The sequence below is a fragment of the Dolichospermum compactum NIES-806 genome, from assembly GCF_002368115.1.
In the GTDB taxonomy this organism is placed as follows: domain Bacteria; phylum Cyanobacteriota; class Cyanobacteriia; order Cyanobacteriales; family Nostocaceae; genus Dolichospermum; species Dolichospermum compactum.
This window is the reverse complement of sequence record NZ_AP018316.1, coordinates 1,652,007-1,742,220: the sequence shown is the minus strand read 5'-3', so window position 1 is coordinate 1,742,220 and position 90,214 is coordinate 1,652,007. Positions and strand designations below refer to the sequence as shown.

Sequence of the window (90,214 nt, the reverse complement as noted above, 5' to 3'; positions counted from 1 at the left end):
AGTTGCGTAAGTCCTGATCATGTTTATGAAGCCTTATCAAATATCTATCAAATCTACTAGCAAGTTGTTCAAATGCAACTTCAACAGGGTCTTTTGGAGATACTAAAGTCTTTTTAATAACACTTGCAAATAATCTGTTACTTGGGTGTGACTGTAAAAAAACCTGCAAAATATCTTCAATAGCTTTCTCTCTATCACTTTTAGAATAGCTTCTCCACTTTCCTCTACCACTTAGCATTGGACTACCGTGTAATTCAACTGATAAAGGATCTGCGGGGTCAAATCTAGCAGCAATTTTATCAAGCTGATCAGAAATCCAATAGCCTTGACGTTCAAATATACAGAATCCAGCCAGTACAAAATATTGCTGGTTTTGGTCATGGGTAGTACCTGACTCATCTGCATACAGCAAGTACATGGCTGTTATGTATCCTTAGACAATAAAAATCAGTCAAGGGTAGACCTTGCTACCGCGATCCGAAAAAGTCAGACCTCTTGACTGCTATCTATATTATAGCATCTCAATCTAGTTTTGGTGTCGTGAGAAGAAGATTAGGGAAATTGCTCAAAAACTTAATTATGTAAGGTTTTGTTACTCAACCCAATCTTGTATATTAGAGGTCTTTTTGCATATTTTTAAGATTTTCTAAGTCTTGTTGATGAATATTATGTTGTCTCTCAGTTAGCCATACATAAAAATCTTGAATTATTTGATAATATTCATTAGCTAAATCTACAAGTGAAAAACTGTCTCCGAGATTTTCTAAATATGGTTTTGAGTCCCCCCATTTCTTCCACTTTAGTAGCTCCTTAGTATCGATCTGCATAGTGAATTTCATATCCTCTCCAAAAGCAATCTGTAAATCAGGTATTGGTAAAGTGTAATGTTGAGTGTAGTTACGTAAATTTTGTATGAACTTTTGGATAGGATGATTTGCTAAATCTGCTTGAAGCTTATTTTGATACTCTTGATTAAATTCATGATCTGCCGGATATAATCTATTAACAATTACTCTTGTATGATCTACTAATGATTTTGCAGATGAAAGGAAGTTATGAAATAACCTCGAACTTTCATCTATTAAAGCTTCTATATTTTCTCTTTTATTGTAAGAATACTTAACTAAAGCCTCATTTGGTGTTTTGAGATGCTCTAGATATTCTTGGAGTTCATTAAAGTTTCCGTTGAAAACACGAAAGCTCGCTTTCAAAGCTAGTAAGTTCTTATAAATTTCCATTTCTGGTGAATTTTGAAAAGTTTCAAAATGTTTAGCAGATTCAGCTTTAGTCATATAGTTAGTCTGTCATATTTTTATCTTTGATTGAGATTTTACTGTAAAATAAATAAAATAACACATTCTCACTTGTCTGCGTGAAACTCAATCAAAATCAACACTACACAAGACATTACAGTTAAAAGGTACTTGACTATTCCCATCTTTGTAATTACAATGTAATCACCACCCTATCCGCAATTACAAAAAATGGGTACAGCAATTAAAACCCGAATAGTCAAAATCGGCAACTCCCAAGGGTTACGCATCCCCAAAACCCTATTAGAACAAAGTGGAATTAACTCAGAAGTAGAAATAGAAGTTCAAGGAAATCATCTCATTATTCGCCCAGTTGAACAAGTCAGAAAAGGTTGGGAAAAAGCATTTATAGAAATGGCAGAAAAAGGCGATGATATCTTATTAGATGATATCAACACAACAGAATGGGATAAAGATGAATGGCAATGGTAGTTAACAGATTTGATATCTTCCTAGTTAATCTTGACCCTACCATTGGCAGTGAAATTAAAAAAACACGCCCTTGCTTAATAATCTCACCCAACGAAATCAACCATCATATTTCTACCGTAATAGTTGCACCAATGACAACAAAAGGGCAACCATACCCCACAAGAGTGACCTGTCAATTTCAAGGAAAAGAAGGGCAAATCGTACTTGACCAAATTCGCACAATAGATAAAACTCGACTAATCAAACTTCTAGGTCAAATTACCACAGAAGAACAAAAAGCCGTTTTGGATATCTTAGCGGAAATTTTCGCTGAATAAAATCAAGACGCAGAAAACGCCTTTTGCGTCTCTGCGTGAAAAAACCCCTTTACACCATCTCAGAAGTCTGCACCGTAGCTTGTTTTCAAAACCCAAAAATTAAAAATCCAAAATTATTTTTTTTGAATTTTTAATTGTTTAAGTTCCTACCACACCAGAGTAAATTAAACCCCGCTGTATATCCAAAGTCAAAATTGCACCATCCTTAATTACTTGTGTCGCATCCTTCACGCCTACAATTACTGGTACACCGAGACGTAAACCAATAACTGCGGCGTGACTGGTGAGACTTTCCTCTTCAGTAATAATCCCCCCGGCTTTACGAATTGCTTCTACAAAATCAACACCAGTGCGGGATGCTACCAAAATATCTCCGGGGTTGAAGTTACTCGCATCCATAGCATTATGAACTACTCTAGCGCGACCACTTACAGAACCTTGTCCCAGTCCAATTCCTTGACCTAGTACGGCTGTGACTATTTCTACCTTAATCAAGTCCGTTGACCCAGAAACACCCTGAAGCGTACCAGCGGTCATGACCACTAAATCACCTTCAGTGAGGAGGTTTTTTTCCTGGGCGACATTAATAGCGGCTTGGAATGTCTGACCTGTAGAAGGTAGTTCTAACACCAACAGCGGTCTAACTCCCCAGACCATCTGTAACTGTCGGGCTACATTAACATGAGGTGTAATGGCTAAAATTGGCGTTTTCGGGCGAAACTTAGAAACGTTGCGGGCTGTAGCCCCGGTTTGTGTCAAAGTCATAATTGCCGCTGCGCCCAAATTCTCAGCAATTTGACCAACAGCTTGGCTAATCGCATTGGGAATAGAACGCCTTTTATCTCGTGATAGACGGGAATTGGTGTTCAGGGTTTCCTCTTGTTCAATCCGTTCGGCTATTCTGGCCATAGTGGCTACAGCTTCTATGGGAAAACTACCAACGGCGGTTTCATTGGACAGCATTACCGCATCTGTGCCGTCTAAAATGGCGTTGGCAACATCGGATACTTCTGCACGGGTAGGACGGGGGTTACTGACCATGCTATCTAGCATTTGGGTAGCGGTAATAATGGGAATTCCCAGGCGGTTTGCTGTGGCAATGAGCCGTTTTTGTAGCACGGGTACGTCTTCCGCTGGTAGTTCTACACCTAAATCACCTCTGGCAACCATCACCCCATCACACAAAGATAAAACTGCTTCCATTTGTTCAATGGCTTCATGTTTTTCGATTTTGGCAACTACAGGGACATTTTTGCCAGTGCTGGAAATTAGTTCTTTAATTTCGATAATATCCTGGGGATTGCGGACAAAGGAAAGGGCTACCCAATCAACTCCTTGGTCTAGACCAAACATCAGATCCTCGCGGTCTTTGTCGGTCATGGCTTTGATGGATAAGTAAACTCCCGGAAAGTTAACACCTTTGTTGTTGGAAAGTTTACCTGGAACTGTTACCCGACAATGTAAATCACCTTTTTCGCGGTTAATTTCCTCCACTACCATTTCGACTTTGCCATCATCGAGGAGGATATTTGAACCGACGGGGACTTCTTCGGCTAAGTAATCGTAGGTAACACAGCTTATTTCCTGTGTTCCTTCTATGGGGCGATTTGTCAATATGAAGCGATCGCCTTTTGCTAAAATTATCGAACCCGTTTCAAACCGCCCCAAGCGAATTTTTGGACCCTGTAAATCTTGCAGAATTGCTACCGGTCTATTCAGTTCAAAAGCGGTTTGCCGAATTAATCGAATACTCCGCTGATGGTCAGCATGAGTTCCGTGGGAAAAGTTGAGCCGTAGCGTTGTTGCACCCGCTTCAATAATCGCTTTTAGCATTTCTGGACTGCTGGTAGCAGGTCCGATAGTAGCAACAATTTTAGTTCGGCGCTGAGAATCTCTTAATTGCGTCATGGGCTGGGTTCAAGATTTTTGGGATCTACCTGGGAATTTATCGTCATCTTTTCTCATACCATTTAAGATTTGAGATTTTGGATCATGAAAAACTGACTGTATCAGCAAATCATTTTTCCATTGATCGCCATCTTTTTGCAAATGGTTATGAATTAAACAGACTCTCTCTTTTCGGTCACTACTATATCAATGTTATAAGCAGTTAGAGAGCTAATCATGGTATAGTTTTGATATCGTACACTAATCTGATCGGCAACTTTCTCCTCAGAAAGTTTTTTGTCTCAAAGCACTGCTTTAGCCAAGGATCATAGCCTTATTTACACATTCTTAACCACGACTCTGGATAAATCTTGCTTTACATAACTTTACTCTTCACTAAGATTAATAGTATGATCCGTAAAGATTGATTATTAAAGGAGTTAAGAATGATCACGTCGGAGGCACAAAAGCCACTGACAATTCCCCCCAAAGAACTTTTATCACCTCCTGGTGATTTTAATCCCACGCTATTAATGTTTTTAGTTGTGGTGATGATGTTAGTTTTATCTAACTTTGGGTATTGGCTTTGGGAATGGCCGCATTGGTTGTGTTTTAGTGTCAATACTCTAGCACTTCATTGTTCAGGAACGGTGATTCATGATGCTTGTCACCAATCTGCCCATCGCAATCGAATTGTTAACGCTATGTTAGGGCATTGTAGTGCCTTGATTTTAGCTTTTGCTTTTCCAGTATTTACACGAGTACATTTACAGCATCATGGTAATGTTAATCATCCCAAGGATGACCCAGATCATTACGTTTCTACAGGTGGTCCCCTGTTCTTAATTGCGGTGAGATTTTTGTACCATGAAGTATTTTTCTTTCAAAGACGGTTATGGCGTAATTATGAACTACTAGAATGGTTTATTAGTCGCCTAATTATCATTACTATTGTTTATATTTCTGTCCAATATCATTTTTTGGGCTATATTCTTAACTTTTGGTTTATTCCCGCTTTCTTGGTAGGAATAACTTTGGGGTTATTTTTTGATTATTTACCTCACCGTCCTTTTGTTGAGAGAAATCGCTGGAAAAACGCCCGCGTCTATCCTGGCAAGGTTCTCAATATCCTAATTTTGGGGCAGAATTACCACTTAATTCATCATCTCTGGCCTTCGATTCCTTGGTATAATTACCAGCCAGCTTATTATTTGATGAAGCCATTATTAGACGAAAAAGGCAGTCCGCAAACTTCCGGGTTATTGCAGAAGCAGGACTTTCGGGAATTTGTCTATGATATCTTCATAGGTATTCATTTTCATCACTGAATTTAGCAATATAATGTAGGGTTTCCCCGCCCCTACATTACGATTTGCTGACTGGGCTCATGAAAGTGCATACCGCTATAGTCGTTAATTGTTGGTAATCTATGTTTAACAACTCAGAATAGACAAACTATGATTTGGACGGAAATTGATACCCATATTAGCCGAGTTACTGGCGAAAAATTTGTCAGTCAGCAGCATTTATCCATTAGTGGTGGGTGTATTAATCAGGGTTTTGCTATCAGCGATCGCCAATTAACTTATTTTGTTAAACTGAATCAAGCTTCTCACGTCTCAATGTTTGCAGCGGAAATGCTTGGTTTACAGCAAATGTCTACCACAGGAACTATCCGCGTTCCCGATCCAATCTGTTGGGGAACTACAGGTAATTCTAGCTATCTTGTCCTGGAATGGCTCGAAATGACCACCGGTAATCATAAATCTTGGCAAGAAATGGGACGCAAATTAGCAGCAATGCACAAAACTACCACTAGTCAAGGGTTTGGCTGGGATATTAATAATACTATCGGTTCTACATCACAAATTAACAATTTTTCTAACTCTTGGATTGAATTTTATATTCAACATCGTTTAGGTTATCAATTTAAGTTAGCAAAAAATCGCGGCGGCAGTTTTCCATTAGCAGAAAGACTATTAGCAGCTATTCCCGAATTATTAGCAAATTATCAAGTTCAACCGGCTTTAGTACATGGGGATTTATGGGGAGGAAATGCAGGTTTTACGGTTGAGGATGAACCAGTAATATTTGATCCAGCAACTTATTTTGGCGATAGAGAAGTTGATATCGCTATGACAGAATTATTTGGAGGTTTTCCGCCAACTTTTTATCAAGGCTATGAAGAGATATATCCTTTACAGCCAGGGTATGAAAACAGAAAAACGTTATATAATCTGTATCATGTTTTGAATCATTTTAATTTGTTTGGTGGTAGTTATAGTTCCCAAGCTAATCGGATGATTGAGAAAATTTTAAAATCATAAAGGTCATTTTTGGATTACTTTTTGTGGCTCTGAGAAAAACTTTCGTAATTCATTTTTTCCACGATTCATATCAATCAAAATTTTCATGCACTTATCAGCGGGACTTCAATTTATTCAGACCGCCATGCAGTATAGGCAAGAGCTTCATATATATCTGCTTCTTCAAGGTATGGGTAAGCCTTGAGAATATCATTTGCACTGTGTCCAGATGCCATTAGTCCAACGATAGTACCAACTGTAACACGCATTCCCCGAATACAGGGTTTACCGCCCATTACTTCTAGATTGCGGGTAATTCTGGTGAGATTTTGCATAGCTGATGAGATTGGGAAATCAGAAATAGATTTTGATAGAGAAAATAGTGATTTTTTATCTAACTTCTTGCACTTCTCCTAACCGTGTAAATCGGATTTCAATTCGTCGTCGGGTAACATCATCTTGACGCGCTGTTCCTGCAAATTGTCCATTTGGTAATATTAACTGTGCCGCAGAATAAGCGCGAAACGATAATCCAGATAGTTTGCCTTCTTTTTTTTGAATATCACGCAGCACCTTAACAACTGACAAAGCACGCAGCAATCCTAAATCAGCATTAGAACCAGCTTGTAATTTTCCTACAAGTCCGTTACCACTAACTACACCTTCTAAATTAACATCTAAATTACTTATTATATTACCATTAGCTTGTCCATCCGTGTGTCCAATTATTTCTACCACGTTAATACCATATTGTTTAGTTCTAGCTTCTATTTCTGGTACTATTTGCTGCAAGATATAATTTGACATTTGTTGAGGAATTTCCGCACTACCAGAAGCAAATCTATAAACACCTTGATCTTTTATAACTATAATTGGTGGTGTATCTGTTAACTTTTTTTGAGATTCTAATTGTATTTGTAAGTATTTTATCTGCTCATTTAATTGTTTAATTTTTAAAGCTAACTGTTCCGAACTTTGAACACTTTGATTGATATTTTTACTAATCTGTGATTTATTAATTTGTGATATGATAATAGTTAAAAACAAAAATAAAACCAATATCATAAACGCATTAGACATTAAATCAGTAAATGCTGGCCAAACGTTTAGGTCTTCATTATATTCTGTGTAGCGTGAACGACGAGCCATAGTTGCAATGTTTTATTTTTGTAAATTTGTTAGTCAACTTAAACAGTAGGGTGTGTTAGCACCAGCGTAACGCACCTGATGTATCGGTATTTGTCTAATCAAGTTTTTGTTGATATTCCTCAAGATTCTTGATTAATAACTCCAAACCTTTAATATTAGCCTCAAAACCCTTCTTGTTGACATTAGTTTGTCTGTCAATTCCTTGAATCATGGTATTACTGACATTTTGATATTCAGAAATTAGTTGAGAATTATTATTCTCTAATGATTTCATCAGTTTTTGATTATTGGCATCTATTTGATTAGATGCTATATTCATAGTAGTATTCACATCATTTGTATATGTTTTTACAGTTGTTAATAGCTGATCAATGGTTGTGATTAATTTATCAAAACTATTGACTTTATCGCTCACTCTTTGATCTAAATCATCTAATTTACTAGTTGCTTTTTCGTAACTATTAGCTCCTTGCTGAAGTCCGGGAATAATTTCAGTTAAAAGATTTTGGTTATTTTGATGTAAATCTAATACCTGAATTGAAGTTTGGTTCATAGCTTTTATCTCTTCAGCTAAACTAATTAAACTCTGACTAGAATTTTCAGTTTCCGTTGAAACCGTGCTAATTAATTCCGTTGTATATGTTTTCACATTTTCTAATAACTGACTGATAGCTGTGATTAATTGATCAAAATTATTGAATTTATCTCCCACTCTTTGATCTAAATCATCTAATTTACTAATTGCTTTTTCGTAAATATTAGCTCCTGCATGAAGTTGGGGGATAATTTCACTAAGAAGATTTTGGTTATTTTGATGTAATTCTAATACCTGAATTGAAGTTTGGTTCATAGATTTTATTTCTTCTCCTAAATTAATTAAACTCTGACTAGAATTTTCTATTTCAATTAAGGCATTTATAATCAATTCCGTTGTTGCTGCTAAACTTGTAGCTGACTCAGAAAATTTCTGCTGTGTATTACCCAAATCTACAGTAGCTAATGATAATTTGAGAGGAAACTCACTTTTATTAAAAGTTTCAGCAGACTGTTTAAATATCTGAGATGTTATATTTAATTCTGACATTGAACTTCTGAACTCATTAGCAGCACTAGATATAGTTCCAGCAGAAACTGTAAATTTTTCATAAACCTGTCTAGCTAAATCTGTAGTTTCTTTATTCCCGTCAGCAATTTGTTTTGCGACTTTTCCCATAGATTGTTCTACAGCTTCTCGCACTATTTTCCCAAAATTTGTTAAAAATTCATCCTGTTGAGATACCATTCTATTAACTATTTTATCAAGACGGTTATCACCCTGCACTTTAGGAAAATATACATTATCTAGATAATCTTCTAAAGAACTAATTAAGCGATATTTAGCAAGTCCACTATTAAAGATGAAATTGACTATTGTTACCAAAGCACTGAAAAATAGTCCTGTTAAACTGGTAGTAAATGCAATACTCATTCCTTCCAATGGTTTCTTTAACTCAGTAACTAAATTACTGACATCACTAGCATTAGCTTGATTAATCGTTTGACTGAGAGTAGATAGATTAATAGTGATACCTAAAAAAGTACCAAGTAACCCAAAAGCTAACAGTAAATTTGGCAAAATGCGACATAAATAATCTATTTGTTCACAGGTAAAGGTAAATCCCTTAATTGTTTCCTGACTATAAATTTGATCTATTAATGCTCCTGTATTTACCTGTTCTAATTGTTTACTAGCTTTTTCAAATCTATCTTCTAATGTTTGGATAATTTTCCGTTGTCCTCCTACTGATCCTGTTTTGATTAATTTTTGGACTTCATTAGTCAAATCTATTAAATAGCGGTAAAGAGATATGCGAATAACAATAGTAATCACAGATGGAATAACGACCAGTAAGAGAGTGATGAGAATTAAGTAAAGTGGTATTGCTGGCATAAAAGTGACCTGTGGTAGTGAAATAAGTAGTGCAAAAAAATGTGAGAATTGGGTAGATATGAACTACCCATAAAAAACTACAGTGGATATTGGAGAAAAATTCTTTGTTTTTCTCGTTCGTATTCTTCTGAAGTCATAAAACCTTTATCTAAATCTTGTTGAAGCTGCTCTAATTCTTGTCGTCGTCTTGAGCGATTATCAGCAGAATTAGCAACTATTTCCCCCACAATAGCTTTTTGAGTTCCTGTATTGTTTCTTGGTAAAGTTGGATTTGTGTTTCCGAATTTCGCCTCCATTTTCTTCAAAAAAAGATTTATAACCCCCTCCCTTGTATTATCGTTAGTATTCCTTGTATCTGTATATACTCTTGTCTTATAGAGAGAATTAGGATTATCTTCGGAAATTCTGGTCAGCTTATCAGGAAATTGGCGCAACTTGGGTAAATATTCATTTACCCATAATGTGGGATTATTTTCCATTTCCAAAATTGTATTATATAAAATTTGCTTTAATGCTTCAGTCATATTGGGATTACTAGCTAGATATTCCAAAGATTCTATCCAAATTCCACTCAAAGAAACAGTATCATAGCTATTCTGAAAATGGTCATAATATTGAAACTCTAATTCTTGAGTATCATGATTTTCTGTTAACAGTTCTAATGCCAAACAAGGATAAAAAATATTTTCTACTTCTTCCATTTTTCCTGCATTAGGTGGTACAATATCAGGAAAGGATATACGATAATCATTGTGCAAAAAAGATTTACCAGAATTTTTTTCTTTTAAATATGGGTTTCTCATTTTCCCCAACCCAATAATTAATCTCAAAGGAAACCCACCGTATTCATTCACAAATAAAATTTCATCATCTGCTTGCACTTCTTGTAAGTCACTTTGTTGTACAGATAAATCCTGTGTCAATAGACTTTTAAACTGTGCCACTTCTAATTCTTCTGTATCCTTGTAACCTATTAATTTACTACTTTTGCCCTTATCAGGTACAAAATACCTATCCTCCAAATCTAAACGTAAAAGTGGTTGAGATTCCTGGATAATTTGCTTTAAACGAATTGAACGTGCAGATAAAGAATATTTCTGGATCAAGCGTTTAATCACAGAAGTAACAATATTTCTACCACGAAAAGCAAATAAAGTATTAACTTTCAAATCAATTTTTTCTTTTAGCTGAGAATAAGTAGTGCGTTCCATATTCAGGAAAAATCCTAAAGATGCTCCTCTATCGGTTTGTTCAGTAAGTTCTGAACTTGCCAATATTAATTGAGGACGACTATCATTTTCTGGGATCATTGTTTGATAGCAAAGTTCTATATCCTCAGTATCAAAAATTGCCTCTCCACTCATTTCATCGAAATTCAATTGTTTTAATTCTCTTTCCTCTTTTTCATAAGCACTTTCCAAGTCGTCTACTAAACTACTAAAAGCTGCAATTTGCTTTTCTTTTTCTTGAACTTGCTTTTGTAATTGATTGACCATTTTCAAAGTTTCTTGCAATACAGTTAATTCAAAATTATGCTTGATAATTTTGTAAACTTCTTGCATTACTTTTTTGCACTCGTCTTGAAATGGAATATTTTTGAAATCAACAAAGGGAATAGCTAGTTTATTTTCCATATCTTCAATTGTTTGTTCTGCATTATCCCATTTTCTTTCTACATCTTCTAATCGCTTCATTCCTCCAAAATCAGTAATTGATTCTTGTAAATCTCGTTGATATTTATGTAATTCGTGTCGAAGAGAATCTAACCAATTGTGTGTATTTTTAATGGAGAAATTAGGATCTACTGGTGTGAGTAATTGCATCACATAATCATCAATATTCCCATTCAGTTCTTTGGTAATCTTAGGAGTAGCTTGCATTAATTTCGTCAACCAATAACCGCGACTGCTTTCTGTTTCTCCTGGTTGCACTGTGCGAAATTGTTTATAAAACTCTGTTGCTAGTTGCTGACGGATATTAGTGCGGTCATCCTTGTTTTTACATTCAGCAATTAGCCGGGATAATTTATTTTGCCAATTTTTGAGACTATTACTAAAGGTCTTATTAGATTCTTCTACAGACTCTGCTAATTTATTAGTTAAACCATCTCGTTTTCCTAAGTCATTATGCCAACTATATTGAATTAAAAATTGCTCAAGTAAGTTAATAGGATCTGGACTTTGACCTTTACCATTTAACCAAAATCTGACTAACTCTAAACCTACCTTTGTTAAAGCAATTTCGATAATAGTATCACGAGGAAAATAAATTGCTGACAGTCCAAATGTTAAGTAGTTTTGGCTATTACGACGTGGATGATCATCGTACTTGGTTATATGTTCTTGTAAATTATCTCTATTTCTTTTCACAGAAGCTGCTAATTCACCAGAAAATTCCAAAGCAATCTTATGGGCAATTACATTACATAGTTTACCTTGGGTAAGTATTGAATATTCTGCTGTTGCTTCATTACTTATTAAATAAGTGTAGTTAAATGGTGGACGCTTTTCTACTACAGAAACTACATTTTGAGTATCATAAAGTGCTTCAAATTTTGTCCCAGGAGAACTATAATAATTCAGTTCTTGTAATGCAGCATAAGTATTAGCAATCATGCTAGTCGTATTACCATATAATTCTGGACTAATTACTAAATAACCTAAGATTTGAGCGCCGTCTTCACCATAAAGATTTTTTAGGGTATAGCCAACATCTAAAAACATTCCGCTTCCTGTACCACCACAAAGAGAACCGACAACAAAAATATTTAGCCCCGGTTCTATGATTAAACCTGATTGTAGTAATAAAGATTCATGTCCTTTCGTGCGTTTTTCTGCGGATTCAATGGCTGCTTGAATTTTTCGGTAGTTGTGGAAAAAAGCCAATCTTCCCACAGGTCTAATCCCTTTTGCACCTTCTTCTACTGCTGGGATATTTTGCAATAATTGCGGAGGAAACCATCTCCGAATATGCTCATAAGGTCCATAATTACTATATTCTGAACTCCGTTCTAATTCTTCTACAAACCTGGTGACATCTCTTGATGACATGGTAGCACCGACTTTTTCAGCTTCTTTAAAACTTAAGTCAACACCATGATAGGTACTCCCTGTTCTAATCCCTGTAACTTGGGTGGCTGCTTTATCTGTGTCAATGTGAACAAAACTGACAATTGGTAACTTATTTAGGTCTCCATAACGGTCAACAATTAACCGTCTAATTCGCATTAATACATCTCTCCCAGTGCCACCTAAACCGATACAAATTGTGCGATTAATGCCTCTAGATTGGGTTTCTTTTGCAGATGCTTGAGTCATAGTTTTTCCCCTGAATACTATTTTTCAATTTTAACATTTATTTGATAATCACGCTGGCGTAAATCTGGACAATTTAGCGTAAATCTAGAATTGGTTATAAGAGTCTTTGATGTAATTTTTTTGTTGTTTAGTTGAATGTTTCCTTCTGGTGTTGGGACTAAATAAAGTTTTTCTCCTTGACGTTGTAAATAGCCTCTAATTTCTCCTCCTGGACTGTTAATACAATCCTCATAGCTAGGATCATCTTCACCTATGGCGATTTTTTTCTTATTTGGTAGCATACATAATTTTTCTTCATCTTCTGCATCATCTTCAAATCTAATTCGCAATTTCCATTTTTTTTGTAATCTGGCAAATTTGTATAGACTCCAAACACCGGCAGCTATTAATAATAATAAAATTAAACTGGGAAACCATAGCTGTTTAAGTAAATAAGGATTAACTAAACAAGTTTCTTGACCTCCGGGGGCTGGTGTACAAAATTCTTGAATTGTCGGGTTAATGTCTACTACAGATAGTTGATAATCTTTACTGGATTGTGTTACAATGGTGAGCGATCGCTCTTGTAAAGGTAAACTCTTAATCCAATTCTGTCTCTCTTCACTCTCCGGTGATTTCGCAATTCTGAAAGGACTATCAGCAGGAGTTTCTATCCAAATTTCGGAAGTAATTCCGGGCTTAGTACCTAAGGTTGCATCAGTTATCCAAACAACAGACTGTGGTTTAATTGATTGATTTTTTGCAAGGCGATTTTGATTAATCTGCGCCACACCTTGATATACTGTTAACTCTGCTCTTTGAATATCTGTACCATAGCGGTTAGGATCATAATTAAAAGGAATTTTTTCTAATACTTTATTAATATTTTCTGAATTTTTCTTGCTAAAATATATAGGTTTTCCTAATGGATTTTCTACAGAAATAACCTCATCAAAAACCACATTTTGAGCAAAGGGAACAACATAAACAGAATCTCCAGGTTTGAGACTGTCTTCAACTATCTGACGTAGACGAATACGTCCTTGGTCATTTAAACCCACACTTTCCGTTACATCAATGGCTAACACAACATCACGTTTACCCCCACCCAAGAGGGATACTAACTGTAAGCCTTTTTTTTGTGTATCAGTCAGTGGTTGTCCAGGGGTAATTTTTGTCAAAGTCACAAACCCTATAGCCCATTAAATAGTGTGTATTAGAATTATTACACAAATAGTCTTAAAGTTTCCGTCTTTACGCCCTGACGCGAAACATAATTTATACGGCTATTATGTAAAGCTGTTATATTATCAATACCTTTTCCAAATTGGAAAAAGCATTGATTATCACATCCTAATAGTAATGCGATAGCGAAGCGCGACCTAGGAATCGCTGTCCTCAATTTCATTCACTTAGCCTAGAAGAGCGATCGCTAAACAACTAGTACAAAACGGCGTAAATAAACCAACTATTCTAAATCCTCCAAAAGCCTATACTGTCTTCATTTTGACTTTTGACTTTTGACTTCCGCCTTGCGGTACTAGCTGTACAAAGTGTATTGATAGCACTTAATTGAGGCTGTTAATCCCAATCTACCAGTAAAATCACAACTCACATTTACTGTTCATATACTTCGCTCCGATGAGCGATAGCCACAACAAATACCTGCACCACTTCATCTTCTATCGAATAGATGACCCTGTAGTCGCCGATTCGGTAGCGATAGTACCCTGCATAATCTCCCTTGAGGGCTTTGATGTTGGGATGCGACTGAGGGGTTTGCTCTAGCTGCTGCAAACATCGGGCAATTTTCTTTGCTAGGGCTTTATCAGCATTAATATAAACCTTTTGGGCATCGGGATGGAGAACAACTTCATACATCAGATCGAAGAGTTCTCCAGTTTGTGTAATGGGTTTTAGGTGTTGTTTGATTTTGCTTAACTCGTTCTAGCAATCCAGGAATTGCTAAAAGTTCTTGGGTTGCAGCTTCGCTTTCAACATTTGCTAAGTAAGCAGCAAAATCCGCCAACACCTGCAATCTTTCTGGTGATAGTTGCTTGAGTAATTCATTAAGCTGATTCTGTAACTCTGTCACAGATACTAAAACCTCCGATGATCTATCTGAACCTGGGGAATTATCCATAGTACTTATTTGCTTGCTTCCACTTTCTGAAATCAAAGGTTTACCCCCATATCATACCCTTATTTAATCGCTTCATTGACGTACCCAAAAATATAGTGCGATAGCGAAACGCTCCGTAGGAATCGCTGTCCTAAATTTCATTAAATTGGTGTGGGAGAGCGATCTCGATGTAAACTCCAACCGCGAATAGGATCAACTTCATTGGACAGAATTTCTTCATCTCGCTCGGAAACATCCTTTTCTACTGAATTTCCCAAAGCTGCAATTGAAAGCAAAAAGTTGTTACTGGTTTTTTGGGATTGTTTTTCAGTTGCTTTATAGCGCAGGTAATCAACAAAATTAATGAGTTCAGTGAGTGAATCTTCAGGCAATGTCTTAATTGACTCAATAATTTGCTCTCGGTTTTTGGTTAAAGTATCCATATTTTTATTTAAAGGAATGCTGCTTACTTCAAACACACTATTCTATTTTGACTGAAATTGCTGTCTAAAAGTTAAACTCATTCGTCGTTAATAACCTTGGATTTATACTCTATAGCTGACTGTATCAATCGAGTAGAAAAGTTTTTGAGTCGCGTTAGATCAGCAGGTGTATACTTTCTATAAGTATCACTTCTTTCAACAGTATCAATAATAGAGATGGCTTGAGCAAATAATATTGAAACTTTACTTGGATCTTTCAAAACTTTGTGAATATCAACGTAGTAACTATTTGATTTTTTACTGTTAGCAAGAGGTGATTTATCTGCACCTTTAAGTAAAATTCTAATGACCATTAAAATATGGTAACGAAACTTTTTATATCTCTGATTAATCGTATCACTTCTTATAGCATTTTCCCAAAGATGGCACGTTAAGCAACTAATATAATATGGATAAAAACTATGCGTTTCAACGAAAATTTTATCTTCATTTGCTTTTAAAAGTTCTCCATAATATCTATGTGTACTATGAGGCATATCTAAAAACATTGAAACAAAGCATTTGATTTGGTAGGTGATAGAAACTACTTTACTCTTGTTAAGAATTTGATTTTCGTACTGCTTAGAGCGTCTCTCGTAGTAAAGTCGATATTCTTTATCTTCCTCACTAGTAAAACTATTGTAGAAATCTTCTAAAGCTTTTTGAAAAGGTTGAAGTGACAAGAAGGCTTCTGTCTTAACTTCTGTTTGCCTATTAGTAGCCTTAATAATTCGGTTGGTAACTTCCTCATCATTAGTAACAATTAATTTAATTGGCAAATAAATACTATTATCAAGAGACGCTTTGTTATCATGTAAAATGTGGCTAGTCTGGCATCCATTTACTATTTGAAAGTCTCTTATTGTAAATACAGATCCAGTTTTTTGAATTGATTTTGCAACAATAGTTACACCATTATTTAGCAAAACAAAACTGTTTCTTATTGCATTATTTCGTAGAGTTTCACTAACTTCTCTATTAACAGGATTATCCCCTTGAAAATCACGAACATTATCGTAAAATAGGCTTTTCAGCAAACTACCATCGCTACTACAAATAAGTTTTAGATATTCATCACAGGGTAAAATGCCGATATATGCTTCACTCACACCATCAATTTGAGGTATAATAGTGTGCTTTTCAAAATTAATTTGTTTATCTACTTTGTTTTTCAACTCTTTGTAGATTATTTTCAAATTATCGGCATCTATTGGAATAAATTCGATTTTAGAGGATTCAAATAACTCTGTTTTTTTTAATGTTTCTATTCCAGCATCAATTCTGTGTACAAGATTTGAATCATTCTCCCATCTTCCATTAGTAACATAGTACATTAAGCAGGACGGATTACTTACAAAATCAATTGATTGCTCATATATATAATCTGTTAAATCTCTTAATGCTTTTATGCTTTCATTTATATGCTTAGGCAATCCATGCTTAAAAAAACTTTCTACTCCAAATATAAAACTCCCAATTTCGGCTGAATCAAATTTGCTTGAGGTTTTAGATTGTATAAAAACAAACTTTACATCTAGTCCATGTAATCTATTCTTTAAATCATCAATTTCTTCCTTTGAGAACACCAAATTATTATTAACTATAATTGCTGCACCATCAAAAGCCATATCTCCACTACCACCTACACTTACATCTTCAACTTCAAATCTCTCAGAGTGAAGACGGGACACAATGCAGTGATTTACAAAATATTCAAATAATTTCGGTTTTTCAATGTTTTCAGGGTAACTATATTCTTTTTGAAAATCATTTAAATAAGCTTCTGTAATTCTGTCCATACTACTCCTAAGTAATTTAGTATTTACTACATAATAACCAAAGACTTGTGGTTATTTTAGGCACGCGTCTTACACATAGTTAGACAAAAAGGTTATGTCTAAATTCTTTAATATACACACTATATCACACTACTATAGTAATTTTTCTGATGCTCTAGGTAATTTTTCCATAGAGTTAGTCATCGTATCCTCAAACATCAAAGCAAATCAGGTATCGTAGTTGTACCCGGAAAACCAAGTAATGACATTCCCATAGGTACACTCTCATCAATTTAGAAGCAAGCAAAATTATGAAGGAAAAAATGATTGAGTACACAGTCATCTATGAACGTGGCCAGACAAACTGGGGCGCTTATGTTCCTGATTTACCTGGTTGTGTCAGTATTGGCGATACTTTAGGAGAAGTACAGGAAAATATTAAAGAAGCGATCGCATTATACCTAGAAGTATTGAAAGAAGATGGACAACCCATACCCGAACCATCAACAGAAGTTGGTAAAGTTGCAGTGACAATATAATCACAGCTACCGGGAAACAATCCACCATACAAGGACTAGCAGTTAAGCTTATTGATTATGAGTCAATACCAGTCAACAATTGTGAGTCCCGAAACCCTGGAAAACTCTTTGATATTGTGAGTAACCAAAGTTGATTGAAGTGCTATGGCTGTACCGGCAATCAAAACATCCATTTGACCGATTGGAGTTCCTTGCTGCTCCAACTCAGCCCGAATTTTAGCAGCAGCAAGAGCAGCTTCTCGATCAAACAGAACCAGGTTAACTCGGCTCAGAAGTTCTTGAAGTTGTTGAGTGCGTTTTGCGGGTGAATTGGACTTAGCAATACCAACTTGTAATTCAAAAAGAACAATCGTAGGAATACTAATTTCTTGAGCAGAGACATTAACAAGATTTTGAGCAACTCTTCCTTGACCTTTGAAATAATAAATCAGGGTATTGGTATCCAAAACGTACATCTAGAGGCTCTCCCGCAAGATGTCTTGTCCTGATTCGGTGCGAATTTCTTCTAAAGTGGGAAAGTCATCTTTCCAAGTTCCAGCAAGTGAATAAACTAATTCTGACCAAGATAACTCGTCAATATTTTTAACAGTTTGACTGTTATTTAGATGTTTAGCACGGATAAATTCAGCAAAAGTCAGAATCTCATCAGCTTGATCTGGAGGAAGAGTTTTGACAAGTGCATAAATCTGTTCAGCAATAGTCATAATAGAGTTTTAGATAAAATCAGGTCGGTGAAATTATTTTATCGTAGATGCAACTACTGAGACAAAAATCCACCATGCAAACACTAGCCGTTACTGAAACTATCACCACCATTGCTGAAGCAGAAAAACGATTTGGCTTGAGTCGCAGTAGCTTGGATTTTTTCACAGAATGGCATGATCAATTACCTGAGATTAACTCTAATGACCACACCAACCTAGAAATTCTCTGGAAACGTTATCTTTATCATCGTTCAGGTGGACATTTATTAGAAAGTACGGTGATGCTATTACTTGTCTCTGTACAGGACAAAAAATAGAGAAAAAGCTTGCAAAGGAAACAGAGAAAGGGTTTCATAGAAAGTTACCACACAATCAAAGAAACCCCTATGAACCAGATTAACCTATTACGAGACACACTAAAACCACATTTGGAATGGCATGGAGCGCGTCTAAGCTTTTTAGCGTTATTTTTAATATCTTTATTAAGAGTAAAGACAGTGAACTTGGTAGAATTAGCAACTGGTTTTCGCAACTGTGCTAAAAACGAATCCAATTACAAACGGTTGCAAAGATTTTTCCGAGATTTTGATATAGATTATGCAGTCATAGCGAAAATGATTGTAAAAATCATGAACATTCCCCAGCCTTGGGTGTTAAGTATTGACCGGACTGAATGGCGTTTTGGTCAAATATGGTTAAATATCCTCATGTTGGGAGTAGTACATAATGGTGTCGCTTACCCCCTAGTTTGGCAGATATTGGAGAAGAAAGGTAACTCCAACACGGATGAACGAATGGATTTACTTGACCGATTTGGACAACTGTTCCCAGATGCACAAGTTGACTATATCAGTGCTGACAGAGAATTCGTGGGGGCAGAATGGTTAAGTTATTTACTGCTTGAACCAAATATTCCATTCCGAATCAGGATTCGTCACACTGATTTAATTAGTGATACAGAAAAGACTCTTCCAGGTAGCGTCATTTTTGCTCATCTGGCTGCGGGTGAATCTCAGGTTTTATCTACTCGTCGTTGGGTCTGGGGTCGTTCAGTTTATGTAGCTGGTTTACGTCTTGATGATGGCAAGTTATTAATCGTGATTTCTGATACTTCTCCCCAAACCATAATTGCTGACTATGGCCGTCGTTGGGGGATTGAAACTTTGTTCGGTATGTTTAAAACTCGTGGTTTTTGCTTGGAATCTACACATTTTATTGATTCTAACCGATTGAGTAAGCTCTTAGCTTTACTGTCATTAGCTATGTGTTGGGCTGTCAAGACTGGAGAATGGTTGCATCAACACCAACCTATCAAAATCAAGAAACATGGACCTTTTGCTAAAAGTGTTTTTCGTTACGGTTTAGATTATCTGCGTTCTCTTGTTACTGATTTAGATTTGAAATATGACGACTTTCTTCTCTCTCTCAATTTTTTGTCCTGTACTTAGATTACTTGTTTCTCCATTGCTGACCGTTGCAGGTTTATATGATCCACCTTTTCGCATCAAAGCAGAAGAATCTGTACAAATAACAATAGCTGATAGCGAAGAAACTCTCCAGGGTCGAATAGATTTACTGGTATTACAAGACCGTCTATGGGTAATTGTTTTAGAATCCAAAAAAACCATGTTATCAGTTTGGTCAGCATTGCCACAAACCCTGACTTACTTAATGGCTAGCCCCAACACTGATTTACCTAACTTTGGAATGTTAACCAATGGCGACGATATTGTGTTTGTCAAACTAGAAAATCAACACTATGCCATATCACGAGTATTTGCCCCATTGTCTACCCAAAGCGAATTAGAATCTGCCTGTCGAGTTCTGTGCAAAATTGCCGAAATAGTAAAATGATAAAAAAGTGTAAAATTAGGGAAAGAGGAAAAATACTATGCTAACCCAAACAGATTACGCCCTCTGGATTGAAGAGACAATTAATCTATTGAAAGAGCAAAATTATCATAGTGTTGACTGGGAAGACTTAATTGAGGAGATTGAAAGTTTGGGAAGGAGTCAAAAGCGAGAATTGCGAAATCGGCTCATCACAATGCTAGAACATTGTCTTAAACTTTGTTATTCAGACTACGTTCAAGACTATCGTGGTTGGACAGAAACAATTAAGCGTAGTCAGCGAGAATTGAAAGGCTTATTGGAAGACTCTCCCAGCTTAAGACCGTATTGGGATGAAATATTTATAGAATGTTATATCAGCGCATTAACGACTCTGCGAGAGAACTCTGATTATCAATCTTTTTCTTTTCCTGATGATTGTCCTTTTCCTCAAGAAATAGATCAAATTTTGCAACAAACTTCTTGGCGGAAGTAGTCAGTGTAATTGCTTGGCGAGGTCTCCGCAAAATTGCTGAAATAGTAAAGTAATTAAAAAAGGCTCAGTCATACCCTCACAACTTGGGCTTTTCATATCAACGTAGCAAACCACGAATCACGTTATGATAGTGGATAGTCTGCTTGCAAATTATGATTGAGTGAATTATTCCGACTCCGCTAATGACATTGACCTTGGGTCAATCTTCCCCTTTGAATTAGATCAATTCCAGAGAGAAGCGATCGCCTCCCTCAATGCTGACCGTTCAGTAGTTGTCTGTGCGCCCACAGGTTCAGGAAAGACCCTCATTGGGGAATATGCCATCTATCGCGCCTTATCTCGCGGGAAACGGGTATTTTACACCACTCCCCTCAAGGCGTTATCTAATCAAAAACTCCGAGACTTCCGCGAAAAATTTGGCTTTGATCAAGTTGGACTCCTCACCGGAGACGCTTCCATTCATAGGGATGCACCAATTTTGGTCATGACCACAGAAATTTTCCGCAATATGCTCTATGGCACGCCCATAGGTCAAATTGGCATCTCCTTAGCTGACGTTGAGGCTGTAGTGCTAGATGAGTGCCACTACATGAACGATCGCCAACGGGGTACAGTTTGGGAAGAATCCATCATCTACTGTCCCCGCAGCGTCCAACTTGTAGCCCTTTCTGCCACCGTTGCCAACAGTGATCAACTTACCAGTTGGTTAAATCATGTTCATGGTCACACAGACCTGATTTACTCCGATTTTCGCCCCGTTCCCTTAGAATTTAACTTTTGTAATCCCAAGGGCTTATTTCCCTTATTAAATGAAACTAATACCAAAATTAATCCCCGCCTAGTCAAAAAGGCTAAAAAAGGATATTGGGAAAAAGGCAAAGCTGGTAGACCAGAACCGCCCGGTATTATTTATACCCTGAGCCAACTGCAAGAACGGGATATGCTGCCCGCGATTTACTTTATCTTCAGTCGTCGGGGTTGTGATAAAGCTGTTGAAGAAGTTGGTGATTTATGGTTAGTTAATAATGATGAGTCCCAAATCCTCCGCCAACAAATTGACGAATTTTTACGCAAGAATCCCGATGCTGGCAGGGCTGGACAAGTCGCTCCCCTGTATCGAGGCATAGCTGCTCATCATGCCGGTATTTTACCAGCTTGGAAAGGATTCGTCGAAGAACTATTTCAACAGGGATTAATTAAAGTCGTATTCGCCACAGAAACCTTAGCGGCGGGAATTAATATGCCTGCCCGGACAACAGTTATTTCTACTTTGTCTAAACGGACGGATAGTGGACATCGCTTGCTCAATGCTTCGGAATTTTTGCAAATGGCAGGGCGGGCTGGTCGTCGAGGGATGGATATGCAAGGTTATGTAGTAACATTACAAACCCCCTTTGAAGGCGCAAAAGAAGCATCCTATTTAGCCACATCCAAAGCTGATCCTTTAGTTAGTCAGTTTACACCCAGTTACGGCATGGTCTTGAACCTGCTGCAAACTCACACCATCGAAAAAGCCAGAGAACTGATAGAACGCAGTTTTGGACAATATATGTCCAACTTGCATTTGCAACCAGATTTTGAAGAACTGGAGCAAGTTCAAGGCGAATTATCGCAAATTAAATCACAACTGGCGGCAATTGATGAAAATGAATTGATGCAATATGAAAAACTGCGTCAACGCTTGAAAGTAGAACGCCAAATTTTCAAAACCTTGCAAGAACAGGCACAGGAAGATAGACAGGCACAACTGGCAATGATGCTAGATTTTGCCATATCTGGAACTATGTTGAGTCTCAACGACAGAAACGCCATGTCACCCCTACCCATAACAGTAGTGTTGGTTGACAAAGCCGTGAGTGTGGGTGAGACATCTTACTTTGTTTGCTTGGGGCAAAATAACCGTTGGTATGTGGCAACTTCAGCAGATATATTAGATATGTATGCAGAAATGCCACGAGTAGAAGTTCCATCTGAGCTAATACCACCTTCAGAATTGATTTTAAAACGCGGACAATCAATTCGTGGTGATGAAAGCACCATTGCGATCGCTCAAAGCATACCCAATCCTGAAGAATTTAACCATCTACCCACAGAAGTAAGAGAACAACTCAGTCGCCTAACTGCTGTCCAAGAACAGTTAGAAAACCATCCCATTTATAAATCGGGTAACATTGCCAAAATATTCAAAAATAGAGCGCGTTGTGTCGAATTAGAAGCAGAAATTGAACACTTACAAGAACAGGTATCACTACAGTCTCAAAGATATTGGGAAGAGTTTCTCTGTTTAATTGAAATTTTGCAATTCTTTAAATGTTTAGATAACTTAGTTCCCACAAAATTAGGAGAAATTGCCGCAGCCATTCGTGGTGAAAACGAATTGTGGTTAGGTTTAGTTCTAGCCAGTGGAGAATTAGATCATATTGGTCCCCATAACCTAGCCGCAGTCATAGCCGCATTAGTCACAGAAAGCCCTCGTCCAGATACTAAAGTTGATTTTCAGCTATCAACGGAAGCGGATACAGCTTGGTTAACATTGCAACCAATTCGCCGTGCTGTGTTAAAGGTGCAGTATCGTCATGGGGTAGCCTTACCTGTTGGTTTGGAAACTCGTTTTATCAGCTTGATTTCCTTGGTGGAACAATGGGCGCTAGGGGTTGAGTGGAAAGCATTATGCGAAAAAACCACTTTAGATGAAGGGGACGTAGTGCGAATTTTACGCCGCACTCTAGATTTATTATCCCAGATTCCTCATGTTCCTAATTTACCAGATGTATTGCGACGCAATGCTCAACGAGCGATGCAGTTAATTGATAGATTCCCTGTGAATGAAGCAATGGAATAATTAGGGTTTGCGGAAAAATTATCTGTGAGGGCGAGGAGTCAGGAGTCAGGAGTCAGAATTAGAAGAAGATAGGACTTACGCACGCTCACTAATTTACCATGATATGAATGAACGAAATTGCGTCGTTTTCGGCTTTGGGAATAACTTATTGAGTAGGGTGCGTCAGATAGAGGGAATCTGTTTTTTGTCAAAATATCGTGTCTGACGCACCCTACAAGGGATAAAATTTACGTCACATATTTGGGGAATCTTGTCAATGCGTAAATCCTAGAAGAGAAGAATAGTCTTGAATCCAAGTGATAAGTCCTTGCCAATTTTAACGCTTATTCCTTACACCTGATTCACCTTTTTCACTGTCAAACTCTTGATATATCTAAGTTTTAGCTTTATTCAGCAAACCCTAATTAGGGTTTATAGAACTTATATTTGATTTTTGAACACTACAGAAGTCAGATCCCCGACTTCTCTAAGAAGTTGGGGATCTGAAACCCTTACGGTTTACAAATCAAAGATGAAACTTTTACCTGTTCTAATTGCTTGTAAGGCTTTGATTTGATGGGAGTAAAGTTGGGTGATTCCTAATGATTGTAGGGCTTTGATTAGTTGTTTTGGTAGGTCTTTCGGGATGGTTTTGAGGTTGGGTTCGGTGGCAGGGGAAAGGCATCTAATTTTTTTTGACAAAATGTAACTTATGTGAATAGAGAAAAAGGGAGGTATTAATAGCTTAATATCAAGTTAATATTTAAATACGGAGAAAATTTCATGGTAAATTTGTTTCTATAAGAATTAATAAAATAGGTTGAAGTGGTATCCTCAAGGAAAATAAAGAGACAAAAACTGGAATAGGACTTACGCAACTGGCACAAGCGATGGTGCGGCTACGCTGCACCGAGCGCCTAAAGACTAAACCATTGACATAGCAATATCTGGACGTTTTAGTTGTCCTATTAAATACAGGACTTACGCAACTGGCACATTGGTAGGGTGCGTCAAATATCAACAATCTGTTTATTTGCAGGATTTATGCAGTCTGACGCACCCTACAACAGATTTTTGGTGTGACACTTGCGTAAGTCCTAAAATAATTAGAAAGCAAATTATGCTTAATTTGATAAATAGTTTGACCTGTGTTGTAAGCTAAGTTTTTTAGTCTTAGCCAAACCAACATAGCACAAGCTATATGATTTCTTTGAAGACGACCTTTGCGATACTGACATGATTCAATGCCAGTTAATTGTTTTATCTCCCTGTGAAACTCTTCTATTTTCCAACGGATTTTACACACCTGTTGTGTAACATCCATAGAACTTTGAGATATATCATTAGTTGCGATATAGTCCGTTCTATCGGTAGAGATAGTAACCCGGAATAGCTTCACTTTTTTCTCGGAGGGGAATGCTTTTATCTTGATAATTTTACCACATTCTAACTCATCTTCACTCCATGACAATGATTCAATATTTTTATATTTTTCTTTGCCAAAACTATCATCAACCAAACGATTAATCTTTAAAGGACAATAATAAACTTTATCTAGACTATCAATATAAAGCATTAAATTGTTAACTGCATACCAAGTATCCATTAAAACTGTATCAAATGGCAGAACCTTTTGATATACAAGCCCTTGCAACATATTTTTCACATGGTCAACTTTACTTAAACCATCATTGTCAGGGTTAAAAATACGATAATCTATTACCCAAAATTTGAGAGTTTTAGGATTAACATATATACAATTGACTATTCCAATTCCTTTGACGATGCCATGCTCATTTCCACTATATTGCCTTCGCACTATTTCAATCTTTTCTGAAAATCTTTTGTTTAAAACTGTGTCATCAAATATAATATAAGCATTCTCGTCCCGGACAATTATATCTTTCACATTATCCCAAAGTAACCGAGGAGTCAATTTCTCATTTTTTAAATAATAATTAATTTTATCGTGACTAATATTGTCTAAATGTTCTGCTAGATTAGTCATTGTGTAGTTGATTTGACTGCTAAGTAAATACTGGCAGTAATTAAGTTTAGTAAATTTCATCGTTAATTAATTTCTTAATGCACCCTATCATCATTCTCTCATAAAATTAATACCCGTCATTTATTTAATCTATTACTATTAACAATTCTCAATCAGTCTGATTCAATAACATCTTCATTATTGCAGTACACATATACTAATAATTAGCGATCGCTGTGCCAGTTGCGTAAGTCCTGTTAATAAAGAAATTAATCAGTTTTTAAATGAAGTTAGATATTTTTCTATATTGATTCACTAAAATGATATTTTGTCAAGATAATTTAGATGCGTTTCCCCTGCATGATCTGCGGTGTTCGTGTGGAGTCTTGCAGCAAGGGAAGCGATCGCCTGTTCGATCAAATCATGCCGCCAAGGTGGTATCAACGAAAACTCCAACAACTTCCCATACTTGACCAGATGTTTGTAGACATTTAGCCGCTTATCTACATTATTAGCCACAAACACCAAAGGACAAGGTATTGTTGATGAAAGCGATTTTAATTTGTGTTGAGCGCAGATGAGGTAATAAAAAATGATTGTTGTAAAAGATAAGTTTCCTAAATTAACACCCGAAGAATATTTTGTCTGGGAAGAACAACAACTGCTTCGCCATGAGTATCTTAATGGTGAAATTTACGCTATGAGTGGGGGGACTCAAAATCATGGACGGATTGCTAGTAATATTATTTTCATTGTTAAAGGTCATTTACGGGGTAGTGGTTGTCAGGTTGGTAATTCCGATTGTCGTGTAAATATTGTGGAAACGAAAGATTATGTTTATCCTGATGTGAGCGTTACTTGCGACGAGAGAGATAGGACTGCAATCCAAGCCATTCAATATCCCTGTCTAATTGTTGAGGTTTTATCTCCCAGTACAGCCAGTTATGATCGAGGGGATAAATTTAGATTGTATCGTCGCAATCCTAGTTTGCAAGATTATGTTCTGGTTGATGCTGAGAAAATAGCGATTGATTTATACCGCAAAAATGATCGCGGTAATTGGGAAATTTTTAATTATCAGTCGGGGGATAATATTGAGCTACGAAGTATTGATTTAAGTTTTACCATTGAGTCGGTTTATGAGGATATTGTTTTTGAAGAATTAGGATAAATTGTTTTGAGACTCGTTCCTGACTGGGCGCAGGACCTGCGCCCCTACATCCTGAATCTGTGACTTTTATCTGACAGAAAATGCCTCGCTAAAACGTCGAGTAATCGGTTCAATAATGAATGTTAAAACTGACTTTTTGCGAGTGACTATTTCGGCATTAGCCGCCATTCCTGGATTAAATTCTACGTCTTGTCCGCGGACATTTAAAGAATGTTTACTTAATTTAATTCTGGTGGGAAAAACCAAACCTAAGTCTTTATCAATTATGGCATTGGGACTGATTTGTAATACTTCACCGTCAACTACACCAAATTCTTGAAACGGGAAAGTGGCGATTTTGACCTTTGCTTTCATTCCCTGATTAATAAAACCAATATCACGGTTAAGAACCTTTACTTCTAAGAGCATTTCTTCCCCTTCTGGTAAAATTGATAGTAGTTCTTCTCCAGATTGGACTGGACCTTTGGTAGCTTTAATTTTGTAAATTGTGCCAGCAACGGGGGCTTTAATAGTTTCTCCGTCTTTTTGTTGTTTGGCTTGTTCTAATTGACCGGCAACGGTAGCTAATTCTTCTTTGCGTTTATTGATTTGGGTGAGAATTTCACTTTGACGTTCTGAGGTTAACCGGATGTTTTGATTTCGGACTGTTTGATAAGCCTGTTCTGCTTGATTTATTTCTTGAAATTGAGCAGCAACGTCTTTTTCTAAAGAGGCAATTTTATCTTTTGCTTCTGTTAAATTATTTTGATTTTTGGTAACTTCATCGGTATTTCTAACAATATCTGCATTGGCACGATTTAATCTTTCTTTAGCATCTAAATAATCAACTCTGGTTAAAGCACCTGGTTCAACTAAGGTACGAAGATTTTCTTCCCGTTGTTTAGCAATAGATAAATTATTATCTAACATAGAACGTAGACTTTTGACATTCTCTAAGTTTTTTTGCACATTGGTAAAACTGATTTTTGCATTGGCTAAATTTTCCTGTAAGCGACTCAAACGGACTTTGGCTTGATTGAGAATGGATTGTTGACGTTTGGCTTCTGCTGCTACTGCTGCTTGTTTGGCTTTATAGTCTGATAACCGCGAGTTTAAAAGTTCATCTTGAAGGATTGTTCCCGCGGTTTTGCCTCCAGAACGTTCAGCTTGTAATCGTTGTAAATCATCTTCAATTAATTTACTAGATTTGGCTAGACGGTTGACATCTGTTTGTTGAAAATTGGGATCACGTTGAATGAGAATTTGATCTTTGGTGACGCGATCGCCTTCTTTCACCTTCACTGCTAAAATAGAACCATTACCCAAGGCTGTCACCGGTCTAACTTGGGTAGAAGCAATTAATTCTCCTGTTGCTGTAGCGACTTCATCAATTTCTGAAAAATGCGCCCAGGAAATTGTCCCAAAGATGATAAAACTAATTGTTCCTGCTAATAATCTTGTATAAAGTGGTGGTAGTTCCTGGACAGCTTTGCCCAATTCATAGGATAATTGTTCTTCTGGTTTCGCAAATCTTTCTTTTGTTTGACGCGCTTGCACAGCATTTGCAGCTAGGGAAAATTTCATAATTTGTCAGTTTTGTTAGTTGTTTTTTTATTGATTGATGCCAATTTAATCTCAGCCTTATCAAACTAACTTCTTCAGAGGAAAAGGCTTAATGTGGTAATTTTGTGAAGCTGCATTAAGAATTGGTGTGGGCAATAACTAAATGTTTAATAGTAATCTATGCCAATATAAAATATTGTTATGTAAGTCACTGAACATATCCAGATTCCCGATTTCTTAAAGAAGTCGGGGATCTATATTAATTATTCTGGTTATTTTGATAACATGATTTTTTTTAGGAAAATTATCTGTATTTATTCCTACAGTTAGAAGCAAATTTCTCTACAATGTACGTTAATAAGCTAGTAGCTTACTAGATAGGAACGTAAAAAATTAACTCTATGATTTACCATAGCAATGCGATCGCATCTCGTAAAGAGGGAAAATTTTCAGGTGTGGGTGGGCTTGATTTGTATTACCAAAGTTGGCATCCTGGAGGTGAAATTAAGGGAATCTTAGTCATAGTTCATGGACTCGGAGGACACAGCGGACTTTACAAGACGATAGTTGACCATTTAATACCAAAAGAATATGCTATCTATGGTTGTGATTTACGTGGTCACGGGCGTTCATCTGGTCAAAGAGGTTACATTAATACCTGGGCTGAATTTCGTGATGACTTACAAACTTTCCTCAATTTAATTCAACAACAACAACCAGGATGCCCAATTTTTCTATTAGGACATAGCATGGGGGGAGTAATTGCCTTAGATTACACTCTTCGTTATGTGCAAGATAAATCTGCGTTGTCAGGTGTGATTGCTTTTGCACCCAGCATTGGTAAAGTGGGAGTACCTCTGAGTCGCGTCGTTTTAGGTAAATTATTGTCCCAGGTGTGGCCCCGTTTTTCCTTGAATATTGGCTTGGATGTCCGCGCAGGTTCACGAGATCAGAAAATCTTAGATTCCTATACTCAAGATAAATTACGCCATACTCTCGCTACTGCTAGGTTATCTACGGAGTTTTTTGCTACAGTAGATTGGATTCATAATCATGCGAAAAAATGGCAAGTACCATTGTTAATTTTACATGGTGGTGCGGATAGAATTGCCTTGCCAGCAGGAAGTGAAATATTTTATCAAAATGTTATCTATCCAGATAAATTAAGAATTGAATATCCTGGAGGTTATCATGATTTACACTACGATATTAATTATCTTCAAGTAATCACTGATTTAGTTAATTGGATGGATCAACATTTACCTGCTGCAGTAGTTCCATTAGAATCAACGATCAGTAATGAATAATCAATAATAATACAGGGCGTTGCTGAATTGAGGTATGAAATTCCCAAATTGAATCTTTAAAACTCAAACCTCAGTGCGTCTTTGCGCCTTTGCGTGAGACTAAAATTCATACCCTTAATCAGCAACGCCATAATACAGTAGAATTCAGAACTCAGGAGTCAGGAGTAAAACTGGTTTGCAAGCATATTATAGCCCCCTCCTCGCTTGCGGGGAGGGGTTCTTGTATGTCACTGAATTAAAAAATGCCATATACATATACATTTGCATTTAGTGTATATTGACAGTTAATTAATCCGAAATAGATAAAAGCCAATAAGTACCAAAATAAAAATCATAGTTGTAGAATAGACAATGACATCTTTCACTAAAAAAGAAATCCAATCTTTTCTCAACTCCTGTTTAAACTTCAGTTCTCGTAATTTACGCTCAAGTTCTATATCTTCTTGATCAGGTAATCTAGTGTAAGGGATAATCTGGATATCATCAATAACTTCCTCTGTAGTCCCTGGATTTTGCCAATTATTTAATCCAGGATGAGATTCAGGAGAAATAATTGGTAGATTCTCCTGATTGCCATTTTTAAGCTCTTTTTTAATGACCTTTTTCGCAATTTTGACAATTATATCCTCTAAGTTTTTATCCGCCATATCTGGTAGATTTACCTCTTTTCAACAGGGGGACTAAAAATATTGACTAAAACTTGGACAAGGTTGTTTCTTTGAAGACGAGTAAGTTTACTAATTGCCATGCGATCGCCAACTAAAGGATTTTGCTTTAAAATATCATTACCTGGATAACTATCAACATATATAGTCTCATTAGCATCTAAATAATCAGCCAAAGTCAGTTTCCAATCCAGGCGATAAATCGGGGATCTACCCTTATTATAAATATGATAGCGAATTAGGCGACTAGCCAAAGTATTTGTAGCCACAGTTTTTCCATTTCTTTTACTAACATATTGATTTTCTTGGGGAAAATCAGGAATCTGTTGATATACCTTTTGCCAAACATCGCTAGAAGTAAATATTTGCGCGGCTGCTGGTGCAATATGCAATAAATTAGTATTTCCTATTCCCAAAACCACTATTATCACCGTCATTAATGTAATGATAAATAGTGAAAAAAATTCCCCTCTCAAAAGTTTTTGCTGTTTCATTTGCATTATCCAAAATACCGCCAAATTTAGAAGTAGGGCGACTAGAAGTCGCCGAATACTTTTAAAGTATAAAGTAAGAATACAGAATACAAAATTCAGTCATAATCAGGGTTTTCGAGTAAAGCTTGATAATTTATTGAAAAACTTGCCTCTCTATATTCCTGAAGCGAACAAATATTCTGACTCCTGACTCCTTAAATTACAATTCACCGATAATTTCTGGCTGATTTAATTCATCAGACATTTCAATAATTGCTCTGAGTACAGGCTTCATGATTGAATCTTCGTTATTTTCAAAATCCTCATAACGTCGCCGTTTAGCACGATTTGCCACCTGTACAGTAATGCGGTAGCGGTTTGACGCAGCACTAATTAATTCCTCTGCACGGTGCATGATTTGAGACTGAGTTGTCTCGAACTTGGAACGCTTAAGCATAATTGATGACTCTGGAGATTTTATCCTAGTTTACTCGGATTTTTCAAATTTAGATATGGAACCGAGAACGATCCTTGAGAAATTTGCCTAACCAGGACAATGAGACTGATAATTTGCCGAAATTGTTGGATTTTTTGTTTAAAAAGTTGGTTCTCTAAATGGAAATTTCCAATCTTTTCTCTAGCTAAATAAATATTATCTGGTAACCTATGTAAAGCTGCATAACTAGCATATTCATATTGATTAAATATATCTGTTATCAATGCTAGAGTATTTTTTGCTTTTCGTAATTTTTCAGCTAAATAAAAGAGCAAAATAGAAATAAAGATGTTAATCAGAACAACGATAGTTACCATGTTTTATTTTTAGGCACAATGCTAATTAAAAAATCACATAGAATTACTATAGAATTTTATATATCCTCCTTTTCTAGTTTCTGTCATGACCGCAAACACAAGAGCAATAGTTGTATTTGATATAGATGGGGTTATCCGTGATGTTAGCGGCTCCTATCGTCGCGCCATATCCGATACAGTCGAACATTTTACCTCCCAAGCCTATCGTCCCACACCCACAGACATTGATAACCTCAAATCAGAAGGAATTTGGAATAACGATTGGGAAGCCTCCCAAGAATTAATTTACCGCCATTTTGTCAATCAAGGACAGCAGCGAGAACAACTCCAATTAGATTATGAAAATATTGTCACTTATTTTCAAAGCCGCTATCGCGGTACAGACTCCGAAAATTGGAACGGCTACATTTGTAATGAACCTTTATTAGCACAACCTAGTTATTTTCAAGAACTCAGGCAATCTGGTATTGCTTGGGGTTTTTTTAGTGGTGCTACTCGCTTGAGTGCTAACTACGTTTTAGAAAAACGCTTAGGTTTACAATCTCCTATCCTAATTGCTATGGAAGACGCACCCGGTAAACCAGACCCTACCGGACTTTTTGCAACTATTAACATCTTAGAAAATGGTAATCATCAAAAACAACCCGTTGTCTATGTAGGTGATACTGTAGCAGATATGCACACTGTAGAAAAAGCCAAAGCCATAGATAATTCTCGAACTTGGTTGGGGGTTGGAGTATTACCTCCCCACGTTCAAGAAACAACAGCAGTTAGTGAAGCTTATACACAAAAACTGATACAAGCTGGAGCAAAAATAGTGTTTAATAATGTCCAGGAATTAACAATCAAGACGATTTATAAATTAGAATCGTAATCTCATCCCCGTCAATTTTTGTGAATTATCTATAACCATAGGAAAATTATCAAAATGTCTAATTTTAAACTACCTAATAGACCAAACACTCACCCTTGGATACAAACATTCCAATGGTTGAAAAATCCTTTGGGATATTTGGAAGAATGCGCCAAAAACTATGGTGATACTTTCACCTTAAGAATCAGTCCACTTTTTAAACCACAAGTATTCATTAGCAACCCTCAAGGGATTCAACACCAGTTCTGTAAAAAGCGCATTAGTTAAAGAACCTGCCTGAGAACGAATTTAGGACTTACGCATTGACAAAATTTCTTAACTATGTGACGTGGATTTTATTTCTTGTAGGGTGCGTCAGACCCAATAATTTGATAAAAAACAGAGTTTCTCTATCTGACGCACCTTACTCAATAGGTGATTCCCAAAACCGAAAACGACGCAATTTCGTTCATTCATATCATGGCAGGTTAGTGAGCGTGCATAAGTCCGAGAATTTTTGCGGAACATATAATTTATAGGCACAATACCTTCGGAGGCAGTCGAGATTATGCCACAATAGCGAAATTAGGTAAAAGCATTAGGAGTTTTAGTTGTGGAGTCCCCTCAAAAAACATCATACCAACCAGCCGCAATTGAGGAAAAATGGCAAAAAACATGGTTAGAACTTGGCTTAGATAAAACACCGCAAGATCAAAATCAGCCAAAATTCTACGCGCTTTCCATGTTCCCATACCCATCTGGAAGCCTGCACATGGGTCACGTTCGTAACTATACAATTACAGATGTGATTGCTCGCCTCAAACGGATGCAAGGGTATCGGGTATTACATCCAATGGGTTGGGATGCTTTCGGACTACCCGCGGAAAACGCCGCCATTGATAGAGGTGTACCCCCTGCCAAATGGACATATCAAAATATTGCCCAAATGCGGCAACAATTACAATGTCTGGGTTTATCCTTAGATTGGGAAACTGAACTTGCTACCTGTTCCCCAGATTATTACAAATGGACGCAATGGATTTTTCTGCAATTTTTACAAGCAGGTTTAGCTTACCAAAGAGAAGCCGCAGTTAACTGGGATCCCATTGACCAAACTGTATTGGCAAACGAACAAGTTGATAATGAAGGACGTTCTTGGCGCAGTGGGGCAATAGTAGAACGTAAATTACTGCGTCAATGGTTTTTCAAGATTACCGACTATGCCGAAGAATTATTAAATGACTTAGATAAACTCACAGGTTGGCCAGAACGAGTTAAATTAATGCAAGCCAACTGGATAGGAAAATCCACAGGTGCATATTTAGAATTTCCTATTGTTGGTGCAGAAGAAAAAATCGGCGTTTATACTACCCGTCCCGATACCATTTATGGTGTGAGTTACGTCGTATTAGCCCCAGAACACCCTTTAACTCAAGTGGTGACAACTTCAGAACAAAAAGCAGCGGTAGAAGCCTTTATTAAGGAAGTCAGCAACCAAAGCGAGTTGGAAAGAACCGCAGAAGACAAACCAAAACGGGGTATTCCTACCGGGGGGAAAGTAATTAATCCTTTCACTGGGGAAGAAGTACCCGTATGGATTGCAGATTATGTTCTCTATGAATATGGTACAGGTGCGGTAATGGGTGTACCAGCACATGATATCCGAGATTTCAAATTTGCCAAAGAACAGAATTTAGCTATTAAAGTGGTAATTGTCCCGGAAATTGGTGCAGAAGAAACTTTAAAATCAGCATACACAGAGGCAGGAATTTTAGTTAATTCTGGTGACTTCAATGGCATGAATTCTGTAGATGCGAAAAAAGCAATTATCGAATTTGCAGAAAAACACGATTTTGGTAAATTAAGAGTACAATATCGCCTCAGAGATTGGTTGATTTCTCGACAACGTTATTGGGGCGCACCTATCCCTGTTATTCATTGTCCTGAATGTGGAATTGTGCCTGTCCCCGACAAAGATTTACCTGTACAATTACCGGAGGATATTGAATTAAGTGGACGTGGTGGTTCACCTTTAGCACAATTGGAAAGTTGGGTAAATGTGACCTGTCCAACTTGCGGTACTCCTGCAAAACGGGAAACCGATACGATGGATACTTTTATTGATTCTTCGTGGTATTTCTTACGTTACCCAGATGCAAAGAATGAAGAAAAGATTTTTGATTCTGGTAAAGTAAATGATTGGATGCCTGTAGATCAATATGTAGGGGGAATTGAACACGCAATTTTACATTTATTGTATTCGCGTTTCTTCACTAAGGTATTAAGAGACAGAGGTTTATTTAACTTTGATGAACCATTTCAAAAGTTATTAACTCAGGGAATGGTACAGGGTTTAACTTACATGAACCCGAATAAAGGTGGTAAGGATAAATGGATTCCTTCTCATTTAGTTGATGCTAATAATCCTGTAGATCCGCAAACTGGAGAACCTTTACAACGTCTTTATGCTACCATGTCCAAATCAAAAGGCAATGGTGTCGCCCCGGAAGATGTGATTAATAAATATGGCATTGATACGGCGCGAATGTTCATTTTATTTAAAGCCCCACCGGAAAAAGATTTGGAATGGGATGAGGCTGATGTTGAGGGACAATTCCGCTTTTTAAATCGCGTTTGGCGGTTGGTAACAGATTATGCTGCTGCAGGAGTTTGTAAGGAAAAAGCTGATTTGGAGAAGTTAAATAAAGCGGAAAAAGATTTGCGTCGCTTCATTCATATTGCGATTCAAGCAATTACGGAAGATGTGGTAGATGAATATCAATTCAATACCGCAATTTCGGAATTGATGAAGTTAAGTAATGCCTTGACTGATGCTGGTTGTCATAATTCCCCAATTTACGCAGAAGGGATTCAAATTTTGGTGATTATGTTAGCGCCTTTTGCACCGCATATTGGTGATGAATTATGGCAATTGTTGGGGAATAAAAATTCTGTACATACCCAAACTTGGCCAAGTTTTGATCCTGCGGCTTTGATAGCTGATGAAATTACTTTGGTGATTCAAATTATGGGTAAAACTCGCGGCGCTATTCAAGTTCCTTCGCAATCTGATAAAGCTGAGTTGGAAAAATATGCGCGGGAGTCGGAGGTTGGACAACGTTATCTTGAAGGGAAGAAAGTTAAAAAGGTAATTGTTGTTCCTGGTAAGTTGGTGAATTTCGTTTTGGGTTAATATTTTTGTAGGTTGGGTTGACGCAAGGAAACCCAACATTCATTACCTGGACGGAATTAATTACATATTGGTTATTTACCAATTCTTTGCCAATCAAGCCCACATTCAGCAGGTAATTTAGAGCATTTGATATTTTAATTCCAAAACATTTTGCCATCACACAGGCTATTTTTAAGAATAAGAGGCTAACACCATATTCGTATAATTGATCTAACACTCATTCTAATCTACTATCGTTGAGATGTTCAGCTTCTACTCCCACACCTATTAGAGTTCATTTACCAGAATTTCCTACTCAAAAATATCATACTTATGGTGATACTTATGAAGAAGCTGTTAAAAATGCTCAGGAAGTTATAGAAATGCTAATTGCTGAATATCAAGAAGATGGTAAAACTTTACCTTTAGCTAAATCTTTAGAACAATTAATTGATGTGGCTGAAAATCGTAAATTACGATTTTATATAAGGGTAAAGCATAATGCTTTACCCCTACAAAATTTAATTACAACTTTGTTCCGCAATCAGAACAGAAATTATGATTAGCTTGGTTTTGAGTCCCACAATTGCTGCAAGAAATTGATTCAACTGCGGTTCTTGGTGTTGGCTTAGGTAAACCAACCATTTGCGAGTTGTTCTTACCAGGGGCTACCATTGGATAGCAGTTTTCATCTCTGGTAACGTGGACATTGACAATTACAGGTCCATTGTGTGCCAGCATTTCCGCAATTTTATCTGCCAATTCTTCCCGCTTGGTAATTACCATCCCCTTGATGCCATAAGCCTGTGCTAAAAGCTCAATGTCAGGCATTCCCACTTCCATGTTAGAAGATGAATAACGCTGTCCATAGAAGGCTTCCTGCCACTGCCGCACCATTCCCTGCCAACCGTTATTTAAGATCAAAGTCTTGACATTAATCCCATATTGTGCTAGTGTTCCTAACTCCTGCAAACACATTTGGAAACTGGCATCACCGCTAATACAGACTACTTCTTCGTCCGGGAATGCTACTTTTGCACCCATAGCCGCAGGAACACCAAAACCCATTGTTCCTAAACCGGCGCTCGAAATCCAACGTCTTGGTCCATTTTTAAGGAATTGAGCAGCCCACATTTGATGTTGACCGACATCGGTGGTGTAAAATGCGTGGGGCGCTTGAGTGCCAACTTCAACAATTACCTCTTGGGGGGAAATGCTGTCGGCGTGATGGGGGACAATTAGAGGATAATCTTGTTTCCAACTATTAATTAAGTTTAACCATTCTTGGTTTTGGTTAGGTGTGGCTTTAGTATTTGCGTCTTGACATCGCCGTAATAAGTCTTTTAAGACGTTTTTAACATCACCCACAATGGGAACTTCAGGAACGCGGTTTTTACCGACTTCTGCGGGGTCAATATCAATGTGAATGACTTTGGCTAAAGAGGCAAATTCATCTAATTTACCTGTCACGCGGTCATCAAATCTAGCACCGACGCAAATTAATAAATCGCAATCTGTCACGGCAAAGTTGGCGTAAGCTGTACCGTGCATTCCCAACATTCCCAAGGACAGGGGATGATGTTCGTCAAATGCACCGATACCCATTAAGGTGGTAGTGACGGGGAGATTAAATAATTCTGCCAGTTGTTTGACTTCTTCGTGGGCATTAGCAGCGATCGCTCCTCCCCCAACATACAACAATGGGCGACGACTTTCTCGAATTAATTGAATTGCTGCATTAATTTGGCGCGGATTTCCCTTGACTGTGGGACGATAGCCAGGTAACTTAATCGAACCCGGCGCGACAGGCACATAATCAAACTCTTCTAAAGCCACATCTTTGGGAACATCAATTAAAACTGGTCCTGGTCTACCAGTGCTGGCAATGTGAAAAGCTTCAGCAACAATTCGCGCCATATCTTTGGCATCACGGACTACATAGGAATGCTTAACAATGGGTAAGGTAATCCCGTAAATATCTGTTTCTTGGAAAGCATCTGTACCAATTGCAGCGCGTGGTACTTGTCCCGTCACCACAATCATGGGAATAGAATCCATGTAGGCTGTAGCAATACCTGTAACTAAGTTGGTTGCCCCAGGACCGGAAGTACCAAAGCATACTCCCACTTTACCAGTAGCACGGGCGTAACCGTCTGCGGCGTGGGAAGCACCTTGTTCATGTCTAACTAAGATATGCTTAACCGTACCCCCAGCTTCTATTTTGAATAGGTCATCATAAATCGGGAGAATTGCGCCACCGGGATAACCAAAAATATGCTCAACACCATGACGGATGAGACTATCTATCAAGGCAAAACCGCCAGATGCCCGTTTTGGTGCGGTAACTGACGAATTAGATACGGGAGACTGCTGATTATTTTCAGATTTTGGGAGACTGATTTGAGAAGACGAAATCACAGTTAACCTCAAAGTATAGCTAAAATTAACGCTTAGATTCTGTATTTAAAACTTCATTTTAATGTAAAAATTTTCACAATTTCAGAGAAAGCCGTATTTATTAGCGTTAAGAACAGGACTATAATTGTACGATTTCTAGATCACATCTTGCAATACCCGCCGAGTATTTTGCCATGTCCAAATACCAATAGCCCCGACAACTATACTTATTCCGAATAACACCGCCGACAATCCAAAGGCATTTACTAGCTTTGTCGTAATTAATAGAGGTGCTGTCAGAGCGATATTAATGGCGTGATTTTGAAAGCCAAAGACTTTACCGTGCATTTCTGATGGTGTTTGTTGTTGAATTAAAGTTTGCATTGGCACGTTGACAAAAGCTGCACCCACACCCAAGAAAATACAGAGTCCTAATGCTAGGGGTTGGTTATCAATAAAAATGAATAAACCCAAGGAAAAGGCCATGATTAAAAATCCGATTAAAGGCAAAGGTTTATGATGAAGGCGATGGCCAGAATGTCCGAGAATAGCCGCACCTATCACCATACCTACCCCAGCCGCAGCTACGAAAGAGCTAAACTCTTCTGGTGCTAAATGTAACCTTGCTGCCATGCCAATGGCTAATTCTATCAGGGCTGCAAATACGCAGTATAAGGTAACAATTTGCAGCATGGCATTCCAGACTAGCCGATTTTGTTTGAGATAGCGCAGTCCTAGCACAAATTCTGCCCAGGGATTGATTTTTGCTGCGGTTTTGTCAATGTGTCTATGTTCTCGAAACTGAATTGGCATCATAATCGCGGCAGAAATCAGGTACAAGCAGCCGACAACCAATTCTTTGCCAAAACCTTTATTAAAGGTTTCAAACCAGTTTAACATCGGAGTAGCCACTGCATTACCAATAATCAATGCGGCCATCATAGTGCTGCTAAATAGGGCATTAGCAGCCATTAAACCTTCTTTTCTCACCAACAAGGGAATTGACGCTTGTTCCGCTGGGGCAAAAAACTGGGTAACGGTGGAGATACCAAAGGTAAAGAATAAAAGTATCCCAAATTGTCGTGGCAGGAAGGGAATTAACACCATGAATATTCCCCGCACCACATCTGAACCTACCATAATCAGTTTTTTTGGTACACGGTCAACGATAACACCACCAGCAGAGCCAAACAATATTGCTGGTACGGTAAATGCCATGTATAAATAGAAGCGTGCATCACTGTTTATCTCATTACTGGGTAGGTAGAGTTTGAGTAAGGCAATCATTAACACAAAGAATACCTTATCAGCTAATTGGGAAATCAGTTGACCAATCCATAGGAGCATAAAACCCCGGTTTTTAAGCAGTCCGGTAAAACCGTTATTAATAGCAGTAGGTTCAGGAGGAAGCATTAGATACTTGGGAATGGGGAATAAATAATCACTATTTCTTGTTATAACGTTCTAATAGGAAATTGAGAAATTCGGATGCACTGAGGTATTGTTTGGGTGGAGAGAAGCAGAAGCCAACGGAGGGATTTGTCCACTGTCCTTGGACAGATTGGGGGGACTGCCACATTGATAAATGGTCAACTGCTGGCTCGGCGTAAAAGTTATCTTCGCCCATACCGAGGTAAGCTGAGGTCCAATGGGTGTAATGATCATGACTTAAACGATGTATGGGGAAATTGCCCCCTAGAGGGACTCCCCAACCATCAATAGCAATGAAGGCTTGAACATGACCTCCCCAAAGTTGCCATGCTGTGGCTGCACCTATACCGCCAATGACACCAGCACTAAAGCATAAGAATATAACAGGCGATTTTAGCTTATTATTGAGGCGATCGCACAAAAAATGTAAAATATGAAATGTTGATAAATTTAAATAACCTTGTCCTGGATAAACCAGTATATCTAGGGGCTTTTTGCCAGATTGATTTAAGCATCCTTGGATAAAGCTTTGAGTTAATTCTGGTTCATGGATTCCCGGACAGATGATAATGGGCATTTACTTTTTGTTTTGGTATTTGTTACATTTTTAAAATTGGCGTTGGTAAATGAAGGTATGATTTTTTCTCACGCAGAGGCGCAGAGGACGCAGAGAGTAAGAGTTTAAGGGAACACCAAAAAATAAATTACCCAATTTTGTGGGATGGGCATCCTGCCTGTCCTTGATGATTAGCGGGCTTTTCGTCCCGCACCACAAGAAATTTTTGGGGATTTTATTTCTTGGAAGTCCCTAAGAACTAGAATATTTGATTTTCATACCTCAATTCAGCAATGCCTTAAAATTAACCGCAGATGCACGCGGATAAACGCGGATAAATAAAGATGATAATTATTCGGTTTAGCTTTACGGATCATTGGTATTATTCGTAAATAATTAGTTTATAACAATTGGCAAGTTTTTCTTAATTATGCTAACTCACAATTTATTAAATCTTCCTCTCATGGGTTGCGGAACTTGGGCTTGGGGAAATCAACTGCTCTGGGGATACGATGAAAGTATGGATAACCAGTTGCAAGAGGTTTTTAATCTCTGTGTCAGCAATGGGATTACATTATTTGATACGGGTGATTCCTACGGTACAGGTAAATTAAAGGGACGGAGTGAGTTACTTTTAGGGAAATTTGCCCAAGCATATCAGGGAATAAATCAAGAGAATATTTGCATTGCGACTAAGTTAGCCGCATACCCTTGGAGATGGACTAGAAATTCAATTATATCAGCTTGTCATGCCTCGGCAAAAAGATTAGGACGAAATGTTGATTTGGTGCAAATGCACTGGTCTACAGCTAATTATGCTCCTTGGCAAGAGGTGGGTTTATTAGATGGTTTGGGTGATTTGTATGAGCAAGGTTTGGTGAAGGGTGTGGGCTTATCTAATTATGGAACTAAAAGACTTTTATGGGTGTATAAAAGATTTCAGGAAAGAGGGATACCGATTAAAACTTTGCAGGTGCAATATTCACTTTTATCTACTTATCCGGTGACGGAATTAGGTTTAAAGGATGTTTGTGATAATTTGGGAATTAAATTAATTGCTTATAGTCCTTTAGGGTTGGGTTTATTAACAGGGAAGTTTTCGGAAAATGGCAGTTTTCCCCAAGGTATTCGCGGATTTTTATGTAAGCAGTTGTTACCAGGAATGAAGCCGCTTTTAGGCTGTTTGCAGGAAATAGCAAATACCAGAAATAAAACTATGTCTCAAGTTGCTATTAATTGGTGTATTAGTAAAGGCACAATTCCCATTCCTGGAGCTAAAAGTCTGGAACAAGCAAAGGAGAATATTGGGGCTTTGGGTTGGTTTTTGAGTGATGCTGAGGTGGTAGAGTTGGATAATGCTGCTGATAGGGTGGAGAAGAAAATGGTGCAGAATATTTTTCAGACAAGGTGAGATAAAAACAAATATCTAAAAAATAGAATAATGTTAATGCGTCCTAATCCACTATTTATTAGTAATACTGATTGTGGTTCACATTACTATATATATTTTTGTAAAATTATTTGCCAAGCTTGAATATGAGAATCTTTAACTTCTGTTGAATTTTTAGCATCTTTTACTAATTCGTCTGTATATGTTTTGATAAATTCATGATAATCTTCTATAAAACGTAAGTAATATTTTAAGGTATTCACAATACCATTAGCAATAATTTCTAACCCACGTTCTCTTTTAATCTTCAAAATCAATTCATTAATATATTCTTCTTCATCTTTATTAAGAAAACAGTCTTGGTATGTAGTTAGAATATAATACCTTTCTATTTTTGTATTGGCAGATTTTTTTTCTATATCTAATATCATATTTCTATCAATAGGAATATTGTGTTTTATTTCTAATATTTCAAACGGATTGTTATGGTTATCTCTTATTTCTATATCACCATAACCATGCTTATCCGCAGAAGTATGAACATTTAAAGGTAGTAAGATTTTATTTTCAAATCTGCGGACAGTTTTCAATAGTTGTTTATAGATAGCAAAAATTACAATCACTGGTAATCTAGAACTTAAAGGTTCTTCAAAATGTCTTTCTACCATTTTCATTACTGTATTAATATTGATAATATTTACAGAATCAACAAGTTCTAAAGTTTCTGTAAATACTATTTCTTGAGATTGGGAAATAAGATCTAATTGTGATAGAATGTAAACCAAACAATTTTCAATATCAATTGTTTGATTTTCAATTTTATCAATCAACTTCAGAAAAGGTTCAACTAAGCTTTTACTCCTTAATGGTAATTTAACTCCCTCCTCAAAATTCCAGATAATTTCTGCGCGTGTCGCTTTAGTTAAAAATGCAGTTTCTTTATTAGCATATTTAGGAAACTTACTTTTAAGAAATGGTGTAGTTACCTTAGTATCAAGCACTCTTGCAGAATATCCATTGATAAATTTAGCCATGTGTAATCTAATATCTTGCTCAGGTTTAATTATTTTCTTCAGTAGGGTGGTAATCATTACTTGAATTAAAGATTTATCGGTTTCTATTTTTTGAATAAAAATATCTACAAAGTTTTTTATTTCTTGATCGAATTCTGTAAATGATTGATTTTTAACTAATTCAAGTGCTTGCTGATAGGATTTTTCTAATCTTTCTATTTCTTGACTATAATCATATTTCATATAAATAATTCCTGCTGCTGAGAATCAGATTTTTCCATACGGTTATTAGCTAAGTTTACATAATCAGAATTGATTTCAATTCCTAAATAATTTCTATTTAAATTTCTAGCTGCTATACAAGTTGTACCACTACCACAAAAAGGATCAAGGACAAAATCACCTTCTTGAGTTAATAATTTAATCAATTCTTGAATAATATACATCGGATAAACTGCTGGATGATGATTATTTTTAGTAATCTCTACCGGACTTTCAATGATGTCTTTTTTCATCGTGTTTCCCAAAATTCTAATAATAGTAAAACCATTATTCTTGATTTGGTTATTTCTTCCCCCATCTTGTCCACCATAAGCTAATTTATGTACACCATGAATTTTCATTCTAAATCCTTCAATTTCTCCATTATGTACTGCTAAAATAGCTTGGTTTAATGCTTTAATTGCATGATTTTTTTGTTCTTCACTTAAGTCAGAATTTTTGATTAATTCCAGATATTTTTTACCTAATTTATCAGATGGTTTACTTTTAACACTTTTGTTAAAGTTATCTAAGTGTTGTAAATAATTATCTAAATTAAAATAATAATCTTTTGATTTAGCAAATATGAAAAAAGGTTCTGTGGCTTGTATTAATTTTCTTTTATCTTGACGTGGTGTCGGATTGAGCTTTGACCATGTAATTTGATTAATAAGAAAAATATTTTGATTTTGGGTGGCTTGAATTGCAAATTTATAAGGAATTAGAGATAAACTCCCGTTAATATATTTATCTCCTAAGTTAAAAACTATTACTCCAGTTTTTTTCAAAACGCGCGCACATTCCCCAAAAACTGTGAGGATATTTTTTAAATATTCTGATTCAGTTGTTTCATTACCGATACCTAAATCACCATTTCCATAATTACGTTGCTGAAAATATGGTGGTGAAGTAATGATTAAATCAAAAGTATCATTTTCTATTTGTTTGAGTACAGATAAATTATCCCCAAGAATAATTTTATTTTTGATGTCTGATATTGCTCGTAATTTCATGTGATTTTATGCAATTTAAATTTAATTTGTAATTATGTATTTAGGTCAATACCTTGTCCATTTTTTGTAGGTCGGGTTAAGCGACAGCGCAACCCGACGCATTTGTTGGGTTTCGTACCTCAACCCAACCTACAAATCAAGACTTTTTTCCATTTGGACAAGGTATTGTAGGTATAACAGCTTTTGTATATTTTAAAACATTATCTCAATAAAATTTAATAATTTAATTTTGCAAGCAGCAATCACACGCGCATAAACAGTACATCGGAAAACCGTGATGTTTTGAGTATAATGTAAGTTACAGTTGGAAAATTAATTACCCAATATTCAAGAATACTATAAAATTAGCAATGCTAAAAAAATCAACCTTATTTTTCCCAACAATTCCCAAACCTAATTATCAACCTCAAAGCCAAGACACAGATATAGAAGCTGATATTTATTTCTTTCAAAAATGGCGACAATTATCATTAAAACAACGCATGGAAAGATTTATTTCCCATGAACGAGGAGTAAAAAAACTATGTCTTGTAGGAATTAAATCTCGACATCGAAATTTAACTATACAGGAAATTCGTGATCTATTTACTCGTGCTGTATTAGGAGAAAAATTTACTCCTGATTTTCAACCAAAAGGTATTAATGAAAATATGTGGATTCAAGATTCAATTTCTTTAGCTGGAGAACTGCATCAAATTTTTGAATCAATTAATATTGATTACTATGTAAGTGGTGGTGTTGCTAGTTCTATTCATGGAGAACCACGTTCTACTCGTGATTTGGACTTGGTGATAGAAGTTAAACCAAATCAAATAGATTTACTGGTAAAAACTTTAGAAGCATTTGGATATTATTGTCCAGTAGGTGCGGTAGAAGATTTGCAACGAGGTTTGGGAAATATCTTGAATATTACCCATACAGAAACTATTGCTAATGCTGATATATATATTACTGATAATTCACCTTTTGCTATATCACAAATGAATCGAAAAATATTAATTGATGTCGAGGAAATTCCCGCTTTTTGGATAGCTTCAGCAGAAGATACTATTTTACAAAAACTGCGCTGGGGAAAGGGAAGTAAATCAGAAAAACAATGGCGTGATGTTTTGGGGATAATTAAGTTACAAGCAGATAATTTAGATTATCATTATTTAACAGAATGGGCAGAAAATTTAGATTTAGTTGCTGATTTGAGTGAGGTATTAACTCAAGCTGGAATATGAAATTAATATGAAAATTACTCATGTTGAAAAACCCAATCTTTCTAAAAAATCAATAATTTTATGTTGATCACCCCCATAATTTGCTAAACTCCAAATTTAGAAAAGCAAACAAAAATCTGAGTATTGGGAATTGAGAGAGGTTCGCAAAGTGGTGGAAAGTGGAGATATAGAAAAAATTCATCCCCAGGATTTTTCATGGCGGTTTTGGCCTGTTGTGCCAATTTATCCTTATGGTCAACGGCGCACTATCCGTAAAGAAGTTCTTAAAGATGCTATCTGGACTTTTGATCAATTGCAGGGAATTTTCTATGTAGTTGTGCCAATTCGTATGACTGTAGTTAAGCTTGAACAGGGCGGTTTGCTGGTTTATGCACCTGTCGCACCAACGGGAGAATGTGTTCGGTTGCTGAATGAGTTGGTGGCAGAACACGGTGATGTTAAGTATATTATTTTGCCTACGATATCGGGAATAGAACATAAAGTATTTGTTGGTCCATTTGCGCGACGCTTTCCCACTGCACAGGTTTTTGTTTCCCCTGGACAATGGAGTTTTCCCTTGAATTTGCCTTTAAGTTGGTTGGGTTTACCTGGTAAACGGACTCATATACTGCCCGAAAATAGCCAGGAAGCTCCTTTTGTTGAGGATTTTGATTATGCAATCCTCGGACCGATTGATTTGGGTTTGGGTAAGTTTGCAGAGGTGGCTTTTTTCCATAAGCGATCGCACACTCTCTTACTTACAGATACCATAGTTTCTGTACCAGCAGAGCCACCAGCAATTGTTCAACTTGACCCCTACCCCCTCCTGTACCACGCCAAGGATCAAGCCTTTGACATCGTTGCCGATACCTCAGCAAATCGCCGTAAAGGGTGGCAGCGGGTAACATTATTTGCCTTGTATTTCAGCCCTAGTGTGTTAGAAGTACCTACATGGAGTGAAGCATGGGGTGATGCCAAAAAAGCGCGAGAACGTTCGAGAAAAGCCTATTTTGGGTTTTTCCCCTTCCAATGGCAGGAAAATTGGCAAGAATCATTTCATATTCTCCAAGGGAATGGGCGCACATTTGTTGCCCCAATTTTACAAAGTTTGATTCTCAATCGCGCCCCCCAGGAAACTATAAATTGGGCTAATAAAGTTGCCAGTTGGGATTTTCAATGGATTATTCCCTGTCATTTTGATGCCCCAATTAAAGCCGAACCGCAGCAATTTCGGCAAGCATTTACGTTTTTAGAAAAATGTAGTTTATTTAGTAGTAATTATTCTTTACCGGAGGATGATTTTAAGTTATTGAGAAATATTGATTCAGGGTTAAATAAGTTGGGTATTGTCCCACCTGCAAGGGAAAAGCTATAGAATTATAGGCTATTATTCAGTTTCTAACTTTAACAAATTTCTTAAAAACTCAGTGAAATTTTTAATAGCTGGAATCTCTGTACAGGACAAAAAATAGAGAAAAAGCTTGCAAAGGAAACAGAGAAAGGGTTTCATAGAAAGTTACCACACAATCAAAGAAACCCCTATGAACCAGATTAACCTATTACGAGACACACTAAAACCACATTTGGAATGGCATGGAGCGCGTCTAAGCTTTTTAGCGTTATTTTTAATATCTTTATTAAGAGTAAAGACAGTGAACTTGGTAGAATTAGCAACTGGTTTTCGCAACTGTGCTAAAAACGAATCCAATTACAAACGGTTGCAAAGATTTTTCCGAGATTTTGATATAGATTATGCAGTCATAGCGAAAATGATTGTAAAAATCATGAACATTCCCCAGCCTTGGGTGTTAAGTATTGACCGGACTGAATGGCGTTTTGGTCAAATATGGTTAAATATCCTCATGTTGGGAGTAGTACATAATGGTGTCGCTTACCCCCTAGTTTGGCAGATATTGGAGAAGAAAGGTAACTCCAACACGGATGAACGAATGGATTTACTTGACCGATTTGGACAACTGTTCCCAGATGCACAAGTTGACTATATCAGTGCTGACAGAGAATTCGTGGGGGCAGAATGGTTAAGTTATTTACTGCTTGAACCAAATATTCCATTCCGAATCAGGATTCGTCACACTGATTTAATTAGTGATACAGAAAAGACTCTTCCAGGTAGCGTCATTTTTGCTCATCTGGCTGCGGGTGAATCTCAGGTTTTATCTACTCGTCGTTGGGTCTGGGGTCGTTCAGTTTATGTAGCTGGTTTCTGTACACCATTTAACTAACCATCGAAAAGAATTTTGTAAGGCTTCTGTATGAATTGTTGACTCTAATTCATCAATTAAAAGAATACCACCTTTGACGCTGGCAAGTTTCAAAGCTATATGCAATAAACGACGGATACCATCACCAAAAGTGCTAACCGGTGCAAGTCCTAGTTTTTCATGTTGAATATATATATTAAATCGAGAACTAATAGATTCTGGAGATAACAAAATTTCTATGTCAGAAATATTTTTATCCATCTGTTGTAATAATTTCACCACATCGGCTTTAAAATTTTGAAATGTTGCTTCTGAAAGTAATCGAAATTGACCAACTTCTGAACGATGAGATGATGGTGTTACTACAGATGTCTTTAGACTTGGTTCTCTCTTTCCAGATAATCTATAAAAACGTTCATCCTCCCATAACAAAAAATCTGTAATCAAATCAGATGGTTCACCAAGTAAACTTAACTGATAACCATCATCTGGAAATACCCCTATTTTTAGCTTAATTCCTTTCCTAACTCTTGGTGTATCTTCATTTTCAATTTCTTGTTCATTATCATTTTCAATTTCTTCTTCGTTGCTAAGATTTCTGATATTGCTTTCCTCTGATAACCATATTTCCTCCTGTTCTTCATAGCTTGCTATTAACTTCTTTACAGAGAATAAACCAGTGCTAGAAATAAGAATAATAGGTTTATCAGCTTCTACAATGGATGCAGAATTATGTGTAAATAACCACTTTATTGCATCCAGTGTCCGAGTACGATACACTCTCATATCCTGCTCTCGTTGATTTGCTGTATTAAGCCATACTTTAATATCTAATGGATGACAGTAAACAGATAATGCTTCTAGAACACTGGTTTTACCTGAGTTGTTAATACCAACAAGCAGGTTAATCCGTCCGATATCCTTTAGTTCTAAGTCTCGAAGTCCTCTAAATTGATGAATTGTGACGTTTTCTAAATTGCTCATAGGCTTAGTTTAGCTCAGGCTGTATACCATAGATTATTTTTTTAAAGTTGTCAACACATAACATACCATATTCACAATGTAAATAGAGTCATCTACCATTTATTTTATCGTAAATAAATCTGATATATTAGATGTTAATAATGATGATTATTTGATTAAATCATATCTCATTAATTCCTCTGAAATTGAAGTTAATCATCAATGTCAAATCTTACTGATCCAAAAAATCAATCCCGCGTTATCGTCATTGGTGCGGGTATAGGTGGACTTACAGCCGGAGCATTATTAGCACATAGAGGTTATAATGTCCTGATTCTTGACCAAGCAATTGTTCCTGGTGGTTGCGCTTCCACCTTCAAACGGCAAGGATTTACTTTTGACGTTGGTGCGACCCAAGTAGCGGGTTTAGAACCTGGGGGAATTCATCACCGCATTTTCTCAGAATTAAATATAGAATTACCCGCTGCGACACCTTGCGACCCAGCTTGTGCTGTATTTCTTCCGGGAGAATCTACACCCATTAATGTTTGGCGTGATTCTCAAAAATGGCAAGCAGAACGTCAAAAACAGTTTCCCGGAAGTGAACCTTTTTGGCAATTATTAACCACTTTATTTAATGCTAGTTGGGAATTTCAAGGACGTGATCCGGTTTTACCACCCCGGAATTTATGGGATTTAGGACAATTAATTAAAGCCGTTCGTCCGAGTACATTTATTACTGCACCTTTCACTTTATTCACTGTGGGGGATGCTTTACGATTATGTGGTTTAGGAAATGATCAAAGACTGCGGACATTTTTAGATTTACAACTGAAATTATATTCTCAAGTTAGTGCGGAAGAAACGGCTTTACTTTATGCAGCTACAGCTTTGAGTGTATCCCAATTACCCCAAGGGTTATTTCATCTGCAAGGGAGTATGCAAGTTTTGAGCGATCGCTTGGTAGAATCTTTGGAACGCGATGGTGGCAAGTTATTAATGCGCCACACTGTTGAAAAAATCCAAGTTGACCATAACCAAGCCAACGCCGTCATCATTAAAAATCAGAAAACCGGGGAAACTTGGACAGAATCAGCAGATCATCTAGTTGCTAACGTCACCGTTCAAAACTTGGTTCAATTATTAGGAGAAAATGCCCCTGCTGGATATAAACAAAGGGTCGAAAAACTTCCACCTGCTTCTGGTGCTTATGTGATTTATTTGGGTGTAGATAAAAGTGCAATTCCTCCTAATTGTCCACCGCATTTACAATTTTTATATGATGTAAATAAACCTATAGGCGAAAATAATTCCCTATTTGTATCTGTGAGTCATGAAGGAGATGGTCGCGCCCCATTAGGAAAAGCCACAATTATCGCTTCTTCCTTTGTTGATTTTATCCCCTGGTGGGAAACTCAAAATTATGAAGAGTTAAAACAAAAATTTACTCAAGATGCAATATCCAAACTTTCTGAATATTTCTATTTGAAACCAGAAACTATTATTCATGTAGAAGCTGCCACACCTCGTACCTTTGCTTATTATACAGGTAGAGAATCAGGTATTGTTGGTGGTATTGGTCAAAGAATTCCTACCTTTGGCCCCTTTGGTTTTGCTAATCGAACACCCATTCGTAATTTGTGGTTGGTTGGTGATTCTACTCATCCTGGAGAGGGAACTGCGGGCGTGAGTTATTCAGCTTTAACGGTAGTTAGGCAAATTCAAAGTCAAAATTAGTAAGGGAACAGGGAACAGGAAGGATCAGTTACATATCAGTTATACTGAAAACGGTTAATAGTTTAACCAAATATGACTCTGGTAAACCTCTCCCTAACCCTCTCCTAAGAGGAGAGGGAAAAGGAATAATATTTAATACTGGAGAGGCTTTGAACTTGTTCTTTGTATGATAAAAAAGCCCAGCTTCTAGCCGTTTTGAGTATACATAATTGAGGGCGGGGAGACCCTAGAATCTGTCACCACAAAATCAAAGAGAGATTACATTTGTATAAACTGGCGGAAAGTCTTACATCATAAGCGTAAAACTTGGTCAGGAGTGTTACCCTAATGATAAAGTTGCAAAAATATTCATCTAATCGTCAACTTTCTCCGTGAGACACTAGGCAAACAGTGAGTATCAATGTTGAAAAAACTACAGAAAACACAAATTTATCTGCTTGCTGGTGCTGGACTATGTGCCTTTTTAGCCGGGGCAATGGTATCAGCCCCCCAAGCAGGCAAAACCGTCAGTCAATGGTTGAACTTGAGTCAGGGTAAGCCGGAAAAACTATCTGAGGCGACAAAAGCCAAGTCAGTTGTCTTTTCTCTGTTGTCTCAATCTGTACCAGAAAGATTAACAAAACTCACGGAAATTGCTGAAAAAGGCAGTTACCCAGATCGGGAACGCGCCCGTTATTTACTCTCTTGTGATTACGTCGAAACTTCCCAAGGCAAAAAAGCCCTGAGTCTATTAACAGGACTGGAAAAAGATTATCCTGTATTAGCACCTTATATTTTACTTAAACGAGCCCAGGCTCATGATATTTTAGGTGAAGATAAGCAAGCTTCTGATTTGCGCCGCCAGGTGGTCAAAGAATATGACAAAGAAGCAGCGGTAGTCAAGGCTATATATGCGATCGCCCAACCAAAATTATCAGATCAAGCGATCGCTCAATTTCCCTCCCATCCCCTCACCTGGGAAATTATCCGCAAACGCTTAAAAGATAATCCAAATCAACCCAAATTACAATTAATCTTGGCTCAATACGCCGCAGACGAGCCAGGAATTGTGGGCGTATTAGATCAATTGGTAAAACAGCCACAACTCAAACCCACAGATTGGGAACTCATCGGTTCAGTCTATTGGGATAACAATGAATTTACCAAAGCTAAAAATGCTTATATTCAAGCCCCAAAAACAGCCACCAGCCTCTACCGTATCGCCAGAGGATTACAATTAAATAAAGAACAAGATCAAGCTATTGTGGTTTATAAACAACTACTACAAAAATTTCCCACCGCGAAAGAAACAGCAATAGCCCTATCAAGATTAGCCGATATTGCTAAAGGTAAAGATGCCATTATCTATCTTGACCAAATAATTAGTAAATTTCCCGATCAAGCACCTCCAGCATTAGTCAAAAAAGCCAAACTTTTAGCATCTCTCAAAGATAATAAATCAGCTAATACGACAGAGAAATTATTGCTAGGAAAATATAGCAGTAGCGATGAAGCCGCAGAATTTCGCTGGAACATCGCCCAAGCTAAAGCCAAAAACAATGATTATTTGGGAGCATGGCAATGGGCGCAACCAATTACTATTAATAACAAAACTAGTATTTTAGCTCCTAGAGCCGGATTTTGGGTGGGGAAATGGGCAACCATACTAGGCAAACAACAGGAAGCTATTACTGCTTATAAAGCTGTAATTAGTGAATTTCCTCAATCTTATTATGCCTGGCGTTCTGCCAGTATTTTGGGTTTAAATGTGGGGAATTTTAATACTTTGCGCGTGATGAATCCGGCAATTATTCCCCCGCAACGTCCTGTTCCTCCTGCCGGTTCTCAGACTTTCCATGAATTGTATTTACTAGGACAAGATCGTGATGCTTGGTGGCAATGGGAAACAGAATTTAAAAATAAAAAACAGCCCAGTGTCGCTGAACAGTTTACCGAAGGGTTGATGAGATTAACTAAAGGTGAATATCTCATTGGTATTGACAAAATCTCTAAATTAGAAGACCGAGAAACCCCCACTGAAAAAGCCGAATATGCAGCTTTAAGTCAACAACCCATCTACTGGCAAGCCCGTTACCCTTTTCCTTATTTTCAAGAAATTGAAAAATGGTCTACTTCCCGTCAACTTAATCCCTTATTAGTTACAGCTTTAATGCGGCAAGAATCCCGCTTTCAATCCAAAATTAAATCCCCCGTCGGTGCAACAGGTTTAATGCAAGTTATGCCCAGTACAGGGGCATGGATAGCCCCACAAATCGGGTTAGATATCAAAAAACTCAACCTAGAAAATCCTAACGATAATATTATGTTGGGGACTTGGTATTTAGATCATACTCATCAACAGTATGGCAATAATTCCATGTTAGCGATCGCTAGTTATAATGCCGGTCCCGGTAACGTCGCCAAATGGCTACAAACCTTACCCAAACAAGATCCAGATGAATTTGTCGAAGAAATTCCTTTTGACGAAACAAGAAATTACGTCCGCCAAGTTTTTGGCAACTACTGGAATTATCTCAGACTTTATAACCCAGAAGTTTCTGCCATAGTTAGCAAATACTCAGCAGCACACCCACAATTACCAGCAAATTAATGAACCCGTAGGGGTGCAGGGACTGCGCCCTTAACTAATTTAGCAGTTCCCCATTAACTTTTCTAGCCTAAACTAGATAAGGAGGAACTTAGATAAAATACAAATTCAGATGATGTCATCTTCTATGATTGCAACTCCCAGCTATGACTATCTTTCCCCCACAGAATATCTCCAAGGGGAAGAAACCAGCCCTATCAAGCATGAATACAGAGACGGAGACGTTTACGCAATGACAGGGGCTAGTAATACTCATGTAATTATTACTGGTAATGTCTTTGCTCTGCTGAGAAACCATCTACGTGGTAGTGGATGTCAAGCCTACATTGCCGATACTAAAGCACACATTGAATCAATTAATACTTATTACTATCCCGATGTCATAGTCAGTTGTGACCAAAAAGATAAAGCCTTTCATAACTTTTTGCGTTATCCCTGTTTAATTATCGAAGTCCTATCTCCCACCACAGAAGCATTTGACAGAGGTGATAAATTTGCTGATTATCGCCACTTAGAATCACTTCAAGAATATGTATTAGTAAGTCAAACGCGAAGAAATGTAGAAATTTTCCGTCGTAATTCCGAGGGACAATGGGTATTTTATAGTTATGGACAGGGAGAAAATGTGCATTTAGCAAGTGTAGATTTTCACTGTCCGACAGAAGATGTCTACGAAGACGTGAGTTTTGAATCCCCTGCTGTAGAAAACGTAATTAATTCTTGATTGGGCGCAGCCACTACGCTCCTTTTTTCTTTTTTCTTTCTTCCTCTTCTTTCTTCCTCCTGACTCCTCTTTCTAAATTTCAACCATAAAAATTGCCCCAGTTGGATCATTTCCCTCTACACTAATATTTCCTCCATGAGCTTCAACAACCATTTTACAGAACGCCAAACCTAAACCAATTTGATATGCACCTCTGATCAGATTTCCTACTTCATATTTAGCAAAAATTACTTCTCTTAATTCTTCTTTAATACCTGGACCAGAATCAGCTATTTGCATGATGAATTTTCCTGATGATGTGTAATCAGCAACAAAAGAGATTTGACTTTTTTCGGGTGTGAATTTAATCGCATTAGACAGTAAGTTATCAATCACTCGGCGGATGAGATTGGCATCTAAACTGACTGAAATTCCAGGTGCTGGTAGTTTAGTAATTAATTCTAGATTTTTTTTAGTTATATTTAGTTCAATATCGGTAATAGCAGTAGAACAAAGATCAAAAATATCAGTATCTGTTCGTTGAAGTATGAGCTTACCAGAATCTAATTTAGCCATGATTAGTAAACTATCAATCATGGATTGTAATTTTTGAGCGCTCGTAATAATTTGACTGGTTTTTCTCTCCTGACGCTCTTGTGAATATTCTGTAATTCGCAAAATTTCCGCAGACATAATGATAGCTGTCAGAGGATTTCGCAAATCATGAACTATCATATTAGAAAGATCTTCTCGTAAATATAAAGTTTCTTGCAAAGCATCATATTGTTGTTTCATTCGTAACATAGAACGAGTCCGCGAACGTAATTCTAATCCATTAATGGGTTTACTAATAAAATCATCAGCACCTGCTAATAGACATTGGGATAAATCTTCTTTACTAGAAAGCGCTGTCACCATAATTATAGGAATATGCTTCCAATGAGAATTGGATTTAAATTTTTTGCAAAATTCGATACCATTCATTTCTGGCATCATGACATCTAACAAAATTACATCAGGTTGAAAATAATCTAAAAGGTTCAGGGCCTGTTGTGCATTATTAACATAGCTTAGTTCATAGCCTTGATTATCTAACAACGTATCAATTACATCAAAATTATCAGGTTCATCATCAATAATTAAAATTTTAGGAAGCATAGACATATATAAGGGTTACTGATAGCGTAGCGTGGCGTAAGCCATAAAAGCTTTTTTGGTTAAGAGTAGGAGTTAGGAAGAAGAAGGAAGAAAGCAGAATAATTTTTATGAGCATAGTACATGGTTGTTGATACGATAGCTTCTTGATTATGCTTTTCCTGTGGGAAGACATGACTTTTAATTACTAGTTACTCTCTGTATGATATATCTACTTAGAAAAAACTACTATGATTAACTTCACTCTTGACTGTGATTTTACCCCCATGTAGTTATAATAGCTGCTACAATTGTTTACCGCACCTTTTACAAAATACGGCATCTGCATCATGAAAAGCTAAACCGCACCCTTGACAAACAGTTTCTACCTGATTTGCAGTTTTTACCAATCGTCTAATTAAGTCACCAATCTGCCAAGGAATCAGAGCCACCCCTGTTAAAATCATCAATACCGTTAGTAAGCGACCTAACTCAGAAATTGGGATCACATCACCAAATCCCACCGTTGTCATTGTCACAACGGAGAAATAAAAAGCATCTAAAAAAGTATCAAAATTCTGGGGATTAACTGGATGTTCAACTTGATAAATTAACCCCGAAAAAACAAAAACTATCGCAAATAAAGTAAATAATATTCTCGCAAAAATTACACTATCTTGATTACTGATACTACCAATTAAAAACTTTTTATCAATAAATCTCAGCAAACGCAAGATTCTAAACCAACGTAATAGCCGGATAAAACTAATATTTACTAATCCTATAAAAGATGGCAAAATTGAGATTAAGTCAATAATTGCATAAAAACTCAGAATATATTTAATTCTATCTTTTGTACTCCATAAACGCAGTAAATATTCTCCAGCAAAAATTATTAATACACAATTATCTAATACTCTTAATTCCCAGCGAGCCTCCTGAGAAAGATCATAAGTTTCTGCCACAAAAATTCCCGATGATACTAAAACTAACAAAGAAATAGTTACACTAATCACCTTACCTACAGGAGTTTCTAGGTCTGTTAAGTAAAAGTCTATTTTTTCTCGGTCTAGCACCATCTTTTCCAAAATTCAACATTAAAAATCAAACGTTTGAAAAATTATTACCAATTAAGAATTAAAATCTTAACCCAACTCCACCTTGTAAAGATAAAGCCGTACCACCAGTATTTCGGTAGGCATCAAAGGCAATAATAGCATTACCAAAAATCACAGTATTACTATTAGGAATAACATAGTCAATTCCTGGTTGCAAAGCAAAGCTAATTTTATTACCAACAGGGGAAGGCGTATCACCACTAGTTAAGACTAAACCAGCACCTAAATAAGCATCAGTTTGCCAGTTGAGAGGGATGTCATAGGAAACAGTCGGGACTACTGCTGTTCCCTTACCAATTAAAGCTTGAGTGCGGAAAGAAATGGGTGTTTCTAGTAATTTGTAGCGAAAAGCCAGGACTCCACCCAATTGAGTACCATCTGTCAACCCCACAGTCGGGCTAATACCAACATAACTGCCATAAGCTACTTGTGCCTGTGCTGGTTGAGAGTTTACCACTAAACTCAGAACTGTTCCGATTCCCATGACCCCAAGCCAATATTGAAAATGTTTCATTACCCTACTCCTGTCACACTCTGAATCTAATATAACTTAGGTAAGAGGTTTACTGAAAATCTTATTCTTGTCAGAGGGTGTTTTAAAAGTCCCTGATGATGTACCAAATATTTATTACCCCCCTTAATCCCCCCTTATCAAGGCTACGGTGTACACACATCCTTACCCAAAGCGAGTTTTCTACAACGAGAAAGAATCTATTGAAAATCCAGTTCCCCTCTCGAAGAGCGGGGAGGGGTTTTATGGCAACCAACAGGAAATTTCCGACTTGTGTGTACACCGTAGTTCATAATGGGAGGGTTAAGTGGGGTATAACTGTGCTAAAAATCACAGAATAATACTTTTCAAACATCCTTTCATGTGATTATGGACAACGGGAATTTAGTCCACCTTGAGTACAAATAAATGCCAATTGTTGCGGATCTAAATTTTTAGCTTGACTGAAATCTACTCCTTTAATTGAGGCATTTTGAGAACCAATATCAGGTGTTTCCACAAACTGATCTGCTAGATTTTGTTTACCAACAAAGAGAATTGTACCTTGAAAATCTGCTCCAGCGACATTTGCTCCTCGTAAGTCAGCACGACTTAAATCAGCATTTCGTAAATTAGCGTTTTCTAAGTTAGTCGAGCGTAAACTAGCGCCAGTGAGTCGAGTCGCACTTAAGTTAGCATGACTGAGATTAGCATAATCTAAATAGCTTTCCGATAAATCTGCACCTTGCCAGTCCGTTTTAGTTAAATTCGCGTAGGCTAATTGTGTAACAATGGCAGAAACCCGGACTAAATTGGCGGCATATAAATTTGCTTCTGTTAAGTCAGCGTTGCTTAAATCTGCATTTGTCAGGCTGGCATTTTCTAAAATTGCATTTCGTAAATCTGTACCTACTAACTGGGTGCTACTGAGATTAGCCCCAAATAAACGGGTGTAGGATAAGTTAGCTTTGTTAAGATTGGCCCGACTTAAATCACTACGACTCATGGAAACCCGACTCAAGTTGGTATTACTTAAGTTGGCTTGCTTTAGTTGAGTGTTATTTAAATCAGCGATCGCATCATCGTAAGTATCCCAACGTCCATCTTCACCGACGCTGCGGAAACGGCTACCTTGTAAGTTAGCTTGGTTAAGATTTGCTGATTTTAAGACAATTCCTGATAAATCAACGTTGTTTAATACCAAGTTAAATGAGGGCTTTTTCCCAGATGCTTGAGAACCTAATTGAGCATTGCTTAAGTCAATGTTGTTGATTTTGCCACTATAGATAGCCAGAATTTTATTAATTACCTGCTGGGTGAGAATTAACTGATTTTGTGTAACTTCCCCATTGGGACTTTTACCCACAGATGCTAGTTTTCCCGCCTTAAACTGATTCATGCGGTTTAATTCAGGAATGGCTTTAAAACCAGCATTAGTTAAGGCTTGTTGAATGGTATCCAGGGTTTTGGGGTCTGTTTCTTTAACCAATAAGTCAATTAATAATGTGATGGCTTGTTTATCATCAACACTACCCAAGGCTAAAATAACTCTTTGGCGGTCTTCGTTGGTAACACCGTTATTGGGATTGAGTGCTTTGATGAGTTCAAGGAACTTTTGACTATTAGTTTGTTCGCTTCTCCGTTGGCTTTCTTGGGTTTGGATGTAGATTTGTGTACCTATTAAGGTTGATAACACAGCAATCATGCTAGTTAACCCTACTAAAAACAGGCTGATACTAGGGTTATTTCCGGGGGAAGCAGGGGAAGCAGATTGTGAACTATCTACATTATTTTCGGTTATTGTTGACTGCTCCCCAGGAGGAATAACAGTGCTTGCTGCATCTATTGTATATGTCCCTGCAAGTTGATCATGGAAGGAGCGGCGATGCTTTTGGTTAGGCCAGCCTTTTGATTCTGCTAAAATCATTAACATTGTCAAAGATGTAAACAGAGCTAAGTTGGGGAAAACAAAGCTGTAACGCCAGAGGAAATATGCTGCGGAAACTGGGATTGTCCAACGTCCTAATCCTTCTCTAACTATGACTGTGCCTAAACCTGGGGCTGTTCCGGCTTCGTTTACTACTCGCACACCAAACCACCGTTTAGGAATGGTGCTGCCTGTTTTAGCCAGTAAATACAATTGCCACCCACAGAGGCTTGTGGGCAATAATAGGGCTAATGTCCACAGGATATTGGTCGGCCAGGCGACGTTGCGAATACCATAACTGATGGGTAATGCTAGTGGTCTGGCGATCGCTTTTTCTGTGACTAATAGGACAGGATTGAGAGGAACTCGACGGAAATCACTACGGGAATTTACATATACACCTAAACTATAAGGAACTAACCCAGTGGCAATAAGGAGTGTTATTTCCACCGTCCAAGCTACAAAGCGCCTCGTTGCTAATGGTGTAATTTTAGATTTTTTCGGTTCTTTGGGGCGGCTAGACTGACTACTACTTTTGCCGATCATTGGATTCGCCATTGCATAATTACCTGTAATTTTTTTACGCCACTATTGGCATGATTCAAATAGGCTATTGCTTATTTTCCTTGTCCATTAGCAATAAAAAATTTGTATCCAAGATACACTAACACTGCCAAAACCGCCAGACTAATTACAGAAGCAACTAGAGCAAATACTGTTTGCAACATCCAAACGGTTATCAACATGACTACGCCCGTAACTGCCAGTTTTTTGATTGTTGATAAGCCATTAAACCAATTTTTGGATCTTTCTAAATATAACTTCCATTGAGTAACGCTAGTTACAGGTGTCTGTGCTTCTGATTGACGAGCATTTTCACCGGCAGATTTGATTTCTGCCGCTAGGTTTTGGAGACGACGTTGTAAATCTTCTTCTGGTTGAGAGTTCATAAATTTCTATTCATCTTTTATTAATCAAGTTGATGATACCCCTGGACTGCGTCTATGGCAACGCAACTATTATGATCGCATTATCCGCCATGAAAAAATTTTAGACCTTGCTCGTCAATATATTTTTCAAAATCCTTTCCGTTGGGATAAAGATCCTCATCACCCCTGTAAATTGAGTAAAAGCTATTGACAGCGACAGAAAAATTTGTTATTATGAAACCGATAAGGAAGAACTATCCTCAGTGCATAAGCGAAATTAATAATGATTCGGTGGTGGGGAATGCCCACCCTACAAATTTACGGCAACTTATCCAAATAAGGACTGACATCAACAGCTAATTTTTGTCCTAATTTCAGTAATTGACGACATTGCATAGCTTCTGTTTCACTATCAATACTGGTAATGCGTGGCAATATTTGACTGTGTAAACAACTCCAATAGAGTTCTTGGGAATGGTTTAAATTAATGCCAAGATTTAATTCATGACCGACATTAATTAATCGTTCTAAACGCTGAATATCTGCATCTATTTTGCTATTGGCATCATACAATAATTGCCACAATAACCGGACTATTAATTGTTCTAAAATTTGATTACCATCGGGAATATTTAATTGACAACGTAGATGTTTAGCTTCAGTGGCGATCGCTTCCAATTCTACAATATGATTCCAGCTTAATTGCAATTCAGTAATATCTTGTTCTAGAGATTTCAAAGTTGTTAAACAACGATACCCCAAAGCAATTTCCGCCGCTACCTGTAATTCTCGTGGTACTTCCAATTCATCCCGGTGAAAAGCCATAATCACACCGTAATTATCACGATATGTCTGAGTATATAACTGATCTAATCGTGCCAGTGTATCCTGACTCAACAACCGCATAATCCGATGACGTTCTTCCGCAAATAAAGTCCGTAAACTAAAGGTATCGTCCCCAAATAATTGAGTCATCACCAAAATTACATGAGCGACACTAGCCTGTTGCAGGGACGTGAACAGCTTTTCTTTGATTTGACTATAATTGCGTCGTCCTGCAAACTGTTGAATACAGCAATGAAAATCCCAACCCCCCAAATGGAGAACCGCAAAGACTAAATTTTCACTTTCCCAGGTAATATCTGACACTAGCTGCAAATGCCCCACCGCCATAGTTAATGGACCCAAGCTTTGCTTATGATAATTTAGCTCATGGGCATTATAGCAATAAACACGCTGATGATGACTATGGGGATGTACATCTGTTTGTTGTTGAGAGGCAGTATTTTTGTGATGATTAAAGAGGGAAGTAATTGCGTAATGGGCAGCTACTTCTTTAAAGCCGATCTGTGCAGTTAGCACCAACCGACGATATATTTCCGCCCCATGTTTAAACTCTTCCACATTACTAGGAGCTAAACCCAAACGTTTAAGAAAACCTTTTTCTAATTGTACACCTGCCACATCTCCTGCTAATTCTAAAGCGCGAGAGGCATAGCGCAAAATCTGTGTTCCCTCTGGGCGAGAAATTTCTTCAAAAAACCAGCCGCAACTAGTGAACATCAACAAAGAGTGACGCTGCATTTCCAACAAGCGTAAAGCTTCTACCTGTTCAGCCGCTTGGAGTTTGCGAGTTTGATGGTGAGATAGAAACCGGTTAATATTAGCGGGAGTGCGATCGCTCATAACATGAATATATTCGTCCCTCGCTTGCCAAGGATCACGGAATAATGTACCGCCATATTCCTCATAGACATCACTTAACCGATCCCTTAGCCAATTTAACGCATTACGTAACGGTCGTCGCCATTTTTGATGCCACACCCCCCCTTCACCACCACAACCACAATCATCTTGCCATCTATCCACACCGTGAGCGCAACTCCAAGCCGTCACCGACTTGATTTTTACTTCCCAAGAAGGAGGATTTAAACTTAAATAGTGGGCAAAATTGGTGACAGTCCAACCATGACGGGGAAACTCACCGATAAAGGCATAGGCTAAAGTCTTCTCTGTTCCCTTTTTATGATGTCCAAAGGTTTCTCCATCTGTAGCTACAGAAATTAATTGGGACCGACGATGATCCCCGCGAATAGCTGCGCCAATCCGTCCTGCAAAATGATGGGAATTGTAGACAACATCACTAAAACCCATATCCCGCGAAATTGGACCATCGTAGAAAAAGATATCAATATAGGCAGTTGATGTTTTTGCAGACTCGTCACTATCTAAATAACAGCGATAAGGACGAGTAGGATCAATCTGATTACCCCCCACCTCATGCCATTGACTACCAGAATCATCTCCTGTGGGGATTGGACGACAACGCTGGGCTTGAGAAGGGGCTAAAATGATAAATTTAATACCTTCGGCTACCAAGGCTTCTAAAGTGGCATAATCTACGGCTGTTTCCGCCAACCACATTCCTTCAGGTTCACGACCAAAGCGAGAACGGAAATCTTCCTTACCCCAGCGAATTTGTGTATGTTTATCCCGTTCATTGGCTAGAGGCAGGATAATATGATTATAAACTTGAGCGATCGCATTGCCATGACCATTAAGGCGATCGCAACTTTTAGCATCAGCCTCCAAAATTCGCTGATAAACCGAACTATCGTGGCGTTCTAACCACGACATCAGCGTAGGGCCGATATTAAAACTCATATATTCATAATTATTCACAATCTTCACAACCTCGCCTCGGTCATTTAAGACCCTGGCAAAAGCATTAGGACGATAGCACTCCCAATGAATCCGCTCATTCCAGTCATGAAAAGGACTAGCGCTAGGTTGACGTTCAATCGCATTAAGATAAGGATTTTCTCTAGGAGGTTGATAAAAATGCCCATGAACCGTCACATAAACACCCTGAGCAGTTTTCAGGGGATCATGTTCAGGACTGGATTTAGCCTCTTGATCTAATGGTAATATTGAGTCATAACTACTTGGTATTTCCGCTGCCAAAGTCATATATCTTTATCCAAATAAATGTGTAATGTTGAGGAATATTCTTACTATATCTACCTTTCTACAATTGTTGTCTCACAAAATTAGTTATAAATAACACCTGTGAAACAAAACTAAATTTTAATACGAGTCAGAAGTCACCCAGTCAAGACTCACCGAATCAGGAAGAATAATAGGACTTACGCACGCTCACTAATTTACCATGATATGAATGAACGAAATTGCGTCGTTTTCGGCTTTGGGAATAACTTATTGAGTAGGGTGCGTCAGATAGGGGACTTCCAACTAAAAAAATACCCAAAAATTTCTTGTGGTGCGGGCATCTTGCCCGCTAATCATCAAGGACGGGCAGGATGCCCATCCCACAAAATTGGGTAATTTATTTTTTGGTGTTCCCTAGCGGGAATCTGTTTTTTTGTCAAAATATCGTGTCTGACGCACCCTACAAGGGATAAAATTTACGTCACATATTTGGGGAATCTTGTCAATGCGTAAATCCTAAATAATCTCGAACGCCAATGACAGATATGATAGGTATTCAAATACACATGATGTTTTAGACATTGTGTAAAAATCCCCTAAACTCAAGGTAAAAATGTCAATCAAAAACATTATTTTCAGTATTTTGCTGCTGTTTATACCCATATCCCTAGCAGCCCACTTTTTAGAATGGGGAGACTTAATAGTTTTCATCACCGCAGCATTAGCGATTCTCCCCTTAGCAGCGTGGATGGGTACAGCTACCGAAGAAATCACCGTAGTCGTCGGTCCAGGAATAGGCGGATTTTTAAACGCGACCTTTGGCAATGCCACAGAACTGATTATCGCCTTAGTTGCCCTCAATGCAGGCTTAATTGATGTTGTTAAAGCCAGTATCACAGGTTCAATTATCAGTAACTTACTCCTAGTCATGGGCTTATCCATGCTACTAGGGGGAATTCGTTACAAAGAACAAACATTTGAGTCTGTTGTAGCGCGAGTAAATGCTTCCTCCATGAACTTAGCAGTAATTGCTATTTTGCTACCAACAGCAATGAACTATACCTCCATAGGTATTAGCGAAGCAACCGTGCAAAATCTCTCCCTAGCTGTAGCCATTGTCTTAATTTTGGTTTATGGCTTAACACTACTATTTTCGATGAAAACTCATGCTTATTTGTATGAAGTTGGTGTTGCAGAAATAGAAGAAGACGAAGTTACCCATAAAAAACCAAATGTCTGGTTATGGAGTGGTGTACTTTTAGTTTGTACCCTGTTAGTTGCCTGGGAGTCAGAATTGTTAGTTGATTCCTTAGAAGTCGCTACATCTAAACTAGGTTTGAGCGCACTATTTACCGGGGTAATTTTAGTTCCCATTATCGGTAATGCTGCTGAACACGCCACCGCAGTCACCGTAGCTATGAAGAATAAAATGGATCTGGCTATGTCTGTCGCTGTGGGTTCAAGTATGCAAATTGCCCTGTTTGTTGCCCCAGTCTTAGTAATTGCCGGTTGGATAGTTGGGCAACCAATGGATTTAGATTTTAACCCCTTTGAATTAGTAGCTGTTGCTGTATCAGTTTTCATTGCTAATAGCATTAGTTCTGATGGTAAATCTAATTGGTTAGAAGGAACACTACTTCTAGCTGCTTATACTGTCTTGGGTTTTGCCTTCTACTTCCATCCAGTTACTAATGGTATGAGTTAATTGCATCATGCCACTGTGCTGGCAAATACCGCAACAAATTTATTCCAGACTTGATATTCCCAATCTAATCAATTGGGATATTTTATCTTTGACCAAGCCCTAAATATTTTTTTAATAATTTTAACTCCCTTAAGATAGATAAATAAAATTCATAATAATTGTAGTCTCAAATCAGATCATCCTTTCGATATCAACCGCCAGTACCGCCAGGCGCAAGTGAAAAATCAAAAGCAATAGGTCATAAGCTTTTTAGCGAGTGATGATGGTTGGGTTATTTAAGCCGCAGTGGACTAGATTTATTGTGAGAATCTTTACAAAAAAGAGAGTGGGGAATAGGGATTTTTATTTGTTCCCATTTATTCCCCAGATATTCAATTAATTTTGCTCGGATACCTGTATACAGGTATTATATTTAATTTCCTAAATAACTCAGTACCATTCTACATTGCCTCTACTTTTCTTTTGCTATTTACTACTTTATAAAGAAGCACAGCGATAAAATAAAATGACTGAAATCGGACTACTGATGATGGGTGTATTGAATCCAAAACCACTAAATATACCCCATTTTCTCTCACAGAAAATCTTTCCCAGAGAGAATGGTATAGGTTTAACAAATCATCAATCCAATAAATTAGCTGTTTACCCTCGAATTACACCGCCAGAATTTACTCAAATCGGTATAACTTCCCCAAATCATCTTTTAATCCTCTCATTCCGAAGGCACAAAATATTTGAGCAAATAACCCAAAAACAGTATCCCCTCAATTCTTTTGAAATAGCTGATACCGGCAATATCTCTATAACAAAAAAAAGAGGTATTCCCTTATCCACAAGATATCCCAGAACCCAGAACCAACCCATGCCGGTTATTAGTTTTGGTAGTTCAGGTATATCTGTGAGAGCTTTACAAAAACTTTTAATTGCTAACGGTTATGGAATGACTATTGATGGAGTTTTTGGACCAGTCACCGAAACTGCTGTTAAAGCTTTTCAAAATCGTCGCCGTCTATCAACAGATGGTGTGGTTGGTCAAAAAACTTGGTGGGAATTAACAATGTAATTGGTAATTGGTAATTGGTAATTGGTAATTGGTAATTGGTCATTGGTAATTGGTAATTGGTAATTGGTAATTGGTAATTAGTCATTGGTAATTAGTCATATAAATCATCTAAATCACAATAATCATAGTTAAAGATGAGTTCTATCAGTTAAAATTTCATACCCACTATCTGTCACTAATACAGTATGTTCAAACTGGGCAGATAAAGCATTATCAACTGTTACCGCAGTCCATCTATCAGCTAAAATTCGGGTATTCTTAGAACCAGCATTTAAAATTGGTTCAATTGCTAAAGTCATTCCTGAACGCAATTTCACATTCGGTATTTCACGAGTTCGATAGTTAAATACCGCTGGTTCTTCGTGTAAATTTCTACCTACACCATGACCAGTAAATTGTTCCACAACTGTAAACCCATTGGCTTTTACATGGTCTTCAATTGCACCGGCAATTTCCGTCAAATGGACACCGGCTTTTACCTGTTCAATCCCTTTATATAAAGATTCTTCCGCTATTTTAATTAGTCTTGCGGCTTCAGTTGTCACATTACCCACAGCGATAGTAATGCAGGAATCACCGTGAAAGCCTTGATAATAAGCGCCTGTATCAACTTTTAACACATCTCCTGCCCGAATTACCTTTTTCGGGCTAGGAATTCCATGTACAACTTCATGATTAATACTAGAGCAAATCGAGGCGGGGAAGCCATGATACCCTTTAAAGCTGGGAGTGGCATCCATTTCGCGGATGCGTTTTTCGGCGTAAGCGTCTAAATCAGCCGTTGTCATTCCTGGTTGCACTAACTCAGAAATTTCTTTAAGCACGGTTGCCACAATCTTCGCCGATTGCCGCATAATTTCGATTTCACGGGCTGATTTAATTTCAATCCCTCGGCGTTGTTGTTTTTCGGGTTTTGGCTGGGCTGGTTGCGAAAGCAGGTTGGTGAAAATATTCATGATGAAGTTTAGGAATTAGGGGTGCTTTTACCGGTTAGCTGTGAAGTTGTTGAGATTTATTGGCAAAAAATATCTATATTTACGTTAACTTATTTTTGCATCTTTAGAAAAACACAGATAAGTGTACAAAATTAATTACCAACTAATTTTTATGTTCCCTGTTCCGGTGTTCCCTCTCTCAACGAGTGAATTTAATTTTGTCTGACTACTTATAATCTACTGATCTAGCTGCAATAATTGTGTGGTTTTGATCTCCTATCATCCTTAAATACCCTGGTTCGTTCGCGTCAACATTGGGGAGCGATGGCAGGTTTATGTATCTCTGACGGAGGCGTTAGACATGGTGTGGCCTATCCCTTTGGGAGCATAAGGTATCAGCCATAACTCAACATTTATAAGCATTTGTTAAGTTGCGCCGTCTATTAACCGAACAGTGTTGTATTATCCTCCTTGTGTAAGAGGATGTTTGAAAAGTGGTATTCCGTAATTTTCATCACATTGCTACCCCCCTTAGTCCCCCCTTGTAAAGGGGGGAAACAATAAAAATCCAGTTCCCTCCCCTTGTAAAGGGGAGGGTTAGGGTGGGGTAAAAAATATTTGATACATCAACCATAACTTTTCAAACACCCTCTAAAGTGCATCATGACTTGGATTTTAAATCATGAACAGGAAGTTATATATACAAGCGAGTTCAGAACAAGAACTCTTATTCTGCTTTTCCGAGATGGAAATTTTATCTCCAAATAATTGTGGGGATTTCTGGCAGTTATGGCTATCATATCAAGATGATTTTTACAATCTTTGCCGAAAGTGGATGGGAGGTAATTGTCATGATGCCGAAGATGCACTAAATCAGGCAATGCTCAAAGCCTGGAATGAATGGAAAAAATCTGCAAATAAAATCACATATACTAAAGCGTGGTTAACTACTGGGGGGCGGGTGCTGGTAGAGCATTTTCAAGAAATTGAACGGGGTTGTCAGGTTTCGGAACAGGGGACGCAATTACAACCCCAGTTAGCTGACGCTTGGTTTCGTCATGGACGGGTGTTGGCTTTGGCTGGAAAACATCACATCACAACAGTACGCTATCCTAACTGCGGTGGATGCCATATACAACTTTCTTGCCCAATTATGGGCTAAGATCACCCAATTTTTCAAAGACGTGTGGAACTGGATCACAAATATATACTATACAGTGAGAGACTTTTTCACGGGTACGATCAATTCAATCAAAAGCTGGTTTGGCTTCTGAAGGCCAGAACACGATCTGAAACCGACGTGTACAGAGAGGGAAGAGGGGTAGTACCTTCCCTTTCAAAAAATTCCGAAATTGGGGTGGGAAAACGTCTTACTCAAACCATTTTCAATTAATCCAACAAAGCCGGAGCGAAGGGTTACGCAATCAACTACTCCCTTCCCAGCGGAGAATTAGACATTAATTGGGCGAAAAATCAGTCTGTTCTGGGGTTAACTCTATGTCTATTCCTTGAGTGGGAAGGGAGTATCAAACTATAATTGCAGGATAAATCAAACCATGAACATCTTTAAATACATCAAAAAGGCTGTCGTTTTGGGAATGGCTCTATTGTGTTTGACTTTGGCATTTGGAAAAAGATTAGTCAAAATATTTTTGGAATGATAACAAACCCAAAAATGTGGGGAAACATACTAATACCGGAAGTTGATCTATTAAGTGTAACAACTGATAATGACCCTACAGTATCCATTTCTGACCTTAGAAATCCTGCTCAACTTGCTGTTCGCGTTGATGATTATCCAGGCTTTGCTCAATTTAAACCTGTTGCTGTTATTGAAGTGCCGACTGACTTAGAACCGTATGATAAATATAACGCTGTACATTTTGACCAACAGAGTAAGCGTGAAGCATATCAATATCTAAGAAGAATAAAATTAAGTAAAAAGTAGGGGTAAAATGTGCTTGGAAAAGGGCGATCGCTTGTTTGTAGTGAGAAGTGCGATCGCATTTTGGGGATTTGGGGTGTGCGATAACGAAGCACTCCTTAGGAATCGCACTTCCTACATTTCCAAAATGCGATCGCCCTACTTATTTCAGAGAGGGATCATTCCTAATCTTGACTTAAAGCCATTTTACCAGAGAGCGATCGCTACTTCCTGACCCAACAACCCCAACGCCTACCTCAGCCATTCTGGGACATCCAAATCAGAAAGCTCAAAATTTGATCAACTGGTGGTACTGGATAATCATTCAAGTCAATGGTTACTGTTTGTCCTTCTAGTTGGAGAAACCGCCAAACCGTACCACTTGTCACCGTTCCGTAAATTGTGGAAATCGGCTGCTGCTTCTGTTGATTAAAGCGTTGTGCTGCTACCATTTCGGCTAAACATTGTCCCAGTCCTGGTTTTAGGTCTTCTTTTTTCGCTTCCACCAAAACCACTGCCGGGGCTTTAATATACAATTGCTCTGGAGAGCGACTAATCAGAAAATCAACATAACCCGTCAAATCAACCTCTGGCTGCACGTTGAACTCTTCGCCGGAAAAGACACTAATTTGTCCATGAAGCTGACGTTTGACTTCTAGCAAAACGGGATTGATAATGCCTTCAGAACGCGCTTTTTCACTACCTACTGCAACTGCCCAAGGTATGGTTTCTTTCAATGTGTCTTTGAGCAAAGAACTCGGATTAAATGGGGAAATCTCTGGTAGAAAGCGATCGCCTTCAACAATTGTCAGTTGAAAATCATCTACAGCTTTACTCAAAGTAAATTTACTATAAGGCATAAAAGTTTTCTCGATAATTGGTAATATAAAGATATTTTACCGAAAAGCGATCGCCTTGATAATGGGAAATTGAGGGGCGTAGCGTAGCCCGTCCTAGACATCGCGCAAAAGTGTGACAAGTTCCTATTCTTGATAATCACTCAGAAGTATAGGTTCTTTATTCGGAACTCTGACAATAATTTCGATAGTTCCACCCAAAGCAGTCACAACCGCTCGCAGCGTATTTAATTCCAGATTTTGCCTACGTTCTAGCTTGGATACTGCTGGTTGCTGCACCTCAAGCCGCTCTGCTAATTCTGAATAAACCGAGTTTTTCTCGCAGATGTTTCAGTGTAATTTCTTCCAGATGAATCTGAGAAGTTCTTGTTTCAATCAGTTCTCGTCTCTCTTTGGGAAGTTTATTTAACTCTTCAGATAGGGTTGTATATTTTGTCATTAATTTTCCTCCTTAAGTATTTCTAGATATTTTTCATACCGTTGATCTGCGATGGGAATATTTTCCTTGTACCACCGCTTATTACAAAAGAAGGGAACAGGGAACAGGGAACAGGGAGCAAATAAGAAACTTTATAAGTGCTTTATCGGAATTGCGATCGCCCTACTTATCCCCAAGAGCGATCGCTTTTTTGTGGAGGGATGGGCAATTATCGCTCCATTTATTACTAATCAAATGATTAAGCCGTGTTGAGTATAATAGTCCAAGTTTTAACCGTTTAGAGTATATTTTATTAACATTGGGGTATTATGGTTTGGGGAGTATTCCGAGGTAAGCGATCGCTTATGATTATCAACTAATCACAATTTCTCCTTTCATTCCAGCTTCTGTGTGTCCAGCTATAGTACATCCTAAAGCATATTTACCTGGTTTCATGGGGACAAATACCCATTCTGCTTCTGCACCAGGTTTAAGTTCTAATTCGTGAATATTCCCTTTAATTTCTACATTGCCGGCTTCGACTTTTTGAGTCCAAATTGCATCAGCAAAGTCTTTAGCGGTAAAATAATGTTTTTGTGAGCTAGGATTATTTAACTTGAGATTGTAGCGTTTACCAGAGGTAAATTCTAAATGATTTGGCTCAAATTTTAATTCATTAGCAACATTACCCAAGCTAACTGTAATCTCTATAGCTGGTTGTTTTAGTAAATTATTAGATAGGTTTTCTGCTGTTGCTGGAGATACACCCATGATTACCAGACTGATTAGCAGGGAAAATATACAGATGATGCGAGGTAGATTGTAGTAGACCTTAATTAAGAAGTTACTCATGACTGAATAGATATTTGCAAATCACACCTATTCCCATTATCCATGACTAAGATTCATTTAATCTTTTTATGTGCCAGAATTTGTGGACCGGCGGTGACAACAACAATTTTATCAGGATGAAGTAATTCACGAGCGGTTTGATTGACTTGATTGAGATTGACTTGTTCTATTTTGCTGATAAATGAGCGCAATTCTATCTGATTCAAGCCGTAAACTTCATTCATCACCATTCTCTGGCTTAACTGTTCGGGATTGGCCAAAGAAATATTATAATTGCTGATTAAATTGCGTTTAGCTGTTTCTACTTCCTGTGCTGTCACACCTTGTTGATGAACTTGTTTCAGGAGGTTGCGGGTACTGGAAATTGCTTTGGGTGCGTCTTCTGGACTGGTTTGCATTTCAATGAGAAATGTACCAACATTTTTACCTGTGATGAAATTGCTATAAATTCCGTAGGTTAAACCTTGGCGATCGCGCACTTCTGCCCCTAGCCTACTCGATAATGTATCACCTCCGAGAATTTGATTCAAGATCATCGCTGCATAAAATCGTCTATCTTGACGGCTAATTCCGGTATAACCCATGTAAGTTATCGCTTGGGGTTTACCAGGAACAACAGGATTAACGTTAATGACGTTTTTCGGCATTCCCACATTGGGATATTTTACCGTTGGTGGTTGCCCTTGAACTTGCCAATCTCCTAATTTTACTTGAATGAGCGATCGCACTTTGCTAACATCAAAATCACCGACAATTGCTAAAACTGTAGTATCAGGGCGATAATGTTGCGCTTTAAAAGCCATCACATCTTGACGTTGAATTTTGCTAATACTCTCCGCAGTCGGGAAGGTATGTAATGGATGTTTTTTCGGATAAATGGACTGCACAAAGATCCGATTTGCAACCTTATCAGCATCATCTAAATCTGAATTTAAGGAAGTTAAAGCTTGTTGACGCGCAAGAGCAAACTCTTTTTCAGGAAATGTACTATTTCTAATTACATCCGTCAAAGTCCCCAACAAAACTGGTAAATCCACCGCTAAACTACTACCTTTAATCCGCACACCTTCACGATAAGCTTCAAAATCTAAATTTGCCCCCTTTGCCTCTAATCCTCCGGCAATAGTCTGCATATCTTGCGTTTTCGTGCCATTCATCAGATTTGCTGCCACTAAAGAAGCTAATCCTCCCTGATTATCGGACTCAAATTCTGTTCCCGCTTTAATATTGCCGCTTAAAGTTACCGTTGGTGTAGTTTTATCTGGTAACAGTAATATGCGTAACCCATTAGCAAGTTGTAATTGCTGAGGTATTTGTCTTTTTTCCGCTTTGGGTAATATATCCAAAGGTGGTAAATATTGCTGAACCTCCGCAGGAACTACAGCCACATCAATATCAAAATTCTCTTGTGTTGGTGTTGAATAAGATGAACTTTGAATTGTTGCTACTTGTTTAGTAGGTTCAAAAAATCCCACTTTCCGCGCTTCTGGTTGCAAGTATTTATTGATGACATTAATCACATCAGCAACTTGAACCTTACGAATATTTACCAAGTGATTTTCGGTATACTGGTAATTATCGGTCGTGATTTGATCATTACCCAACTGCATAGCTTGATTAGTAATATCACGGTTGTTTAAAATTACTGAAGCCGTTAATTGGGTTTTGGCTCGTTCTACCTGTTCCTTTGTCAAACCGATTTTAACAAGTTTATCCAGAGCCTTGATTACCGCTGCATCAAGCTTAGTTAAATCCTGCGTTCCCGCAGATGTAACCAACATTTCATACCAACCACCTGCACGTAAACTAGCGACATTTGCCGAAACATCATTAGCTAAACCCGATTCAACCAACTCCTGATACAAGTAAGAATTTTTACCCGCAGTTAGAATATAATCCATGACTTCCAGCGCGGGGATATCTGGTTGATTGATTTGAGGAAGCGGGTAAATTATTTGTAGTAATGGATTTCCTCCCGGTTCTTGTAATTTAATTACAGGTGTAGGAGTAGCGGCTGGGGATGGAGTTATAAGCTTATGAGGTGAATATTGACGCTTAGGAATTTTACCAAAAACAGTTTGTACATTCTTCAAAGTTTGTGCGGTGTCAAAATCTCCCGCAATTACCAAAACAGCATTATCAGGACTATAGAATTTTTGGTAATATTCCCTTACCTGTTCAACTGTGAATTTTTCCACATCCGCCTTAGTGCCACCAATAGGTAATCTATAGGGATGATCAGGAAAAACCGACATCATCACAGCGCGATTCAGACGATATTCTGAGCTATTTTCATAACCTTGTAATTCAGAAATAACTACTCGCTTCTCACTAGCTAACTGTTGAGGATCTATCAGCGAGTTTTTCATCCTATCAGCTTCTAACGTCAACAGAGCGGTGAGTTTATCCCGTTCTGCCGTATTGTAATATGCAGTTTGGTCATAACTGGTAAAAGCATTAGAATCACTGCCTAAAGCACTAAATAACCGCCCAAATTGAATGGGACGACTGCTAGTACCTTTAAACATAAGATGCTCTAATTGATGGGCAATACCATTTACCCCAGATGCTTCTTGACCTGAGCCAAATTTATACCACACCTGTACTGTCACCACAGGAGCATTATGAACCTCTTTAGTGAGAACAGTTAAACCATTATCAAGGACTGTTTTCCGAACATTTGCTGTAATAGCGAGATTTGGTGTTTCCTTAGCGACTAGTGTTTTATGAGATTTTTCTGGGTCGAAGTTGTGAAGACGGGGAGAAAAATCCGCCTTGTCTCCGCTAAAAGCAGCATCTTGATGGAAGATAAAAGCTGCTATTACCCAGATACTCAAAATAAATAAGGAAAAGCGATGTCGTTGTGCGATAGAGAAAAAAGACATACTCTTTGGCGAATAGCTATATGTAATTTAAGTTACATATATTGATTGACTGAAAAAATTGGGCAAATGTTTCTGTACCTCATGGAAGGAGTCAGGAGTTCGGAGGAATAAAAAAGCAGAATAGTTTTCACCAATTACCAATTACCAATTACCAATTAATTACCTGTTCCCTGTTCCCTTTTCAAGTTGATTTATGCAAAAACCGCAAAAATTCTAGAGGCAACCCGTCAAAATCAGCGATAAACGCGACTTCTAAGATATTATCGCCAATTTGCTGCTGTATAGGTTCTAAAAGAATTTTCAGAGGTGGTAAATTTTCTATTGTTGCTAACCGTGTTTTTAAACTTTCCAACCAAGTTGGTAAATCTGGTGTAATCTGTGTCACATCAAACGCCAGATGATAATAGCCTACATAATGCTCATCATTAAAAGCATCTGGGGCTGGTTTGGGTTGGGGAATTTGGATGAGTTCAATTCGAGTCCCTAAACCTTCCATCCAGCAAGCTAGAGTATAACTGGTAGTGAAGCGATCGCATACCGTAAACCCTAGCTGCTCATAAAAAGCGATCGCTAAATGGATATTTGCCGTTCTAATAGAAGCATGGTGCATAGAATTTTGGATTTTGGATTTTAGATTTTGGATTAATCTACAATCTAAAACCCAAATTGGGGAACAGGGAACAGGGAACAGGGAACAGTAAGATATTTATTTAGACTTTCTTCTCTCTTGCCTCTTGCCTCTTGCCTCTTGCCTTGTTACCTACTCAAACAACCGAAAATATGGATAACGCACCGGCACACCAGGTTCTTTATCCAAATCAAAGTTAATTACTTCCCAACAAGGTTCAGCGACAGAATCGGGGCTAAACTCCACAGGTAAGCCATATAATCGCGCCCCCGTAGCCACCTCCCCTTGTCCAGCACGCCAAGGTGTACTCCGTTCCAAATAGCCACTCATCAACTCCTGATAACGGTTAGCAACAATAATCCTCGTAGCCCGATAACCTTGAGTATAAAGCTTATCTAAAGCTTCATGAATTTCAAACCGAATCCCATCAGGATGGGTATGTTGACGATACCATTCACCATCCCATCTGCGCCAATGACGACCAGACTGTAAATGAACCAACTCTTCTGTTTTGGGTTCAGCTTCAAATGCGCCATGACGAGGACATAAATAAGTATCCGTCAATGTCAAGGCCGAAATAGTTTGGCGACAGTGAGGACACTGTATTTCAGGGCCAAATATCGGGTACTGAAAGCCTGGATTTATCATGAAGTGCGTATAAACATAATATTGTGTTTTCTGCCAGCACCAGTAGGTTTAACTTTACACTCCCGTTCCACTACTTTAAATAACTTGCTCAATGCTACATAAAATGAAGATAGTGCTTGAGAACAAGTTTCACAACCACCTAACGACAGAAGGTCAACGTCGTGATATTCTGGTTTTGCAACCAGTCCTAAAGGTTGGAGTTTCTCCAGTGTTCCTGGGTACCATATCCATATTCTATCGTGTCTATCTCTTCTGGCTGGAAATCTCCAGAATTTTCTCAAGCTGCTTTTGTGGCAGCAAACGCCATCATTATTGGTTCTGTCACTATAGCAGCCAAAGCCAGCGTTTGGTATGGATCTGTGGTTAGAGGTGATGTAGAACGAATTGAAATTGGCGAATGTACAAATATTCAAGATGGGGCTATTCTTCATGGTGATGAAGGTGTCCCCACAATCTTAGAAGATCATGTCACTGTCGGTCATCGCGCTGTGGTACATTCTGCCCACATTGAGTGTGGTTGTTTAATTGGTATTGGGGCAATCGTCTTAAATGGGGTACGAGTCGGCACAGGTAGCATTATCGGCGCAGGTGCAGTAGTTACCAAAAACGTCCCCCCCGGTTCTCTAGTTATGGGTGTTCCCGGTAAGGTAGTCCGTCAACTCTCAGACACCGAAATCACCGAACTCATCGAACACGCTGAAAAATATTATCAATTAGCCCTTCTTCATGCTGCTAATGGGTAATTAGGAAGAGGCAGGGGGCAGGGAGTAGGTAGAAATTTTCCCAATCACCAATCACCAATGACAACTGACTTTTAATCAAACTTTACATAGTAGGTTGAAAAAATTCCCCACTTCAGATCACAATAAAAGTTGAGAACTGTTGACAAAACTTAAAATTTTCTAATTTACAGAGGATTTCTAAATATGGACTTTGATAATCGTGTATTAATTGTTCTAGCACCTGTAGCGATCGCTGCTGGTTGGGCTGTTTTCAATATCGGCGCTGCTGCCCTTAGACAAATACAAAACTTTTTGAGCAAAGAAGTGTAATTTAGGGAACGGGGAACAGGAAACAGGGAAGAAATTACCAATTACCAATTACCGATTACCGATTCTCATGAACGTAGATTCCCTGCTTCAACCCTTTCAGCATTTTGGTGTGAATTTGGGATTGTCTCGGATTGTCAACTTACTGGCAACCTTGGGAAATCCCCATCACCAAGTGCCAATTATTCATGTAGCTGGAACTAACGGTAAAGGTTCTGTTTGTGCTTACCTGTCTGCGGTACTTACTGAGGCTGGTTATAAAACCGGACGCTACACATCGCCCCATTTAATAGATTGGACAGAAAGAATCTGTATTAATGAACAACCAATTGAAAGTAACAAATTGTGTGAATTAATACTCCAAGTTCAAGCAGCTATTAACCCAGAAGAAGAATCACCCACCCAATTTGAAGTCATTACCGCTGCGGCTTGGCTATATTTTGCCCAGCAACAAGTTGATATTGCGGTGATTGAAGTAGGATTAGGTGGGCGTTTGGATGCTACTAACGTCTGTGAACATCCTTTATTAACAGTCATTACTTCTATTAGTCGAGAACATTGGCAACAACTTGGACCAACTGTAGCCCATATTGCCAGAGAAAAAGCCGGAATTATTAAACCGGGATGTCCTGTGGTGGTGGGTTCATTGCCAGAAGCTGCGGAAAATGTTGTAAAATCGCGGATTATAGAGTTACAATGTCCGATTTTTATCCCAAAACCATCTGATCAAATTCATCAAAACTGGGCAGAATATCAAAAAATATCAAGTCCAGAAACAATAAAATATCCCTTACCATTACCAGGACAAATTCAATTACATAATTCAGCTTTAGCTTTAGCAGCTTTGGAAATATTGCAAAAACAAAATTGGCAAATTTCTGAGGAAGCTATAATTAATGGTATGGCTAAAACCAAGTGGCCAGGGAGAATGCAATGGACAACATGGAAAAGCCATAAACTCCTCATTGACGGCGCACACAACCCAGCCTCAGCCACAGTTTTACGTGATTATGTAGATACTCTCAATATCAAAAATATAACTTGGGTAATGGGAATGCTGGCAACTAAAGATCATGGTGATATTTTTCAGGAACTTCTCAAACCAGGAGATAAATTATATTTAGTTCCAGTCCCCGACAGCAATTCAGCAAATTTAGCAGAATTAACTAAATTAGCAACATCAATTTGTCCAGATTTGAATTTTTGTCATATATATCAAGATGTATTTTCAGCTTTAGAGAGTGCTGTTAGTGCTACAGATAATCAAGTTGTTTTATGTGGTTCTTTGTATTTAATTGGTCATTTTTTAGCATAACTATTGGCATTTTCTAAAGTCTTCACTTCCTTCTGCAAAGATTGACTTTCTAACACATTTAACATTCTTTGCAATTCTGACAAAAAGATACAAAATCAAACCAGAAGTTTAAAAATTACATCCTGTAAATCCTATCATCCTGCTTATCCTGATTCTGACAAAAATTACCATTCATTCAAGGCTGGTAAGCTATTAACAATCTTCACAGTTTCTAAACTGACTCTCACTATCCTTTTGACTAAATCTACTATATAACGGGGATTTTCTGACCAATGGTTAGGGTCATTAATTATGCCACTATCTTTATCTTTGGTGACTTTATACCTTTCCATTATCCATTCTAGGGCTGATTTGCCATTTACTATATATTCGTAGGCTTCTAGGGGAATTTGCGATAGGGTAAGTTTACTATTATAGATGATGATGGTTTTATCTATGCCGTTTTTATTCTTACCAAATACCATTTTTTCCACTCGATAATCTTGGTTATCTAAATATAATTCTTTTTTAAATTCTTCTAATTCATAAGGTTCTATGGTTTCATAGTTGAGATGATAATACGCTAATTCTCTTCCCGCTTTACTGAATGTCCAAAAATCGGCTGTAAAGGGGATTCGTGGTAACATTTTCTTCAGGTCTGACGCAAAGCGTTGTTTATATTCGGGAGAATGTAATACTCCATAAATGTAATAGAATATGTCTTCTTTGCTGATGGTTTTGTCTTGATATTTTTGCTGATATTCTTTGAAGATGCTATCGGGAATGTTTTCTTTTTTGGTGTATTGTTCTGTGGTTGCTGTTGCAAATAGTTCTCCTAGTTCGCTTTGTTTTTCGTAGGTATATAAAGGGAAGGATTGACCAGTATCATGTAAATGTAAATTAGGAATTACATCTGTTATTAAAGCTGAAAAATCTTTACTTGCACCAATTCCAGTGACATAAATTGCTAAGTTTTCTAAATCTTGATTAGGGAAAAAATTGGGTTGATAAAAACGAGAATGAATAAGATCATGATTAAAATATAAATGTTGTTTGCAGAAAGGACGATAAATAGCTGTCCGTAAATCATTAGCATCAAACTTAATGACTTTATTTTTTTCAAGCCCACCTTTTAATCTTCTGGTATCCCAAGTAATAAAAGTTGCATCGTATCTAATAAATTTTTCGACTTGTAAGTTAGAATTTTTTGACTTTGCTTCAAAAAAACGTTCTCTTTCCTGATTATAAAAGCAAATTGTTTTTTGTATATTTTCAGATAAACTATTTTTAGAAAAATTATAAACCCAAGAATCACGGTTAGTTACTACGCCATTGCAACAAACATTAAAAATAGTTTTACTTGATTTATCATTCTTATCACCTAATGAAATAAAACTCTCAAAATCATCATTACGTTGATTAATCCAATCATAATTTTCATTAGGAGTTATTTTTTGCCATGTTATACTAGAAATATCACCCAAAGTTTTAATAATGCTTAGTTTTTCTTCTCGACTTAAATAGTCACCAATATCATGATAAAATAATCTATTTTCTGGTTTTTTATCAGCATTTTTGATTAAGAAAATAATCGCAATGGTAGCACGACTTCCTGAACCAAAAATTTTACCACCTTCTTTTCTTGATAGTTCTCCAGAAGTTCTTTGATTACCTCGCAGATTAAAACAATAAATGCTAGTGAATTCATCTACTAAACATTTTCTCAAGCCATCCATTGCATTACTGTCAATAAATGAACCATTACTAACGAAACAAACTACTCCTTTATCTCTTATTCTATCACTTGCCCAGCGAAAAGCTTTTATATAAGAATCGTATAGCGCCCTTTTTCCCGTACCTTGTGAAGCATAAGTTTCTTCTAATTTTTTTTCTAATAATTCGTATTTAAGATTTTGTGCATTATCATTAACAGATTTTTGTCCAGCAGAATAAGGAGGATCTAAGTACAGGACAAAAAATTGAGAGAGAGAAGAAAGTCGTCATATTTCAAATCTAAATCAGTAACAAGAGAACGCAGATAATCTAAACCGTAACGAAAAACACTTTTAGCAAAACGTCCATGTTTCTTGATTTTGATAGGTTGGTGTTGATGCAACCATTCTCCAGTCTTGACAGCCCAACACATAGCTAATGACAGTAAAGCTAAGAGCTTACTCAATCGGTTAGAATCAATAAAATGTGTAGATTCCAAGCAAAAACCACGAGTTTTAAACATACCGAACAAAGTTTCAATCCCCCAACGACGGCCATAGTCAGCAATTATGGTTTGGGGAGAAGTATCAGAAATCACGATTAATAACTTGCCATCATCAAGACGTAAACCAGCTACATAAACTGAACGACCCCAGACCCAACGACGAGTAGATAAAACCTGAGATTCACCCGCAGCCAGATGAGCAAAAATGACGCTACCTGGAAGAGTCTTTTCTGTATCACTAATTAAATCAGTGTGACGAATCCTGATTCGGAATGGAATATTTGGTTCAAGCAGTAAATAACTTAACCATTCTGCCCCCACGAATTCTCTGTCAGCACTGATATAGTCAACTTGTGCATCTGGGAACAGTTGTCCAAATCGGTCAAGTAAATCCATTCGTTCATCCGTGTTGGAGTTACCTTTCTTCTCCAATATCTGCCAAACTAGGGGGTAAGCGACACCATTATGTACTACTCCCAACATGAGGATATTTAACCATATTTGACCAAAACGCCATTCAGTCCGGTCAATACTTAACACCCAAGGCTGGGGAATGTTCATGATTTTTACAATCATTTTCGCTATGACTGCATAATCTATATCAAAATCTCGGAAAAATCTTTGCAACCGTTTGTAATTGGATTCGTTTTTAGCACAGTTGCGAAAACCAGTTGCTAATTCTACCAAGTTCACTGTCTTTACTCTTAATAAAGATATTAAAAATAACGCTAAAAAGCTTAGACGCGCTCCATGCCATTCCAAATGTGGTTTTAGTGTGTCTCGTAATAGGTTAATCTGGTTCATAGGGGTTTCTTTGATTGTGTGGTAACTTTCTATGAAACCCTTTCTCTGTTTCCTTTGCAAGCTTTTTCTCTATTTTTTGTCCTGTACAGAGAAGGAGGATTACCAATAATCACAGTAATATCCCTTTGCTTTTGATTAATAACCCGTTGATTATTTTCAGGAAAGATACTTTCTAACAAATAACCTGCATTTTCAAACATTTGAAAAGTATCAGTTAAAACAATCCCATTAAAAGGTTGATACCCCCCCTGACCCCCCCTTAATAAGGGGGGGAAATCTAAGCCCCCCTTTACAAGGGGGGTTGGGGGGTATTGAGTTAAATAATGATAACTTTCCTCAATATTAATTGCAGCAATATAATAAGCTAACAAAACAATCTCATTAGCGTGCAATTCAGAGGTAAACTTACGTTGTAAATCTTCAGGTTTAATTAACCCACTTTGCAACAACCGCACCATAAAAGTACCCGTCCCTGTAAAGGGGTCTAAAATATGCACACCCTCATCAGTTAAACCCACACCAAACTCTTGTTTTAAAGCAAAATCAGCACTTTTAATAATAAAATCTACAACTTCCACAGGAGTATAAACAATTCCCAATCTTTCAACCAACCTGGGAAAAGCTGCACGGAAAAATTTATCATATAATTCAATAATTATCCTCTGTTTTCCTTCCGCATTATCAATCCCACTAGCGCGTTCTCGCACACTTTGATAAAACTTTTCTAAAGTCTTGACTTCCTTCTGCAAAGATTGACTTTCTAACACATCTAACATTCTTTGCATCGTCTGAGAAACTGGATTATATTTAGTAAATTCGTAACCTTCAAACAAAGCATCAAAAACAGGTTTAGTAATTAAATATTGAGATAACATTTCAATAGCTTCATCTGGAGTGACATTAGGATTAATATTTTGATGTAATCCTGTGATAAACTCATCAAATGCTTTTTTCGCTTCCGATTCTGAATTTTCTAATAATGCTTTAATTCGGGAAGTATGAGTATCAGCAATTCTCGCTACATCCTTAGCCCAATCTTCCCAATAACGACGATTACCACATTTAGTAACTATTTTCGCATAAATTGCATCTCGCCATTCTTCAATGGGAAAATTCAATTCTAATTGTTTATAGGTAGATTCTATTTTTAAACTTTGAGAAGAATCACTTTTTTCTTTACCACCTATACCAATAATACTAATTTTATCAGGACGACGTTTATTTAATTCTATCTTATTGATAGTATCATTAAATCTCTCATCATGAGAACGTAAAGCCTGTAAAACTTGCCAAACTACTTTATATTCATTATCCTTTAAAGCAATTTCAGGAGGAATATCTGCCGCAATACTAACTGGTAAAATGATATAACCGTATTTTTTCCCCTCCGCTTTTCTCATCACTCTACCAACGGACTGTACCACATCCACCACTGAGTTACGAGGTGTGAAGAATATCACCGCATCTAACGCGGGTACATCTACCCCTTCCGATAAACACCGCGCATTGGATAAAATGCGGCAAATATTACCCCCCCTAACCCCCCGCTTGTGAAGGGGGGGAATGAAGGGGTTCAGCTTTTAACCATTCTAACCTTTCATTTCTTTGTAAAGCGTTCTGTTTACCGTCAACGTGCTGTAATTCACATTGTAAAACTGTTTCATCTTCGGGGTTTAATTTTTGATAATCATTGATATTCTTAGCAAATAATTTTACAATTTTTTCTGAATCTTCAATAGTGCGACAAAACGCAACTGCCCGTTTCATTGGGGTTTTATCTTCTGTATCGTCTCCTTCTTCATCATTAAGAATACGTTTTGCTAAACCATTCCAACAACCAATAATTTTAGCTTTATCATCTAAATTTAATACATACTTTCCATCAGAAATTTGTTGTTGAAAAGTTGCATTAACAAAATTTTTATCTACTGCTAATACCATTACTTTGTAATCACTTAATAAGTCAGCACTAACAGCTTCACCAAAATTTAACCTATGAAACTCTTGACCATAAATATCTTCATCATCCTATTTTTTGATTTTATTTGTCTGATAGCGAAGCGTGGCGTTAGCCATATCAGACAATTACCAATTACCGATTATCCCACTGTTGTGCAGCATCTTCCACAGCTTTATCTACTGTTTTTTGTCCTAACATTGCTGCTTGTAAATTTTCGTAAATTACCTTTTGCAAAAGTTTAGAATCTTTGAGTTTGGGGGTTAATACCTCAGCCTGTTTTAATTGTGTCGCACTAATTACCCGCCCCTTTTCCGCTGTCGTAGCATTAGCAGGAACTTCCTTAAAGTAAGTATCCGACAAAGCCTTAATTGTCGAAGGTAGGACTTTAGCAGCTTTAGCAAAGGCTAATTGGTTTTCATCATTTGTAACAAATAAAGCAAATTTAACAGCTTCATCAGGATATTTACTATCACGAGGAATAACTATATTCATCACGGCAACATTTTTCTTACCCGTATCACCCGTAATTTGTGGCGCAATTGCCGAAGCTTGGGCAACCTTGGGAGCATTATTGGCAATAGTTTTCAGAAATTCAGGACCAGAAGCTAAAAAAGCAGTTTCTCCAGACTGGTATAAATCTATAGCATGACGATGTCCTTGAGTTAAAGACTCCTTGGGCAACAAACCTTTTTTATACAAATCTACCCAATATTGAAAAGCAGCTTTTCCTTGCGGGGTATTAAAACCGGCCTTACCTTCAGCATTAACAAGGGTAACACCCATTTGTACCAAAGATTCCAGCACCTCACCGGAGTCCTGAGGGACAAAAGTAGCAAATATTGCATACTTACCAGTTTTATCCTTAATTTGTTGTGCCGCTTGCCCTAATTCTGCGTAAGTGGCAGGAGGTTTTGTCATACCCCCTTGTTTTAACAAATCGGTGTTATAAATAGTTAGTCGCGTGGTGAGATACCAAGGAATCCCAAAACTCTTACCATTGAGGCTACTTGCTTGCCAGATATTTGGTAAATAGGTAGAACGGACTTGACTAGGAACTTTAGCATCTAAATCTAACCAAGCATTTTTACCTGCTAATTGGGAAGCAAAGTCAGGATTAAGGTTAACAACATCTGGTGGCGTTTTTGCTGAGACTGCTGTTAGAATCTTGTTCTCCATCGCTGACCAAGGTACGTCTACCCATTTAACTTTGATACTTGGGTTTTGTGATTCAAATGTCTGAATCAGACCTTGGAAATAGTCGGTAAATTGCGGTTGGAGTTGCATTGTCCAAAACTCAATGGTGGCAACCCCAGCAGCCGCAGGTTTGGGATTATTATTAACATTGCTTGTGCTACAACTAACAATCCAGCTAGTAAATAAGCCTAGTAATGCTAAACAAAACAGTTGTTTAAATTTTTGCAATCGAATCATCATAGTAGGTGGTAGTATTTTTAGAATTAATATGGGTAAAAAGAGGATAGATAATTGTGGAGCTTATTTGTCTAAAAAAGTTAATTTCAGTTACTAATTAATTCCACGCCATCTCGTCCATCACTATCTTGTAGATAAACTTTGACAATTTCCTCTTTCGCTGTGGGTAACTTTTTACCAACAAAATCTGGATGAATTGGTACTTCTCGATGGCCTCTATCTACTAATACAGCTAAACGAATTACTTCTGGTCTACCATATTCATTTACGGCATTTAAAGCAGCACGAATAGTTCTACCTTTAAATATGACATCATCTACGAGTACCACTGTTTTTCCGGTCAAATCAAAGGGAATATCGGTTTTTTCTGGAGTTCTTAACCCGATCTTATCAAGATCATCACGATAAAATGTAATATCCAAAGAGCCTACAGAAACGCTGAAATCTTCGAGAATTTCTATTTGAAGAGCTAATGAATAAGCTAATGGTACTCCTCTCGTATGAATACCCAGAAGTAACAATTGAGATAAATCTCGTGTTCTTTCTATAATCTGAGAAGCCATACGAGTTAATGTCCGACGCAGTTCTTCTGATGAGAGAATTTCAACTACTTTAGTAGACATAATATTGGTAATTGGTAATTGGTAATTGGTAATTGATGATTTTCTCGTTCCCATACTCTGTGTGGGAATGAATACTAAAAGGCTCTGCCTTCAACAACACCTTTAATATAGCGGTTCTCGATTGAGTGAGATACAAGAACCCCAACCCCCTCCCCACAAGCGATGACGGGGCTATGATGTATCTCATGCAAGTGCATACCGCTATAACAGTAGAAGCAGAGCCTATGTGATAGCATTACCAGTCAGAGACTGGGAACGAGATAAGGAGATAAGGATATCAACAGGATAACTAAGGTATTAAAAATATTGCTAGTCCTAACCATAGTAAAAACGCATATCGGGTTAATTGTAAAGCTTGATCAATGGAATCTGGCGTAATGGGATAAATAGGATCTCCTAAAAGTGGTTTCTCTTTAGCTACTCCACGATACCAATTAATTCCTCCCATTTGCACACCTAAAACTGCAGCATAAGCGCATTCACTCCAACCAGAATTGGGACTGGGATCTTTGATGGCATCGCGGCGACAAATTCGCCAAACTTTTACAGGTTTCAAGGATAATAATGATAAAGTTATCACTGTTAACCGACAAGGCAACCAAGTTAAACCATCTTCCCATCGCGCACTAAACCAACCAAGATAAGTATAAGGTACTTCCTTGTAACCGACCATTGAATCTAAGGTGCTACTAGCTTTATATGCTAAAGCCAAAGGGGCAGCGCCAATGATGGGGATGAATGCACCAATAATAGTATAAAAAAGAGGAGCCATTACGCCATCGGTGGCGTTTTCTGTGACTGTTTCTAAGATTGCTCTGAGAATTTCCGGTGCAGAAAGATTGGTTGTATCTCTCCCCACATAATTACTTAAAATCTGTCGCGCTGATTCTAATTCTCCATTTTTTAAAGGTTGGAGAACGTCTATTGCCGCATTTCGTAAACTTTTGAAAGCAAAACAACTAGCTAGAACAATACTTTCTACGGCTATTCCTAACAATGGATGTACCCATTTGGCAGCTTGAACTATTGTCCAACCCACCAAACCACTACCAATTATGACAATTATCCCTAAGAAAATGCCGGCAAGACGTTGAGAAAGAGGATTTTGACAATATTGAAGGGCGAGTTTACTCAAGCGAGAAATTACCCATCCCATGACTCGCACGGGATGAGGCCAACCCCAAGGATCTCCTATTAAGTAATCTAATAAGGCAGCGAAAACCAAAACAGCAGATGTCATTTATTCTTGATTGTTTATTTTTCTTGATTTTCCTTTCTTTTTCCTGAATCTTGGGTGGGGAAACCCCGCCCCTACTAAACTACAAAATTGGCTTCTTCTCCTTGAGATGCTTGCCAACTACGGGCATCATAATAAAGGTCTGCCAGGGTAATATTGTACAGGGCTTCTTTTAGCTTTTGGTTGAGTCTGTTCCAAAGACTGGATGTTACCCAATCTGCTGTTTGAGTAGGTGTGGGATTATTTAAGGGTAAATTAGTGATGTTTTCACCAACTGCTTCTAAAATTTGACCGATAGATATAAGTGCCGGTTTTTTGGCTAGTTTGTATCCACCATCGCTACCACGAATTGATGTAACTAATCCGGCTCGACGCATTTCTATGAGTAGTTTTTCTAGGTAGGGCGCGGGAATATCTTGGCGTTTGGCGATCGCTCTGACAGATTCAGGTCCATATTTTGGACGTAAACTCAAATCTAGCAATGCTTTCACACTATAGTGTCCTCTTGTCGTTAGTTTCATATAGCAGTTATCATGAATTTTATTTTCCCAATCTCTCTTTCCTCATTCCTACCCGATTTGACAATTTTGCAAATCAAATAAGAATACTACATCAGACTCCCATTTGATCCTTAAAAAAATTTATCACACATCTAAGGGCTATTTTCTCCTGTTCCCCGCTCTCTGCCTACATGAATAAATTCATATCTTCTTGAGGATTGCTATATCTATAGTAGCTATCAGCATCATCGTAATTATATTTCCTATAATTTTTTAACAAAATTGATAATAGTGCAACAATTTTGTCTATGAGTGTAATATACTTGGCTAGGCTGATCCAAAAATTAAAGGATTATGTTCCTATTAGTTCAATGTCAGCTAAAATAAAATCCACTTGACAACTTCAAAAATTCATTTTCGACCTAAGTTGATGCCTAAACAGAAAAAAATTGAACCCCTCGTCGGCGAAGAACTGCTCAAAAAAGTTAAAGAGCTAGAAGCCATCAGCAAAGACGACAAAGCTAAACAGTGTGGCTACTATACTGTTACCAAAAATGGTATAGAGCGCGTCAATATGATGAAATTCTTGAATGCCCTAATTGATGCTGAAGGCATTCAGTTGGATAGTTCACCCAGTGCCAATGGACGTGGTGGTCGCAGTGCCAGCTATAGAATTAGTGTCCAACAAAATGGCAATTTATTAATCGGTGCAGCTTACACCAAACAAATGAATCTTCAGCCTGGGGATGAGTTTGTCATTACTTTAGGGAAAAAACATATTCGACTGCGGCAAGTAGATTTAGAATCCACAGAAGATGCCGAAGTAGAAGCTACAGCCTAATGAATATTCATTAGTTAGTTGTGGGCTGTCAGTTGTCAGTGGTTGCATTTTAACCCTGACTGCTGAATAATGGACTGATTACCAAAATGGAGAGAATAGGTAACAGGTAATATGTGATAAATCCTGACTCCTCAGCCTTGGGAAAAATTTGTATGGCTGATATTACCCTATCAGCCAATCCCACATAAAAAAGGCTGCTGAATTCAGCAACCTTCATATTTAGCAACATTGTGTTTTTAATCAATAGATGCCAATTTAACGGTCTGTAAAGATTTTGTCGTATCTACAATTTTTTTATTAATTTCCGAATTAGTCGGATGACTACTACTAGAATTTATTTCTGGAGATAAGTTGTCTTGTCTCTCATCATAGCTAGGTTCATGGATGATCAGGCGATCGCACGGAATTGTATCTGATATAATCGCACTTGCCATCATCCCAGTATGAACTTCCATTTGTGCTTCTGGAGGCACTTCAAACACCAGCCTTTGTCCTGGGAAAACAACCCTTTCAAAGTACCAGTTAGGAATATTGGAGATACGCGCCACCTGGATTTTACTTGTGGCATTGACGTAGCAGCAGAGAATTTTCCCCGAATGCTCCGGTGGTAGAGGATCTAATATCTGAGCCATAACTGCTGAGGAGCTTATTTGCTCCACAATTTTACATTACATCAGTAAAGCTAACACCTGATGATCCCCGGTTACTGTAACTGCGACTACCAACTGCAAGTTTCTGCATTATCAAGGATAAAGCGACTAAATCCCATAAACTAGCGATCGCACTACTAGCTACTGCTTGGACTGTTGTACCTGCAGCCACTTCTCAAGATGATTCTTTAGCCCTAACTCGGAATGATAATTCTGTTTCTAAAGTGGGCAAATCTGCGGTTAATTCATAGTAGGTGAAATTTGAATTTATGAAAATACTCATCCTCAATGCCGGTTCTAGCAGCCAAAAAAGTTGTCTGTATGACATGACATCCCCAATTCCTAATTTAGCCCCCCAACCTCTTTGGGAAGGAAAAATAAATTGGACTGAAAACCAAAATCAGGCAGAAATTACAGTTAAAACCGCTACAGGTGCAAAACTACAAGAAACTATTGCTGGTGATTCCCGACAGGTGCAATTTACTCATTTATTATCTACTCTTACAAATGGCGAAACCAAGGTAATTGATGATTTAGCAGCCATAGATGTGGTAGGACATCGAGTGGTACATGGTGGACAAGATTACCAAGAGGCTGTAATAATTACGGAAAAAGTTAAACAGGCGATCGCTCACTTATGTAATCTAGCCCCAGCCCATAATCCAGCCGCCTTATCTGGCATTGAAGCCATTGAAAATAGTCTAGGAAATATCCCCCAAATCGCAGTTTTTGATACCGGATTTCACCGCACTTTACCCGAAGCCGCAGCCATCTATCCTATCCCCTATAACTTAGTAGAAGCTGGTATCCGTCGTTACGGATTTCATGGCATTAGTCATCAGTATTGTGCCAAGCGAGCAGCGGAAATTCTTGGTCAAGATCTACAATCTCTGCGGATAATTACCTGTCATTTAGGCAATGGTTGTTCTTTAGCCGCCATCAAAAATGGTTGTAGTATTGACACAACAATGGGATTTACTCCCCTAGATGGTTTAATGATGGGTAGCCGCAGTGGGTCAATTGATCCAGGGATTTTGATTTATTTATTGCAAAAGTATAATTACTCTAGCCAAAAATTAGATAATGTGCTAAATAAATCTTCAGGATTAAAAGGCATTTCTGGAGTATCTAGTGATTTAAGAGCAGTGATAGCCGCCAAAGATCAAGGTAATCAACGCGCTCAACTCGCTTGGGATATATACGTACACCGCCTCCGGGCTGGTATCGGGACAATGCTGGCTAGTTTACAAGGTTTAGATGTTTTAGTTTTTACCGCTGGAGTCGGCGAAAACTCCCCAGCAATCCGTCAAGCTGCTTGTGAAGCCTGGGGATTTTTAGGACTGAAAATTGATTCAGCTAAAAATCACCAAAAACCCATTGACATTGATATTGCCACCTCTGATTCCACAGTGCGAGTCTTAGTCATAGAAACTCAAGAAGATTGGGCGATCGCCCAACAATGTTGGAAATTGCTGCAACAATAATTCAGGAGTCAGGAGGTAGGGGTGCAGGGCTTGCGAAGAATCGTTACAATAGAAATCCTACTATCCTCATCTTTTAGACCTGTAGGGTAGAGGAGATTATTTTGATCATGACAGGAGGATTATTTTAAGATATATTAAGATAAGTTAACATAATTATCATAATGTCCTCTTCCTTAGAGAAGCTAGGTATAAGCAGCAAACAAGTACAGGAGAATCAACATCGGTGAATAATAAAAGATGGCGAAATACGGGGCTGTACGCGCTCCTTTTTATAGTTGTTATTGCGTTAGGAACGGCATTGTTTGACAAACAACCTCAAAGCCGAGAAACATGGCGCTACAGCCAATTTATCCAAGAAGTTGAAAAAGGCAGAGTTGAGAGAGTCAGTTTGAGTTCCGACCGGTCTACAGCCTTGGTGACACCTAAATATGACCCTAATAAAAAGATTGTTACCTTAGTTAATGACCCAGATTTAATCAATACTCTGACAACTAAAGGTGTTGATATTGCCGTATTACCTCAAGCAGACGAAGGATTCTGGTTTAAGGCTCTTAGCAGCTTATTCTTCCCTGTATTGTTGCTAGTTGGTTTATTTTTCCTCCTCCGTCGCGCTCAAGGTGGTCCAGGTAGCCAAGCTATGAACTTTGGTAAATCTAAAGCCAGAGTGCAAATGGAACCCCAAACTCAAGTTACCTTTGGTGATGTTGCGGGTATTGACCAAGCCAAATTAGAACTAAATGAAGTTGTAGACTTTTTAAAGAATGCCGATCGCTTTACCGCCATTGGTGCAAAAATTCCTAAAGGTGTACTTTTAGTTGGACCTCCTGGTACAGGTAAAACCCTCCTCGCGCGGGCTGTTGCTGGAGAAGCAGGTGTTCCTTTCTTCTCAATTTCCGGTTCTGAATTTGTGGAAATGTTCGTTGGTGTGGGTGCTTCCCGTGTCCGCGATTTATTTGAACAAGCGAAAACCAATGCTCCTTGTATCGTCTTTATTGATGAAATTGACGCAGTAGGTCGTCAACGGGGCGCTGGTTTAGGTGGTGGTAACGACGAACGGGAACAAACCCTCAACCAGTTACTAACGGAAATGGATGGTTTTGAAGGTAACACTGGTATTATTATTATTGCTGCTACCAACCGTCCTGATGTATTAGATGCTGCTTTATTACGCCCAGGTCGTTTTGACCGTCAAGTTGTAGTAGACCGTCCCGACTACGCTGGTAGAAGTGAAATTCTCCGAGTTCACGCTCGTGGTAAAACTTTATCTAAAGATGTAGATTTGGATAAAATCGCCCGTCGGACTCCTGGTTTTACCGGTGCAGATTTATCTAACTTGTTGAATGAAGCCGCAATTTTAGCCGCCCGTCGCAATTTAACTGAAATTTCGATGGATGAAATTAATGATGCAATTGACCGTGTATTAGCAGGTCCAGAAAAGAAAGACCGGGTAATGAGCGAAAAGCGCAAAACTTTGGTTGCATACCATGAAGCAGGTCACGCTTTAGTTGGGGCTTTAATGCCTGATTATGACCCTGTACAAAAGATTAGCATTATTCCTCGTGGTCAAGCGGGTGGTTTAACTTGGTTTACTCCTAGCGAAGACCGTATGGACACCGGTTTATATAGCCGTGCTTATTTGGAAAATCAAATGGCTGTGGCTTTAGGTGGTCGTTTAGCTGAAGAAATTATCTTTGGTGAAGAGGAAGTTACCACTGGTGCTTCTAATGATTTACAGCAAGTGGCTAGAGTAGCTAAACAAATGATAACTCGGTTTGGGATGAGCGATCGCTTGGGTCCAGTAGCCCTTGGCCGTCAACAGGGAAATATGTTCCTGGGTCGAGATATTATGTCTGAGCGTGATTTCTCGGAGGAAACTGCTGCTGCTATTGACGAAGAAGTTCGTAATTTGGTTGATACTGCTTATATTCGAGCTAAAGAAGTATTAGTCAGTAACCGCAAGGTATTAGATGAAATTGCTCAAATGCTGATTGAAAAGGAAACCGTGGACGCTGAGGAATTACAAGAAATTCTTGGTAATAACGATGTGAAAATGGCTGCTTTTGCGTAATTTTTCCTAAACTTTTTAAGAGGGTAATTCTGGTTTTTCTGGGATTACCCTTTTTTTATTTTATTGTTAATGTTAAAGATGCTAAAATAGAGAAAAATAGTAAATATAACCATGATATCACCACAGTTAGCAGTTGTTAAAAATGGGAAAATAGAATTAATTGATTCCTTGTCTATTCCCGAAGGAACAAAAGTGTTAATTACACCTATTATTGTAGATAATGATACGGAAAATCAAGACGATTGGGAATATTTTTCTTTGAAAAATTTGAATCTATGTTATGGAGATGATGAACCAGAATATACCCTAGAATTAATTAAAGAATATAACAAGAATTATGAAAGAATGTGATATTGTATTAACTCCTATTCCCCAAGCAAATGGAGGAATAAAAAATCGTCCTGCGCTGATTTTAAAAGAAATGCCAAAATATCAAGACTTTTTAGTTTGTGGTATTATTACCCAATTAAAACAATATATTGCTAATTTTGATGAAATAATTTCACCAGAAGATGAAGATTTTCAATTCAGTGGTTTAGTTAGTCAATCTGTTATTCGATTAAGTTTTTTAACCGTTATTTATCGTAACAGTATAATTGGTTCAATTGGGGCAATTTCAACGGAAAGACATCAAAGATTATTAGAAAATTTAAGCCAATATTTAGTTAAATTAACCAAGTAATTGCATACAACAATAATATAGGACTTACGCAAGTGTCACACTAAAAAT

At 37.8% G+C, this 90,214-nt stretch carries 88 protein-coding genes and 2 pseudogenes; 38 read left to right on the top strand and 52 right to left on the bottom strand.

Translation table 11 applies throughout. The features are described 5' to 3' along the window. The coding region (locus CA730_RS08400; RefSeq protein WP_157750062.1) for a DUF3800 domain-containing protein at positions 1–418 on the bottom strand (418 nt) is incomplete at its 3' end. Positions 419–614: 196 nt separating this feature from the next. Beyond that, entirely contained in the window at positions 615–1,292 is a 678-nt protein-coding gene (locus CA730_RS08395) for a hypothetical protein (protein ID WP_096666200.1), read from the bottom strand. A 192-nt stretch (positions 1,293–1,484) separates the two neighbouring features. On the opposite strand from CA730_RS08395, the gene CA730_RS08390 reads away from it, so the two are divergent. Further along, positions 1,485–1,745, top strand: coding sequence for an AbrB/MazE/SpoVT family DNA-binding domain-containing protein (locus CA730_RS08390; RefSeq protein ID WP_053539348.1), 261 nt, complete (start codon positions 1,485–1,487; stop codon positions 1,743–1,745). Beyond that, positions 1,739–2,062, top strand: coding sequence for a type II toxin-antitoxin system PemK/MazF family toxin (locus CA730_RS08385; RefSeq protein WP_231940046.1), 324 nt, complete (start codon positions 1,739–1,741; stop codon positions 2,060–2,062). Before CA730_RS08390 ends, CA730_RS08385 begins: the two co-directional genes overlap by 7 nt. 138 nt (positions 2,063–2,200) lie before the next feature. Here the strand turns inward: CA730_RS08385 and pyk are convergent, their stop codons facing one another. After that, complete coding sequence (gene pyk, locus CA730_RS08380; RefSeq protein ID WP_096666192.1) at positions 2,201–3,970, bottom strand: pyruvate kinase; 1,770 nt, start codon at positions 3,968–3,970, stop codon at positions 2,201–2,203. A gap of 425 nt (positions 3,971–4,395) precedes the next feature. On the opposite strand from pyk, the gene crtR reads away from it, so the two are divergent. Both crtR and CA730_RS08370 read left to right on the top strand, forming a co-directional pair. Continuing rightward, a complete protein-coding gene (gene crtR / locus CA730_RS08375; RefSeq protein WP_096666189.1) occupies positions 4,396–5,277 on the top strand; it encodes a beta-carotene hydroxylase in 882 nt (293 codons plus the stop codon). Between the two features lie 129 nt (positions 5,278–5,406). Further along, positions 5,407–6,276 carry a fructosamine kinase family protein gene (locus CA730_RS08370; RefSeq protein ID WP_172891163.1) on the top strand — a complete coding sequence of 290 codons (870 nt, stop codon included), beginning with the start codon at positions 5,407–5,409 and terminating at the stop codon, positions 6,274–6,276. Positions 6,277–6,386: 110 nt separating this feature from the next. Here CA730_RS08370 and CA730_RS08365 read toward each other — a convergent pair whose 3' ends face one another. The 9 genes from CA730_RS08365 to CA730_RS08325 all read right to left on the bottom strand — a co-directional run bounded on the left by CA730_RS08365 (position 6,387) and on the right by CA730_RS08325 (position 17,033). Next, entirely contained in the window at positions 6,387–6,590 is a 204-nt protein-coding gene (locus CA730_RS08365) for a DUF433 domain-containing protein (RefSeq protein WP_096666185.1), read from the bottom strand. 55 nt (positions 6,591–6,645) lie between these two features. Next, positions 6,646–7,404, bottom strand: a complete 759-nt coding sequence (locus tag CA730_RS08360; RefSeq protein WP_096666182.1) for a flagellar motor protein — start codon at positions 7,402–7,404, stop codon at positions 6,646–6,648. A gap of 94 nt (positions 7,405–7,498) precedes the next feature. Continuing rightward, positions 7,499–9,334: a hypothetical protein gene (locus CA730_RS08355; RefSeq protein ID WP_096666179.1), complete on the bottom strand. Its 1,836-nt coding sequence runs from the start codon at positions 9,332–9,334 to the stop codon at positions 7,499–7,501. A gap of 77 nt (positions 9,335–9,411) precedes the next feature. After that, positions 9,412–12,651: a tubulin-like doman-containing protein gene (locus CA730_RS08350; RefSeq protein WP_096666176.1), complete on the bottom strand. Its 3,240-nt coding sequence runs from the start codon at positions 12,649–12,651 to the stop codon at positions 9,412–9,414. A 17-nt stretch (positions 12,652–12,668) separates the two neighbouring features. Continuing rightward, positions 12,669–13,817, bottom strand: coding sequence for a vWA domain-containing protein (locus CA730_RS08345; RefSeq protein WP_096666173.1), 1,149 nt, complete (start codon positions 13,815–13,817; stop codon positions 12,669–12,671). A gap of 430 nt (positions 13,818–14,247) precedes the next feature. Then, a complete protein-coding gene (locus tag CA730_RS08340) occupies positions 14,248–14,511 on the bottom strand; it encodes a type II toxin-antitoxin system RelE family toxin (RefSeq protein ID WP_027404422.1) in 264 nt (87 codons plus the stop codon). Continuing rightward, positions 14,504–14,773 (bottom strand): hypothetical protein, encoded by a 270-nt coding sequence (locus tag CA730_RS08335; protein WP_228039483.1) that lies wholly within the window; start codon positions 14,771–14,773, stop codon positions 14,504–14,506. Before CA730_RS08335 ends, CA730_RS08340 begins: the two co-directional genes overlap by 8 nt. Positions 14,774–14,913: 140 nt before the next feature. Next, positions 14,914–15,195 (bottom strand): DUF2281 domain-containing protein, encoded by a 282-nt coding sequence (locus CA730_RS08330; RefSeq protein ID WP_096671382.1) that lies wholly within the window; start codon positions 15,193–15,195, stop codon positions 14,914–14,916. A 77-nt stretch (positions 15,196–15,272) separates the two neighbouring features. Further along, the gene (locus CA730_RS08325; protein WP_096666170.1) at positions 15,273–17,033 is read right to left on the bottom strand and encodes an AIPR family protein; all 1,761 of its coding nucleotides are present in this window, start codon (positions 17,031–17,033) and stop codon (positions 15,273–15,275) included. Between the two features lie 186 nt (positions 17,034–17,219). Here CA730_RS08325 and CA730_RS08320 point away from each other — a divergent pair, with 186 nt between their 5' ends. Together CA730_RS08320 and CA730_RS08315 are read left to right on the top strand one after the other, a co-directional pair. Beyond that, the gene (locus CA730_RS08320; RefSeq protein ID WP_096671378.1) at positions 17,220–17,309 is read left to right on the top strand and encodes a type II toxin-antitoxin system HicA family toxin; all 90 of its coding nucleotides are present in this window, start codon (positions 17,220–17,222) and stop codon (positions 17,307–17,309) included. A gap of 26 nt (positions 17,310–17,335) precedes the next feature. Beyond that, entirely contained in the window at positions 17,336–17,551 is a 216-nt protein-coding gene (locus CA730_RS08315) for a type II toxin-antitoxin system HicB family antitoxin (RefSeq protein WP_096671380.1), read from the top strand. A gap of 62 nt (positions 17,552–17,613) precedes the next feature. On the opposite strand, the gene CA730_RS08310 is transcribed toward CA730_RS08315, so the two are convergent. Then, positions 17,614–18,006 (bottom strand): type II toxin-antitoxin system VapC family toxin, encoded by a 393-nt coding sequence (locus CA730_RS08310; protein WP_096666167.1) that lies wholly within the window; start codon positions 18,004–18,006, stop codon positions 17,614–17,616. Then, positions 18,007–18,255: a DUF2281 domain-containing protein gene (locus CA730_RS08305; protein ID WP_096666164.1), complete on the bottom strand. Its 249-nt coding sequence runs from the start codon at positions 18,253–18,255 to the stop codon at positions 18,007–18,009. Positions 18,256–18,329: 74 nt separating this feature from the next. On the opposite strand from CA730_RS08305, the gene CA730_RS08300 reads away from it, so the two are divergent. The 5 genes from CA730_RS08300 to CA730_RS08280 all read left to right on the top strand — a co-directional run bounded on the left by CA730_RS08300 (position 18,330) and on the right by CA730_RS08280 (position 23,423). Continuing rightward, positions 18,330–18,572 (top strand): hypothetical protein, encoded by a 243-nt coding sequence (locus tag CA730_RS08300; protein WP_231940044.1) that lies wholly within the window; start codon positions 18,330–18,332, stop codon positions 18,570–18,572. Between the two features lie 69 nt (positions 18,573–18,641). Beyond that, positions 18,642–19,703, top strand: a complete 1,062-nt coding sequence (locus CA730_RS08295; RefSeq protein WP_096666161.1) for an IS4 family transposase — start codon at positions 18,642–18,644, stop codon at positions 19,701–19,703. Continuing rightward, entirely contained in the window at positions 19,660–20,109 is a 450-nt protein-coding gene (locus CA730_RS08290) for a type I restriction endonuclease (protein WP_231940042.1), read from the top strand. Before CA730_RS08295 ends, CA730_RS08290 begins: the two co-directional genes overlap by 44 nt. Positions 20,110–20,146: 37 nt before the next feature. Then, positions 20,147–20,581, top strand: coding sequence for a DUF29 domain-containing protein (locus CA730_RS08285; protein WP_015078603.1), 435 nt, complete (start codon positions 20,147–20,149; stop codon positions 20,579–20,581). Between the two features lie 160 nt (positions 20,582–20,741). After that, a complete protein-coding gene (locus CA730_RS08280) occupies positions 20,742–23,423 on the top strand; it encodes a DEAD/DEAH box helicase (protein WP_096666158.1) in 2,682 nt (893 codons plus the stop codon). A 498-nt stretch (positions 23,424–23,921) separates the two neighbouring features. On the opposite strand, the gene CA730_RS08275 is transcribed toward CA730_RS08280, so the two are convergent. Together CA730_RS08275 and CA730_RS08270 are read right to left on the bottom strand one after the other, a co-directional pair. After that, on the bottom strand, positions 23,922–24,104 hold the full coding sequence (locus tag CA730_RS08275) for a hypothetical protein (protein ID WP_096666155.1): 183 nt from the start codon (positions 24,102–24,104) through the stop codon (positions 23,922–23,924). A 340-nt stretch (positions 24,105–24,444) separates the two neighbouring features. Continuing rightward, positions 24,445–25,470, bottom strand: coding sequence for an IS701 family transposase (locus CA730_RS08270; protein ID WP_096666152.1), 1,026 nt, complete (start codon positions 25,468–25,470; stop codon positions 24,445–24,447). A 511-nt stretch (positions 25,471–25,981) separates the two neighbouring features. Between CA730_RS08270 and CA730_RS08260 the strand changes: the two genes are divergently transcribed. Then, positions 25,982–26,560: a Uma2 family endonuclease gene (locus CA730_RS08260; RefSeq protein WP_096666149.1), complete on the top strand. Its 579-nt coding sequence runs from the start codon at positions 25,982–25,984 to the stop codon at positions 26,558–26,560. A 66-nt stretch (positions 26,561–26,626) separates the two neighbouring features. Here CA730_RS08260 and CA730_RS08255 read toward each other — a convergent pair whose 3' ends face one another. After that, a complete protein-coding gene (locus tag CA730_RS08255) occupies positions 26,627–28,123 on the bottom strand; it encodes an HlyD family efflux transporter periplasmic adaptor subunit (RefSeq protein WP_096666146.1) in 1,497 nt (498 codons plus the stop codon). A gap of 380 nt (positions 28,124–28,503) precedes the next feature. On the opposite strand from CA730_RS08255, the gene CA730_RS08250 reads away from it, so the two are divergent. Continuing rightward, positions 28,504–29,409 carry an alpha/beta hydrolase gene (locus CA730_RS08250; protein WP_096666143.1) on the top strand — a complete coding sequence of 302 codons (906 nt, stop codon included), beginning with the start codon at positions 28,504–28,506 and terminating at the stop codon, positions 29,407–29,409. Positions 29,410–29,693: 284 nt separating this feature from the next. Here CA730_RS08250 and CA730_RS24855 read toward each other — a convergent pair whose 3' ends face one another. From CA730_RS24855 to CA730_RS08230, 4 genes are all read right to left on the bottom strand, one after another. Continuing rightward, positions 29,694–30,056 carry a hypothetical protein gene (locus CA730_RS24855; RefSeq protein WP_172891162.1) on the bottom strand — a complete coding sequence of 121 codons (363 nt, stop codon included), beginning with the start codon at positions 30,054–30,056 and terminating at the stop codon, positions 29,694–29,696. Positions 30,057–30,067: 11 nt separating this feature from the next. Further along, the gene (locus CA730_RS08240) at positions 30,068–30,511 is read right to left on the bottom strand and encodes a hypothetical protein (RefSeq protein WP_231940039.1); all 444 of its coding nucleotides are present in this window, start codon (positions 30,509–30,511) and stop codon (positions 30,068–30,070) included. Positions 30,512–30,767: 256 nt separating this feature from the next. After that, positions 30,768–31,004, bottom strand: coding sequence for a DNA-directed RNA polymerase subunit omega (locus CA730_RS08235; RefSeq protein ID WP_015079483.1), 237 nt, complete (start codon positions 31,002–31,004; stop codon positions 30,768–30,770). A gap of 20 nt (positions 31,005–31,024) precedes the next feature. After that, positions 31,025–31,360: a hypothetical protein gene (locus CA730_RS08230; RefSeq protein ID WP_096666140.1), complete on the bottom strand. Its 336-nt coding sequence runs from the start codon at positions 31,358–31,360 to the stop codon at positions 31,025–31,027. A gap of 85 nt (positions 31,361–31,445) precedes the next feature. On the opposite strand from CA730_RS08230, the gene CA730_RS08225 reads away from it, so the two are divergent. The 4 genes from CA730_RS08225 (at position 31,446) to CA730_RS25545 (ending at position 35,951) form a co-directional block, all read left to right on the top strand. Then, positions 31,446–32,234 (top strand): TIGR01548 family HAD-type hydrolase, encoded by a 789-nt coding sequence (locus CA730_RS08225; protein ID WP_096666137.1) that lies wholly within the window; start codon positions 31,446–31,448, stop codon positions 32,232–32,234. A 54-nt stretch (positions 32,235–32,288) separates the two neighbouring features. Continuing rightward, positions 32,289–32,501 carry a cytochrome P450 gene (locus CA730_RS08220; protein ID WP_157749937.1) on the top strand — a complete coding sequence of 71 codons (213 nt, stop codon included), beginning with the start codon at positions 32,289–32,291 and terminating at the stop codon, positions 32,499–32,501. A 325-nt stretch (positions 32,502–32,826) separates the two neighbouring features. Further along, positions 32,827–35,406 carry a leucine--tRNA ligase gene (leuS, locus tag CA730_RS08215; protein ID WP_096666133.1) on the top strand — a complete coding sequence of 860 codons (2,580 nt, stop codon included), beginning with the start codon at positions 32,827–32,829 and terminating at the stop codon, positions 35,404–35,406. A gap of 236 nt (positions 35,407–35,642) precedes the next feature. Continuing rightward, positions 35,643–35,951, top strand: coding sequence for a type II toxin-antitoxin system HicB family antitoxin (locus CA730_RS25545; protein WP_096666129.1), 309 nt, complete (start codon positions 35,643–35,645; stop codon positions 35,949–35,951). Here CA730_RS25545 and ilvB read toward each other — a convergent pair. From ilvB to CA730_RS08195, 3 genes are all read right to left on the bottom strand, one after another. Next, a complete protein-coding gene (gene ilvB / locus CA730_RS08205) occupies positions 35,911–37,803 on the bottom strand; it encodes a biosynthetic-type acetolactate synthase large subunit (RefSeq protein WP_096666126.1) in 1,893 nt (630 codons plus the stop codon). The two genes, CA730_RS25545 and ilvB, sit on opposite strands and share 41 nt — an antisense overlap. A gap of 135 nt (positions 37,804–37,938) precedes the next feature. After that, positions 37,939–39,195, bottom strand: coding sequence for an MFS transporter (locus CA730_RS08200; RefSeq protein ID WP_096666123.1), 1,257 nt, complete (start codon positions 39,193–39,195; stop codon positions 37,939–37,941). Positions 39,196–39,226: 31 nt separating this feature from the next. Then, positions 39,227–39,790, bottom strand: coding sequence for a hypothetical protein (locus CA730_RS08195; protein ID WP_096666120.1), 564 nt, complete (start codon positions 39,788–39,790; stop codon positions 39,227–39,229). A 409-nt stretch (positions 39,791–40,199) separates the two neighbouring features. Between CA730_RS08195 and CA730_RS08190 the strand changes: the two genes are divergently transcribed. After that, positions 40,200–41,180 (top strand): aldo/keto reductase, encoded by a 981-nt coding sequence (locus CA730_RS08190; RefSeq protein WP_096666117.1) that lies wholly within the window; start codon positions 40,200–40,202, stop codon positions 41,178–41,180. Between the two features lie 86 nt (positions 41,181–41,266). Here the strand turns inward: CA730_RS08190 and CA730_RS08185 are convergent, their stop codons facing one another. After that, a complete protein-coding gene (locus CA730_RS08185) occupies positions 41,267–42,415 on the bottom strand; it encodes a DNA methyltransferase (RefSeq protein WP_096666114.1) in 1,149 nt (382 codons plus the stop codon). Further along, the gene (locus tag CA730_RS08180) at positions 42,412–43,446 is read right to left on the bottom strand and encodes a DNA-methyltransferase (protein ID WP_096666111.1); all 1,035 of its coding nucleotides are present in this window, start codon (positions 43,444–43,446) and stop codon (positions 42,412–42,414) included. The genes CA730_RS08185 and CA730_RS08180 overlap by 4 nt, the downstream gene beginning before the upstream one ends. A 350-nt stretch (positions 43,447–43,796) precedes the next feature. Here CA730_RS08180 and CA730_RS08175 point away from each other — a divergent pair, with 350 nt between their 5' ends. From CA730_RS08175 to CA730_RS08165, 3 genes and pseudogenes are all read left to right on the top strand, one after another. Continuing rightward, positions 43,797–44,672, top strand: coding sequence for a hypothetical protein (locus CA730_RS08175; protein WP_096666108.1), 876 nt, complete (start codon positions 43,797–43,799; stop codon positions 44,670–44,672). Between the two features lie 130 nt (positions 44,673–44,802). Beyond that, complete coding sequence (locus CA730_RS08170; RefSeq protein ID WP_231940038.1) at positions 44,803–46,026, top strand: DUF4336 domain-containing protein; 1,224 nt, start codon at positions 44,803–44,805, stop codon at positions 46,024–46,026. A 166-nt stretch (positions 46,027–46,192) separates the two neighbouring features. Next, positions 46,193–46,873, top strand: a pseudogene (locus tag CA730_RS08165) (IS4 family transposase); the annotation flags it as partial. Here CA730_RS08165 and CA730_RS08160 read toward each other — a convergent pair. Continuing rightward, positions 46,856–47,857 (bottom strand): AAA family ATPase, encoded by a 1,002-nt coding sequence (locus tag CA730_RS08160; RefSeq protein WP_096666099.1) that lies wholly within the window; start codon positions 47,855–47,857, stop codon positions 46,856–46,858. The pseudogene CA730_RS08165 and the gene CA730_RS08160 overlap by 18 nt on opposite strands. 201 nt (positions 47,858–48,058) lie before the next feature. Here CA730_RS08160 and crtD point away from each other — a divergent pair, with 201 nt between their 5' ends. The 3 genes from crtD (at position 48,059) to CA730_RS08145 (ending at position 52,884) form a co-directional block, all read left to right on the top strand. Continuing rightward, positions 48,059–49,573: a C-3',4' desaturase CrtD gene (crtD, locus tag CA730_RS08155; protein WP_096666094.1), complete on the top strand. Its 1,515-nt coding sequence runs from the start codon at positions 48,059–48,061 to the stop codon at positions 49,571–49,573. Between the two features lie 400 nt (positions 49,574–49,973). Continuing rightward, the gene (locus CA730_RS08150; protein ID WP_096666089.1) at positions 49,974–52,163 is read left to right on the top strand and encodes a transglycosylase SLT domain-containing protein; all 2,190 of its coding nucleotides are present in this window, start codon (positions 49,974–49,976) and stop codon (positions 52,161–52,163) included. Positions 52,164–52,287: 124 nt separating this feature from the next. Beyond that, positions 52,288–52,884, top strand: coding sequence for a Uma2 family endonuclease (locus CA730_RS08145; RefSeq protein WP_096666086.1), 597 nt, complete (start codon positions 52,288–52,290; stop codon positions 52,882–52,884). A 72-nt stretch (positions 52,885–52,956) separates the two neighbouring features. Here CA730_RS08145 and CA730_RS08140 read toward each other — a convergent pair whose 3' ends face one another. The 6 genes from CA730_RS08140 to CA730_RS08110 all read right to left on the bottom strand — a co-directional run bounded on the left by CA730_RS08140 (position 52,957) and on the right by CA730_RS08110 (position 61,431). Beyond that, positions 52,957–54,021, bottom strand: a complete 1,065-nt coding sequence (locus CA730_RS08140; RefSeq protein WP_330221289.1) for a hybrid sensor histidine kinase/response regulator — start codon at positions 54,019–54,021, stop codon at positions 52,957–52,959. Positions 54,022–54,302: 281 nt separating this feature from the next. Further along, positions 54,303–55,076: an ion transporter gene (locus CA730_RS08135; protein ID WP_096666080.1), complete on the bottom strand. Its 774-nt coding sequence runs from the start codon at positions 55,074–55,076 to the stop codon at positions 54,303–54,305. 58 nt (positions 55,077–55,134) lie between these two features. Next, on the bottom strand, positions 55,135–55,629 hold the full coding sequence (locus tag CA730_RS08130) for a hypothetical protein (protein ID WP_096666078.1): 495 nt from the start codon (positions 55,627–55,629) through the stop codon (positions 55,135–55,137). Between the two features lie 364 nt (positions 55,630–55,993). Beyond that, a complete protein-coding gene (locus CA730_RS08125) occupies positions 55,994–58,090 on the bottom strand; it encodes a pentapeptide repeat-containing protein (RefSeq protein WP_096666075.1) in 2,097 nt (698 codons plus the stop codon). Between the two features lie 59 nt (positions 58,091–58,149). Further along, entirely contained in the window at positions 58,150–58,482 is a 333-nt protein-coding gene (locus CA730_RS08120; RefSeq protein ID WP_096666072.1) for a hypothetical protein, read from the bottom strand. Between the two features lie 297 nt (positions 58,483–58,779). Beyond that, positions 58,780–61,431 (bottom strand): DUF3536 domain-containing protein, encoded by a 2,652-nt coding sequence (locus CA730_RS08110; protein ID WP_096666069.1) that lies wholly within the window; start codon positions 61,429–61,431, stop codon positions 58,780–58,782. A gap of 592 nt (positions 61,432–62,023) precedes the next feature. On the opposite strand from CA730_RS08110, the gene cax reads away from it, so the two are divergent. Next, entirely contained in the window at positions 62,024–63,115 is a 1,092-nt protein-coding gene (cax, locus tag CA730_RS08105; RefSeq protein ID WP_096666065.1) for a calcium/proton exchanger, read from the top strand. A gap of 505 nt (positions 63,116–63,620) precedes the next feature. After that, complete coding sequence (locus CA730_RS08100; RefSeq protein WP_231940036.1) at positions 63,621–64,178, top strand: peptidoglycan-binding protein; 558 nt, start codon at positions 63,621–63,623, stop codon at positions 64,176–64,178. Positions 64,179–64,306: 128 nt separating this feature from the next. On the opposite strand, the gene map is transcribed toward CA730_RS08100, so the two are convergent. After that, a complete protein-coding gene (map, locus tag CA730_RS08095) occupies positions 64,307–65,134 on the bottom strand; it encodes a type I methionyl aminopeptidase (protein ID WP_096666062.1) in 828 nt (275 codons plus the stop codon). 661 nt (positions 65,135–65,795) lie between these two features. Between map and CA730_RS25115 the strand changes: the two genes are divergently transcribed. The 3 genes from CA730_RS25115 to CA730_RS24230 all read left to right on the top strand — a co-directional run bounded on the left by CA730_RS25115 (position 65,796) and on the right by CA730_RS24230 (position 67,272). After that, on the top strand, positions 65,796–66,275 hold the full coding sequence (locus CA730_RS25115) for an RNA polymerase sigma factor (RefSeq protein WP_197705509.1): 480 nt from the start codon (positions 65,796–65,798) through the stop codon (positions 66,273–66,275). 447 nt (positions 66,276–66,722) lie between these two features. Then, entirely contained in the window at positions 66,723–67,061 is a 339-nt protein-coding gene (locus CA730_RS08085) for a hypothetical protein (protein WP_096666059.1), read from the top strand. A 7-nt stretch (positions 67,062–67,068) separates the two neighbouring features. Continuing rightward, positions 67,069–67,272 (top strand): hypothetical protein, encoded by a 204-nt coding sequence (locus CA730_RS24230; RefSeq protein WP_157749936.1) that lies wholly within the window; start codon positions 67,069–67,071, stop codon positions 67,270–67,272. Positions 67,273–67,294: 22 nt separating this feature from the next. On the opposite strand, the gene CA730_RS08080 is transcribed toward CA730_RS24230, so the two are convergent. From CA730_RS08080 to CA730_RS25105, 3 genes are all read right to left on the bottom strand, one after another. After that, positions 67,295–67,897 carry a hypothetical protein gene (locus CA730_RS08080; RefSeq protein WP_096666057.1) on the bottom strand — a complete coding sequence of 201 codons (603 nt, stop codon included), beginning with the start codon at positions 67,895–67,897 and terminating at the stop codon, positions 67,295–67,297. 123 nt (positions 67,898–68,020) lie between these two features. After that, positions 68,021–68,173 carry a helix-turn-helix domain-containing protein gene (locus tag CA730_RS25110; RefSeq protein WP_197705508.1) on the bottom strand — a complete coding sequence of 51 codons (153 nt, stop codon included), beginning with the start codon at positions 68,171–68,173 and terminating at the stop codon, positions 68,021–68,023. Between the two features lies 1 nt (position 68,174). Beyond that, on the bottom strand, positions 68,175–68,333 hold the full coding sequence (locus CA730_RS25105; protein ID WP_197705507.1) for a hypothetical protein: 159 nt from the start codon (positions 68,331–68,333) through the stop codon (positions 68,175–68,177). Between the two features lie 51 nt (positions 68,334–68,384). Between CA730_RS25105 and CA730_RS08065 the strand changes: the two genes are divergently transcribed. Next, the gene (locus tag CA730_RS08065) at positions 68,385–68,585 is read left to right on the top strand and encodes a hypothetical protein (RefSeq protein WP_096666053.1); all 201 of its coding nucleotides are present in this window, start codon (positions 68,385–68,387) and stop codon (positions 68,583–68,585) included. Positions 68,586–68,684: 99 nt separating this feature from the next. On the opposite strand, the gene CA730_RS08060 is transcribed toward CA730_RS08065, so the two are convergent. The 4 genes from CA730_RS08060 to CA730_RS08045 form a co-directional block, all read right to left on the bottom strand. After that, entirely contained in the window at positions 68,685–69,083 is a 399-nt protein-coding gene (locus CA730_RS08060; RefSeq protein WP_231940034.1) for a cupredoxin domain-containing protein, read from the bottom strand. A gap of 134 nt (positions 69,084–69,217) precedes the next feature. Continuing rightward, positions 69,218–72,049: a M16 family metallopeptidase gene (locus CA730_RS08055; protein ID WP_096666046.1), complete on the bottom strand. Its 2,832-nt coding sequence runs from the start codon at positions 72,047–72,049 to the stop codon at positions 69,218–69,220. A 181-nt stretch (positions 72,050–72,230) separates the two neighbouring features. Further along, positions 72,231–72,659 carry a VOC family protein gene (locus CA730_RS08050; RefSeq protein WP_096666043.1) on the bottom strand — a complete coding sequence of 143 codons (429 nt, stop codon included), beginning with the start codon at positions 72,657–72,659 and terminating at the stop codon, positions 72,231–72,233. 150 nt (positions 72,660–72,809) lie between these two features. Beyond that, positions 72,810–73,325, bottom strand: coding sequence for a TIGR02652 family protein (locus CA730_RS08045; protein WP_096666040.1), 516 nt, complete (start codon positions 73,323–73,325; stop codon positions 72,810–72,812). A gap of 239 nt (positions 73,326–73,564) precedes the next feature. Here CA730_RS08045 and CA730_RS08040 point away from each other — a divergent pair, with 239 nt between their 5' ends. The 3 genes from CA730_RS08040 (at position 73,565) to CA730_RS08030 (ending at position 75,689) form a co-directional block, all read left to right on the top strand. Further along, positions 73,565–74,068, top strand: coding sequence for a gamma carbonic anhydrase family protein (locus CA730_RS08040; protein ID WP_096666036.1), 504 nt, complete (start codon positions 73,565–73,567; stop codon positions 74,066–74,068). Positions 74,069–74,251: 183 nt separating this feature from the next. Then, entirely contained in the window at positions 74,252–74,377 is a 126-nt protein-coding gene (locus CA730_RS08035; protein ID WP_096666033.1) for a photosystem II protein Y, read from the top strand. A 67-nt stretch (positions 74,378–74,444) separates the two neighbouring features. Further along, positions 74,445–75,689 carry a bifunctional folylpolyglutamate synthase/dihydrofolate synthase gene (locus tag CA730_RS08030; RefSeq protein ID WP_096666030.1) on the top strand — a complete coding sequence of 415 codons (1,245 nt, stop codon included), beginning with the start codon at positions 74,445–74,447 and terminating at the stop codon, positions 75,687–75,689. A 164-nt stretch (positions 75,690–75,853) separates the two neighbouring features. On the opposite strand, the gene CA730_RS08025 is transcribed toward CA730_RS08030, so the two are convergent. The 9 genes and pseudogenes from CA730_RS08025 to CA730_RS07995 form a co-directional block, all read right to left on the bottom strand. Then, positions 75,854–77,404, bottom strand: coding sequence for a type ISP restriction/modification enzyme (locus CA730_RS08025; RefSeq protein WP_231940033.1), 1,551 nt, complete (start codon positions 77,402–77,404; stop codon positions 75,854–75,856). Between the two features lie 224 nt (positions 77,405–77,628). Continuing rightward, positions 77,629–78,690, bottom strand: coding sequence for an IS4 family transposase (locus tag CA730_RS08020; protein ID WP_096663248.1), 1,062 nt, complete (start codon positions 78,688–78,690; stop codon positions 77,629–77,631). 29 nt (positions 78,691–78,719) lie between these two features. Beyond that, positions 78,720–80,114: a hypothetical protein gene (locus CA730_RS08015; protein WP_231940032.1), complete on the bottom strand. Its 1,395-nt coding sequence runs from the start codon at positions 80,112–80,114 to the stop codon at positions 78,720–78,722. A gap of 27 nt (positions 80,115–80,141) precedes the next feature. Further along, positions 80,142–80,207 (bottom strand): annotated as a pseudogene (locus tag CA730_RS25540) (hypothetical protein); the annotation flags it as partial. A 19-nt stretch (positions 80,208–80,226) separates the two neighbouring features. Continuing rightward, positions 80,227–80,631 (bottom strand): hypothetical protein, encoded by a 405-nt coding sequence (locus CA730_RS25535; RefSeq protein WP_231940030.1) that lies wholly within the window; start codon positions 80,629–80,631, stop codon positions 80,227–80,229. A 151-nt stretch (positions 80,632–80,782) separates the two neighbouring features. After that, positions 80,783–82,081 carry an ABC transporter substrate-binding protein gene (locus CA730_RS08010; protein ID WP_096671372.1) on the bottom strand — a complete coding sequence of 433 codons (1,299 nt, stop codon included), beginning with the start codon at positions 82,079–82,081 and terminating at the stop codon, positions 80,783–80,785. A gap of 86 nt (positions 82,082–82,167) precedes the next feature. Beyond that, positions 82,168–82,704, bottom strand: coding sequence for a bifunctional pyr operon transcriptional regulator/uracil phosphoribosyltransferase PyrR (pyrR, locus tag CA730_RS08005; protein WP_096671370.1), 537 nt, complete (start codon positions 82,702–82,704; stop codon positions 82,168–82,170). 289 nt (positions 82,705–82,993) lie between these two features. Beyond that, complete coding sequence (cbiB, locus tag CA730_RS08000; RefSeq protein WP_096666027.1) at positions 82,994–83,944, bottom strand: adenosylcobinamide-phosphate synthase CbiB; 951 nt, start codon at positions 83,942–83,944, stop codon at positions 82,994–82,996. A gap of 74 nt (positions 83,945–84,018) precedes the next feature. After that, positions 84,019–84,462, bottom strand: coding sequence for an Rrf2 family transcriptional regulator (locus CA730_RS07995; RefSeq protein ID WP_096666024.1), 444 nt, complete (start codon positions 84,460–84,462; stop codon positions 84,019–84,021). Between the two features lie 409 nt (positions 84,463–84,871). Between CA730_RS07995 and CA730_RS07990 the strand changes: the two genes are divergently transcribed. Further along, positions 84,872–85,282, top strand: a complete 411-nt coding sequence (locus CA730_RS07990; RefSeq protein WP_096666021.1) for an AbrB family transcriptional regulator — start codon at positions 84,872–84,874, stop codon at positions 85,280–85,282. 236 nt (positions 85,283–85,518) lie between these two features. Here CA730_RS07990 and CA730_RS07985 read toward each other — a convergent pair whose 3' ends face one another. Together CA730_RS07985 and CA730_RS24225 are read right to left on the bottom strand one after the other, a co-directional pair. Continuing rightward, complete coding sequence (locus CA730_RS07985; protein WP_096671368.1) at positions 85,519–85,914, bottom strand: DUF1830 domain-containing protein; 396 nt, start codon at positions 85,912–85,914, stop codon at positions 85,519–85,521. A 31-nt stretch (positions 85,915–85,945) separates the two neighbouring features. After that, the gene (locus tag CA730_RS24225) at positions 85,946–86,104 is read right to left on the bottom strand and encodes a hypothetical protein (protein WP_157749935.1); all 159 of its coding nucleotides are present in this window, start codon (positions 86,102–86,104) and stop codon (positions 85,946–85,948) included. 97 nt (positions 86,105–86,201) lie between these two features. Between CA730_RS24225 and CA730_RS07980 the strand changes: the two genes are divergently transcribed. From CA730_RS07980 to CA730_RS07965, 4 genes are all read left to right on the top strand, one after another. Next, positions 86,202–87,416 carry an acetate kinase gene (locus CA730_RS07980; protein ID WP_096666017.1) on the top strand — a complete coding sequence of 405 codons (1,215 nt, stop codon included), beginning with the start codon at positions 86,202–86,204 and terminating at the stop codon, positions 87,414–87,416. Positions 87,417–87,639: 223 nt separating this feature from the next. Continuing rightward, positions 87,640–89,484 (top strand): ATP-dependent zinc metalloprotease FtsH3, encoded by a 1,845-nt coding sequence (ftsH3, locus tag CA730_RS07975; RefSeq protein ID WP_096666014.1) that lies wholly within the window; start codon positions 87,640–87,642, stop codon positions 89,482–89,484. A 111-nt stretch (positions 89,485–89,595) separates the two neighbouring features. Next, entirely contained in the window at positions 89,596–89,835 is a 240-nt protein-coding gene (locus tag CA730_RS07970) for a glycosyl hydrolase family 31 (protein WP_096666011.1), read from the top strand. Next, positions 89,822–90,166 (top strand): type II toxin-antitoxin system PemK/MazF family toxin, encoded by a 345-nt coding sequence (locus tag CA730_RS07965; RefSeq protein ID WP_096666009.1) that lies wholly within the window; start codon positions 89,822–89,824, stop codon positions 90,164–90,166. Before CA730_RS07970 ends, CA730_RS07965 begins: the two co-directional genes overlap by 14 nt. Positions 90,167–90,214 lie beyond the last annotated feature (48 nt).

Coding starts and splice junctions, on each gene's coding strand:
- CA730_RS08395 (WP_096666200.1), bottom strand. CDS start 1,292: ATGACTAAAGCTGAATCTGCTAAACATTTTGAAACTTTTCAAAATTCA.
- CA730_RS08390 (WP_053539348.1), top strand. CDS start 1,485: ATGGGTACAGCAATTAAAACCCGAATAGTCAAAATCGGCAACTCCCAA.
- CA730_RS08385 (WP_231940046.1), top strand. CDS start 1,739: ATGGTAGTTAACAGATTTGATATCTTCCTAGTTAATCTTGACCCTACC.
- pyk (WP_096666192.1), bottom strand. CDS start 3,970: ATGACGCAATTAAGAGATTCTCAGCGCCGAACTAAAATTGTTGCTACT.
- crtR (WP_096666189.1), top strand. CDS start 4,396: ATGATCACGTCGGAGGCACAAAAGCCACTGACAATTCCCCCCAAAGAA.
- CA730_RS08370 (WP_172891163.1), top strand. CDS start 5,407: ATGATTTGGACGGAAATTGATACCCATATTAGCCGAGTTACTGGCGAA.
- CA730_RS08365 (WP_096666185.1), bottom strand. CDS start 6,590: ATGCAAAATCTCACCAGAATTACCCGCAATCTAGAAGTAATGGGCGGT.
- CA730_RS08360 (WP_096666182.1), bottom strand. CDS start 7,404: ATGGCTCGTCGTTCACGCTACACAGAATATAATGAAGACCTAAACGTT.
- CA730_RS08355 (WP_096666179.1), bottom strand. CDS start 9,334: ATGCCAGCAATACCACTTTACTTAATTCTCATCACTCTCTTACTGGTC.
- CA730_RS08350 (WP_096666176.1), bottom strand. CDS start 12,651: ATGACTCAAGCATCTGCAAAAGAAACCCAATCTAGAGGCATTAATCGC.
- CA730_RS08340 (WP_027404422.1), bottom strand. CDS start 14,511: ATGTATGAAGTTGTTCTCCATCCCGATGCCCAAAAGGTTTATATTAAT.
- CA730_RS08335 (WP_228039483.1), bottom strand. CDS start 14,773: ATGGATAATTCCCCAGGTTCAGATAGATCATCGGAGGTTTTAGTATCT.
- CA730_RS08330 (WP_096671382.1), bottom strand. CDS start 15,195: ATGGATACTTTAACCAAAAACCGAGAGCAAATTATTGAGTCAATTAAG.
- CA730_RS08325 (WP_096666170.1), bottom strand. CDS start 17,033: ATGGACAGAATTACAGAAGCTTATTTAAATGATTTTCAAAAAGAATAT.
- CA730_RS08315 (WP_096671380.1), top strand. CDS start 17,336: ATGATTGAGTACACAGTCATCTATGAACGTGGCCAGACAAACTGGGGC.
- CA730_RS08310 (WP_096666167.1), bottom strand. CDS start 18,006: ATGTACGTTTTGGATACCAATACCCTGATTTATTATTTCAAAGGTCAA.
- CA730_RS08305 (WP_096666164.1), bottom strand. CDS start 18,255: ATGACTATTGCTGAACAGATTTATGCACTTGTCAAAACTCTTCCTCCA.
- CA730_RS08300 (WP_231940044.1), top strand. CDS start 18,330: ATGCAAACACTAGCCGTTACTGAAACTATCACCACCATTGCTGAAGCA.
- CA730_RS08295 (WP_096666161.1), top strand. CDS start 18,642: ATGAACCAGATTAACCTATTACGAGACACACTAAAACCACATTTGGAA.
- CA730_RS08290 (WP_231940042.1), top strand. CDS start 19,660: ATGACGACTTTCTTCTCTCTCTCAATTTTTTGTCCTGTACTTAGATTA.
- CA730_RS08285 (WP_015078603.1), top strand. CDS start 20,147: ATGCTAACCCAAACAGATTACGCCCTCTGGATTGAAGAGACAATTAAT.
- CA730_RS08270 (WP_096666152.1), bottom strand. CDS start 25,470: ATGAAATTTACTAAACTTAATTACTGCCAGTATTTACTTAGCAGTCAA.
- CA730_RS08260 (WP_096666149.1), top strand. CDS start 25,982: ATGATTGTTGTAAAAGATAAGTTTCCTAAATTAACACCCGAAGAATAT.
- CA730_RS08255 (WP_096666146.1), bottom strand. CDS start 28,123: ATGAAATTTTCCCTAGCTGCAAATGCTGTGCAAGCGCGTCAAACAAAA.
- CA730_RS08250 (WP_096666143.1), top strand. CDS start 28,504: ATGATTTACCATAGCAATGCGATCGCATCTCGTAAAGAGGGAAAATTT.
- CA730_RS24855 (WP_172891162.1), bottom strand. CDS start 30,056: ATGGCGGATAAAAACTTAGAGGATATAATTGTCAAAATTGCGAAAAAG.
- CA730_RS08240 (WP_231940039.1), bottom strand. CDS start 30,511: ATGACGGTGATAATAGTGGTTTTGGGAATAGGAAATACTAATTTATTG.
- CA730_RS08235 (WP_015079483.1), bottom strand. CDS start 31,004: ATGCTTAAGCGTTCCAAGTTCGAGACAACTCAGTCTCAAATCATGCAC.
- CA730_RS08230 (WP_096666140.1), bottom strand. CDS start 31,360: ATGGTAACTATCGTTGTTCTGATTAACATCTTTATTTCTATTTTGCTC.
- CA730_RS08225 (WP_096666137.1), top strand. CDS start 31,446: ATGACCGCAAACACAAGAGCAATAGTTGTATTTGATATAGATGGGGTT.
- CA730_RS08220 (WP_157749937.1), top strand. CDS start 32,289: ATGTCTAATTTTAAACTACCTAATAGACCAAACACTCACCCTTGGATA.
- CA730_RS08200 (WP_096666123.1), bottom strand. CDS start 39,195: ATGCTTCCTCCTGAACCTACTGCTATTAATAACGGTTTTACCGGACTG.
- CA730_RS08195 (WP_096666120.1), bottom strand. CDS start 39,790: ATGCCCATTATCATCTGTCCGGGAATCCATGAACCAGAATTAACTCAA.
- CA730_RS08190 (WP_096666117.1), top strand. CDS start 40,200: ATGCTAACTCACAATTTATTAAATCTTCCTCTCATGGGTTGCGGAACT.
- CA730_RS08185 (WP_096666114.1), bottom strand. CDS start 42,415: ATGAAATATGATTATAGTCAAGAAATAGAAAGATTAGAAAAATCCTAT.
- CA730_RS08180 (WP_096666111.1), bottom strand. CDS start 43,446: ATGAAATTACGAGCAATATCAGACATCAAAAATAAAATTATTCTTGGG.
- CA730_RS08175 (WP_096666108.1), top strand. CDS start 43,797: ATGCTAAAAAAATCAACCTTATTTTTCCCAACAATTCCCAAACCTAAT.
- CA730_RS08160 (WP_096666099.1), bottom strand. CDS start 47,857: ATGAGCAATTTAGAAAACGTCACAATTCATCAATTTAGAGGACTTCGA.
- crtD (WP_096666094.1), top strand. CDS start 48,059: ATGTCAAATCTTACTGATCCAAAAAATCAATCCCGCGTTATCGTCATT.
- CA730_RS08150 (WP_096666089.1), top strand. CDS start 49,974: ATGTTGAAAAAACTACAGAAAACACAAATTTATCTGCTTGCTGGTGCT.
- CA730_RS08145 (WP_096666086.1), top strand. CDS start 52,288: ATGATTGCAACTCCCAGCTATGACTATCTTTCCCCCACAGAATATCTC.
- CA730_RS08140 (WP_330221289.1), bottom strand. CDS start 54,021: ATGCTTCCTAAAATTTTAATTATTGATGATGAACCTGATAATTTTGAT.
- CA730_RS08135 (WP_096666080.1), bottom strand. CDS start 55,076: ATGGTGCTAGACCGAGAAAAAATAGACTTTTACTTAACAGACCTAGAA.
- CA730_RS08130 (WP_096666078.1), bottom strand. CDS start 55,629: ATGAAACATTTTCAATATTGGCTTGGGGTCATGGGAATCGGAACAGTT.
- CA730_RS08125 (WP_096666075.1), bottom strand. CDS start 58,090: ATGGCGAATCCAATGATCGGCAAAAGTAGTAGTCAGTCTAGCCGCCCC.
- CA730_RS08120 (WP_096666072.1), bottom strand. CDS start 58,482: ATGAACTCTCAACCAGAAGAAGATTTACAACGTCGTCTCCAAAACCTA.
- CA730_RS08110 (WP_096666069.1), bottom strand. CDS start 61,431: ATGACTTTGGCAGCGGAAATACCAAGTAGTTATGACTCAATATTACCA.
- cax (WP_096666065.1), top strand. CDS start 62,024: ATGTCAATCAAAAACATTATTTTCAGTATTTTGCTGCTGTTTATACCC.
- CA730_RS08100 (WP_231940036.1), top strand. CDS start 63,621: ATGACTGAAATCGGACTACTGATGATGGGTGTATTGAATCCAAAACCA.
- map (WP_096666062.1), bottom strand. CDS start 65,134: ATGAATATTTTCACCAACCTGCTTTCGCAACCAGCCCAGCCAAAACCC.
- CA730_RS25115 (WP_197705509.1), top strand. CDS start 65,796: ATGAACAGGAAGTTATATATACAAGCGAGTTCAGAACAAGAACTCTTA.
- CA730_RS24230 (WP_157749936.1), top strand. CDS start 67,069: ATGTGCTTGGAAAAGGGCGATCGCTTGTTTGTAGTGAGAAGTGCGATC.
- CA730_RS08080 (WP_096666057.1), bottom strand. CDS start 67,897: ATGCCTTATAGTAAATTTACTTTGAGTAAAGCTGTAGATGATTTTCAA.
- CA730_RS25105 (WP_197705507.1), bottom strand. CDS start 68,333: ATGACAAAATATACAACCCTATCTGAAGAGTTAAATAAACTTCCCAAA.
- CA730_RS08065 (WP_096666053.1), top strand. CDS start 68,385: ATGGGAATATTTTCCTTGTACCACCGCTTATTACAAAAGAAGGGAACA.
- CA730_RS08060 (WP_231940034.1), bottom strand. CDS start 69,083: ATGGGTGTATCTCCAGCAACAGCAGAAAACCTATCTAATAATTTACTA.
- CA730_RS08055 (WP_096666046.1), bottom strand. CDS start 72,049: ATGTCTTTTTTCTCTATCGCACAACGACATCGCTTTTCCTTATTTATT.
- CA730_RS08050 (WP_096666043.1), bottom strand. CDS start 72,659: ATGCACCATGCTTCTATTAGAACGGCAAATATCCATTTAGCGATCGCT.
- CA730_RS08045 (WP_096666040.1), bottom strand. CDS start 73,325: ATGATAAATCCAGGCTTTCAGTACCCGATATTTGGCCCTGAAATACAG.
- CA730_RS08035 (WP_096666033.1), top strand. CDS start 74,252: ATGGACTTTGATAATCGTGTATTAATTGTTCTAGCACCTGTAGCGATC.
- CA730_RS08030 (WP_096666030.1), top strand. CDS start 74,445: ATGAACGTAGATTCCCTGCTTCAACCCTTTCAGCATTTTGGTGTGAAT.
- CA730_RS08025 (WP_231940033.1), bottom strand. CDS start 77,404: ATGGATGGCTTGAGAAAATGTTTAGTAGATGAATTCACTAGCATTTAT.
- CA730_RS08020 (WP_096663248.1), bottom strand. CDS start 78,690: ATGAACCAGATTAACCTATTACGAGACACACTAAAACCACATTTGGAA.
- CA730_RS25535 (WP_231940030.1), bottom strand. CDS start 80,631: ATGGTATTAGCAGTAGATAAAAATTTTGTTAATGCAACTTTTCAACAA.
- CA730_RS08010 (WP_096671372.1), bottom strand. CDS start 82,081: ATGATTCGATTGCAAAAATTTAAACAACTGTTTTGTTTAGCATTACTA.
- pyrR (WP_096671370.1), bottom strand. CDS start 82,704: ATGTCTACTAAAGTAGTTGAAATTCTCTCATCAGAAGAACTGCGTCGG.
- cbiB (WP_096666027.1), bottom strand. CDS start 83,944: ATGACATCTGCTGTTTTGGTTTTCGCTGCCTTATTAGATTACTTAATA.
- CA730_RS07995 (WP_096666024.1), bottom strand. CDS start 84,462: ATGAAACTAACGACAAGAGGACACTATAGTGTGAAAGCATTGCTAGAT.
- CA730_RS07990 (WP_096666021.1), top strand. CDS start 84,872: ATGCCTAAACAGAAAAAAATTGAACCCCTCGTCGGCGAAGAACTGCTC.
- CA730_RS07985 (WP_096671368.1), bottom strand. CDS start 85,914: ATGGCTCAGATATTAGATCCTCTACCACCGGAGCATTCGGGGAAAATT.
- CA730_RS07980 (WP_096666017.1), top strand. CDS start 86,202: ATGAAAATACTCATCCTCAATGCCGGTTCTAGCAGCCAAAAAAGTTGT.
- CA730_RS07970 (WP_096666011.1), top strand. CDS start 89,596: ATGATATCACCACAGTTAGCAGTTGTTAAAAATGGGAAAATAGAATTA.
- CA730_RS07965 (WP_096666009.1), top strand. CDS start 89,822: ATGAAAGAATGTGATATTGTATTAACTCCTATTCCCCAAGCAAATGGA.